This window comes from Paenibacillus harenae (assembly GCF_030812415.1).
GTDB lineage: Bacteria > Bacillota > Bacilli > Paenibacillales > Paenibacillaceae > Pristimantibacillus > Pristimantibacillus harenae_A.
Map to the genome: position 1 here is coordinate 346028 of NZ_JAUSST010000005.1, position 115343 is coordinate 461370.

Below are 115343 nucleotides of genomic sequence, written 5' to 3' on the forward strand. Positions count from 1 at the left end.
GTTTCTTCATGATCGGTCTTATGCTTGCTGCGCTGCTGCTCATTAGCGGCTGCGGGACGGCAAGCGGCACGATTGATGGCGATACGCCGGGTTTCTTCAACCACTATGTTATTTATCCGCTATCGGCTTCGATCCAGTATATAGCCGGAATGTTCGCTGGCAATTACGGTATTGCGGTCATCGCGATCACGATTATTATCCGTTTGCTGCTATTGCCGCTTATGATGAGACAGTACCGTTCGCAGGCGACGATGAAAGAGAAGATGGCGGTTCTTCAGCCGGAGCTGAAGCAGCTTCAAGATAAATACAAAGGCAAGAGCGATGTCGATTCGAAGCAAAAGATGCAGCAGGAAACGCTACAGCTTTATCAGAAGCATCAGGTTAACCCGCTTGCGATCGGCTGTCTGCCGATGCTTATTCAATTGCCGATTCTGACCGGTTTGTACTCGGCCATCAAGCTGACGCCGGAGCTTGCGGAGCATTCCTTCTTATGGTTTCAGCTCGGATCGCCCGATTATATTCTGCCGATCCTTGCCGGGCTCGTTTATTTGGTGCAGTTCAAGGTGTCGCAGACCGGCGTGGATATGACGGGGCAACAGAAGCAGATGCAATTCATCGGGTACCTGTCACCGATTATGATGACGGTATTCGCGTTTACGGCACCGGCGGCGATCTCGCTTTACTGGGTGACCGGCGGCTTGTTCATGATTGCTCAATCGTATTTGGCCAAAAAAATATATGCGCCCCAGCCCCGGTCCGAGAACGCTGCGGCAGTGGAACAGAAGGCGTAAATCAAGGGAGATGCAGGAATGTCCGTCGGTGTATTAGCCCACTTGTTCGGCAGTTTGCCGTATAAAGAGCTTGCTCCAAAAGTAGCAGAGAAAGGGTTTGCGCATGTACAGCTAGCGCTGTGGAAGGCAATCAGCGATATCGACTTCAGCAAGCCGGGCAATCTGAGCCCGGGTCTTGCAAGCGCGATTGGCGAGCAGTTCGATCGGAATGGCGTCTCCATATCGGTGCTTGGTTGCTATGTGCATCTATTCGACCGCAATGAAGACGTTCGACGCGCGAACGTGAACCGGTTCAAGGAGCTGCTTCGATATGCGAAGCAGTTCGGCGCGCCGATGGTTGCCGCGGAAACGGGGCGCAACGAGGGCGGCGACTACACCGAGCGCGACTGGACGGTAATGAAGTCGACGCTGGAGGAGCTTGCCGAGGAAGCGGAGCGCTGGGGCGTATACGTCGGACTGGAAGCCGCGGGCGGACATTTGATCGGCACGGCGCCGGAGTTGGCGCGCATGCTGGAGGAGGTGCCCTCCTCCATGGTCGGCGTCGTGATCGATCCGGGCAATTTGCTGAACGAGGCGAACTTCGCTCGTCAGAACGAAGTCATCGAGGAAGCGTTCGAGCTGCTCGGCGACCGAATTATAGCCGCCCATGCGAAGGATCGCCTTCTGCTTCCTGACGGCAGCCTCAGCACGATGCCGGCTGGATTCGGCGAGATGAACTACGAGCTGTACATGAAGCTGCTGAACCGCTGCAAGCCGCATGTCCACATCGTAATGGAAGAGGCCAAGGAGCATCAGATGGCGCATTCCAAATCGTACATCGAGGGCATCCGCAGCCGAGTGTAATGGATGACGCAGGATATGCGGGATAGCGAAACAAACTTTCGTTATTTCTTCGGAGTCGCCTATCACAATGCTGAATAGCGAAAAAAGTTTGCGTTATTCACGCCTAGAATAAAAAAGGAAGGGGATGTCCCTCCGGGTAGGCCAACCGTCTGCCCGGGAGACATCCCCTTCTTACTCGTTAGACCACGTTCAAGTGCGGTATTACTAACCCTCCGTAGATGAAGGCGGCCACGATGACGATAGCCGGATGGATCTTGCGGAACTGTATCGCCCAGAAGGCGACCGCCGCGATGATAAGCGATTGAATGAGGCCGATCGATTCGACGGAGCTCTCGGCCATCTGCCAAGTGAGCAGCAGCATCATGATGGCGATGACGGGCTGAACGAGCAGCGTCATCCCTTTCACGACCGGCGATTGCCGGTGCTTCTGCAGCACCTTCAGCAGCAGAATGAGCGCAACCGCCGACGGCACGACGGTAGCGGCCAAAGCGAGCAACGCGCCGCCCCAGCCTGCGACGTCATAGCCGACGAACGCGGCGATCTTCGTCGCGATTGGTCCTGGAAGCGCATTGCCGAGAGCGAGGATGTTGGAAAACTCCGTTGACGTCGTCCACTCATGGTTCGTTACGATTTCCCGGTACATAAGCGGAATGGAGGCCGGTCCTCCGCCGTAGCCAAGCACGTTGGCGATAAAAAATCCGATAATCAAATTAATCCAATCCACGCGTTGCACCCTCCTTCTGCTGCGGCTTATGACGATCCAGCTTGCGTTCTTTTCTCCGCTTAATGGCAGCAACCGTCTTCAGGTGAAACGCGCCATACCCTAAAAATAATACGATTACGATAGCAGGGTGCAGATGAATGCCTTGAAGCAGGCCGAACGAGAGGGCGAAGAAGCCGATCCCGACATAGATGCCGAGCCCCTTCACGGCGCGCTCGCCGAATTCGTAAGCCATCATGCCAAGCATGACCGCAATCACCGGCGTCACCGCTCCGATCATTCCTTGCACGAACGCCGCGCTGCTTAAATATTGCACGAAGGAGAGCAGGGCGATCATCGAAATGCCGGAGGGCACGATATGCGCCAGCACGGCGACAATAGCGCCGAGCACGCCCTTCTGCCGATAGCCGAGATAAGCGGCGATCTTAGTCGCGATCGGACCAGGCAGCGCGTTGGCAAGAGCAAGAATTTCCCCGAACTCTTCATCCTCCAGCCACTTATAATGATTCACGGCTTCGTATCGGATGAGCGGAATAACCGATGGTCCTCCGCCGTAGCCGATAATGCCCGTCTTCATAAGCGCCCATGTCAACTGCGTATACATATTATCGCGGAATGCACTCGCCATCGTCTAAAGCCTCATTCCCATACGGCTCTTATACCGATTAATAAGCACTTGGCAGTCTACGCCCATAATGCCAGGCAGCGTGTACAGCTTTTCCTTCAAAAACCGCTCCATCTCCTGGTTGTTGCGGAACAATCCGTGCATATGCAGCTTGCTTGGTCCGGTCATATGATAAAGACTCGTGACGAACGGCTCCATTGCGAGCGTATCTGCCGCGGCATGCAGATGCTTTGGCTCGACCTCCACGTTGAAGAAGGCCGATACATGGATGCCGATCTTCTCCGGATTAATGACCGCGGTGAAGCGTTCGATGACGCCTGCATCCATAAGCGCGTTAATTCTTGCTTGAACAGCTACGCGCGAAAGGCCGATCTCTTTGGCGAGGTCGGTGTAAGATATTCTGCCATTCATATTGAGGGCTGATATAATATTGCGGTCAATCTCGTCGATTGCGACGGAGGTATGTTCTTCCGATGGTTTGGATTGCATGTCAACATCTCCCTATCCTTATGAAGTGCGATTTCAAGGTGTCGTGTAATATCGGTTTATAATTACCATATGTATAAATATATATAGGGATACGTTCGTTTTCAATACAATATTGCAAAAAACGATTGCATTTTAGTTGCCTATCAATGAAGGGCGTGGTATTTTTTAATCATAGATTCGAGTTAGGTTATCTAACATATAGGAGTGATGGCAATGAATCAATCTGCAACCGGCACGAAAGCGATGGTTGTCAGTCCTCATTATTTGGCGTCCGCTGCCGGCATACGCATGTTGGAGGAAGGGGGCAATGCGTACGATGCCGCCGTTGCCGTCAGCGCTTGCCTCGCAGTCGTATACCCGCACATGACGAGTCTCGGCGGCGATTCATTCTGGCTTATGCATCATCATGAAGAAGGCGTCGTTCGCGGCTATAACGCCAGCGGTCGATCGGGGCGCCAAGCGGGTAGCGATGCTTACGAAGGGGCGGAATCGATTCCGACTCGCGGCATCAAAAGCATTGTCACGGTGCCGGGCATGGTTGACGGCTGGTACGCCGTACATCAGAAGTTTGGCGTGCTGGGATGGGCGGAGGTGCTCGCTCCGGCCATCGATTACGCGGAGAACGGTTTTCCCATGTCGAAGGATCAATATGAAAATACATTGAAATGCGAGGCCGTTCTGGCCCAAACGCTCGAGACGGCAGACATCTATTTGCCGGGGGGCGGCGTCGTGCAGCCGGGCGAGACATTCAAGCAATCGGCCATGGCACGGACGCTTCGGCGGCTGGCCGAGTTCGGGCGCGATGAGTTCTATAAGGGAGAGACGGCGAAGGAGATTGCCGATTACTTGCAGCGGCAAGGCGGATTGTTGACGGTTGAAGATTTTGCCTCACATCATGGGGATTGGACCGAACCGGTTAAAGGCTCTTATAGAGGATATGACCTCTATCAGATGCCGCCGAATTCGCAAGGGTTTACGGGCATTATGGCGCTCCATATTCTCGAGCAGTTCGACCTGCAGGCCGTCGAGCATGGCTCGCATGCGTATTATCAGCTTTGCATCGAGGCGCTTAAGTTAAGCTTCCGGGACCGCAACGCGTACTTATCCGATCCGGCTTTCACGGAAGTGCCGCTGGATAGGCTGCTTAGCAAGGAATATGCCGCGCAGCTGGCGGCATCCATTGATATGGAGCAAGCGTCCGGCTTGCAGACTAAGCCGATTGGCAGCGATACGGCCTATGCTGCGGTCATTGACGGAGACGGCAACGCCGTTTCGTTCATCCAGAGTTTGTATTTCGAATTCGGCTCCGCTGTCGTCGGAGGAAGCACAGGCGTCCTGCTGCAAAACCGCGGTTCGTTTTTCTCGCTTGACCAGGGCCATGTGAACCGTCTCGAACCGGGCAAAAGAACGTTCCACACGCTCATGCCGGCCATGGCCTGCAAAGACGGCAAGCCCGTCATTCTCTACGGAACGCAGGGCGGAGAAGGCCAACCGCAGACGCAGACGGCGATCTTGACGCGAATGGTCGACTACGGCATGGACCCGCAGCAGGCGATCGACGAGCCTCGCTGGGTATGGGGCCGAACATGGGGCGAACCGACGCAGGAGCTTAAGATGGAGGGGCGGATATCCGAAGCGGTACTGGATTCCTTGGCCAAAGCGGGGCATGTCGTGCGCCGGATGAATGATTTTGACGGCATTATGGGTCATGCCCATGCGATAAGGCGCGACGAGTACGGCAATCTGCAAGGCGGTACAGACCCGCGCTGCGACGGTGCTGCAATCGGTTTGAATCATTAGAGCGAAGATGGAGGGTAGGACAATGAGTCATCACCATCACGAACAAGCGAGCATGCACCAGCGGCAAGCGGGACATTGGAATGCCTACGCGAATGCGTCTGTCGATGTTCCTCCTTCCGGGAGCGGCGCGCTAACAGGGATGACGTTCGCGGTTAAGGATGTATTCGATATTAAGGGGCATACGTCCGGTGCGGGCAATCCGGACTGGCTGCGAACTCATGAGCCTGCGTCGAACCATGCGCATGCTGTGAGCAAGCTGCTCGCCGCGGGAGCGCATCTGCAAGGGACGACGATTACCGATGAGCTTATGTACAGCATTAATGGCGAGAACGCGCATTACGGCACGCCGATTAATCCGAAGGCGCCAGGGCGCATTCCGGGCGGCTCCTCCAGCGGCTCGGCCGTTGCGGCGTCGGCAGGGCTTGTCGATTTTGCGATTGGAACGGACACGGGTGGTTCTATTCGAGTTCCTTCTGCGTATTGTGGTATTTATGGCGTTCGCCCCACGCATGGGGCAGTCGATGCGGAAGGGCTTGTTCCGCTTGCTCCAAGCTTCGATACGATTGGATGGATGGCGCGGGACGCGCAGACGCTGCTGCGTGTCGGCCGGGTGCTTCTCGATCAATCGGTCACTGAGGGCGACATGATCATCGGGAATGAGTCGTTCAAGAAGCTGCTAGTTCCAACGGACCTTTGGGCTATTCCTGAACGATCGTCCATGGAAGTACTGCAGTCATTTATCCCTGGCATAGAGTCGCTTATCGGCGGTTCGTTGCAAGCCGTTGTTGCCGCGCCCGAAGGACTCGGGGAGTGGGCGGGTGCTTTCCGAACGCTTCAAGGCTTGGAAATATGGCGATCGCACAGGGAATGGATTGCGCGCGAGCGGCCGGTATTCGGTCCCGGCATAGCGGAACGTTTCGTATGGGCGAGCACGCTTCGAGAGGAGCATGCGATCGAGGCGCTTCTCATACAAGAGCGAGCACGAGAGCGCATTGAGGCATTCCTTGGCAAGGACGGCGTACTTATGATGCCGACCGTACCTGCAGCGGCGCCGCTTCTGGGACAATCCGGCGAAGAGGTGGAACGCGTGCGCAAGCGGACGTTCGAGCTATGCTGCGTCGCAGGCTTAAGCGGCTTGCCGCAGGTGACGATTCCGATAATGGGCAAGGATGGCTTGCCGATTGGCCTATCGTTCATGGCGGGAAGGAATCAGGATGCCAGATTGCTTGCGTGGGTGGCGAATCAAGCGGATGACATCATACATTCTATAGGCGAGAGGGCGAATTAGGCGATGAGAATATCAACCGTGAAGCTGGAAGAGTACGAGCTTGCAGCGCTGAATGGCGATGCGGGACTTGTGTTGATGGATACGATTAATAAGGCGGAAGGCAAGACATGGCACACGGAATTATTCGATATCATTCGTCTCGGCGAGCTGGATGACATAACGGAATGGTATGAGTCCGGCGGCAAGAAGAAGCTGGCGGACTTTCCTGCACTACCCTATGGCGAAGCCGAATACGGGCCGCTCTACCGCAATCCGCGCAAAATTTGGGGTATAGGCATGAACTATGTGAAGAGTGAAGATGAGCTCGCGGCGGCGGATCCTGCCGATGAGCCGGTTAGCTTCATGAAGCCGGATACGACGCTGATCGGTCCGCTGGACGCCATACGCATACCGGCGGGAGTGGGTACGATTACTGCCGAGGCGGAGCTTGGCATCGTGATCGGCAAAGCCTGCAAAAACATAACCGAGGTGGATTACGGCGACGTCATCGCCGGATATGTAGCGACAATCGATGTCACGGCATCGGATATTCATGCGCGCAACCAGCGTTTTCTCACGCGGGCCAAAAGCTTCGATACGTTCTTCAGTCTCGGCTCGACGCTCGTAACGAAGGAAGAGCTTCCGGATCTGCTGGGAGTTCATGTCGGGACGGCTCTGAACGGCGAGGTTGTTCATCGCAATAAGCTGTTCAACATGAAGTTCCGTCCGGACTACGCGGTATCCTTCCACTCGAAGGTGATGACGCTGCTGCCGGGCGATATTATTATGACCGGGACGCCAGGCGCAGTCGTTATCCGCGACGGCGATATCGTAGAATGCCGAATGGACGGCTTCGAGCCGCTGCATAACCCTGTACGAGAGTAAAACGAATGTTGCTTCGCTGCCTTTTTTAGCCGCTTGATCGCAACCTCAAAAACTGCTATAAATAAGTAAGTTAATAAAATTCAGTTTGGAGGAGAAAAGATGATGAACCTATTCCCTGCATCTGAACGGCATGTTGCGGACCTCGGCTGGCTGCGAAGCTATCCGGCTTACTCATTCGGCGGTTATCAGGATGCGAATCGAACGGGTTTCAGCGTGATGCGCGTATGCAACGACGATTACATAGCTCCGGGACGAGGCTTCGGCGCGCATCCGCATAGCGATATGGAAATCGTGTCGATCGTATTGAACGGCCGGATCCGTCATGAGGATAATCTAGGCAACCGCGTCGTCAGCTCGTTCGGCGAAGTGCAGCGCATGTCCGCCGGCAGCGGCGTTATTCATACGGAATTCAATGACTCTGACGACGAGGAGCTAAGGCTGCTCCAGCTATGGTTCATGCCGAAGCAGCGCGGGGCGGCTCCATCCTATGAAGCGAAGAGCTTCGACACCGGCAAATTGCATAACGCCTTGCTTCCAGTTGTCTCGGATAAGCCGTCGGCCCATACGGCCTCTATTGCGCAGAGCATGACGATCTATCTAAGCAAGCTGGATCGTGATCAACCGATTCGTTATGAGGCGGCCGAAGGACGCAACTTATTCGTCTATGTGATAGAAGGCAAGCTTGCGACGCTAGGACATTCGCTGACGGCGATGGATACGGCGGAGATTGAACGGGAGAGAGAGCTCACGCTCACGGCAGAGGAAGATGCTTTCTTTATGCTGGTCGATCTGCCTTAACATTTCGAAGGGAGAGCATGCATATGAAACAAACGCTGCTGGTCAAACACGCTGTAAGCGGTCGGATGCTTATCGATTCCGGCAAGCAGGACGTAAGCTTCTCGTCGAAACCCGAAGGAAACGGTTGGCAGATCGATATAGGCGTTCCGTGGAGCGGGACAATCGAAGAGATCCTGAAGCATAAAGATGAGCTTAACGTATTTATATTCTACGATTATGACGACCAGCCGACGCTGAAGACTTGGTATTACGTCGGGAAAGGACTTGTTGCTTACGATCGGGATTCGCAGCTTCTGACGATTGGCGCGCAATCGCGAATCGAGTATTATCCGCATGAATATTCCGTTTAGCACGGTGATAAGCAGAGGCTCGAAGATGGCTGCAAGCCTGATCGAGCCTCTTTTTGCGATTAACACCACAGTTTACTTATTCGTGCTATGCTGCTTATTCTGGAGAACGTTGGCAGGCAAACCTTCGCCGTTGCTCCGCTTGTTTTTCTCGGCTTTGCGCTGTGTATCATGCACTTTATCCACAAATTGCTTCGTGTTATCCATGCTGTCACCTCCCCCTTGGCCATTGGCGCTTATAGGCGGCTTGCACAATCCGCTTGCTTATCATCTCCAAAAATGAAATTATAATTGCGCGACATACGACCGGCATCTTAAGCTTATAATCATGGTGCGCATTCGGACGTGTCATCATTATAGGGTTGCTCGTGATCATAACGCGGAAGGGGCTCATGCAAGCGATGTACAGAGTGATAGCAAAGGCACAATTAAAGCAGGGTGTATCGATAAATGATCGTGGATTGGGCGAGACGGTGCGGGGACTAGTCCGAAGCGGACGTCTTATGACCGGGGCGGCATTCAGATGGCAAAATCATTTATTCGTTTACGCGGAGTGCATGGATCTGCCGGTCGAAGCGGATGCGCTCATGCCCGAAGCGGCGGAGCTGCTGGAGGATTGGCCGGGGCAAACGGACAAGAGGAAGTGGATTCCGATGATCGACGTATTTCACTTCAACGAGCCGGCAAGCTGGGAGCATTGGCTGCGCAAGGAGCCGGTCGAGCGGCGGGCGGGACGCGTCGCGCACTTGAAGCCGGAGATGGCGGCCAGCTATATTTATTACCATTACCAGCTTCAAGAGGAGCAGGCTTTCCATGGGCCGAAATATGAGATCATCGCCATGCATGAGAATCTGCTCTTCGGCTATCAGGAGTTTCCTGCCGTAGTGGAGCCGCCGGTGCTTCCGGGCAAGCTAAAGACGTCGGGGACGCCGAGCAATTGGAGCGATTCGCGAATGGACTTGCATTTCCAGCCGTGGGAGGATTCCCATCTTTATTTTAAGCCGATCGAGACTTTATTCGCGTATTATGTCGACGAATTTCGGACGAGGTAGACAGGGTATTCGTTTGCCTTTGCCCGCGTGATGTGGTATTATAAGAATAGTCGTCAGACATGCAAACCTATTTCAAATACTACAGATGTACATAAACGATAACTGCCCCTAAGCGCGTGCGATAGAGGCAGTTTTTCCTTTTTTGTGCGGAGGAGGCTGACTATGTATAATCGTAAAAAACCGGCCGAGGAAGTGCCGGAGGAAAACACGAAGGTTTGGACATGCGAGACGGAGGGATGCAACAGTTGGATGCGGGATAACTTTGCGTTTGACCACGTTCCGAACTGCACGTTCTGCCACGCACCGATGGTAAGCGGCATGAAGATGCTGCCTGCACTCGTCAACACGAATCACGACATGAAATCATTGAAAAAAGGAACGGCAATTACGTAGTGACTGCTGTGATTAAATTAAAGGCTGGAGATCAAGCGGATGGCGTCAAGCCACCCGCTTCGGTCTCCTTTTTTATTGGTTTATTTTCCTCCGCCATCCTCGCCATAATGCCGTTTGCGGTATTCGTTGGGCGAGCAATCGGTCCATTTTTTGAACACCTTGCTGAAATATTTCTCGTCCTGGAAGCCGACCTGCTCGGCGATCTGGGATATTCGCAATTGTCCATTGGCAAGCAGCTCCTTCGCACGCTTAATGCGGCTGCGCGCGATGAAGTCGGAAATATTCTCGTTCATCTCCTGCTTGAACTTCCGCGATATATACTCCCTGCTTAGGAAGAAACGGCTTGCGATCTCTTGCAGCGTAATGTCAGAATGCACATGCTGTTCGATATATTTGGCGATGTCGTATATAACGCCGCTCTCCTTATCCCGCTCGGCTACGCGTCTTGCGGATTCGCAGGCCTCATCGAACACGGATTGCTTCCACTGCTCATAATCGAAAGTGCCAAGCGGCGTAACCGGCAATGGATGAGCGTTGTTCGCGCGCGTGTCGGCCTTCTCCTCGGATACGGGCCCGTCATCATGCGCCTCCCACCTCGACTTGGCCAGCTCGAATTGCTGCCGCCACTGGCTTAGCTGCTCCAGCGAGATATACCCGCTCTGATCAAGCGCATCGAACCATGGCTGCATCGCGCGGCGAATCTGCTCCTGCTGTCCGCTCTGGACGGCGAAGCGGATGCGTTCTTCGAACTCGCTCCACATCAGGAGCGGATTCTTGGCATGCGCGGTGCTTGGCTCATAGAAGTGGAAGTCTGCGCTGCCTCCGAGCAGATTACGCCGCTGCAGAGCAAGCTTGGCAAGCTGATAGGACGTTGCCGCTTCGCTCGGGAAGGCCGTTGGCAGACCGATGCCGAAGACCAAGCGCGTCTTAAGCGTCTTGAATATCGCAGTGTTAATTTCGCCAAGCAGCTCGGGCGCGTACCTTGCTTCGCCCCAGAGCAACAGTGCCAGCTCCAGGTCATGTCCGCGGTAGCGGAATGCGTAGCCGAGCCCCTTATCGCGAAGAAACTCGTTGCATATATTCGTCAGAGCGAAGAAGAGCAGGTCGAGCCCCGCCGCGAACTTGGCCTTGACGGCCGGGGGCGACAGCTCCAGGCTGACGATGGCGACGCGCATATGCGTAATGGGCATTAGGATGCCGAGCTCCTGCTCCATCGTCTCGGCGAAGGCGGGATGGTTGCCGGGCTCGCTGATAAGCGTAGAAAAATATTGTTCGAGAAAGATCGGCTTCAGTTGATTCAGCTCGATATTCATATGGAGGCTGCGGCTCCGCTCCTGCTCCTCGCGCTTCCAGCTGTCGATCGCGGTGGCGAGAGCTGACTTAAGCTGCTCGGCATCGATCGGCTTCAAAATGTAGTCGATGCAGCCGCACTTCACGGTTGTACGGACGAAGCTGAAGTCGTCATGGCCGCTAATGACGATGATCTTGCTTGCCGGCGCATGCTTAGAGGCCCATTCGAGCAGCTTTGTCCCGTCCATATTAGGCATCATCATATCGGTGAAGATGATCTCCGGCTTCTCCTTCTGGATCAGCTCGATAGCCGTCTGCCCGTCCTGAGCCTCCAATATCGTACCGATCTGGAACGTCTCCCAAGGGACGAGCAGTCTGATCGCTTCTCTCACATGCTTCTCGTCATCGATGATTAACGCCTTCATGCTCATTCTCCTTCGCCAAGCGGGATGTGGATCGTAACGGAAAAGCCATGCGGTCGGACCTGCTCTAGTTCAATTGCCGCGGACGGATGGAAGTGCAAGCGCAGCCTCGACAGCACGTTCTGAAGCCCGATGCCGCCTCCCTCTTGCGACGAAACGGCAACGGAAGCCGAAGACGAAGACGGCAACGGAGACTGCGTTTGCGAGTTAACGACTCCGTGAGACGGAGGCTTATCCAGTCCGTATCGCAGCTCAGCCAGCCGTTCGTCCGATATGCCGATGCCGTTGTCCTGTACGCGGATCGTCAGCAGGCGGCCATCGTCGCTGAGCGAGCTTGCGATCGTCAGTTCGCTCGGCGAATCCGCCCCGGCGAAGCCGTGCTTGAAGAAGTTCTCGAGCAGCGGCTGGAGAATCATCTTCGGCACGAGAATGCGGCGCGTTTGGTCATCGATCTGCAGCCGGATGCCGAGCGCCGTATCGAAGCGCTGCTTCTGCAGATCGAGATAAGCCTGCGCGTACTCCAGCTCGCGGTTCAGCTCGACGACGGCATCCATCGTATTCATATGGTAACGCATCATTTTGCCAAGTGAGGTAATAAGCCCGTATGCCTTGTGATCGCCATGCTGAAGCGAAACCGTGCCGATCGATTGCAGCGCGTTGTATAGAAAATGCGGGTTAACCTGCGCCTGCAGCGCCTTAAGCTGATTCGTCTTGTTGGCGATCTCCAGCCGATATTCGGTCAAAATCAAGTTGTTGATCGTCTGCATCATGGAACGGAAACGCCGGGCGAGCAGGCCGATCTCGTCATTGCTCTGAATGTCGATGGAGACGTTCAAATTGCCGGTCTCGATCTTGTTCACATAGCCGATCAGCCGCAGAAGCGGCTTCGTAAAGGTGAACGATATGAACAGCGTGGCGATAACGACGATGGCCAGAAAAGCCGCGCCAACCCAGATGTTAATGCGCGCGACGCGGTCGGCCGCGCTATAGAGATGGCTGTACGGCGTCTGCTTGACGAGATACCAGTCCATATAAGGCGTCTTGATCCGGTCGTAGAAAATCATTCCTTCGAACGATTGCTCCGCCCAGTCGAAATGTCCGCTATCCTCGCTCGAGCTATAGATGGCGTTCATCCACGTTTGGTCGATTTTGCTGCCGATTTCCTCCTTGTTCGAGGCGAGCACGATCTGTCCGTTGGCGTCCACGATGTAGAAATCCTCCTTGCCGCCGTCATACAGCTGGCGGTTCAGATCCTCGAGCACCGTCAGCCGCACGTCGATGGACAGCTCGGCGAGCAGCTCCTCGCTAGGCGCGCGGAAGATCGGACGATGCAGCGTGAACACCATCTCGTCGTTAACGTCGCCGAACTTGATGTTAAGCCCGTAGTTATGGCTTTGATGAGTAGGCTCGATCGACGCTTTTTTGACCGTTGCCGCCAGCGTGTCCTTATCGTTCTCCCCGACTTTGATATCATCGTTCCATAGCAGATAAGTCGCGTTTTGCTTCACGACATAGAGCCGTACTTTATTGAATTCGCTTACGCTTTGGTAAATGCTGTATAGATGATCCTTGAGCAAATTGCGGTTGTTTATGACATCCGTTAAATCGTTCGGGAATACCTCGTCCTCGAGGCTGCGCTCCAAAATATAATACAGCGAGCGAGGCACGTTCATGGAATTATATACGGCCAGAGACTTCTGGTTGATGTTGCTCATATAGTTCATAATGTTCGTTTTGCCGAGCGAGAGCAACCGGTTGTTCTTGGCAATCGCCTCTTCCGTGATCGAACCCGTCGTGGCGTTGTAGGAAATGATCATCGACGTCGCAATAGGCAAAATGGTAGCCGCAAGCAGCAGCAGCATGAGCTTATTGCGAATGGTGTTAAACGGTTTTCTCGATTTCAAGTGCCGATTCCTCCTGCCGGATGCGCTAGCCGCTTTCTATTACGCTTGTGGATACACAGTAACCGATTGAACCAAGGATGGTCAATATATTCCACCAACGTTATCATCATCCTCGGTAGTCCGCATAGGGAGCGTGGTTTTATACTTTGGATGTGGGGAAGCGTCAGCACGCCTTGCCCCGCGACCTACTCAGAACATACGAAGACAGAGAAAGGGGACTAGATCGCGATGTCCAAAGGAATCACTCGAAGGAGATGGAGCGAATGGGTGCAGCAGACCGTATTTGTCGGTCCGGGCCTCATTGCTTTCATACTGATTGTGCTATTGCCGTTTGTTATGGGTTTTTATTATATGTTCACGGAATGGGATGGCATAAACATAGGCGACGCCAAATGGACCGGCATGCGTAACCTTACGAAAATTTTCACCGACGACGAGAGGTTCTGGGATGCGTTCCTGTTCACGGTCAAGTTCACGCTGGCGGGCGTCCTGATTACGAATCTGACCGCTTTCTTGCTGGCGCTTATGCTTAGCCGCAACCTGAAGAGCCGCAATGTGCTGCGGACGATCTTTTTCTTGCCCAATGTGATCGGCGGATTGCTGCTCGGCTACATCTGGTATTTTATTTTCGTAAGGGGCTTTGCCGCAATCGGCGAGGCGACAGGCATCGGCTTCTTCAATCTCCAATGGCTCGGAACGCCGAATACGGCTTTCTGGGGTATCGTCATCGTGTTCGTCTGGCAGACGGCCGGCTATATGATGATAATCTATATTGCGGCGATGATCGGCGTGCCAAAGGATTTGATCGAGGCAGCGAAGATTGACGGTGCCGGCATGCTGCAGATGCTTCGCTCGGTGACAATCCCGCTTATTATGCCCGCGATTACGATCTGCTTGTTCCTGACGACGTCGAACGCGTTCAAAATGTTCGATCTGAACTTGTCGCTCACATCGGGCGGACCGGGCAATGCTACGGAATCGATTGCGCTTAACATTTACAGAGAGGCGCTTGGCTATAGCAGGTACGGACTTGGAACGGCGAAGGCGATGATCTTCTTCCTCGGCGTTGCCATCATCACCGTTACACAAGTATGGATTACGAAGAAGCAGGAGGTGGAAGCGTGATGGAAACGAGACAAAAGTATACGCCGCTCCTGTTCGTCACAGAGATTATCGGCATCTTATTGGCATTGCTGTTCATTGCTCCGTTCTACTTCCTGATCGTCAACTCGTTCAAGAAGCTGGGCGACATCTTGCTTAACGCGTCATCCTTGCCGGAGAAGATCAACTTCGGCAACTTTCAAAGGGCTTGGGAAGCTGTAGAGTTCCCTCGCGTATTCATGAATTCATTTCTAGTGACCTCGGTCAGCGTGCTTGCGCTTGTCGTTATTAGCTCGATGATGGCTTACCGGCTTGTACGGAGACCGACGACATTCAACAAGCTGCTTCTGACAGCTTTGATTGCCGCCATGATCATCCCGTTCCAATCGGTCATGCTGCCGCTAATGCGGGTCACTTCGTGGCTGGAGCTTCGGGGACATTTTCACGGTATCGTCATATGTTACATGGGCTTCGGCATCTCGCTCTCGATGTTTCTGTATCACGGCTTCGTGAAGTCGGTGCCGCTTGAGATCGAGGAGGCCGCGGTCATGGACGGCTGTACGCCGTACGGCGTTTTCTGGCGCATCGTGTTCCCGCTCTTGAAGCCGATCACCGTTACGGTTATTATTTTGAACGTGCTGTGGATTTGGAACGACTACTTATTGCCCATGCTAGTCATTAACGATAGGATGACGACGATTCCGCTCGCCGTGCAGAAGTTTTTCGGTCAATACTTGCGCAAGTGGGATCTCGCCATGGCGGCGCTGACGCTGAGCACGCTCCCGGTCATAGCTTTCTTCCTTTTCCTGCAAAAGCATATTATCGAGGGGATAACGGCGGGGTCGGTAAAGGGCTAACGGTTAAATAATCAAAATATTACACCTAGATGTTCAATAATTTCGGTGTTGTGCTTGATTGTTGCACAACTATAATGACGATGTACACAAGATAAGGCTTTAAATGTTAAATTATAAAGTTGCGGGAGGTCATGTAAGATGAAGAAATTATCTTTCCTTATGCTCGTCGCGGTTATGGTGGTCGTGCTGGCTGCGTGCGGGGGCAACAACGGCAACAATGTAGCGAATAACGGCGGGACGGAAGCAACGAACCAACCGACGGAGGCGGCTCAGACCGATGCGCCTAAGAAGGACGTAACGATCAAGATCTTCCAATTCAAGGTGGAAATCGCGGAAGCGCTTAACCAGATGGCTGCCGAATACGAGAAAGAAACAGGCGTTAAAGTGGATGTCGAGACGCATGGTGGCGGCGAGGACTACAGCGCATTGCTGAAGGCGGAGCTCGCGGCCGGCGAAGAGCCGGAAATCTTCAACTCCAGCGGCTGGGCCGGCTTCGACCCTTACGTGGATCGTGCCACTGACCTTAGCAACGAAGCTTGGGCAAAGGATCTTGTAGAAGCTTCGAAAGCTCAGATCTCGCGCGACGGCAAGCTGCTTGGCATGCCGATGAACCTTGAAGCTTACGGCTTCACTTACAACAAAGACCTGTTCGCGAAAGCCGGCATTACGGAGCTTCCGAAGACTCTTGACGAGCTGGATGCTGCCGCGAAGAAATTGCAAGACGCGGGCATTACGCCGTTCGCGCTGACGAACGAGTGGTGGTCGATGGGTATCCACACGCTCAACATCGCGCTGGCTAACCAAGCAGACCCTGCCGCTTTCATCGAAGAGGTGAAAGCCGGCACGAAAACGCTGAAGGACGACCCGACGATGAAGCAGTGGGTACGCCTCGTGGACATCATGTTCGCGAACGGACAGAAGAACGCTCTTACGACGGATTACAACACGCAGGTCGCTGAATTCGCGGCAGGCAAGTACGCGATGATCCAACATGGCAACTGGATTCAAGGCATGATCGACGAAGTAACGCCGGGCATGAACCTGGGCATGATGCCAGTGCCTCTTCTGGATGCGCCGAACGTGTTCACGGGCGTTCCGAACAACTGGATCGTCAACAGCAAATCCGCTAACGCGGAAGAAGCGAAAGCGTTCCTGAACTGGATGGTTACTTCGGAAACGGGCAAAAAATATATCGCGACCGATTTCAAATTCGTGCCTGCGCTGTCCTCCATCGAGCCTAACCCGGAAGCGATCGGCAGCATCGGCGGCGACTTCGCGCTATTCGCCAATGCGAACCCAACGCAAGTGAAAAGCTGGAACTGGGACCGCTTCCCGGACGGCGTCACGCAGCAATGGGGCGCGGCGATGCAGGAGTACCTCGGCAAGCAAATCTCCGCCGACGAGCTGCTCTCGAAGCTTGACAAAGCGGTACAGGATATCGTGAAGAAATAATAGCGTATAAGACGAAAGCTCCGATCATGCGGCCAAGGCTGCACGGTCGGAGTTTTTTCTTTACGCGTTGTGAGAGCAGATCGATCCACCTGCTGCTGCGCCGCATTTTTGAAATAGTTGGAAATAGTCCCGTAATTTCGCCCTCAAACAGGAAAATTGTACAATTAACTGGAGTTAATCCCTATTGCGCATGGGAAGATGAGCGGCTTGTCGGTACAATTAACCGGAGTTTTTCCTGTTATTGATGAGATTGCGGCATTACCACCAAAATCAGCTGGAGAAATTTCCGTTATTGCGAGGTGGGGAGGTGGGACAATAGTGACTGGGTAAACAAAACGAAGAAGCCATCCCGGTGCGGGACGGCTTCTAGCTTCTTGCCTCTTGGTTGCTGCTGGGCAACGATCGCGATTAGTCGCGGCTGAAGATTTTGGAGAGCAGGCGAAGCATTTCGATGTACAGCCATACGAGCGTGACCATCAGGCCGAACGCGCCGTACCATTCCATGTACTTCGGCGCGCCGCGCTGTGCGCCGTTCTCGATGAAGTCGAAATCCAGCACGAGGTTCAGTGCCGCGATCACGACAATGACGAGCGAGATGCCGATGCCGATCAAACCGTTGCTGTGCAAGAAAGGTACGCTGATGCCGAAGAAACCGAGCACGAAGCTTACCAGGTAAAGAAGGGCGACGCCCGCCGTTGCGGCGAACACGCCGAGCTTGAAGTTCTCGGTCGCTTTAATAAGTCTTGTCTTATACGCTAGGAGCAGAGCAACGAATACGCACATCGTCAGCAGCGACGCTTGCATCGTAATGCCGTTGTACAACGTTTCGTAGTTGGCCGACAACGCGCCAAGGAAAAGTCCTTCTGCCACTGCGTAGACCGGAACTAGGTAAGGCGCCGTTCTTGGCACGAAGCTGATGATGAGCGCTAGTACAAGTCCGACGACAACGCCGCCGATCATATAGCCCATCACGTTTTGGCCGTTGAAATACATGTTCCAAGTCGAGAACGCGCCGCCAAGCAGCAGTGCGAGCGTAATGAACGCTTTATTGACCGTGCCGTTGATCGTCATCGCGCCGTTCAGCGAATTGCCGTGCCGATCAAACGTATGATCTCTTAATGTCGGATTACCGCTTCTTCCTAACATGGGTAATTCACCTCATTATCATTTTGTCCCGATTCTATCACATCCTATGATGCTCATCCACTACCAATGACTATTTATTTCGGGAAAACATCAATGGGCGCTTCGGATCGGAGTAAGAATATAATACGTATCTTGGCCATGCGTCGTTTCAATTATGATCGGCCTCTCTCTTCCGGTCAGGCGCATGCATAACTGCTCGCTATCAATAGCATTTACAATTTCCTTCATATACTTACCGTTAAAATACACCGTAATCGCCTCGCCCGTCCTCCCTACAAGCGCCACCGCTTCCGTCACGTCGCCGATGTCCGGCGACGTGGCGAACAGTTCCGCGCCTTCTTCTGTGATGCGCATCCCGATAACCCGACTATCGCCCGCCAGCAGCGATACCCGTCCGACCGCTTCCCCGAAAGAAGCGGTATCCAGCTTGATCTCGGTGCCAAAGGCAGGCTGCAGCAGCTTGTCGGTGGAAGGGAACTGGCCCGGAATAAGCGAAGCCTGCATGATGAAGCCGTTCGTCTGAAAGCGAATATCGTGATCGCCGAAGCTTATCTGCGTGGAGCTCGCGGCGTCTGTTAGCATTTTCGAATAATCGTTCAGATGTTTGGCTTCAATGACGATAGATGGCAGAGGATTGCCGAAATTTTCCGCGTCAATGCTTGTAGTGAGGGCTGCGAGGCGGATGCCGTCCGTTGCCAGAAGCTTCAAACTGCGGCCATCTTCCTGCATGGTCATGGATACGCCCGTGAGAACGGGGCGCGCTTCCGACGTGGAAGCGGCGAACGCGACTTGCCCCACGATCGTTCTAAGATCGCCGTTATTGATGAGGATGGAGGTCCTGTCATCGAAAGGGGACATATCCGGAAATTCATCCGCGTCCATCGTTGCAAGTCTGTAAACGGATTGTCCCGATTGCATGTGCAAAATGCCGTTCTCCGCCATTTGGAGCGAAATCACACCACCCGGTAAACTGCGGACAATATCGATCAAATAGCGCGCCGGAACGACGGCGCTTCCCGATTGTTGGACGGTAAGCATCTCGGAAGGGGAGGGCAATTGATATTTCAACGTCATCGTTAGCTTGGAGCAGGTCAACGTGAGCTGATGAGCGTCGGCCTGCAGTTTAATGCCCGCAAGTATGGGCTGGACAGGTCTGGAAGGCAGTCCTGCCGCAATGTGCTGCAAGGCGTGGTGAAGCGAATGTCTTGTAATCTCTATATGCATGGCGATCACCTATTTCCCGATTCGGACATGTACGTCTCGAGCATGCTTCTAATGACTTCCGATTTGGAGCGGCCGTCCTTCTCGCAGAGCGCATCAATCTGCTCCCATGCTGAAGAAGGCAGGGTTAACGATATTTTCCGAGTTTCGCCGATTCCTTTGCGCCCCGCGCCGGCTCGTGGTCCGCCTTGCGAGAACATGATCGATAGCTGGCCTTCATTTTCGGGAATGCCCAGCTTTATTTTTTTAGAGGACATAAGCGCACAACCTCCATTTGATTAAGGTAACTTAATTCAAAATACAACTATCTTAACTTTACCATGCTGCTTTACGGTTGGCAATCGCTGTTAATCGGGCGGGTGCGATAAGCCATCAGGACGATGGACGTCAAGCTGCGCCAAGAGGTACAATGAGCCTGAACGGAAAGGCCATATTTATATCAAGGAGGACTGCTAGCATGCTTCGTTTGTTTAATACGCATAAGATAAGAAAGGTACAGTCGTTGGAGGGGGAATGGCAGTTCCAGCCGATTGACAAGGAAGCGTCGCCTTACGACGGCGATTACGGCTATGTGCTGCCCGTGCCGGGCTGCTGGGAGATGCACCCGCGATTCTCGACGTATCAAGGTCGGGGGGCGTACCGCAAAACGATCGAGGTCGAGCGGGAAACGGCGCTTCGAATCAGCTTTCAAGGCGTTAGCCATACGGCGGACGTGTATTTCGATGGCCGCAAGGTTGCGCACCATTATAATGCGTACACGCCGTTCACTGCCGTTATTCCAGGCGTCAAGCCGGGCCGGCATGAGATTGTCGTCGAAGCCGACAATAGCTTCAGCGAAGCTTCCGCTCTACATATCCCAAACGATTACTACACCTATGGCGGCATTATTCGACCGGTGAGCATTGAAGCCGTGCCGGATGTATATATTGAAAGAATACAGTTTACGCCTATATGGAAGGACGAGCGGTGGCAAGGCGTCGTTGACGTGCATGTCCGCAATATCGGCGCCGAATCGGCAGCGATCAGGCTGGAGGGTTCGCTCGGCGGTGCAAGCTTCCGGATCGGAGAGCGGCAGATCGCCTCGAACGAGTCTTGCGTCGTTACGGTCACGCGTGCTTTTGACGGCGTTGAACCTTGGTCGAACAAGAAGCCTCGGCTCTACCTGCTCGAAGCGCAGCTGTTCGGCGATGCCACGGATGGACCTATAGACGACCTCATCGAACGAGTCGGCTTCCGTACCGTAACGACGCAGGGAGGCTTCTTGCAGGTGAACGGGGAGAATGTCGTCCTGAAAGGATTCAACCGGCATGAGGATCATCCGATGGTAGGGCCTTCTTTCCCTTATCAGCTTATGGTGCAGGATGTGGAGCTGATGCTGGGAGCCGGTGCGAATGCGGTTCGAACGAGCCACTATCCGAACGATGAACGCTTCCTCGATCTGTGCGACGAGCGAGGCATTATGGTATGGGAAGAGAATCACGCCCGCGGCCTTAGTCTGGAGCAGATGCACAATCCGAACTTCGAGCGGCAATGCGAGGATTGCAACCGCGAAATGGTCGAGAGCCATTATAATCATCCGAGCATAATCATATGGGCGATACTGAATGAATGCGCCAGCGATACGGAGGATGGACGACGCATGTACAAGAAGCAGTTCGAGCAGATTCGATCCATGGACAGCTCGCGTCCGCTTTCCTTTGCCAGCCACCATAGGGAAAGGGAGCTCTGCTTCGATCTGGCCGACATCGTATCTCTCAACCTCTATCCGCAATGGTACACCGATGAGGATCCGGGCGATCTATGCGATAGAGCTCGACAATGGGCTGACGAGCTGGGCGGATTAGGAAAGCCGATGATCATGAGCGAGTTCGGAGGCGACGGCTATTACGGCTTCCGGGAGCCTACAAGGGTTAAGGGGACGGAAGAGCGGCAGGCCGATATTATCGAGAGCAATCTTGCCGCCTATACGCAGCGGCCTTACGTGTCCGGCATGTTCATCTGGCAGTTCTGCGATTGCAGGGTGAGCGAAGCGACCGGCTGGCTGCTGACGCGCGCCGGTACGCAGAACAGCAAAGGAATCGTGGACCGGTACCGAAGGCCGAAGCTTGCCTATGAAACGGTGAAGCGATATTTTCAGGAATAGCATGAAGTAGTCGTCAAGGAACGAATAGGTTTGCCGAGGACGGATAACGCCCGATCCGGCAAGCCTATTTGGCATAAAACGAAAGTCCTATCCATATGGATGAGTATAATGGAGGCCGGAGAGGGTGAGCGCATGAGCAATCGTTACCCGTATTACAATCCGTATCGGCCGGGTAAACCGCGAGGCTACCGCCAATGGAACGGTCATGCATTGGCGTCGATGATTCTCGGCCTATGCAGCATCGTTTTTTGGTGGACGTGGCTGCTTAGCATCGCATGCGGAGCGATCGGACTATTGCTGGGCTTCAAAGGGATCGATTCGCAAAGGCCGGGCATGGCCAGAGCCGGCATTCTCACTTCGTTAGTTGGACTTGGCATCGGTGCGGTTACCTTATTGCTCAAGGTGATCTCATGGTTGTGATGTGGTACATGATCCTGTGCAGCGCCTTGTTTATCGTTCTCATTGCTGCGCTTCTATCGGGGAGTCGTCCGCCGGCAGCACCGCAAGAAGAGTCTGCGCGAGAGAAGGTTCGGATGCAGATCGTTCCGGGAAGCGCGCAGCATATCGGGGAACGGGAGGAGCAGCAGGACGCTTACTGCTTCTCGGAGCTTGACGAAAGCGAAGCGGTGCGGAAGTACGGCGTCCTGGCCGTGCTCGCCGATGGAATGGGCGGGCTGGCGATGGGAGGCGAGGCGAGCCATCTAGCCGTGCAGTCGATGCTGCGAGCCTATACGATGAAGGCGGACGAAGAGGATATCCCGCAAGCGCTGGAGCGGGCGATCCGCATGGCTAACCGCGCTGTCTACGAGCTGGCGATGAAGCATGAGCTTGAATGGGGCGTAGGGACGACGCTTACCGCGGTCGTCGTATCGGAAGGCCGGCTCTACTGGACTTCGGCGGGAGACAGCCGAATTTACTTATACCGCGAAGGGACGTTAAGCGCGCTTACGAAGGATCATATCTACGCGAGGCGGCTGGATGAGCTCGTCAAAGCGGGGCATATGACCCGCGAGGAAGCGGATAGCCATCCAGATAGGCAGCTGCTGACGAGCTATCTGGGTATTCCGGAGCTGCAGGAGATCGATAGTCATGCAACGCCGTACCGTTTGCAGCCGGAGGATTGGATCCTGTTATGCAGCGATGGCCTCTATGAGGGGCTGACGGAGCAGGTGATGTATGAAGCGGCGAAGCTGCCGCCTCAGCTGGCTGCTGAATTTATCGTGCGGCAGGTGATTGCCGAAGGGCGGCCCTATCAGGATAATGCGACCATCGTGATCGTCAATTATAGGGTATCGGTACATAAAACTCAGCCTTTCGACGCTTCTACACGACGTGGCAAATAAAAGGCGGGCATAGGATGAACAATGTTCGAGTTTGCTTAGGATGCATGGAACGGACGGGCGGGACGGCAGTATGCCCTTACTGTGGCTATGCGGCAGTAACGCTGCCAAGCGCACCGTGGCAATTGATGCCGGGCACGATCGTGAACGGCCGTTACTTGATTGGCAAGGTGCTTGGGCAAGGCGGCTTCGGCATTACTTATTTGGCGTGGGATCTTAGTCTGGAGACGAAGCTGGCGATCAAGGAATATTTGCCGCGCGATCTTGCGACGAGAAATCTTAATCAGTCGCTCGTCAACGTCTATTCGGGGGAGGCGCAGCAGCAGTATGCGCATGGGCTCGATAGGTTTCTGGACGAGGCCAAACGATTAAGCAAGTTGGGCGCCCATCCCGGCATCGTGTCGGTGCGCGATTTTTTCAAGGAAAACGGGACGGCTTATTTGGTTATGTTTTATTTGGAAGGACAGACCTTCAAGGAGTTTCTTAAATTGCAGGGCGGGCGCGTGTCGTTCAAAGCCGCGCTTGGCATTATGCTGCCGGTTATGGATGTGCTGCGGGTGCTCCATGCTCATCATATATTGCACCGCGATATTAGCCCGGAAAATATCTATATGACAAGGAACGGGCAGGTGAAGCTGCTCGACTTCGGAGCCGCTAGACAGACCGTTGGCGAACATAGCTTATCAGTCGTCCTAAAACCGGGTTATGCGCCGGAGGAGCAGTACCGGACGAGGGGGAAGCAAGGTCCGTGGACCGATCTGTATGCGGTGGCAGCCACCTTGTACCGCGCGATCACGGGTCGGATTCCGCCGGAATCGCTGGATAGGCTCGATCAGGAATCGCTCGTGCCGCCTTCACATCTGCATGCGGTCATCGATCCGAATGAGGAAGCGGTGCTGATGAAGGCACTTTCCGTACATGCCTCCGATCGCTTCCAATCGGTGCAGCAGTTTCAAGCTGCGCTTACAGAGGGCAGAGCGGAGCTGCCGCGCAAGTCCGGCACACCGCCTCCAGTGTCGTTGTTGCCGCAGCCGGAGCTGCACCTGCCTGGAGAGCCACAGCCATCTCGATATACGAAGAAACAGCAGGTCCGCGCTTCGCTTGGGCGGCCTCGTTCCATCCTGAGGTGGATGAGGGTCGCAGGCGGCGGCGTCTTGCTGCTTATCGTCATCATAACGGCCGCGATCATGCTGTTTGATCGCGGGTCCGGAATGTCCGTTGCGCCAAGCAGCTTTATTCAAGTAAAAGAAGGGACTTTATGGCTCGACAATCCGACTTATGTTACCGCTGCTCGGTTCCCTTATAAAACGGATCGGATCGTGTTCATGCACCCCATGGAGAAGGAATCCTATACGTCCTTCTGGGGGTGGAACGGCTTCGAGCTTTCCGAGGAGAAACGGTGGTTTATTCCCGACGAAACTTTAACATTAAATGCGACATATAGCGTCCAAACAAATGAGACGCTGATTTACTATCATGCCAAACATCATTATTATGCGCTATCAGACGAGGGGGAAGGAATAGAAGCGTACGATCCGGCTATGACGGCCTATACGAGCCGAGCGATTCATTACGGTTACGTAGATGGAGACAACGTAGAAGACGTTGTTATTGCGTATGAGAGCGACGGCGGCGATACATATCTAAATTGGAGGATGGCAAAGGACAATGAATCGGCGGAAATGATGCTGCCTTTCGCGGCGGACGGCTTCGAGCTTATGGATGGGAATGGAGACGGCGATAAGGAGATTCTGTTCATGGACCGTACCAAGGGCCGTGCCTACATATACGACTGGGACGGCACGGCTTTCGTTCAAGTTCTTGACGAAGACTTCGGCGGCAGTCTGCTAGCCGTTTATTCCTGGGACTTGGACGGCGACGGGGTATGGGAACTCGCAACGCTTCATGCAGACCCTGACCACAATACATTGGTCATCCGGCAATACGATGGTACGGCTTACTTGGCGCAGGAGGAGCTGGACGTGGGCAATAAACAATTTTTGCTTTTGGGCCGATTCGACGACGACGATGGGCTGGACTTTGTTATGCTAGGGGCTTACCGCAATTCGGTTGTCCCCTACGCCTTTTACCGGTATGAACCGTAATTATCGTGATGGCTACTGTACGGTCGTTCGGTTTTTGTCGGTTTTTTTCGATTCGTACAACGAGTGGTCGGCTTGCTGGAAGCATAAAGGCGCCAGGAAAGCGACGTATGGCGACAATACATAATTGATTAGCAGCTGCGCGCCAAGAATGAAGGTTGACATCGCCCAAAATAAGTTCAATATTCCACGATTCCGTTTTTGCGTATAACGCAGAAATACGGTAGTGGGTAGAGATATAACGTCCTCATTTCCAAAGGGTATAATAATGGCAGCCAATCGGTGTACCGCCTGCAATATTTTTGCAGAACGGCAGCTATTCCTTTATGATTCGAGGTTTTCCTTCGAAAATTACCGATGATTAGAAAAACGTGGATTCGGGGTATTCTATTATGGACAACGGATACTTCTGAGGGAGGCGATAGGAATGGATAAAAAAGAGGATCTTGAGGATCGCGAGCATAACGATCTCGTGACGGAGCGGGATATCGATCCGGCTTTCGGACTGTTTGCGGACGAGAAGCAGACGGAAGAAGTGATGGACGCGACGGATGAGCTTCTACGGAAATACCCGGATAGCGAGGCGGGCTTATTGGGCGCGGTAATCGCGGATGAAGGGGATGGCGAGGTAGATACGCCGGAAGAAATTTCGGCGGAGATCGCTGCCGTTCCCGATGCCGATGTCATTGCGATGAACAGTCCGGTGGATCCGGCTGCCCCCGAGGATGAGTTCCACGGCACCGACCTGCTGAACGGCGTCGGCCGCCATCCGGAGGAAGAGACGGAGGAGCAGTAGTCTGCGTGCGGAATTTGGAAGGGGGCTGTCCCAAAAGCCAAGGCTTAGGGACGGCCCCTTGTGCGTACACATCTAACCTCTGGCTCCTATATTGGATTTTTGTAGTATATTGGGACGGAATGAATGGTGGCGGGGAGCTATGTTGGATTTTCGCAGTAACTTTGAGCGTTTGAGGGCATTTTGAGTATAAAACAGAGGTCTATGTTGCGAATATCCAATATAGCTCTCGATATGGCGCGAAACAGCCCAAAGGTACTGCAATGATCCAGTATAGCCACTTCGCACAACCCACGCCATGAACGAACCATTCGCCAAGCACTTATGAGACAGCCTCTTTTTTTGCGAAGCGGTACGAGACATACGAGAACATGAGATTTCCATCTGATTAATTCTCTAATTATTAGGGTTTTTACAAAAATTATGGGATGGTACAATCATCCATGTTAGCGCTTTCTGATAACGCTTTCAAGATGAGGGGTCGATAAGGGTCTGATCGATATATCTCATATTTTGTTTAGAGCCAAATCCCTGAAGGAGGTAAATCAGCACATGTTTACACCCAACAAGCACTTTCGTATTTTTTTGATCGTATCCATCTTGTTAGCCATGATCGTTCCTTCCGCAAGCGCGGCCTCGGAGAAGCGCCCCGCGGTCGGTGTCCCGAAGAGCAAAATGCAATCGTACGTCGAAGCTATGCAGCCCGGATGGAATCTAGGCAATACATTCGACGCGACCGGCGCCGACGAAACGTCGTGGGGAAATCCGCGCGTGACGAAGCAGCTCATCCAGCACATCGCTTCGCAAGGATTCAAAAGCATTCGCATCCCGATTACATGGGATCATCGGATGGGCGAGGCTCCGGACTATACGGTCGATCCGGCGTTCATGGACCGGGTCGAAGAGGTCGTGAACTGGTCTCTGGATGCCGGATTGTACGTCATGATCAACTTGCATCACGACTCGTGGCTGTGGGTTAACCGGATGGGAACCGAGCATGACCTCGTGCTTGACCGATATAACGCAGCATGGACGCAGATCGCCGACCGGTTCAAAAACTATCCGAAAGAGCTTTCTTTCGAAAGCATCAACGAACCTCGCTTCTCTGACGGCTGGGGAAATAGCGGGGATGCTCATTTTGCAATGCTCAATGAATTAAATACGTCTTTCCATGAGATTGTTCGCGGCTCCGGCGGAGAAAATGCCGAGCGCCCTCTCGTCCTGCCAACGCTCGAGACGAACGCGAACCAGGATCGGCTCGACGCGTTGGTGGACACCTTCACCGAGTTGAACGATCCCAACCTGATTGCCACCGTTCACTATTACGGATTTTGGCCGTTCAGCGTCAACATCGCCGGCTTCACCCGTTTCAACGAGGAAACAAAAAACGACGTTATTCAAACGTTCGACCGCGTCTATCAATCGCTCGTGGCTAAGGGCATCCCCGTTATTCTGGGCGAATACGGTTTGCTGGGCTTCGATAAAAATACAGGCACGATCGAACAAGGCGAAAAACTGAAATTTTTCGAGTTTTTGCTGCATTACATTCAAGAAAAAGGCATCACCCATATGCTATGGGACAACGGGCAGCATCTCGACCGAAACGAGCTTCAATGGAACGATCCGCAGCTGTACGGCATGCTCAAAGCGAGCTGGAAGGGCCGCTCCGCAACCGCGGAAACCGACTTGATCTATTTGGCTAAGAACGCAGCAGCGCAAGATACGGCCATTCCGCTCGAGTTGAACGGCAATCGATTGACGGCTCTTCGTCATGATGGTAAAAACTTGCGCAAAGGTACCGACTATTCGGTAGAAGGCGATGTCCTCATCGTGAAGGCGAGCTTGCTCTCCAAACTAACGGCATCGGGCGCTTACGGGGAGAACGCGGAAATCACCGCGAAATTCAATAAGGGACAGGACTGGACGTTTGACGTCATCGTCTATGACACACCGGTGCTGCACGATATATCCGGAACGGCGGACGATTTCTCTATCCCGGTCGCCTTCAACGGCGACAGGCTTGCTACGATGGAAGCCGTATACGCGGCCGGAGGCAATGCGGGTCCGCAGAACTGGACATCGTTCAAGGAATTCGCGTACGCTTTCTCGCCTTCGTACGACACGAACGAGATCAAGCTCACGCAAAACTTCTTCAACGAAGTGAATGACGGCGAAGTCGTGCTGACCTTCCATTTCTGGAGCGGCACTACCGTCGAATACAGGATTAATAAGAGCGGAAACGTTATAACCGGTTCCGCAGCCTAATAAAAATGAAGCCAACCGAGCATGCGGTTGGCTTCATTTTTATTGAGGTGTGGTACAATTGAGGAACAAATGTTCTTGGAGGAGCCCGGGAGACAAGCCATGTCAGACAAACCCAGCACGATCGCGATATCGGTAAGGCATCTGGTCGAATATGCGTATCTTAGCGGTAGCATCGACGTGAAGCTGAATGCGGTCGACTCGATGCATGAAGGAACGAAAGCGCATCAGCGAATTCAACAGCAATACGGCGAGCTGGACCGTAAGGAGGTCTACTTGAAAGCGGACATCGAGGCGGAAGGCCTCTTATTTGCCGTGGACGGCCGGTGCGATGGGCTGCTTGCTACCGAGCCCGCCATTACGATAGATGAGATCAAGTCGACATCCGGCGATCTGGACCATATAACGGAGCATTCCTATCCGGTGCACTGGGCGCAGGCGATGTTCTATGCTTACATGTATGCCAAGGATGAGGGACTGCCGCAAATGCGCGTGCAGTTGACTTATGTGCATACGCAGTCGGACCGTCTTCAGCAATTCGACCGCGTTGTTTCCTTCGAGGAGCTGGAGCGATTCGTAGCGGAAGTGGTTCGCCTATACGTTCCTTATGCGGCTCTCCGCCTTCGTCATGCCGCGGAGCGGGATGCGAGCATCGAGGCGCTCGCGTTCCCGTTCGGGGCGTATCGCGCGGGACAGCGCAAGCTTGCCGGTGCGGTCTATAAGTCGATCGACGAGGGCGTACGCCTATTCGCCAGAGCGCCTACGGGCATCGGCAAGACGATATCGACGACGTTCCCGGCGGTCAAGGCGATCGGGTCCGGTTTGCTGCAGCGCTTCTATTACTTGACGGCGCGCACGACGACAAAGAAGGCTGCGGAGGACGCGCTGCTGCTGATGGATGCGAAGGGACTGCGCATGCATGCGGTCACGCTTACGGCAAAGGATAAAATATGTTTCCAGGACGAGGTGCGCTGCGAGAAGGAGCATTGCCCGTATGCCGAGGGCTATTACGACCGAATCAACGGGGCGGTGCTCGATATACTCGCGAACGAAACGGTGATGACGCGGCCGGTCATCGAGCGGTATGCGGAGAAGCACCGCGTATGCCCGTTCGAGTTCTCGTTGGATGTCGCCTACGCGGCAGATGCGGTGATTTGCGACTATAACTATATTTTCGACCCGCGCATTTCTTTCAAGCGGCAATATAACGAGCAGAAGAAGAGAACGGCCCTGCTTGTAGACGAAGCGCATAATCTGGTCGACCGGGCGCGGGACATGTATTCGGCCGAGCTTGCGAAGTCGGCGTTTCTAGCGTTGCAGCGGGAGCTGAAAGGAACGGATTCGGCAGGCTATAAAGCCGCTAAGGCGGTCAACGATTATTTCATTGCGCTGCGCAAGCAGAACGAGGATTCGCCCCAGCTTGTCGAGAAGCAGCTTCCGACTGACTTAGTGGAGCTGGCGGAGTCGTTTGCCGCCGCGGCGGAACCGCTGCTCGCAAGCGGACAAGGCGTAAGCGAGCTGCTGCTCGACACCTATTTTGCCGTACAAAGCTTCATTCGTGTTGCGAAGCACTATGACGAGCGGTATGTAACGTTAACCGAACGGACGAATAACGAGCTGCGGGTGAAGCTGTTCTGCCTCGATCCATCGCAAATGCTGCAGCTGATGGGCAAGGGGTACCGGTCTCATATTTATTTTTCCGCTACGCTGTCACCGGTTTCCTACTATATGGACATGCTCGGTGCCGGGGAGAAGGACTATACGCTTGCCGTCGCTTCGCCGTTCGCGAAGGAGCAGCTCGAGGTCGTTGTGAAGGCTGTTTCGACCCGCTATCAGGATCGCGACGATTCGTACGGGCCGATCGCTCGTCAGTTGGCGCAATTGGTAGCGGAGCGTCCTGGCAACTACTTCGTTTTCTTCCCGTCGTATGCGTATATGAACGCGGTGCATAAGACGTATTTGGAAAGCTGGGCGACAAGTGAGGGTGAGGGTGCATCGAAGACGGATGTGCTGCTGCAGCAGCCGGATATGTCGGAGGAACAGAGGGATCAATTTCTGGCCAGCTTCCAGGCAGGCAATGAAAACTCGTTAATCGGCTTTGCGGTGATGGGAGGCGTGTTCTCGGAGGGCGTCGATCTGGAGGGAGACCGGCTGGTGGGGGTCGTTGTTGTTGGCGTTGGACTGCCGCAGTTAGGACTTGAGCGAAATATGATTCGGGACTACTTCAATGAGCAGGGCAAGAGCGGCTACGATTACGCCTACGTCTTCCCCGGCATGAACAAGGTGCTGCAAGCGGGCGGACGCCTCATTCGCTCGGAGACCGATCGGGGCACGCTGATGCTCATTGACGACCGGTATTTGCAGCCGCATTATAATCGGTTGCTCCCGGAGGAGTGGAGGTGTTAATGGCGCCCTCGTTCTCACATCGCTGCCCGTTCCGGCGACTCTTGATCCGTACAGCGCTGAATGAACCGTGGCGTTGCTCCGAATTTCCTCTCCAGACGGTCGGCGGCATAGAGGAAAAGCAGCAAACCAATCAGCGATACCGTCACCGACAGCGGCGTAATCCATACGGTAGCCGGCTGGGTGAAAAAAGGGATAAAGGATACGGCCAGTATGGGCGGAGCGTTCCATCTGAACTTGCGGATCAGCCATATCACCGCTACCGTGTTGAGTAATATCGACAGGACGCCGGTGCTGAAGTACATGCAGATCGAGCCGACCAGCGACGCGGTTACGGCGCCTAAGGCGATTCTTCCGACCTCTTCCTTCTTGAAAGGCTTCGAGATGAACAATAGGCTGAATGCGCCTAGTGTCGGGAAAAACAACGTATGCATAATCGGAAAATGCAAGGAGATCCAGTAGATGAGAACAATATAAACGCATATGGCGACTGACTTGATGGTCATTGTATGATAATCCTTCTTTCGGTGTCTGCAATATAGGAGTACAGGCAAAGAGCAGACCCTATTATACCACCTGACACAAAAATAACGCCATTCCCATATTCAAGGAGATATTGGCGGATAAGGAGCGATGAAAGCATGCTGCTGCATAAGGGGGAAGTGTTATTCCGCCAAGGGGAGAGCGGACCGCTGTACCATGTTCGAAGCGGATTGTTCAAGATTGTTCGTACGCATGAGGACGGCAATCCGATTCTCGTTAACATTATCGTACCGGATGAGATCATTCCGCATCATTCCTTAATCAGCCCAATGCCTTACCACGGTACTGCCGTGGCGCTCGTGGCCAGCGAAGTAACGGTGATGGATTCGAGGGAGTGGTACGATGAGCTTGATCGCGATGCAGGCAAGTGCAGAGAGATCGCGCTGCTGCTTCAAGGCAAGCTGCGCATGATGCAGCAGCGGATCGATCAATTAACGCAGGTGACGCCAGCGGTCAAGCTGCTCAAGCTGCAGCAATGGTTCGGAAGCTACATCGGCCCCGCTCCGCTAACGGATGTGCTGACGCAGGACGAGATTGGCCAGCTGATCGGCTTGCGGAGAGAAACAGTGAATCGGTTGCTTCGCGCTCAGGCTTCTAAGGTAAGGCTGCCGGAAGGGCCGAAGAACTCATAATGAATATCCGCCGCGGGAACGCCCCATTCGGTCAATAGGCTATTGACCGTCCGCATGAACGGAATAGGTCCGCAGAAGTAGAAGGCGGAGTCCGGCGTAGGGACGGCCGATTTCAGCCACTCCAAGTCGATATAGCCTTCTTTGTCGAAAGCTTGCTCCGCAACATCTTGTTGCGTCGGTTGTCCATAGATGAAGGAAACATTCAGTTGCGGATGCTTCTCGGCAAGCGAAGCAACTTCATTTTTCCATGCATGCTCATGGCCGCTGCGTACGGCATGAATGAATGTAACCTGCCGCTGCGGCTGCCGTTCCAATGCTGCAAGCAGCATGCTGAGCATCGGCGTAATGCCGACCCCGCCGCTTAGGAGCACGAGCGGGCGATCATCGCTCCTATCCAGGGTGAAGTCTCCGGCGGGAGCGGACAACCAGAGCGTTTCCCCTTGCTGCAATGAATGGTGCAGATAGACTGAAGCGATGCCGGCTGCGCGATCCTCTTCCGTATCCTCACGCTTGATGGATATGCGGTAATAAGGCTTGCCGGGCGCATCGGATAGACTATATTGACGGATTTGCGTATAAGTCTCGCCTGGAATGTCCAGCTTCAAGCTGACATATTGCCCCGGCTCATAGCTAGCAAGAGAGCCTCCATCCTGCGGTACCAAGTAGAAGGAGGTAATGACGCTGCTCTCCTCCACTTTGCGTTCGACTGTGAATGCCCGCCAGCCATCCCAGCCGCCGGATTGGCTTCTAGCCTCCTCATACATCTCTGCTTCCACACTGATGAACACATCGGCGATGACGCCATAGGCTTCGGCCCATGCTTGAAGAATGTCGTCCGTCGCCGCATCGCCCAGAACTTCCTTGATTGCCGATAGCAGATGGGTACCGACGATCGGATAATGCTCCGGCTTCACGCCGAGACTGCGGTGTTTATGAGCGATCTGCTTAACGGCGGGCAGGATGTCCGGCAGCCGGTCGATATGCTTCGCCGCGGCGTATACCGCATTGGCAAGCGCGGTCTGTTGCCTGCCTTGCTTCTGGTTGGCGTGGTTGAAAATGTTGAGCAGCTCGGGATGGCTCTCGAACAGCATCTGGTAGAAGCGCTTCGTGATCGTCACGCCGTGTACCTCCAGCACGGGTACCGTAGATTTGATGATCGCTATCGATTTATCGCTTAACATGAATAAATCCCTCCAATTGGCTTGACTGCTTGGGTGTTTGATATTTATAGCTCAAGTATACGCAACAGGGAGGGAGGGGATATGTGATTGAACACACAGCAAAATGCAACGATTTGTGACGGGAATGAAGATGGGCTCAGCTAGACCGAATCCCGGTTCTCAAGGTAAAGCTTCAACTGCTCCAAATCGTCAAACTCCGCTATAGGCACGGATTGCGCCTTTATTAGGCTGAGAAGGCGATTATCGAGCAGCGTTATCGCTTCGCGCAATTCCGCCAAACGATCCGCTGCCAGCAGCTCCGGCAGGTCTGGAAACCCCGCTTGGACGTAGATGTTTTGATAGTCCGCAGCAGGGATAATGGAGGCTGGCCAGTACCCTTTTTCAGCAAAATAAAGGAACCGTGCAATCTCGTCCTGTACGCCCGCTGACCAGAAGAAAGCCGTCGTATAATCGTTGTTCTCGCAAGCCGTCAGCAGCTTATCGAAAACCCCTTTGATTTCTTCGTAAAAGCCTTTCATACGACCCGGATAGTCAGGACCATTCATATATAGCTCCTTCCGCTCTGTTAGCAGTCCAACCGTGTCATGAACAAGCTGTCGGCATGCCTCCTGTATGACCTCGCCAACGGAAGTATGCATAAGGGCATTCATCCGTTCATCCAGTTTTCTCGGCCGCAGTTTGAACAATGCGATTTGCTCTGCGTTTTTGCCCCAGCCCTTCGTGAAATAGGTACCGTTAAGCAGCGCCAGACTGTAGAGCACATGAGTCAGAACGCCATGACCCTCTGTGCGGTAGCAGGTCAGGCTGCGGGCATGATCATCGGCAAGCAAGGACATATTGTATAAATGAACGTAAGCATCGCGCAGATGGTTCTCGGCTTTCTCGATGAGCGCCAGTCCTTGCTTGCCCGTATCTGCGATTCGCTCTCGGAGCTGCTCGAAGCGGGCTAGATCGGCGTCCGATCGAACGTACAATAGCTTGCAGTCGGCGATGATCGATGTATTCGGCTCTTCGAATGACGCCATTCGCTCCGCGCGTTCCCAGCTAATCGGCCAGAAGTCGAAGCTGATGCCGTTGCAGATGAACGGGATGCTGGCACGGAAGCCGTCCGGCGTCGCTGGAATGAAGAAGAAATCCAGATCGGAGCGGGCCGTTGCCGTTCCTTGCGCGTAAGAGCCGTAATAAGCGACGAGCGCTACGTCTTCCTGGAAGCGGGATCGTATATGGTTAATGAGCGTTTGGGCGACTTCGAATACGTTCTTCATCGCAATCGCGCCTCCTTGTTTTTGTAGTAAGCATCATAGCCAGTATACTAGAGAGCGGTGTCGGGCAATCGGTACTAAATGATTTAAAGAATATAATCAAGGAGCGTTCATAACACATGGTTCGGCAAAAGAAGCAGCAATCATGCATGAGTACATGTAGTGGTTGATGCGACGTCAGGGGAGTTAATTGCACTGTCGAAACTTCTTTATGATCGTTAGATGGAATTTCTCCAGTTATTTTCAGACATTCCCTTGAAAATGAGGGAAAGGTGCTTATTAACGAGAGCTTTTCCCGTTATCCATCTGTCAGGCGCCATTCACGACAAAATAACGGGAGTTTTTCCAGTTATCCATCTTCAGGCGCAAAGAAAGACCTGCGGCCGGCAGGTCTTTCTCGTTCAAAAGCTATCCGTCCGCTACTCCAAGCAGCGAGCTTGAAGCTCGGCGCGTTTATCGGCGGTAAGGCCGAACTGCTGCTCGAGGAAGCTGTCCGTGTCGCCGTACTTCGCATCGATCGCTCCGAATACGGCTTCCATGAATTCGCGGCGAAGCTGAAACATCGCCTTCATGCGCTCCATCTGCTCTTCATCCAGAAGCTCGGCAAGCTGCTCTTTCATCTTCTCGTTCATCGAGACAAGCGTGACGTTCGAAATCAGATAGTCTTCGATAATCGTCTCGCGATCGACGCCGAGCGCAAGCAGAATGAACGCGCTGCCGATGCCGGTGCGGTCGCGTCCTGCAGCGCAATGATGCAGAAGACCGAGACTGTCCGGCTCTTGCAGGAGCGACATCAGCTTCTTGAAGGAAGCGTTGTCGATGGCCATCTGCACGTACATGTCGGCGAACGTCTCAACCGACATGTTGCGGAATAAATCGGACTTCAGCATCTCGCGAATATCGCCTGTATTATGCGGTTGGTTCATTGCCGGGATGCGGACATTGGCGATATTCTCGAAGGCCGGATCGGGCTTAAGCTCGGCTTCCTTGTCGTCGCGGTAGTCGAACACGGTCTTAATGCCAAGCGAAGCGAACAGCTCTCGGTCGCTCTCCGTCATGCCTGTCAGCTCGGCCGAGCGGAAGAGCATGCCGCGCTTCACCTTGCGTCCGCCGGCAGCCGCATAGCCGCCCATATCGCGGAAATTGAGCACGCCATGGAAAGGCAATACTCTCGTATTGGAATGGTTAAGATGTTGCGTTGTCATTGTCATCTTCTCGTTCAAGCTCCCTTCACTAACGCACGCTCGATTATTTACATAAAATAACTGGTACGCAACTAGAATACAAGTTGAATGTTAACTTGGAATTAGGAAGATGCGAATCTTTTGTAAAGGACAAGGATTGTTAATTTGTGGTTGACATCGATTTCATCGGGTGGTAAAGTGACAATTAGATTTTATTCGAGAGGAGGGTTACGTTACATGCGGAAATATATGAGAGCATTTGCAGCTGGAATCATGATTCATCGTTTCAACATGAATAACGTAATCCATCCGCGCGTCGTTTCCCTGTAACAAGGGAGTTTACCCGTCATAAGGGGCGCAGGGTTACGTTACCGTAACTTTGCGCCTTTTCGTTTGCCGCGTGTGCATGAAGCAGCGGTCTGCTCGCAGACTGACCAACCTAGCATGCATGCGGCAGGAAGAAGCGTGTCGTTGCGGCGGCGCGCTTCTTTTGTTTTTTTAACAGGGATGAATGTAGCAGGGATGGATAGCGGAAGGTGTGGTAGAGAAGTATGTTTATTGTACTCAAAAAGTTAAAATGGTTTTTCGGCATGAATTGGAAGCGGTATGCGCTCGCGATTACGCTCCTCGTGCTTACAGGATTCATCGATGTTATTCCGCCGTGGCTGATCGGTTATACGATTGACGGCATTCATCAAGGAATGCTTGGCGAAGCGGACTTTCAGCTCATTGTCGTAAGCTGGATCGCCTTGACGGTCATCGGATATGTCATTACATATGTATGGCACTATCAGTTGTTCGGCGGCGCGTTCGTACTGGAGCGGCTGCTTCGGTCAAGGCTGATGCGGCATTTTCTGCGAATGACGCCGACGTTCTTCGAACGCAACCGTACGGGCGATCTGATGGCCCGTTCGACCAATGACCTCGGCGCGGTTGCGACAACGGCGGGGTTCGGCATCTTGACGCTTGTAGACTCGACGCTGTTCATGATTACGATTCTGATCGTCATGGCCGGTCTGATTAGCGTGAAGCTGACGCTGGCATCGCTCTTGCCGCTGCCTCTTATGGCGCTGGCGATGAGCTACTTCGGCAAAAAGATTCACGAGCGCTTCATGGACGCGCAGGACGCTTTCGGCGATCTGAACGACCAAGTGCTGGAGTCCGTAGCGGGCGTTCGCGTCATCCGCGCATTCGTGCAGGAGGAAGCAAGCGAAGCGCGGTTCAAGGCGAAGACGAAGGAAGTACTCGGCAAAAACATCGCGGTCGCCAAGATCGACGCTTTGTTCGAGCCCACGATGAAGATTCTCGTCGGAACGAGTTACTTGATCGGGCTTTGTTACGGCGGATACCTCGTATTCCATAACGAAATTACGCTTGGCGAGCTCGTCTCGTTCAACGTATTCCTCGGCATGCTGATCTGGCCGATGTTCGCGATCGGCGAGCTGATCAACATTATGCAGCGCGGCAACGCCTCGCTCGACCGAGTCAATGAGACGCTCGGCTATAAGCCGGACGTACCCGAAGCGGATGCGCCGGTGGCGGTAGAAGAGCCGCAGGGGCTGCAGTTCCAAGACGTAACGTTTCGTTACCCGTCGTCGACCGTCGATAATTTGATCGACGTGTCGTTCATGCTTCGTCAAGGCCAGACGCTCGGCATCGTCGGAAGGACCGGCAGCGGCAAGACGACGCTGCTGAAGCAGCTGCTCCGCGAATATCCGCTCGGCTACGGCGATATTACGATCTCGGGCGCTTCGATCGGTCATCTGCGCACGCAGGAATGGCTCCGCTGGATCGGCTACGTGCCGCAGCAGCCGATCTTGTTCTCGAAGACGGTGAAGGAAAATATTATGTTCGGGAAGACCGATGCGACGGATGAAGATATGCAGCGCGCGCTGGAACGGGCTTCGTTCGCGAAGGACATTCAGTTCCTTCCGGACGGTCTCCAGACGATGGTCGGCGAGAAGGGCGTTGCGCTGTCCGGCGGGCAGAAGCAGCGGGTCAGCATCGCAAGGGCGCTTATCGCCAATCCGGAAATATTGCTGCTTGACGATGCTTTGTCCGCGGTAGACGCAAAGACGGAAGCGGAGATCATTGAGGGCATCCGTACGGAGCGCGTCGGCAAGACGACGCTGATTACGACGCACCGTCTGTCCGCCGTACAGCATGCGGATTGGATCATCGTCCTCGACGAGGGGCGAATCGTGCAGGAGGGCACGCATGAGCAACTTCTGGAGAGGGGCGGCTGGTATCGCGAGCAATATGATCGCCAGCAGCTGGAAGCTTTTATAGAAGAGTAACGAATGTAATGATTAAGGGGCGTGAAGGACAATGAAACAGACAACGGGCAAGAGGTTGTTTCAATACGCCATGCTTTATAAGAAACCGATTCTGCTCGCTCTTCTTCTGCTGGTGCTAGCCGTCAGCGCGGAGCTTGCGGGACCGTTTATCGCGAAGCGAATGATTGACCAGAACATTCTCGGCATCGAGAAGAAGTGGCATGAGGTTTCGGCGGAGCAGCCGTACGCGGTGCATTATAAAGACAAATGGTATAAGCGCGAGGACCACTTCGCCGCAGATGAGCGGAAGGGCGCAGAGGTTCGCGTGCTGCAGGCGGCACGCCAGTTCTACTGGCTGGAAGTGCCGCTGAAGTTCGAAGGCGGCAAGCGCGTCGTCACGGACGGCACGATGACGGTTACGAGCAAGGACACGGGCGAGCAAGCGGCGTATCCGGTGACGAGACTATCGTCGTCGGAGTTGTACGGCTTCTACAAGCCGGAGTTTCCGGGCTTGCTGACGATGGCGGCGCTGTACTTCGGCTTGCTGCTGCTCGTAGCGGTGTTCACTTACGGACAGCGGCTAATGCTGCAAACGTCGGCGAACAAGATCGTCCGCCGGATGCGGAACGATATCTTCGCGCACACGCAGCGGCTGCCGGTTAACTATTACGACAATTTATCGGCGGGTCAGGTCGTCTCGCGGATCACGAACGATACCGAGGCGATTCGCGAGCTGTACGTCGCGGTACTGGCGAACTTTTTTACGGGCATTATCTATATGGCGGCGATCTACGGAGCATTGTTCCTGCTCGACGCGAGGCTGGCGCTGATCGCGCTGCCGCTGGTGCCGATTCTCATCGTATGGATTATCGTCTACCGGAAATTCGCGGCCCGTTATAACCGCATCATCCGCACGAAACTGAGCGAAATCAACGGGATGCTGAACGAGTCGATTCAAGGGATGCCGATTATTCAGGCGTTCCGCCGCCAAGAGGAAACGAGCAAGGAATTCGAGTCGCTCAACGAGCATTATTACAAGTATCAGAATAAACTGCTGAGTCTTAATTCGATTACGTCCCATAATCTTGTCAATGTCGTGCGGAACCTGCTGTTCCTTATCGTCATCTGGTTATTCTGGGGCGATTGGTTCGGCACGGCGGTATCGGTAGGGGTACTCTACGCCTTCGTCGATTACATGAACCGAATGTTCGCTCCGATCGTCGGTATCGTGAATCAGCTCTCGAACCTGGAGACGGCGCGTGTATCGGCGGAGCGGGTGTTCATGCTCATGGATGAGGAAGGCATCGACGTCGTGCCGGGCACGATGGAGCGTTACAAAGGCGATGTGCAATTCGAACGCGTATCGTTCGCCTACAAGAAGGACGAATACGTGCTTAAGAACATTAATTTCCACGCGAAGCAAGGGGAGACGGTAGCGCTAGTCGGTCATACCGGCTCGGGCAAAAGCTCGATCCTGAACTTGTTGTTCCGCTTCTACGATATCAACGAAGGACGTATCGTCGTCGACGGCACGGAAGTCCGCGATATTCCGAAGCAGCTGCTGCGCCAGCATATGGGCATCGTGCTGCAGGATCCGTTCCTGTTCACCGGAACGATCGCTTCGAACGTCAGCCTGGATAACCCGGCGATCAGCAGGGAGAAGATCGAGCAGTCGCTGCGCGATGTCGGCGCATACGACATGTTCAGCGCTCTGCCGGGCGGCATTGATGCGCCGGTCATCGAGAAGGGCAGCACGCTGTCGGCCGGCCAGCGGCAGTTGATCTCGTTCGCGCGGGCGCTTGCTTACGACCCGGCGATCCTGATTCTGGACGAGGCGACCGCGAGCATCGATACGGAAACCGAGGCAATCATTCAGGAGGCGCTCGATGTGCTCAAGAAGGGGCGCACGACGTTCGTCATTGCCCACCGGCTGTCGACGATTCGTGCGGCCGATCAGATTCTCGTGCTGGACCGCGGCGAGATCGTCGAGCGCGGCAACCACGAGCAGTTGATGGAGCATCGCGGCAAGTACTACGCGATGTACCAGCTGCAGCAGGGCGGCGCGACGCAGCCGGCGTAAGCTTAAGCCGGCATCAATTAGCGTGACTCCGTGTGAACAAAGTCATTCGACGCAGAAGTCACCTCACGCCAGCTTTACTAGTGAGGGGCTCATGAATGTGTGAGTGTAATCCCGCTAATTAGCGGTCTTGTTGGCTCTTTGCAAGGTTTAGTGAGGTGAAGCTCATTAGCCGTGGAGCTAGCTTCATGGGCAGTGAGCTTTGCCTCATTATTTGGCCGGGTACGAGCCATGTGGCCGCACCAAAGTGAGGTTTGGTTCATATAAAGCGAGTTTCTCCTCATACGATTCGAAGAAAGAAGGCTAGCTATCCCTAGGGACGGCTAGCCTTCTTTCTTACCACAATAGAATTTATAAGTTTCTTAGGATATCGGATATGCAAATTCTATTTGGCGATAAAAACTTCTTTGCTTCCGAAGCGGGTTTGCTACGCAAACTTGTAGGTCGCTCATCCTCGAAGTACTACGATAGGAGTTTTTCTCATATAAGGAGGTGGTTTTTAGGTTTTGAAGCGTCCGAACGTTTCGTTCAACGTGGTCGCCAGGTTGCGAAGCTGCTCGGATGAGCTTGCGACCTCTTGCATCGAGGCAAGCTGCTCTTCTGAAGCGGCGGCTACGCGCTGCGCGTTGCCTGCCGATGCAGCTGCAATGCCTTCGAGCTGGTCAAGCGAAGCGGCGATTTGCAAGAATCAATGTTAGAAAAGTGTTCAAGAGAGCACCGGTCCGGACATTCAGCGAACTTTCAGTCTGCTTTAAAGGGCAATTAAGGAAACGGGGGTATGCTGGTTCTGTAATAACAAAAACGATTGAGAGGCGGAACAACGTATGCTGAAATCGAAGGCTATAGCGGCAGGAGCCATTGCGCTTACTTTAACACTTGGAGGCGGCGTATTATGGAGCAGTCAATACGTTAACGCAGCAACCTCGGCCAACACGACTCAGACCGATCAAAACGATACCGAAAAAGCAAACGACGGCACGACAATGAAGAAGGGCAAAGGCGGACGACTCGGGCATGGCTTCGGAAAAATACACGAGCAGCTTCAAACCTACCTGGGTCTGGATGAAGCGGCATTGCAGACGCAGCTAAAGACGAGTACGCTTAGCGAAATCGCGGTCGCGCAGGGCAAGACACGCGAAGAGCTGAAGGCTAAGCTGGTCGAATGGCTGAAGGCGGAAGAGGCCAGCGCGCCGGCGCCGACTGCCGATACCGACGAGCAGAGCGATGGACAAGCCGCACGGACGAAGCCGGACGCGACTGAGCTGGCAGAGAAGCTGCTCGATGCCAAGGGCGGCGAGCAAGGATTCGGAAAGCATGGCCGAGGCGGGATGGGCTTTGGAGTCGGACTCGAGTCGGTGGCTGAAGCGCTCGGGATAGGCTCGGACGAGCTTAAAGAAGCGATGGCGGACGGGAAGACGATTGCGGCCCTTGCCGCGGAGAAAGGCGTTGCCGTACAAACGGTTATCGACGCGCAAGTAATCGCAGTGAAGGCAAAGCTGGCCGAGAAGCTGGCCGCGGGAGAACTGACGCAGGAACAATACGATGCGAAGCTGGCCAAAGCTGCCGAGCATGCCGCAAAGCTCGTAAACGGCGAGCTGCCGGATCGTGCCCAAGGCGGAGGCAAAGGCCCGCGCGGCGAGCGTCCTAACGAGGAGGCTGCAGCGGCAAGCGGTTCATCCGAAACGAGCGCCTAGAACGATCGAATGTCAGTACAGGAGACTTATCCTGTGCTGCCATTCGTCGTTATTGCAGCAGTGCTGACGGCGAGCAGCTCTTCGAACTGATGCGCCGGAAGCGGTCTGCTGAACAGATAGCCTTGCAGTTCATCGCACTTCAGCTCCTTGCAAAATCGGGATTCGTCATCGGTCTCGACGCCCTCTGCCACGACCCTCATGTTCATGCTGTGCACGAGCTCGATAATGGCCCGGACGATGGACGATTTTTTCTCATCGGTCGTAATGCCCTGAATGAAGGAACGGTCGAGCTTCACGTCGGAGATCGGCAGCCGCTGCAACTGGTTCAGTGTAGAATAGCCGGTACCGAAATCGTCCATCGATATTTGGATGCCGAGCTTGCGCAAATAGAGAATCGTCTCGATGACTTGCTCCATATCGCGCATGAAGACGCCCTCCGTTATTTCAATGCTGACGTATTCGGGCGGGAGTCCCGTGTCCTCCAGCGCGGATGCGATCATCTCGATTAAGTTTCCTTGGAAGAAGTGTCTGCCCGATATGTTGACCGATACGCATATCGGCTGCAAGCCCGCATCCTGCCACGCTTTGTTCTGCCTGCAAGCTTCTCGGAACACCCATTTGTCGATTTCCAATATGAAGCCTGCCTGCTCGGCAAGCGGAATGAACTTATCGGGCGGTACGAGGCCAAGCTCCGGATGCAGCCATCTAATAAGAGCCTCGATACCGCATAGCTGTCCTGTCGTTGCGTTCATTTTCGGTTGATAGTGAAGGGAAAACTGGTTCGTTTGCAACGCGTTATATAGTCCGTTTTCCAATCGCATCTTCTCCGTCATGGCCGTGGCGAGCTTCGGTTCATAGAAACGGTGGCAGCCGTCGCCTTCCTCTTTGGCGCTGTACATCGCAATGTCCGCGTTGCTTATAACGGTATCGATATCTTCCCCGTCGAGCGGATATACGCTAATGCCGATACTGATCGTTAAGTAAAGCGGCATGCCCTCTAAATCGAAGGGTTCGGCGAATGCCTTCCCGACAAGCTGCGCCGAAGCATGCACCTCGGATAAGTCGGAGTAAGTACCGACGAAGACGAATTCATCGCCCCCTAAGCGAAATACGTCGAAGCTAGTCCCTACATCGGCGAAGCGGCTGGCGGCTAGCTTCAGAAGCATATCCCCGGTCGCATGGCCGAGCGTGTCGTTCACTTGCTTGAAACGGTTGATATCGGCGAACATAATGGCAATCTTGTGATCGTCTGCCGAAGGCATCGCAATCATATCTTGAATATGCTTGGCGAAGTGAAGCCGATTCGGCAAGCATGTCAGTTGATCATAATAGGCGAGGCGGTGAAGCTTCTCCTCCGATTGCTGAAGCATGTACGCCTGGGCTTGCAGCCGTTCGCTGTTCTTTTGCGCTTCGCCGAACATGAGGACGAGATTATTGGCCATTTGCTTGAAGTTGGCGGTCAAGGCGCGAATCTCGGAAATGCTGCTGGCCGGCCATTCGATTGCTCCGTCCTGCTTAAGCCGGGCAGGCAGATTATTCGTCGATACGGCTAACTGCTTCAAGCTTCTGCCAAGCCACAGGTTAATAAAGTACGCAGCCAGGACGGCCAATAAAGCGAATGTGATGAGGTAGATGAAATGCGTAACGTATTTATTGAATAAGTAATACTGGTAGTTATTTATCGGAATATCGATGTTAATCATAAAATCGGTGTTATTGATCGGCGAGGCATATGCGAACTTGCCGTCATGCCAGCTCGAGATATGAAGCGGAAGCTCGTTATGAATCGGAACGATTAATCGAAGGCTGTTGCTGATAATGATCGATTTATTCATTCGATGCTTAGAAGCAGTGTTATCCTGACCGATGTGATTCTCATTCGTAGCGGCAACGGCATTGGCGTTCCCATCCGAGATTACGATGGTAAATAAATCGGATGCATGCTTGGCAATCAGCGATTTGAGCAATACAGACTTCACATCTGTGTTGCTTCCGTCTAATCGGAACGCGCTTTCCATATACTCTCTTCCGATCATCGAGGCGACGTTAGCCGACAACTGCTCGGCATGGCGGCTCGCTTCCTTGAACGAGCCCGTGCTGCTAATGTGGATATTTAACAGGAACGGTAAAATAACGCAAACGATGGAGAAGTGAAGCATAACGCTGCGGAATGAGCTCGACTTTCTCCGCGCGCGAACGATGCCGGACCATTTTGGAAGCGGTAAATAATGCAGCGCGATGTCGGCTAGCAGCGCGTTCAGGAGACCATTAATAGCAATGATAGAAGTGACGAGCATAAGGTCGCTTCCCGTGGAGGTATAATGGCCCAAATGCGTGAAATAGGTTAACGGGGCGGCTAGGATCAGCCAGAAGGCGGCGGCGCAGACGAATAGGCGATTGCGGTATTTGCGAAGGAGTAGACCGACAACGGCAATCTCCAGCAAGCCGATGTAATCAAATAGAGAATGATTCAAGAGCAGCGCCGCAATCGTATGCACCGCCGCGGCGGCAAGCAATCCGGCCCAATAACCGAATAAGCGAAGTCCGATCAGCAGGAATACGCTTGTGAAGGAGAACGTTATGCCGTACAAAAACGGATAGTCGAGTTTCTCGCTTAAGAGGGCGAGAAGCGTGCATAGCAGAAAGGACAGGGCGATGATCCGACGATTTTGCTTCGGTTGCTGTTCAGTTCTCAATTCGGGCCTCCCGGGTTACATAGCAATGGTACGATTAAGGGCGGTCAAGAAAATAAAAAAAGGTGCCAAAGGCACCCTTCTGCAGTCACGAATCGTTAGGGTAACCCGGCGATCATGGCGTATATACGCTGTAGACCCGTAGCTTTGCGTCCTATACTTTCGTATAGTTTGCCCTTTGCCTGATAGGCTTTTCACCTAATATTCGACAATTTATTTTATTATCCTTCTTTTTTTGCGCGAAATAGAAAACGAGACTTGCAAGGGCAAAAAGCAAATCGGACAATTCCTGAATTCGTTCATGATAAGTTCATAGTGGATGCGTTGCATTTCGCCACCCGCTTTGATATAGTTCGATTATCGAATAGTTCTACAATTGAATTAGTTTGTCCGAGCGGTTGGCATATAAAACAGAAGGAGGATCCGAAACTCGAATGGATCACAACCTACTACAAAACATTATACATCGCTACGAGGCGGCCAACTTCCTGGTTAACCGTCGGTTAAACGCCATGATCCGAGAGCTTATGCCGGAGGAACTGACGATCGACCAGTTCGCTACGCTGCGTTATTTGCACAGTCAAGGCCGAAGCACCTCCTCGGAGCTGGCCGATATTTTCTGCGTGGGCAAAAGCTCGATAACGGCGATTATTAATCGCCTGTTCGACAAGAAGCTGATTTATCGATTGCCTGACGAGAAGGATCGCAGAGTCACTTATTTGGCGTTAACCGGGGAGGGGAAGCAACTCTACGACGAGATGGATGCGAAGGTATATGAGCTGCTCGTAAAGTATATAAGTCCGTTCGATGAACAGGAAGCGATGACGTTTATCGAGACGTTCGAGAAGCTGGCGCGCGAGCTGGGAAAACCGGAATAGGCGCATGAGGCGCATTAGCGAAGGGAGAGCAGAGAGATAATGAGAGTCATACTGAAGCTGAAGTGGCTAGTGCTAGCGTTATGGATTGCTGCTGTGGCGGGGCTGATGATCAGTGCGCCGAACATGGCGGAACTTGTTCGCACGAAAGGGCAGATCGGCGTGCCGGACGGCTACTCTTCGCAGATCGCCAGCAATTTCTTGAAGGAAGTAGGCGGCGAAGAAGGCGCTAGCGGCATGGCGACCGTGCTCGTCTTCCATAAGGGAGGCGGCTTATCGGACGGCGATCTCGCTGAAGTGAAGCGCGGCGTCGAAAAGCTGAAGGCCGAGGGCGAGACGATCGGCGTGATGTCGGTTACGACCCACTTCGATACGCCGGAGCTGAAGTCGCAGATGGTATCCGAGGACGGCAGCACGATTCTCGCGCTCGTGAATGTGGAGGCGGGCGACCGGGAACTGGTCGAGCTGAAGGACGGTCTGTATGAAGCGCTGTCCGGCAACGGCATCGAACATTACTATACGGGCAATTGGATTATTTCCGAGGATGTCGTACAGAGCTCGGAGGAAGGGCTTAAGAAGACGGAGCTCATTACGGTTGGATTCATTCTTGTCATCCTGTTCATCGTCTTCCGTTCGGCGGTCGCACCGATTGTGCCGTTGCTGGCTGTTGGCTTTACGTATCTCATATCGCAGTCGATCGTTGCTTTCCTCGTGAAGTACGCGGACTTTCCGCTTTCGAACTTTACTCAGATCTTCCTCGTTGCGGTATTGTTCGGCATAGGTACGGACTATTGCATTCTGCTTATTAGCCGCTTCAAGGAGGAGCTTGCGCATCGCGGCGATATGACCGAGGCGATCGTGCATACGTACCGCACGGCGGGAAGAACGGTACTCTTCTCCGGGCTGGCCGTACTGGTCGGCTTCGCTTCGATTGGGTTCTCGACGTTCATGCTGTATCGCTCGGCGGTTGCGGTTGCCGTTGGCGTAGCGGTACTGCTCGTTGCGCTGTTCACCATCGTGCCGTTCTTCATGGCGGTGCTGGGCAAAGCGCTGTACTGGCCGGCCAAAGGCTCGCTCGAGCATAAGCCGAGCAAGCTGTGGGGCGCCGTCGGCAGCTTCTCGCTGAAGAAGCCGGTGTGGGCGCTTGTCATATTGGCGGTACTCGTCGTACCGTTTCTTACGGCTTACAAAGGCTCCATCTCGTTCAACTCGCTTGACGAGATTGGCGACAAATACGATTCGGTTAAGGCATTCAACCTTATTGCGGAAGGGTTCGGACCGGGCGAATCGCTGCCGACGACTGTCGTCGTGAAGGCCGATAAGCCGCTCGATACGCCGGAGGGTCTGGCGGCGTTGGAGCAAGCTAGCCGTGAGCTCGCGAAGACCGAGGGCGTAAAGGCGGTACGCAGCGCCACGCGGCCGACGGGCGAGGCGATGGAGCAATTCCTCGTTGCCGATCAAGTAGGCACGCTTGAGGACGGCCTTGGACAGAGCGGAGAAGGGCTTGGGAAGATCGGCAGCGGCTTGTCCGAAGCGAGCAGCGCGCTCAGCGCGAATGCGCCGAAGCTGACCGAAGCGGCCGAAGGTGCAGGCCAGCTCGCCGATGGCACGAACGAGCTGAAGACGGGCGTCGAGCAGCTCGGAGCGGGCTTGCGCCGGATCGAGCAAGGGCTGCTGGACGGCTCGGCCGGAGCGAAGGAGCTGACCGCCGGGCTTGAGCAGGCGCATGCCAGCGCGGTTCAATTGGCTGCTGCGAGCAAGGAGCTTGCGGACAGCTATGAGAAGCTTGGCGGCGGTCTCGGTCAATTGACCGGCGCCTATAGCGCAGTCGCCGCCGAGCAGGCGAAGCTGGCGGAAGGTATGGCCGGCGTGCAGCAAGGCTTAAGCGGCCTGACGGAGAACTATCCTGGGCTCGCGGAAGACGCCGCATTCCAGGAAGCGCTTGGCGCGCTCGGCCAGTTGCAGCAAGGCGCAGCCGGCATTGGCGCGCAGCTATCGCAGATGAACGCGCAGCTCGGCGCGATCCATGACGGCATGAAGCAAGCGAACGCAGGTTTCACGCAAGCATCGGAAGGCCAATCGGCGCTTGCTGGCGGGCTTGAGCAACTGGCAACCGGCATTGCCGAGCTGCAGAAGGGCATTGCGCAGGCAGCCGACGGCCAAGGGCAGATCGTCTCCAAGCTGCCGGGCGTGACGCAAGGTCTCGGACAGTTGACGGAAGGGCAGAAGGAGCTGCAATCGGGCTTCGCTGCGCTGGGCGATCAACTTGGCGAGTTAACAAACGGTCTCGACGATAGCGTTAGCGGGCTTACGCAAGTAACGGACGGCCTCGAATCGGCTGGCGGTTACTTGAACGGACTGGCTGATTCGCCGAATAAGCAAATGACGGGCTGGTATATACCTGAAGAAGCCATTGCGAACGAGGAGTTCCAGACAGCTCTTAATGCGTATATGTCGGAGGATCGCCAAACGGCGAAGTTTGACGTGGTCTTCCGTACGAATCCTTACGAGGAAGACACGATGGCGGAAGTTCCTAGCCTTGAAGCTGCCGTGGAGCGTGCGCTGCAAGGTACGGCATATAGCGGCGCCGAGGTTGCGATCGGCGGCGTGACGAGCATGAACCATGACCTGAGCAATATATCGTCCGACGATTATTCGAAGACGGTTATCCTCATGCTGATCGGCATTGCGATTATTCTGATCGTTCTGTTCCGCTCGATCATCATGCCGCTGTATATGATCGCATCGCTGCTCGTCACCTTCTATACATCGATGGCGATTACGGAAGTCATATTCGTCCGCATACTCGGTTATTCGGGCATTAGCTGGGCAGTGCCGTTCTTCGGCTTCGTCATGCTGGTTGCCCTCGGCATCGACTACAGTATTTTCTTATTGGATCGGTTCAAGGAGTATCGTCATCTGTCTCCTTCCGAGGCCATACTTGAAGCGATGAAAAATATGGGCACCGTCATTATGTCGGCTGCCGTTATTCTCGGCGGTACGTTCGCGGCCATGCTTCCATCGGGAGTCATGTCGCTGCTGCAGATTGGAACCATCGTCTTATGCGGATTGTTCCTGTATGCGATGGTCATGCTGCCGCTGTTCATACCGGTTATGGTTCGTATGTTCGGCCCGGCCAACTGGTGGCCGTTCATGGGACAGGGGCGCGATGCCGGCCAAGTGTACGCAATAGTTACGGATGAGACTAAAACAGCGTCAGATCCGTTCTAACGGATACGAATGAGACTTCTGACTTCTTGAACTTTCATCCTTATTCACAAAACTCTACAGAGGCAACACAAAAATAAAAATCTCGTCCCCAAGACCGTATGAACTGTGCCCCGCAAGATGGACGCTTTGAAAAAAGTGCACACCTTGCGGTTTTTTTGTGTTTTAATCAACTCACAGAGGATGAGAAGCGCCAGTTCGCTCAGGGTGAGCATGGGAAGGTTCTGCTTACCGACATTACTTACATGCGTTACGGTATCGGGAAGAATGTCCTGAGCTTTTGCTGTACAATCAAGAAAATTGTAGATTCGCCGATAATAGCCTTTAATCATAATCAACAGCTTAAACGGCGTCAACAGGAAGCGGAACGACGACCTAAGTTGACATCTCGGAGGAGGAAGGCTCATGCATAAGGTATTGATTGTAGATGATGAGATTTTTGTGCGTAAAGGTTTAATCAATCTAATCGATTGGTCGTCGCTGCAATTCGAGATTTGCGGCGAAGCGGAGAACGGGCTTGCGGCGTTGAATCTGATCCAACTGCTAACCCCGGATCTTGTCATTGTTGATATACGAATGCCCGTGCTTGACGGTCTGGAGCTGATCCGACGGGTGACCGCGTTGGGAGAGCACCAACCGATATTTGTCATTTTAAGCGGGTACCCTGATTTCTCTTATGCGCAGCAAGCCTTCCGCTACAATGTGTCCGATTATATTCTGAAGCCGGTTGATGAGAAGGAGCTTACAGCTACCTTAAAAAGAATAGCGAATATCATGAATCAAAGACAACTCTTATCGATGACAAGGGAAAAGCCGCTTGTCGAAATCATAATGGAAAGCTTGGTTCAGGCCGAGCCAGACGACCAGGTGATGACGCAAATTGCGCATACGCTTGAGCTTCCTCTCTTCGCCCCTTATACCTATGTCATCGTAGAATTCCAAGATGAGCTTGCTCATAGGGAAATCGACTATTTGCTCCCGTTGCAAACGGTGCTCCAGCGGTATTTCCATCTCGAGAGACAACCTCTTCTCATTCATGCTCGCGATTACAATCAATACGGCTTTATCGTGCCCCCGTCGCGGCCAAACGGACAAATCGACGATACTGAGCGGATGGACTACAGGAAGCTGCTTCAAAGATTGGAGAATAATCTTTCAACGAAAATAGCGTTGTTTATCGGTCATACGGTCGAACATTTGAAAAAGATCGTTCATTCCCGCACGAGTGCAGACGAATGTTTGAATTATCGTTTTGCCGCAGGCTTTAACGGCTTATTTATGGCTAAGGAGCTGTTAGACATGTCCTTATATTATTTTGATGTAGATGAAGAACTGCACAGCAAGCTGATCTATGAGGTTGAAGCCAATCGAGACGAAGGGTATAGCAACGCTATCGATGCGATTTTCAAAGCCTTTCAGGAGCGATATTTCGCTCCCGGAGCAGTTGCGAATACCGTTAGGCGAAGCATGATTGCCACAATCAATATTATCCGACAACTGGAAGGCACTGAGAAAAATCTAGCATGGTTCGAGGAGCTGCTCAATTGGCAGAGGAAATACCGTAATCTGAACCAGCTAAAGCATGTCTTCAAAAATTTCATAGAGGAAGCTGCAGCGTATATCGCGGAAAAACGAGGAGAAAAAGGCGAAGGAAACATTGAAAAAGTGAAAAAATATATCGATGGCCACTTCAGGGAAAACATCTATCTGAAGGGCATTGCTGCCGAGTTCCATATGAACCCGATCTATCTTGGGCAGCTGTTCCGCAAAAATTACGGTGCGTACTTTAATGAATACCTGCTTTCGCTTCGCGTCGAGGAGGCGAAGCGTCTGCTTCGGCAAACGAAAAAACGCGTCTACGAAATCGCCGAGCAAGTAGGCTTTCAAAATGCGGATTACTTTGCCACCCAGTTTGAGAAGCTGGAGAAAATGACGCCGACAGATTATCGCAATAAGATGATCGATCAAAAATAAGGAGGTCCGTCGTGCTCAACTTTCGATTGCACCATCTGAAGCTCCGAAGCAAGCTGATCCTCATCTATTTCATATGCGTGTTCATACCGATCGTGCTGACTAACGCGATATTCTATCATGTGACAACCATTAACATCAAGAACCAGAAGACGGCCGATGCGGAACAAGCGATTACCTTATTGCAATCCGAATTAAGGGCCCTTATTGACGATGCTGCAGGCATTTCCTATTTATATTCGATCGACAATCAGCTGAGCGATCTTCTGAATAGCGACCATACCTCATACGATCGCTATATAGAATCGCTAAGCGGCGTATCGAGTCTGTTCAATCGCGCTGACAAGGAGTACAAAACCATCAGCTCCGTTACGATCATGAGCGACAACCCGGCGATCCTAACCTCCAGTCATATTATCAAGCTCGAGGATGAAATGCGGGAAACCAACTGGTATCGCCAAAGCGCAAATTACAATAATACTTATCCGCATCTGTATGTGTCATCCGACAGCATCAGCGTTATTCAGAGGCTGTCGGATCGCCGATACGATTCTTATGAAAATGTGATCAAAATCGACTTGAATGAAAATTACATAACGCAAATTTTCGATTTATCCGGCTTTGAAGGCGATATTTACTTGCTGGATCCTTCCGATCAGGCGCGTTACGGCCGTCTGGCAAGCGGTCAGCCAAGCGAGCGGATCACGGCTGATCGGACGCTCGGACTTGATGAAATCCCGAAGCCGAATAAGGCAATCGTTATCAGCAAGCAATATCAGGCTAATCGTTATCTGGGGGACTGGAAACTGTACGGAGTTCTAGACGAAGAGAAAATCTTGTATGATGTCAGACAATCCGGTCGATTTATCCTTTGGTTTGCAGGGGTTAACTTCCTTGTGCCTACAATCGTAATTTTAATGTTCTCCCGCTCGATCCATACGCGCATTCAAGCTATTCTGAAGCGTATGAAATCTGTAAAAAGCAAACATTTTGAACGGATTCCCTACACTCGGGAACGGGATGAAATAGGCGAACTAGCCGTGGAATACAATCGGATGAGCACTCGGATCGAAAACTTGATCAATGACGTGTATGTTTCCGAGATCCAAAAGAAAGAACTGGAACTGCGACAAAGACAAGCCCAGCTATACGCGCTCCATAGTCAAATCAACCCGCATTTTTTATTCAATGCGCTTGAAACCATTCGGATGCGAAGTCTAATGAAAGGCGAATCCCAGACGGCCAAGACGATTCAGAACATGGCCAAAATTTTCCGAAAGTCGATTCTATGGAAGCGAAGCTTCGTTACGATCCGCGAGGAATTGGAGCTGATCGAGTGCTTCCTGGAAATTCAAAAGTATCGTTTCGACAGCAAGCTGGAGTATCATATCGAGGTCGATCAATCCATTATGGATATTGAAATTCCGAAGATGGCATTTTTGCCATTCGTGGAAAATGCGAGTATCCACGGCATCGAGAATATACCCGGCATTGGATATATTACGATTCAGATCGCGAAAGAACAGGAACAGATCATCTTTATCGTCTCGGATAACGGCGTGGGCATCGATCAAGCGAAAATCGATGAACTTCACCGCTATTTTCACGAGGATGCCGACATGGGCGATTCCATAGGCATGAAAAATGTCATTACTCGTTTAAATATATACTACGGAGATTCGTTCAGCTTCGCAATTTCGAGCGATCTTAATAAAGGAGCACGGATTACGCTTCGTTTGCCGATTATACATAAAGTATAAATCCGCTAAACAAGTTCTCAACTATTCAAAGACCGATCTAAGGTTTGCTATATAACAATTTCTTGCTGCTTATCTTAAACTGAAAGTGCTTACATCACTTGGGAAATAGAAAGGGGAAGGGATTTGGAAATGCGTAAAAAAAATTGGCTGCAAACCAGCCTGGCATTGCTAACGGCTGTAGCACTCCTCCTTACAGGCTGCTCGTCGAATAATGACGAAGGAGGGAACACAACCAAGACGAACACCAGCAGCGAGACCGACGGAAAGACCGGAGAAGTCAGTAAAGACCCAGTCACCTTCAGTTACTTCGGATTCGGAACGAATAACGACGTACTGGCAAGCGAAACAACGATCGGCAAAGTCCTCCAACAACAAACAGGCGTCGATTGGAAAATGGAGTATGTCATCGGCGATCCGAGCACCAAGGCCGGCGTTATGATTGCCGGCGGCGAATATCCGGATGTCATATCGCCAGTGAGCGAACTTGCGAAGCTCTTGGATGCAGAAGCGTTGATCCCGCTCAATGATCTGATCGAGCAGCATGGTCCTAACATCAAGCGCGTGTATGGCGATTATATGGACAAGATCACGCATGAAGACGGGAACATCTATATCCTGCCTTTCACGGCCAACATCGGCGGCTACTTGACGGAACCGGATGCAAGCAGCAGCATCTGGATTCAACGCAGAGTGCTGAAGGAATTCGGCTACCCTGAGGTGAAGACGCTTGATCAATATTTTGATCTGATCGAGCAATATCAAGCCAAGTATCCGAAAGTCGACGGAAAAGATACGATCGGGTATGCTACATTCGCAGGCGAGCCTGGTCAATTCTACACGATCACGAATGCTCCTATGCATCTTGCCGGATATCCGAACGACGGCAACGTCATGGTTGACCTGGAGACGCATGAAGCTAAGCTGTACCAGGGAACGGATTACGAGAAAAAATGGCTGCAAAAGCTGAATGAAATGCACGTTAAAGGCTTGTTCGATCCGGAGAGCTTCACAGCTAACGGAGACCAGTTCATGGCTAAGCTGACTTCCGGCCGCGTGCTCGGATTCAGCGGCTACATCTGGCAGATCGGTAATGCGATCAACAACCTGAAGGCAGCCGGTAATGACGATCTGCGTTATGTATCGCTTCCGATCGTATTCGACGAGAATACGACAGATGCTTACATGGACCCTCCTTCCTTCGTCAACAACCGCGGCCTCGGCATCAGCGTAAGCGCCAAGGATCCGGTTCGCATCATTCAATACTGGGATAACCTGCTGACCGACGAGAACCAGAAGCTTGTCCAGTGGGGCGAAGAAGGCGTCACCTACTCTGTGAACGAAGAAGGGCGTTTCGTCATGAACGAAGAGCAATTGAAGAATCGCAACGATAACGACTTCAAACGCAAGTACGGCTTTGCTTACTTCGATTATGAGTGGCCGCGTTACGGCAACAACTCCGTGTACGAGGACGGCAATGCGCATATGCCATTCAGCCAGCCGGAAGTAGCAGACGTCAACTATACAGATGGCGACCGCGCACTGCTTGAAGCTTACGGCATCAACACATTCTCCGGTTTCTTCGCGAAGCCTGTTGAAAGACCATGGTACCCGGCTTGGAGTATTGAGAAGGCGCAAGGTTCTCCTGAAGATATCTTCAACCAGAAAGCAGGAGATCTTCAGCAGAAGTACTTCCCGAAACTGGTACTCTCCGAAGGGAAGTTCGAATCCGTATGGAACGAGTATCTCGAGGAATTCAACAAATTGGATGCCGCAGGCTTCGAAGCATTCATGACCGCCAAGGTGAAGGATCGCGTCGCAGGAAAATGGTAAGACACAGCTTCTGAATAGTCATGTAAACAACCCGGGAAAAGTGAAGCCATTCACTTTTCCCATCTAATTTAGGATTGAGACAGACACTATTATGCCGGAAGGGAGACGGATCGGGTGGAGAAACATACCTTGCAACTGACAGAATCGACTTCTGACGATTCGCGCCTAAGAGCCTTTTTCAAAGCATTATCCAAGCAGAAAATGTTGATGCTGATGTCGCTGCCTTTTCTTGCATGGGTAATTATATTTAAATATGTTCCGCTCTGGGGCTGGACGATTGCCTTTCAAAAATACAGGCTGGGAAGAGATATCTTCGACCAAGCTTGGACGGGATTGGATAACTTCAAGTTTTTGTTTCAGGAAGAACAGTTTTACCTGGTCTTGCGCAATACGCTCGTGATGAGCTCTATTAATCTTGTGCTGGGATTCGTTACAGCTATTATATTAGCGCTTCTCCTGAATGAGCTGCGCAGAATCTACTTCAAGCGAACGGTGCAGACGATCAGTTATTTGCCGCATTTCATCTCGTGGGTCGTTGCCGCTAATATCGTCCAGACAGCGCTTGCACCGGAAGGGATTTTCAACGTATTGCTCCTCCAATTCAATATCATCGACAAGCCCATCCTGTGGCTCGGCGTCGGTGAATATTTCTGGAGCATTCTGGGCGTAACCGAAGTATGGAAGAACGTCGGATGGAATACGATCATCTACTTGGCTGCCATTACGACGATTGATCCTACGCAGTATGAAGCAGCCGAGATCGATGGCGCCTCACGTATTCAACGGATGCTGCATATTACGCTTCCAGGCATGAAGCCTGTCATTGTTATCTTGCTTATCATGAATCTGGGCCATATCCTGGAATCCGGCTTCGAGCCGCAGTACTTGCTCGGCAATGGCATGAATGTTGAATATTCGGAAAATCTTGATATATTCGTGTTGAAATACGGGATACAAATGAATAACTATGGCTTGGCAACGGCAGCCGGCATGTTCAAAACCGTGGTCAGCTTCATCTTCCTTATCGCTGCCAACAACCTCGCCAAACGTCTTGGCGAAAACAGATTGTACTAGATGAAAGGCGGCGATTCGATGTTAAAAACCAGTTCAGCTCGAAGTTCTTCGGTCGGCGATAAAATCTTCGATATCTGCAATTATATCTTCATGATTTTTCTGATTATTGTCACCTTGTATCCCTTCATCAATATGTTCGCCTTGTCGTTTAACGATGCGAACGACTCCATACGAGGCGATATCTATTTTTGGCCGCGTGAATGGACTTTTCGAAATTATGAGTATGTGTTCAATGAATCCAACGTGTTCTATGCGACCTTCATTTCCGCAGCGCGGACGATCGTCGGGACAATCATTTCCGTATTCTGCACATCGATGCTGGCTTATGCGATCAGCCGTCCCGAGTATAAACTGAAGAAATTTGTATCCATCACTTTCATTTTCACAATGTACTTCAGCGGCGGTTTGATTCCTGGCTATCTGCTTATCAAAGAGCTCGGCATGCTGAACAGCTTCTGGGTATACATCATTCCGGGCATCATCGGCGTGTTCAACATGATTGTCATTCGATCCTTCATCGAGGGCTTGCCGGAAGGAATCATGGAATCTGCCAAGATGGACGGCGCAGGTGACCTTACTACATTCATTCGCATTGTGCTGCCCCTGACCGTGCCGGCTCTTGCTACAGTATCCCTGTTTGTAGCCGTATATCAGTGGAACTCCTGGTTTGACGTATTCTTGTACAATTCTTCAAGGCATAATCTAAGTACGCTGCAATATGAATTGATGAAGATCCTGTCCACCTCCAACACGGGGACCTCGGCAGCCGACCAATATGCGAATGCACAAGGAAATGTACAGATGGTTACGCCGACATCGGTTCGCGCTACAATGACTATCGTTGCGAGTGTGCCGATTATTATGGTCTATCCATTTCTGCAGAAGTATTTTGTCAAAGGCATGGTCGTTGGCGGAGTGAAAGGCTAAAGAGAATCCGGGTGCCGATGGCGGTACGCATGCTTGAAATTGACAGAACCTGTACTGCTGCGACATTTTGCCGGATCTGTTCAGTAACTAGAGGAGCGGAAAACATTATGAAGAAACAAGGCGTAAATCCTTACTTGCCGTCATGGGAATATATTCCTGACGGAGAACCCCATGTCTTCCAGGACAGGGTCTATGTATACGGCTCGCATGACCGTTATAACGGGCATGCCTTCTGTCTGAACGATTATGTTTGTTGGTCGGCACCCGCCGATGATCTCGCGGACTGGCGGTATGAAGGCGTCATCTACGAGAAGACGGACGATCCGCTTAATCCGGACGGTCGCATGTGTCTCTACGCGCCTGACGTCACCCTCGGTCCGGACGGGCGTTATTATTTGTACTATGTCCTGGATAAGGTGTCTGTCGTCTCGGTCGCGGTCTGCGATACACCGGCCGGCAAGTACGAGTTCTACGGATATGTACGGTACGACGATGGAACGCGCTTGGGCGACCGAGAAGAAGACCAGCCGCAATTCGATCCGGCCGTCCTGACGGAAGGAGACCTCACTTACCTGTATACCGGGTTCTGCGCGATCGGCGACAAGTCGCGCAATGGCGCGATGGCCACGGTAATCGGGCCGGATATGCTTACAATTGTCGAAGAACCAGTGTTCATCGTGCCCAGCGAGCCGTACAGCATGGGATCCGGCTTCGAAGGACATGCGTTTTTCGAAGCACCATCCATCCGTAAGCTAGGCGATACGTATTATTTCGTCTATTCCTCGGTCGCCATGCACGAGCTGTGCTACGCGACCAGCAAGCATCCGACGAGCGGCTTCGCGTACCGCGGCATCATCGTAAGCAACAACGACTTGCATATCGATACGTACAAGCCGGCGAACAAGCCCATGTACTACGGCGGCAACAATCACGGGGGCATGGTGGAAGCGAACGGGCAATGGTACATCTTCTATCACCGTCATACGAACGGCACGAGCTTCAGCCGCCAGGGCTGCATCGAACCGATCACGATCCTGGAGGACGGCACCATTCCGCAAGCGGAGATCACGACAAGCGGTCCGAACGGCTGCCCGCTCGTCGGCCGAGGCGAGTATCCGGCATATCTGGCCTGCCACCTGTTCACGAATACGGATGAGTACTATACGGGCACGCACGGCGCGTGGATGGACGGCCGATTCCCGAAGGTTACGCAAGACGGAAAGGACGGGGAGGAAGAGGTCGGTTACATCGCGAATATGCGGGATTCCGCAACGGCGGGATTCAAGTATTTTCAATGCGAAGGCGTGAAACGCATCAAGATCAAGACTCGCGGGTATGCCAAAGGCAGCTTCGAGGTTAAGACGGCATGGAACGGTCCGTCGCTTGGATCGATTCCGGTCGACTTCACGAACGTATGGACGACGTATGCGGCCGACATCGCCGTTCCGGACGGCGTTCAAGCCTTATATTTCAAGTATACGGGCATCGGTAACGCAAGTCTGGCGTCGTTCACGTTGGAATAACCTGCTCACCGACCTCAAAAAGCGTTGTTTTATAAGTAACGAGCGGCAGCCTGATATGGCGTCAGGCTGCCGCTATCATCTTTCAAAGCACATGAAAGTCATTTCCGCGCTTCTCGATATGATCATCGTTAGGCGCGTTCCTTTGCCTAACTCGCACTCAATTCCATGCGCGCCCCGCCTCCGTAGAAGGACTTGATCCGTTCGCTGACAATGAAGAGTCCGATACCGCCCTCTCTGACTGTAGCGCGTCAGCTTCCCGAACCAGAACGAAATGTCGGCAACTTCCTTGTCGTTGTCGGACACGGCGAGCATACGAATCGTCTCTAACGTATTGTTACTGGACTTGAAGCACTCGATAAGCCGCTTCTCCATCCCGTTTCTATCTTGAGAGAGAATAATTTACTGAATAAGGAACAGGGTGTATATTGTTAGTGAAATATCATTGATCAAAGTTCGAGTTAGGTGTTATGTATTTTTATTTTTTGAAAGCGGTTTCAGATCGTAACTCAAACACACAACGAGGGATCGAAATGTTTAAGCTGATGATAGTGGATGACGAATTATTAATGCGTATTGGCATTCGTTCCATGATCGATTGGGAAGCGCACGGATTCCGGATCGCCGCCGAGGCTGCGAACGGCAGGGAAGCAATCGAAATGGCCCAATCGGCGAAGCCGGATTTAATCATTACAGACATCAAGATGCCCGTCATGGACGGACTGCAGCTGATCCGCGAAGCGTCGAAAACGTTTACCGACTGCAATTACGTTATTCTGAGCAACTTTGACGAGTTCCGATACGTGAAGGAAGCGTTGCAGCTTGGCGCAGTCGATTATTTGATCAAAAGCGAGATAACGCCGGACACCCTAGCCGAACTGCTTGCCGGCATTAGGCGGAAGAGGGAGCTCGGCGGCAGCGGTAACCAGAACATGTTGTTGACGGCGCACCTTTCGCAGAGCCTCTCCCATTTGAAAGAAAGCTTGTTCAAAGATCTGATCAGCGGCTTGCTTGACGAACGGGAAGCGGCTGCGAAGGCGGAGCAATTGCAGACCTCCGTGCGTTCGGAAGATTTGGCGGTCATCAAGCTGCGCATCGACCGTTTTGCGAAAGTACGTCAGAAGTACGTGGAGAAGGACGAGAAGCTGTTAAGGTTCTCCGTTCTCAATATTTTGGAGGAAATAATACCGGGCAAGTGGAACAAAGAACTGGTCGTCGAAAGCTCCTCCGAATATTTGCTTATTGCCAATACGCGGGGGGACGGCATGACGAGCGCTCGCTCGGAGATCGCAAAACTATGCGGCGTCATTCAGCGGACGATGAAAGACTTTATGAATATGTCCATCACCGTCGGCGTAAGCTCCGTCGTTCCGGGCTTTCGATTGATGAAAGCGGCATACCGGGAAGCGGATTACGCGCTTCGTCGCAGTTTTTTTGCAGGGGGAGGACGTATTTTGTTTTTTGAAGACACGGAGGACTGTCCGAGGGATGAGATTGCGGAGCCTGCGCCAAACGAGGCGAATGAAGCAAAAGGTCTTGCATTGCGCCACGTCCTCGACAGCAACAATGAAGCAAGGCTGACGGAGTTCTTTGACGCTTTTCGAGGCGAATTGGCGGCTAACAGAGCGAATGAACGTATGATCCGCGAGGCGTATATTGGGCTGACTGAAATTGTAGGCGCACACATGTCCTATATAATTAGGTCCCGCCTACAGGTTTCGGACAAGCTGCCTTACGAAGCGGTCCTTTCTGCAGAGACATGGGATGATGTGCATGGTATTGTGCTTGATTATGCGAGGCTTTGCTTGGCGGCGGAAGGTCGATCGGCAGAGCAGAGAAGCTATGCGGAAATGGCTGTCGAATTGATACACCGATACTATGCGGAAGATCTCTCCCTCCAGAGCGTAGCCAGTCAAATCAACGTCAATCCGTCTTACCTCAGCCGACTGTTCAAGCAAGAGAAGGGTGAAAATTTTATTTCATGCTTGACCCGCGTCCGGATTGACCGGGCGAAGTCGTTTTTGGAGAGCCGTAAATATAAGGTGTACGAAGTGGCGGACAAAGTAGGCTATCATAATTACACATACTTTAGCAAAATTTTCAAGAAGGTCGTCGGAGTCAGCCCGGAAGAATATCGAGGGTAAGCGGGTAAGGCACGGCCTTGGAATGGAGACGATGTATGCGGAAACAATTTCCATTCATTAGTATCAAAGCGAAAATGTCGATTATATGCCTGACCGTCGTGATCGTGCCGATTTTCGTTATGACGGTCATTTCTTACGCTTCTTCCCAGAGGCTGCTGGAACAAAAATATACGGAGCTACTGATGGACATCGCCACTCAGACGAACGTGAGCATCGACGAATATTTGAAAGAAGTAGAGAAAATATCGCTCGTGGCCAGCTTTGGCATGAACAGCAGCGTAAAAGCGGCGGCCGAAGACAATTATCCGCTTCAGGAATATTTGCGCGACGATAACGAAGATAATGAGAACACGGCTTATGGCATGCTGATGAACTATATTATGATGAAAGACCGGGAAATTTCCTTTTATATTTATAACCTGAACGGCGGACAAGATCTGTTCGTCGGCACCGATCTCCCATACGATTACAGTTATAAGGTGAAGGAAGAAGAATGGTTCAAGTTTTTTCAGGTGTCGAACAGCAAGATGATGACGCTCGATACGCATGTCGACCGCCAGACGAAAAGCAAGAAGCTCGCAATCGCTCATGCGAGGAAAATACTGGACATGGACAGCGGTACGCTGCTCGGCATCATGGTTGTGCGAATCGACCTCAGCGTCATCGAGGTTGTGAACAGCCGTCTTCAGCAGTCGCTGCGCTCGCGGTTCACGATTGTGGACGAAGCGGACAACATTATCTTCAATGCCAATACAAGTCTGATCGGAAAAAAGTTTTCCGAAACAGTCAGGCCGGATAAGCGCGACCATATCATCGTGGAGAGCGTGTTTGACCGGCAGCGATGGACGACCTATCTATATATGCCGATGAGCGAGCTGTCGGCGGAAGGCGATATTTTGCGGCAAAACATTTATCTCCTGGCGATCCTGATGCTCCTGTTCTTAGTTATTATTTCGATCTACTTGTCAAGCGTCATTACGCGGCCGATCAAGAAGCTGATGAGCAACATTCTGCTCGTGGAGAAAGGGCAATTCGAGCATGTGGAAGACATACATTCACGTGACGAAATCGGATTGTTGTCGACCAGGTTCAACCGAATGTCCCGCGAGCTGAAAGGGCTTGTCTCTCAAATCCAGCAGGAAGAAATGAAGAAAGCCGCCGCAGAAATTCGCGCGCTGCAATCTCAGATTAACCCGCATTTCCTTTACAATACGCTGGGCTCGGTGAAGTGGATCGCCTCCATGCAGCAAGCGGACACCATTGTGGTCATGACCGAAGCGTTAATTGCCATGCTCCGATATGCCGCCCGCGCCGAGGGCGCGATGGTGGCCGTACGCGAAGAACTCGATAATTTGCGGAACTATATGACCATACAGCAGGTTCGTTATTATAACCGGATTCGCATGGATATCTTTGCAGACGAAACGCTGCTCGAACAGCGCATGCCTAAGCTAATCCTCCAGCCGATTGTTGAAAATGCGATTTTTCACGGACTTGCGGAAAAGGAAGAAGACGGTATTGTCACGATTCGCATCGCAAGGGGGGAAAACGGGTTTATCATTGACGTCCATGACAACGGCGAAGGCATGGACGAGGAAACGCTTCGGCTCATTAAGGCCTCTCTCGCGGGAGAGGCGGACAATGGAGAAAGCATAGGCCTGCATAATGTGCAGCGCCGCATACAGCTTCATTACGGAAATAGGTACGGAATTGAGTGCAATAGCGCTAAGGGAGCCGGCACGACGTTTCGCATTGGTTTGCCTGAGGAGGAGAACGCGCAGGAAATGAAGCATCTTGGCGCATAAATAAAGGGGGGAGGACTCGGTGGCAGGAAGAGCAAGGCTTTTGTGGTGGATAGGCGCAGCGGCTGCCGTTCTGTTGGCTGGCTGTGCCGCGGACGAATCGTCAGGGCCGTCCGATACGGAAGCGTCGCCAAACCCTGTCGTGCTGCGATATACAAGCTTCATGCTGGATTCGTCGGAGACAGCAAGCCATTATTTTGAGGCTATCGCCAAATTCGAAGAGATGAATCCGGATATACGCATCGAGGTGGACCATATTCAGAACATCAATTATACGGCGGGTTTAAAGACGAGACTGCTCGGGGGCGAGCAGATGGACGTGTTCGACGTTTGGTCGCCTAGTCTGTTCGAGGAGCTCCGGCGGCTGGATGAGCGTGTTTATTTAGATTTAAGCGAAGAGGATTTCTTGAACGACTTCCTGCCGGCAACTTTGGAGCCGGTTACAAAGGACGGCCGTGTATACGGCGTTCCCGGCTTGATGCATACGGACGGCTTACTCTATAACAAGACGATGTTCCGGAAGTTTGGACTTTCCGTCCCTCGAACGTGGGATGAATTAATTCAATTGTGCGAGAAATTGAAAGCTCAAGGGATTATCCCGATCGCGCTTAATTCCGAATGGTGGGTGCCGCAATTTTTTTTCGGCTCGCTCATGTCCAATGCCGGTGCGGACGAGATCTGGACGGCCAATCTGGAACAGGGCATGGTGAGAACGGATCATCCGACGCTTGTCGAAGCCATGAAGATGACGAAGGAAATAATCGATCGCGGCTTCGTGCCTGAGGACTGGAAGCAGTTGAAGCATGAACAGTCAAGAGATCTGATTGTGGGTGGCAGAGCTGCCATGATTGTAACCGGCACTTGGGATCTGTCGGGGCTGAACGTCAACAATTCCGGACAGGAAATCGACTTTATGATGGTGCCCGGTGAAGAGCGCACCGTACCGAACCTGAATATCGGCTCTTATAAAGTCGTTAGCGCAAGCAGCGAGCATCCTGAAGAAGCGAAACGATTCCTGGCCTATATGAACGGAAAAGAAATGCAAGAAAAGCTGGCGAATGGAGTCATGGCTGTTCCCTCCGTCAACGGCGCCTTGCTCCATGATCCCATTGTCCGCCGCATCTCCGAACTAGTTACCAGCGAGGAAGCGATGATTTATTGGCCTCATATCGTGACGACGGAGTCGCTTCAGCTTGAAATGATCGACGCATTGAATGAGTACCTGAGAGGAGCCGACCTGGCCCGCGAATTAGCGAAAATACAGCTTTCGATTGACCGGGCCGGCAATCGTGAAACGGAACCGAAAACGTAATCAGCTTTCTTGTTCGACTGTAATCCTTCCTGCCCCGGGAAGGGTTATTTGTCGAGCTTAAAATGAAGGATGCCCATTTTCTTGCACTTTTTTTTGATGCACAGGCATTATTTTTACTTTTGGGCAGTCATCGCGGCAGTCTGGCTCCAACGTGTCAAGAAAGGAGCAGGAACTTGTCAATTACGTTGATAGCTCCAACTCTCATTTTTTTTTACAATAAACTCGTATCAACCAAAAGGATAAATGGGGGGTTACTATGAGTAAAAAGCTATTGTCTATCGTGATGGTGCTGACGCTCGTCTTGCTGGCGGCATGCAGCGGAAATACGGCGAATACGGAAAATGATCCGAAGTCTGCGCCAGAACCTGAGCAGTCGGTGAATGCAGAAGGCGAGGTCGATTACGCGTTCGGAGCCTATGCCGAGCCGGTCACCATTCACACGGTAAGAGCCGAATATTCTTCGGCGCAATTCCCGGAAGGGGACAATATGACCAATAACGTATGGACTCGCGCTTACAAGGAGCGGTTCAATATTGATGTCGTGACGGATTGGGTAACCGACGAATACGATACGAAGCTTAATCTTGCCATTTCGTCCAATCAATTGCCCGACGTGTTCCATGTCAACGCAACGCAGCTGCAGCAGTTGATCGAAGCGGACATGATTATGGATTTGACGGAAGTGCTGGGCACCTATGGTTCCGACCGGTTGAAAGGCTATATGGAAGCCGACAGTGCCAGTTATGAGTCGGGCAAGAAAGACGGCAAGCTGTACGGCATACCGCAAATGCACTGGGGGTTCATCGACCAGCCCGACTACATTTGGATCCGAAACGATTGGAAAGAAGAGCTAGGCCTTTCGGATCCGAAAACGATGGACGATATCAAGAGCATTGCCCTGAAGTTCAAGGAGGCGTACGGCGGCTACGGCATTGCGGTCGATCAGTCGCTGGACTACTTGAACCTGCTTGCAATCGGCTGGGGAGCTCATCCGGACATGTGGATTCCGGGCAATGACGGCAAGCTGGTGTACGGCTCGGTGCAGCCGGAAATGAAAGATGCGCTCGCGGCATGGGCCGAATGGTTCAAGCTTGGCATTATTGATCCGGAATTTCCGATTAAAGATTTCAGCGCCATGAACTCCGGCATTGTATCCGGCAAGTCGGGCGTGCAGCCGTATTATCAATGGTGGGGTTATAACCCAGGCGTCGATACCGTAACGAATCAGGGCAAAGACGCGGTGTTCTATCCTTATCTGATTCCGACCGTCGATGGCCAAGTGGCGACGCAATCCGTCTTTTTCGCGAACGGCTCATACACGGTAGTGAATAAGAAGTCGAAGCACCCGGAAGCAGCCATTAAGCTTCTTAACTTCTATGCTTACATTCTCGACGAAGGAACCGAAAAGGAAACGCCGGAGACGCTGTCCGCCATGTTGGACAAAGACATCGCGCATGTCACAGGCGCCTTCAAGATCATTAATCCGATGACGGATTATGAACAGTACGAACGAGTGAGCGAAGCGCTGAAATCGAAAGATACGAGTCAATTTACGACAAGCGGCATGTGGCAAAAATACAATAACAGCGTTGAATTTATGACGAATGCGACTCCTGCGGCTACCGGCGACTATCTGCAGCAAGGTTCGCCGAAGCCTGCTTACGGCCTTGCCAAGTCCATTCTCGACAATAACCAGTATATAAAGACCGCGATGTGGGGTGCGCCGCCGAAAGAGCTGGCCAAATACGGCTCCACACTGGATGACATTCTGACCGAAGGCTTCACGAAGATCATTATGGGCTCGGAAAGCATCGATTATTTCGATACGCTCGTCAAAAATTGGCATGCAGCCGGCGGTGAGGAAGCGACCGCAGCCGTCAACGCAATGTATGGCCAGCAGTAAGCAATCCGAACAAGCGTAAACGGCTGACGCCGTCCTTGGTGGCAAAAGCAAAGTTTCGCGGTGAAAACGGGGAGGCGGGGATGCGCTCGCCTCCTTTACGTGAACGGAGGAGCGGGACATGTTAACAAAATTAAAACAGCAACGGGCATTCCACCTTATGCTCATTCCGAGCGTCATTCTCGTTTTTATTTACAGTTACCTTCCGCTATATGGAATGATCATAGCGTTTCAGGACTATAATCCTGGTCTCGGCTTTAAATCGCATTGGGTCGGAATGGATAACTTCGAACACGTTTTCAGACAGCCTAATTTTGTGCGAACGATCTGGAATACGCTGTATATGTCGTTCTTCAAGCTGATCGGAGGCATCGTCGTACCGGTCATTTTCGCTTTGTTGCTGAACGAAGTCGCGCGTGCAGCGCTGAAGAGATCGTTTCAGACGCTGGTCTATGTTCCGAATTTCCTATCGTGGGTCATTATGGCGGGTATTATGATCGACATTTTGGGTTCGGACGGCATCGTCAATTCTTTGTTCGTCTTTTTGGGAGCGGAGCCAATTTCATTTCTTGGAAGTCCCTCCATGTTTCCTTGGACGATGATCGTGACGGACATTTGGAAAGGCTTTGGTTTCGGCACTGTCGTCTACCTGGCGGCCTTGACGAGCATTGACCCGGGGCTGTATGAAGCGGCGTTGATCGACGGCGCAAAACGATGGAAGCAGACGATCTACATTACGCTGCCGCTGCTCATGCCTACGATTATATTGATGACGGTCCTATCGCTCGGCAATATTTTGAATGCGGGCTTCGACCAGATATTCAACCTATATTCGCCCGTCGTCTATGAGACAGGCGATATCATCGATACTTATGTGTATCGGCTGGGTATTCAACAAGCGCAATATTCGGTAGGCGCTGCGGTCGGATTTTTCAAGTCGATCGTTTCCTGCATTTTACTTGTCTTATCTTATATACTGGCTTATCGCGTCGCAGGATACCGTATCTTCTAAGGCAATGCTTACGAAGTATGTTTGCTTTCGCAAACATTAAGCCCATGCTTACGAAGTATGTTTGCTTACGCAAACATTTGAGGAGGGATGATCGTGGTTCAAGATAACAGCCTGGGGCGGAAGCTGTTTCATATCGTTAACTACATGGTGTTGATTTTGGTTTCGCTGATCTGCGTGTTGCCGTTCGTTAACCTGCTGGCCGTCTCGTTCAGCAGCAGCGCCGCGGTATCGGCGGGCGAAGTCGTGTTTTGGCCCGTCGACTTTAATACGAAAGCCTATGAGTTTGCGCTTAAAGGCGATGAATTTTTTCGCTCAATGTGGGTTTCGCTCCAACGTGTCGTATTAGGTACGCTGATTAACCTCATTTTAATGGTGCTCGCGGCATATCCGCTTTCGAAGACGAAGGAGAAAGTGCTCGGCCGAGGTATTTACATGGGCTTTTTTGTTTTTACCATGCTGTTCAATGGGGGATTGATTCCTACCTATTTGATCGTGGTTCAGACCGGGTTGATCGACTCCATCTGGTCTTTGATTTTACCCGGAGCGATCCCCGTCTTTAGCATGATTATTCTGATGAACTTCCTCAGAGGGCTGCCGGAAGAAATTGAAGAATCGGCAACAATCGACGGGGCGGGGCCCATTCAAATATTGGTCCAAATCTTGCTGCCGCTTCTGAAGCCGGCGCTGGCCACAGTCGGTCTGTTCAGCATCGTCGGCCATTGGAATTCTTGGTTTGACGGCATTATTTATATGAACGATACGGCGAATTATCCGCTGCAAAGCTATTTGCAGACGCTGCTTCTCAGCTTTGAACAAATTATGTTGAGAGCCAGTACCGACTATACTCAGCTGCTGGCGATGATGAACGTACGCACCGGTCGCGCCGCCCAAATGTTTCTGGGCGCGATACCGATTTTGGCGATTTATCCTTTTCTGCAAAAATATTTTACGACTGGCCTCGTTCTTGGCAGCGTCAAAGGGTGAACTTGCGCATTACGCGCGTTATGCGTTCATGAAGCCGGTCCCTAGCAGTAAAGACACTGTGCAAGGCGCTCTGCTCGCCCCTTTCGGCTCGGACAAGGAAGGGGCGAGATTTCGCTGATTGTTTATTTGAAAGCAGGTAATGGACCAAAATAGAAACGGGACGGAGCAGAAATAACACCTGATCCATCCCGTATTCATTTATTAAGTGATCGTTTTGGTGTTTTGAAGCTATTCCTGACAACCTCTTTTTTCTACGGCTGACCAATCAACGAACAAACTCTAGCCGACCCAGATGACCTTTATTGGATATAAATAGCCTCTTTTCATTTCTAACGGACGGAGGTGATGCTAAGATCGCCAATTTATGCATATTAAGCCTCTCCTTTTAGATTAAAAGCCATCCATGTCCGTCAAACGATCAAACGTGCAATTTTTGGTCAGATAAGGACTTTTAGGTCCGTTACACTTGCATGCATCATCGCTGTTTGTTAATCGGTCAGCCTTTGTTTTTGCAGATCCCTTTAAAAGGATCGTAATACGGCATCAGATTCGGTTTAACGAGTTAATCGCCAGTCGCTATATCCAACATAGGCTCAACATCAGAGCGGTATCGGTGCGGCTACCTTGTAAATTGTTTCTTCGGCGGTTCCAGCTCGGCAACTGGTGCAGCAGCTTCCTTCTGCGGGAACTGAAGCTCGTAGAGCTGCTTGTATTTGCCTTGGCCTGCAATCAGCTCCGCGTGCGTTCCTGATTCGAGGATGACGCCCTTATCCAGCACATAGATCGTGTCGGCCTGCTGGATCGTCGAGAGACGGTGCGCGATGACGAGGCAGGTGCGGCCTTCGAGCAGATGCGCGAGAGCGTCCTGAATCGACTTCTCCGATTCAGTATCGAGCGAGGACGTTGCCTCATCCAGTATGATGATGGCTGGATTTTTCAATATTGCTCGGGCGATCGAGATGCGCTGCTTCTGACCGCCCGACAGCTTCACGCCTCGTTCCCCGATCTGCGAGTCATACCCTTGCGGGAACGACATAATGAAGTCGTGCGCGCTTGCGGCCCGCGCCGCCGCCTCGACTTCCTCGTCCGACGCGCCGTGCTTTCCGTAGACGATATTTTCTCGGATCGTGCCGTTCAGGAGCACGATATCCTGCGAAACGATGCCGAGATGCGAGCGGAGCGACGCCAGCTTCAGTCGTTTAAGCGATATGCCGTCCAGCGAGACGGTGCCCTCTTGCGGATCATAGAACCGCGTCATCAAATGCGTGATCGTCGACTTGCCGGCGCCGGAAGAACCGACGATGGCCGTGATTTTGCCGGGCGCAATCTCGAAATCAAAGTTCGTGAGCACCGGCACGTCGTTGTGATAAGCGAAGCTGACGTTGTCGAATGCGACCCGCCCCTCCGCATGCGTCAGCTCGATTGCATCCGGAGCATCGGCTACCTGCGGCTCCGTTCCAAGTATGTCGACGATCCGCTCGTAAGCGGCAGCCGATTGCTGAATCGTGTTAATCGTGCGGCTGAAGCGGCGGATCGGATTTTGCAGCAGGCGAAGGTAAGCCATGAACGCGACGATCGTGCCGATCGTCATGCTGCCGTCCATCGTGAAGCGTGCACCGAACAACAATACGGCAGCAAGCCCGGTGAACAGGAGCAGGTCGATAAAAGGCTCGAACACCGCCCGCGTCTTTACCGCATGTAGATTTGCCTTCATATTGCTTTCACTCCGCAGAGCGAAGCGTTCCGCTTCAAAGTCTTCGTTGGAGAACGACTTAATGAGCCGAATGGATGATAGCGTGTCTTGCAGATGGTTGCTGACTTCGGCAACCGTCTCTTGCACTTTCTTGAAGGCGGCCCGCATCCTTTTGCCGAAGAACTGGGTCGTGATGAGCATCAATGGAAAGGTGGCAAGCACGATAAGCGTCAGTTGCCAGTTGATCCACAACATATAGGCGGCAACGGCGATGAAGGTGAACCAGTCGGTAACGATCGACATCATGCCCGACGAGACGAGCTGTTGGAGCATGTTGACGTCGTTCGTGACGCGCGACATCAGATCGCCTGTGCGGTTGCGGTCGAAGAAGCCGATATCCATCCGCTGGATATGCCGGTACAGCTCGCCTCGTATATCGTATACGGCGCGCTGCCCGACGGAAGCCATCAACAGACTGCTTAAATAATTGAACAAACCGAGCAGCAATGCCGTCCCGAGAACGCCAAGCGCGATCCAGATCAAGCTGCCGTATCGCTGGTTCGGAATAATGTCGTCAATCGTCAATTGCGTAAGCCTCGGGATGGCGAACTCAAGCAACGAGACCGCGATGATACAGAAGAATGCGGTTGCCATGAGCAGCCATTGGGCCCTTACATGGAGGAACATCCGCTTGTACATGCTCCAAATGCTGCCGCGAGCCGGCCGCTTGGCCGGTGTCGGCGACATTCGGTTGTTGCCCATAAAGCCGGGATTCGGATTCATGCGTGCATCACTCCCTTTCCGTGGAGGCGCCCGGCGCTTGCTGCGCATACGCATCAAGCAAAGCATTGATCTGCTGCTGCTGCTCGGATAACAGCGATTGAAGCTTGGAAGACAGCTCCTTGCTTGCCGAGGCTTCTTGCTCGGCTCGTGTTACGAGGCGGAGCAGATCGAAGGATTCGGCCGATAGGCCTAGCTTGCGTCTCATTTTTTCGAATCGAAAAGCCTCGACCTCAGGGGAGTATCTTCCGTCCTCGCCGCATTTGGGCTTCTCGGGAAGGAGTGTGAGAGCGGATCGCCCTTGCTCGGTGATGAGATAGACTTTTTTACTGCTTTCTTCTTCCTCTTGAACAGAAACGAAGCCTCTCTCCTCAAGAGCTTGAAGCGTCGGGTAAATGCTGCCGGCGCTAGGGACATAGAGTCCGCCCGACTGTTCCTCGAGCGTCTTCATAATTTGGTAGCCGTGCATGGGCTCTTCGGCAAGCAGTCTGAGCAGCGCGATCTTCACGCCGCCGCGGCCGAAGTAACGTTTGCCGGGGACATGTTCCTTATTCGGATGCATGGTATGTTTCATGATTCACCTCATTTGTGTAATACGATATATCGTAATACTAAGTTAACGATATATCGTATTGGAGTCAATAGTCATTTTCGCAATAGCTTTTATATGCTGCCTTCTATCATCATTGACAATGATTATTATTATTATTTGCTTACGGTCAAAATTTTTTAACAGAGGTTATCCTCCATTAGTGGGATGATCTTGGGCAGTCCGTTGTGCTAAAATAGGAACAACGTTATTCATTCGACTCCTATGGATGTGCAGAAGATATGAACTTCAAAAACGACCATTTTCTCGAAAGAATCTTCTCGCTGCTCAGATGGTTCTTCTTAGTTGTTGCCGGAATTGTATACGTTTTCTATTATCTTCAGACGAAGGAAGACACTTGGCGCTTCGCTCTATTATTAGGCTTCGGATTGCTTTATATGGGAACAGCGGAATGGGTCCTGCTCCGGGCACCGCGTCGGTCGCCGCGCTACTCGGCGATGACTAAGCTTGCCGTAGGAGCGGATATGGCTGCTTATATCGCGCTTATCGCCTTTACGGGCGGGACGAGCAGTCCGTTGCTGCCGATTGCTTATCTTATTATTTTGCATGCGTCGATCTACTGGAACGTAAGGGGAGGCATACTGACAGCGCTAATCATGAACGCGGCTTGTTTTGCAATTACGCTGCTTCAACCTGCTGATGGAGGTCCGGATAGGCTGCTTTATCTTGCCCTGAACAGTTGCTTCTTCTTGTTAGTAGGGCTGCTTGGCGGTCTTATCGTTGCTAGAGAGAGGCGTTATCGGAACGAAAAGCGCTTCTACCAGGAGTTGGCTAAGCGAGATTATTTGACCGGGCTTCACAATCATCGCGCTTTCCAAGAAAATTTGCAGACTCAGCTCCGCCTTCAGAAGCCGTTCACGCTCGTCATGGCCGATATCGATCATTTCAAAAAAATCAACGACCAATACGGTCATATAACCGGCGACCTTGTATTGAAACAAGTCGGGCATCTGCTGGAGGCCTGCATACCGGATAAACAGGGCACTGTCTATCGATACGGCGGCGAGGAATTCGCCATTATTTTGCACACGCAGCAGGAGGATGCCGCTAATAGGCTGCTGGAAAACTTCCGTAACGCGCTTAGCCAAATCAGCTTTGAGTCGATTGGAGCAAGCTTTGGCGTGACGATGAGCTTCGGCGCCGTCATCCGTTCCGAGGAATGGACGGACGATGTGGTGAAAGCTGCCGATCTATTATTATACTCAGCTAAGAAACAAGGCCGTAACTGTATTGTATGGGGAGTTGCCAACCGATAAATAAGGTATGGAACAACGAATGCGGTACGGGGAGGGGATGGAATGGATAACAAGGGGAGGAAGCGCCTCTGGAATAAGCTCTTGCTCTTACTCGTACTTGTGCTTTCTTTGTTGGGGGGCTGCACTTCCACTAACGGAGGCAATGCCAGTCGATTAAACAACTCGCCTAATGGTACGGAAAGCGTCACCTTGAAGCTTGTACAGAGCCTTCCTAACGATATAAGGACCAAATCGCTTAAGGCGCTTATCCAAAATTTTGAACAACAGCATCCCGGCATTACGGTTGTGCTTGTTCCGACTGATTACGCAACGGCAGATAAGAAGATTATGTCGCTGCTGAACGAGGAGCATGGCACGGATATTGTAGAAGTTAGAACCGGAAATTTACAGACTTTTATCGCTGGGGGGTTAATTACAAGTCTTGAGTCTTACATAAACGGTTGGCACGAATACCGGTTGTTAAACGAGAACGCCCGCTTGGCGGCAACCGATCTGAATGGCACGCCTTATTACATTCCGAACGGCTTATATCAGTCGCAATTATATTACCGCAAAGACCTGTTCGACGCTAAGGCGCTTCAAGTGCCGGAAACGTGGGAGCAGTTATATTTTGTAGGCAAGCAGCTTACGAGTCCTTCGCGCAACCAGTTTGGCTTCGCTTTCCGAGGAGGAACGGGCGCAACCCGCGTATTGAATCAGATCATTCAAGACTACAATAGCGATGAAGTGAATTTATCCGAGCCGATGTACCGGCATGACGGCCAAACGATATTCGCATATGGCGGGGCGCTGGAGGCGGTGGAGCTCTATCGTCGGCTCTACGCCGATATATCGCCTCCGGAATCGATCGCTTGGGGCATCGATCAGCAGGTGGATGCTTTCGCCAGCGGCATGACGGCGATGCTGATTCAAGATTCGGATGCGATTGCGCTCATCGAGGAGCAGCTGAAGTACGGCACTTGGGCAACGGCTCCGCTTCCTGCCGGGCCGGATGGCTTATCTTATTACAGTATTGGCGGGGCAGGTTGGGGAATTTCGGCCAATTCGAAGCATAAGGATAAAGCGTGGGAGTTGATCTCCTTCCTTTCGTCGCCGGATAACCATATGAAATTTGCGGCGGAAACGGGCATCATTCCGATCTATAACGATGCAAGCGACATGGAATACTTAACATCCGGTGCATTTGCTCCTTATATTCTAATGAACAACGATCCGCTTCGTTATGCGGGAACGAAATCGTTAGGCGGCTTTGCGAATAATGCCGTCTACACACAAGAGGGGCCCGAGATGCTTAGGAAGTATTTGCGGGGGGATTGGACGGCGGAGCAGTTGCTTAGCGAGCTGGATGAAATGTGGCGACGATAGAGCTTGAGCTTATTTTTGAGGCGCGAAAGCACTATGAACATGAATGGACGCCGCTGCATTCGCTTACACTAACCCATATGGGCAGCGTGAAGGATGAAGGTTGACCTTCCCCTGTATCGTCGTTACGATAAGATGGACAGCCGAATGGGTGAAAGGAAGAGTACAAGTCTATGAAGCGCTTATTGATTGTGTTTACCGGCGGGACGATTGGCAGCAGAAGCGCGGGCGGCGAGATACAGGTAAATGAGGCGGGTTCGTATGCCTTGCTTGACGCTTATAACGCTAGCGATTGGAAGCGGAATGATGTCGCGATGGATACGATTCAACCTCTTAATATATTGAGCGAAAATATGACGCCGAATCATTGGAGCACCTTGTCCGCCGCGATCAAGGAGGCGGACTGGAACGCCTATACGGGCATTATTGTAACGCATGGCTCCGATACGCTTGCCTATACGGCTGCGATGTTCAGTTATTTGTTCGCGGATATTACGATACCGCTTGTATTCACGGCAAGCAATTATCCGTTAGCCGACGAGCGCAGCAACGGCCTCAGTAACTTCGGCCACTCGATCGATTACATAATGGATAGCGGGCTGCCAGGCGTGTTTGTTGTGTATGCGAACGACCAGGCAGAGCCGATCGTTTATCTCGGCACACGAATTACGCAATGCGAACCGTTTACGGATCAGTTCCGTTGTCCTTATGGCATTCCGTACGGCAAGATGACCAACCGTCGGTTCGAGTGGCTGGCGCATGAGTTTAATCCGTCGCCGGAGAAGCTTCGCGGACGCGAAAGTGCCGGATTGGCGGCATGGAAACCGGAATCGTTCGTCATAGATTCGAGCATTGTCTATGTGAAGCCGTATCCGGGATTGAATTATAGCTATTATCGGTTTGGAGACGGGGATGAGCGGCCGAAGGCGATCTTGCATGATCTCCATCACTCCGGTACGGCCTGTGCGGCAGATGACGGGCCTTACTCGCTTACGCGGTTTATAGAAGCATGCCGGGCACAGAACATTGATGTTTACCTATGCCCCATCAAGGATAGCTCGGATTCGCTTTACTCCTCGTCACTGAAGCTGATCGAGGCGGGAGCGATCGTCATTGAAAAGCTATCGGTAGAGGCGGCGCTTACGAAGCTGATGCTTGGATGGGGGTTATACGGCGAGGCGGCGGACGGACGCGATAGCGTCAAGTCGTTCGTGACGGGAACATCGATCTTCTACGAGAGGAATGAAGCTTGCGATGATTATTGAGAGGGCGGAGTTCCTAACGGCAGGGCCGCTGGAGGGGCTTATCCTTTTTTATAACGAAATTTTGCGGTTCCCTATAGTTGCCGGGGGGGAGAGCGGGCGCATTACCTTTCAAGCAGGAAGCTCCCAATTGACGTTCGTGTCGGCGGAGAGCACGGAAGGGAAGCCTTATTATCATTTTGCGTTCAATATCCCGGCTAACAAGCTGGATGAAGCGAAGGCGTGGATAAGCCGGCATGTACAGTTAGGCGTTGAGGCTGGTGAGGATGTCTCTTACAGTGCCTCCTGGAATTCGCATTCTGTCTATTTTGCCGATCCGGCGGGAAATATATTGGAGTTGATTGCGCGCCATACGATGGATAATGAAGTGGATCGACCTTTCGATGCGGAGCAAGATGTGCTGAACATAAGCGAAATCGGATTGCCGGCGCATGATGTGCGGACAGCGGTCGATGAACTCGAAGCGATTGGCATACCGACGTACAAGACAAGAGACGACAGCTTCAACCCGGTCGGCGATGACGAGGGACTGTTCATTATTCGGACCGTTGGGGGCAGATGGCACTTTACGGATAAAACAGCGGAGAGCTTCCCGATACGGGCTCAAATACGAGGGATTGGCGAATTGTATTTGTATGAGAACGGGCAGCAGCTCGTAAATCGAACAAAATAAAATCGAGCAGAGTAGAGGAGAATGCGGGATGGATCACACGGTATTGCAGGTAGGCGATCAAGTGCCGAATTTCAAGCTGCAGGCATCGAACGGCAAGGAAGCGGAGCTCGCTGATTACGCGGGCAAGAAGCTCGTTATTTATTTTTATCCGAAGGATATGACGCCGGGCTGTACGGCCGAATCCTGCGACTTCCGAGACTTTAACGGGCAGTTCGCTGAGCATAATACGGCTGTAATCGGCATTAGCCCGGACGACCTGATGTCGCATGAGCAATTCATCGAGAAGCATGAGCTGCCGTTTCTTCTCCTGTCGGACACGGAGCATAGAGTATCGGAGCTGTTCGGCGTATGGAAACTTCGCAGCTGGGAAGGCAAGGAGTTCATGGGCATTGAGCGCTCGACGTTCCTCCTTGACGAACAAGGCAAGATCGCCAAGGAATGGCGCAGCGTGAACGTGGAAGGCCATGCAGCCGAGGTGCTCGAAGCGGTCAAGAGACTGTAATTGAGCATGTCGAGAAAGATGCTTAGCGAGCTATGTTTAGCTTGGCTGGGTGTCTTTTTTTATTGCCTATTTCAAGCGTGCTTCGATTACCCCGTTATAGCCTAGGAAAATAGAAGTGTAAATACGATCATTTTCGATTGCACTGACGGGCGCCCGGTTAAAGAAATAATGAAATTCGTGCAGCAAATATAGTTTAATGAACAGGACCCCGTAAGATGAGACCTAAGATGAGGAGCTTCTTGGAGGTCCTTACGTTCCAAGGGAGAAGTACGGCTACAGGCAAAAGAAAAATAATGAAAAAAAAGTTGACATTTACCTTAAATTCATTTATCTTAAATTCAAGAGATACGAATTAAAGATTAATGAATGAGGTGATGACCGTGATATCAACTCGGACGCTCGGACGTGTGAATGACTTAAGCAGCAAGCAGCATTTCTAGTGAAGCATAGTCCTGCCATATATCTTAAATTTAAGATTAATAAAAAATTAGGATGAAGAGGAGACGGTTAAAATGATGGATTTAGGATTATTGCTCATTCGTGTTGTAGTTGGTGCATTGTTTATCGGTCACGGTGCCCAGAAGCTGTTCGGTCTGTTTGGCGGTTATGGACCGAAAGGGACGGGCGGATGGATGGAGTCGGTCGGTATCAAGCCTGGTGTCGCCATGGCTATATTCGCCGGGGTACTCGAGCTGGCCGGCGGTACGCTGTTCGCGGCGGGGCTATTGACTCCGGTTGCTGCGCTGCTGATCGCGCTTACGATGGTGGGCGCTATCGTGAAGGTTCATGGTCCGAACGGGCTGTGGGCAACGGCCAACGGTTATGAGTATCCTCTGGTTCTATTGGCTGTCGTTATCGGCGTTGCATTGATCGGTGCCGGAGAACATTCATTGGATGCGGTATTCGGGCTGTTCCAAGCGAAGTAAAGAACGTATATCCAACCAAATGGATCGTTCAAGAGCAAAAAATAGATTGAATTACAAATTAGAACTGGAGGAATGAAAGATGAGTCACAATTTCATGCAAGCGGTAAAGGAAAGAAGATCGATATACGGATTGAGCAAAGAGCAAGTCGTATCGGCGGATCGCATTCAAGAGATCGTTGACGATGCCGTGAAATATGCGCCTTCCGCATTCAACTCCCAGAGTGCGCGCGTCGTCGTCTTGCTGGGCGGGCAATCGGATAAGCTATGGGACATTACGAAAGAAACGCTAAGAAAGATCGTGCCTGCGGAGCAGTTCGCATCGACGGAATTGCGGATCAACAATTTCTCGGCCGGTTATGGAACGATTCTTTTCTTCGAAGATCAGATGGTTGTAGAAACATTGCAGTATCAGTTTACGTCTTATGCGGATAACTTCCCGATCTGGTCGAATCAATCGTCGGGCATGCTTCAATTCATTGTCTGGACGGCACTTGAACAGGAAGGCCTTGGCGCATCCTTGCAGCACTACAATCCGATCATCGATGATGAGGTCCGCGCCACCTGGGAACTGCCAACGTCGTGGAAGCTTATCGCCCAAATGCCATTCGGCAAGCCAACGGCACAGCCGGGCGGGAAGGATATTAATCCCCTTTCGGATCGCGTGAAGATTTTTCAATAAGTCCTTTGTACGTAATTGGTCAGCCGATAAAAAAGAACACCGCCTCCTTCCGGACAACGGTCCAGGAAGGTAAGCGGTGTTCTTCCTATTCATTCCATCATGATACTATAAACATTACTTCTCTTCCTTCTTCCAGCTCGGCAACTGGCTCACGTAGCTGTCGGACAGCTTAAGCAGTTCAAGCGCACGCTGGTACTCGTCTTCCGTCGCTTCCTGCTCGTTGATGCCGTCTCCGGCGATCGGAAGATGCTTGCCGTCATCAAAGCCGCTGCCGGACATAAACAGCTCTTGGCTGCTTAGGAACGAGCCGCTCGGCAAATAATAACGCTGAGGGAGCACATTGTACGTTTGGTTGAACAAGTCTTGACCGAAGTGAATTTGGTTGTCAAGCGATAAGCCAAGCAAGTTCGCTACCGTTGGCAATACGTCGATTTGACCGCCCAATTGGTCGTATACCTTCGCTTCAGGAGCGCTAGGGTTAATAATGACAAACGGAATGTTGATCATATCGGTGTAGCCATACTCACGTCCGTAAATTTCAGCCATCAGCTCTTTGTCGTCGCGATCCAGGGAGTAGATCGGCAGGCCGAGATGGTCGCCGTACATGACGATCAAGCTGTTGTCCCAAATGCCCCGGTCCTTCAAATCCTGAACGAACAGTCCAAGCGCGTAATCAGCATAGTTCTGAGACCGAATGTAGTCGCCTACGAATGTGCCTTCATAACGATCCGGCAGCGTCATGTGAGTCTTATCCTCGGGAAGCGAGAACGGATGATGCGCCGTCATCGAAATCACATGCGAGTAGAACGGCTTGCCGCTTTCGCTCATGCGTTCCAGCTCGGCTGCAGTTTTCGCATAAAGCATTTCATCGGAAGGACCGAAGAATACCGTATCCTCATGTCCGAAAAACTTCTGGTCATAATAACGGTCGAAGCCAAGCGCCTTATAAAGCTCGCCGCGGTTCCAGAACTCAACGACGTTCGTGTGGAAGGTCGTCGTATCGTAGCCGTGAGCCTTCAGCAGCTTCGGCAAGCTTGGCAGCTCTTTGTCGGCATACATTTGCGTTGCCGCTCCGCGAGGCGGAATATAGAGCGACGAATTGACGACGAATTCGGCGTCGGACGTGTTGCCTTGTCCAACCTGTTGGTAGAAATGCTTGAAATAATAGTTCTCGTTCACGAGCTTATTGAAGTTCGGCGTAATTTCCTGCCCGTCGATCTTCAAGTTGACGAGAAAGTTCTGGAAAGATTCCATCTGAAGGATAATCAGATTTTTGCCTTCGGCCGATTTATAAAGTACAGGCTGAATCGGCGGCTGCGCGTTTTTGAGCGTATCGATTTTCAGTTGCGTAATTTGGTTCGGATCGACGTACTCCATCTCTTTATCCGAGAAAATCATGTACGCCTCATAGTTGAGAATGCCCATTTGCTCCGCCTTCACGATTTCGTTCATGCTGGCACGGTTAGGCAAAATGTTGAACAAGCACAGGCCGATCGATATCGTGAACAAAGCGACAACGAGACGTTTGTTCTCTTTCTTCGAGCTTTCCTTCTTCCAGTTCAACGCTTTTTTGCGGGCGAACAGAACGACGGCCATAATGATGATATCGGTGAAAATAAACAAGTAATACGGGTCCATCAGCGAGAACACGCTATTTTTGACGGCAGTGACCTGATTGACCTGCGCCAGCGCAAAATAAGTGACAATAACGCCATAATACTTGTAATACATTAAGACGGCGAATAGTATAAGCGTCATTACTAGATTCGCGATCAAATAATAAACAAGCTTCCGCTTCGATGCGAACCATTCGATCAAGCAGAAAACGATGAGTACGAACGGAACTTCCTTGAGAATCGTCGTCCAGGATACTCCATCCTCAAAAACAACCATCCACGTCAAGTAGCTTTTGAGAAGCATAATAAACGCGAAAAATAGGATGGGACGAGTGCTCAAGATACGTTTGGATGCTACGGATGACACATTATCGCCTACCTTTCACAGCAAAAACAGGCTATCTCTCGGAGTAGCCAGCAAGCTTCAAGTAATATAAATGTTTACGACTCATTTACATCCATTATGCTCTTTTTGATAACGCTATGTCAAAGGCAAATGACCCCTCGATGTCCAGTTCAATATTTACTGCAATCGCAATAATTTGCTAAATGAACGGCATTCTCATTATTTTCATTTATTCCTTCTGCAAGAAGTGAAACAATCTGCCGGTTTCATTAGTCTATAACTTTGTTATACAATTGTTATGCAATATGATTCAGCATACATCGCGAATGAATTAGAATAATTAGGAAAAAATAAAGTGTAGAGGTGCAGCATGAAAAAACGAAGAAGAATATGGTTCATCCTAATATTATGCCTTCTCTTCACAATTGGTTATTCTTTCGTGAAGACGGGAACGCTTGAGACGATATGGGGCAATATATTCAATGGAGGGGGACAAGCTGAAGCCGGCGCGGGTACTGGTATTATTACGGGTGCTGCTCCTGATGCCGGTCCTGATGATGCCGTTGACCAAAACGGAGACAGCGCGATACTGCCGACCGAAACTCCTGACGATAGCGGTGCCGACACCTCAGGGGAGGAACCTCCCGTCAAAACGCAGGACGAGATCGCCGTCGTTGCCGAGCCCGATAGCATAACGGCGCTGGTCAATCCGGTCAACAAGCTGCCTGAGGATTACAATCCGACGGATTTAGTATACCCGGATGTACGATTCGTATTTGATGAAAAAATCGAAAAGCGAATGATGCGCCAAGAAGCCGCTTCCGCGCTCGAGAAGATGTTCGCTGCCGCAGACGCTGACGGATTGCCGCTTGCCGGCGTTTCCGCTTATCGCTCGCATCAGACGCAAACGTCGCTTTTTGACCGATACGTGAAAAAGGACGGCCTCGAGAAAGCGAAGACATACAGTGCGGTACCGGGTACGAGCGAGCATGAAACGGGACTTGCTATTGACGTGACGGCTAGCGACGGCAGCTGCGCGGTCGAAGACTGCTTCGGCGACATGCCGGAATCGGCTTGGCTGGACGAGCATGCAGCGGAATACGGATTCATCGTCCGATATCCGGAGGGCAAGGATGCAATTACGACCTATCAATACGAGCCATGGCATTTGCGATATGTTGGCAAGGAACTTGCTCAGGAACTGGCGCAAAGCGGGGATACGCTTGAAGAATACTACGGCGTGATACCGGTAAGCAAATAGAGCAACAATAGCAGCGGCGCGAGGAAGGGCAGCGCGATCGGAACGGTCATTTAAGACAGCCGATCGACGACAGCCGCTTCACGCCGCTTTCTTATTGCTTTTGCAGTTGTCGGAGTTTCGTTTAAATCTTTGGTTCGAACGTTTTGCAGTCGGTTTCTTCCGAATTGCTCGCTTGTTTGCTGCGGTTGTTGACCACGTAAATCGACGATGCGGCGCACAGATTTCCCGGCGCCCAGTACTTGCAGGAGTTGACCTCACATAATACATCTTTAGCCATTGACAATTCACCTCCTCCACACTAGGATGGACAAACGATATATCGTTTTATACCCGAACATAGACCGGAGGGAATGGACATTGAAACTATATTTTAATCACGATGCCGGGGTGGACGATCTCGTATCGCTATTTCTGTTGCTGCAGATGAAGGATGTCGAACTGACGGGCGTGTCCGTTATTCCGGCGGACGGCTACTTGGAGCCTGGCGTGAAAGCCAGCCGTAAAATCATCGATCGCTTCGGAAGCGATGCAGCGGGCAGCGCCATTGAAGTGGCACGATCGAATTCGCGCGGCCGCAATCCGTTCCCTGCGGAATGGCGGATGCATACGTTCTATGTCGATGCGCTGCCTATCTTGAACGAGTCGGGAACGATGGTGACGGCCGTAGCCGAGCTGCCTGCCCATAAGCATATGATTCAGAAGCTGCGCGAGTCGGAGGAGAAGGTTACCCTGCTGTTCACGGGCCCGCTGACGGATCTGGCAAGAGCGCTGGACGAAGCGCCGGACATCGAGGGCAAGATCGAACGGCTCGTATGGATGGGCGGAACGTTCAACGAGAAAGGCAATGTGCTGGAGCCGGAGCATGACGGAACGGCCGAGTGGAATGCCTACTGGGATCCGGAGGCGGTTGCACGCGTCTGGGCGAGCGAGGTTGCGATCACGCTTGTCGCGCTGGAGAGCACGATCAAAGTACCGCTTACCGTAGCGGTAAGGAATCGTTGGGCTTCGCTTCGCAAGAAGGAGGGCATCGATTTTGTTGGACAATGTTACGCCGTATGTCCGCCGCTTACGTATATGGAGACAAACTCGACTTATTATTTGTGGGATGTACTGACGACAGCCGCGCTTGGCAACCCGGGTCTTGTTAAGGTGAAGACCGTTCACAGCGCGGTCATCGATGAAGGGCCGAGCCAAGGCCGTACCATCGAGAAGGAAGGCGGCAGACCCGTCAGCCTCGTCTATGACGTCGATCCGGACCGTTTCTTCGACTATATTACAGAGCTTGCGGCAAGTGCGGTAAGCAACATCTAGGACGAATACGAATAAAGCCGCCAAGGCCGGAGAGATGGTACGACATCTCACCGCTATGGCGGCTTTGTTGTTAATCTACCTCGTAGATCGAGCCCGACTTGCTGGCGTACAGCTCGGCATACACCTTTTCGGCGTACGCGTCGGTCATGCCGGAGATGTAGTCGGCCACGAAGCGCGGCCAGCTCCACTTGCTGCGGTGATTCTCGAAGTTGTCGATCCAATCCGGCGGGATAAGGAGACGGCCGTAATCGGGTACTTTGAAGCTGTCCCACAGTCGGCGAATCATAATTTCGCTGCGAATTTGAAGGCGCTGCACGCGGAAATCCTTAATCAGCGTGACCCAAGCCAGCTTCTTCAATATTTCCATCGTGCGCAGCAGCTCGATGTCTTGCTTGTCGCCGTTAACGAACGTCACTTTCTTCCAGTCCTTGTCCGGATCGTCGATAATGCCGACCTTGCCGGCGAAGTTGCTCACCCAGCGCGCCTTCATCTCGCGTCTTGTCCGAGAGGGCTCGCGGTCGCAGCTCACATAAAGCGCCTCCCACTGCTCGAAATACGAGCCGAGCACGCGCTTCACCATTGCCGGAATGTCGACCTGCTCCCAACCGATGCCCGTATTGCCCTTGTCATCGACAATCTCCTGAACGAGATGATCGATGAGGCGGCTGTCTTCGAAGAACGCGCGGTTCATCTGGATCTTGCCTGCGCGAATGCCGTCCTCAATGTCATGGGTGGAATAAGCGATGTCATCGCATAGATCCATGAGCTGGGCTTCGAGCGTCGAGCAGCCTACAGGCATATTCCATAGGTTTCGAAGCTGCTCGATCTCCGTCCATTCCGTGCCGTATACGCCTTTAAGCCTGCCAGGCTCGTCAAGGCCGAAAGGGTATTTGTTCACGGCCAGGAGGACGGCTGCGGTCAGATCGAGACCGCTGCCGCTGCCTGCGCGTTTCTCCAGAAACATCAGGATGCGGAAGTTCTGCGCATTGCCTTCGTACTTAATTCCGTATTCCTCGCTCAGCAGCGAATCGAGCACCTCTTCGCCCTTGTGGCCGAACGGCGGATGTCCAAGGTCATGCGCCAGCGCGGCGCACTCGACCACGGCCGGATCAAGCATCAGGCCGGGATGGTGGCCGAGCGATAGGAACGGGTATTGCTTGCCGAGCCTGCGCGCGACCTCGCGGGCAATCTGAGACACTTCGAGGGAATGGGTCAGCCGCGTTCGGTAATAGTCGCCCGTGCCCGCGCCGAACACTTGCGATTTCCCTTGCAGTCTTCGGAAAGAGGGCGATTGTATGATGCGTGAGTAGTCGCGTTCATATTCGTCACGCTCTTCGCTGAATGTGCCAAGAGCTTGTTCGTCCAAACGTAGCTTGCGTAAGTCCATAGTCGATCCTCCCGTGCTGCTTCTGCCGCCGAATGATGGGGCGGCAGTTGTTAGCTTATTACCGCCAGAGGCCGGTGTCAGCCGTTTACGCTTGAATTGTAACATACTTTCAGACTTGAACATACATCATGCATGGAGTATGATCGCATTAACTTTTACTTGTGACTGAGGTGCTACGGATGTATGGCAATTATGCAAAATTTCTTAACGGTCATTACGCTGCTTAACATTATTATGGCCGTCACGATTATTTTCTTGGAGCGGCGAAACGCAAGCTCGACCTGGGCGTGGCTAATGGTGCTGCTGTTCATCCCGGTTCTGGGCTTTGCTCTTTATTTAATTTTAGGACAGAAGATTCGCAAGCGTAAGCTGACCAAGCTGATGGGCGTCAATCAGCGCATTATAGAAGATACGGTCGATCGTCAGAAGCGCGAGCTTAAAGCCCGTGAATTCGTATTCGCCGACAGTTCGATGCAGCAGTATCAGGACATGATGTACATGAATTTGAATTCAAGCTTCGCGGTTTTAACAAGCAACAATGCTGTCCAGATCTTCACGGACGGCAATCGAAAGTTCGATGCTCTGCTGAACGACATCGAAGGAGCGAAGCATCATATTCATCTCGTGTATTACATCGTACGGGACGATGAGTTGGGTCGCAGGCTCGTCAAGGCGCTTGCGGCTAAGGCAGCCCAAGGCGTCGAGGTGCGGTTCTTGTATGACCATATCGGTAGCTCCAGCCTTCCGCGGCGTTTCTTCTCCGAGCTGCGGGCAGCAGGCGGCAAGGAGGCTGCTTTCTTTCCGTCGCGCATTCCTTATGTCAATATGAAGATCAATTACCGCAATCACCGCAAGCTCGCCATTATCGATGGCATGATCGGGTATATTGGCGGATTCAACATCGGAGACGAGTATTTGGGGTTGAGTGTCCATTTTGGCGAATGGCGCGACACGCATTTGAGAGTTGAGGGCAACGCGGTTCTGCAGATGCAAGCGCAGTTTCTCATGGATTGGAACTTGGCCGCTTCAGGCAAAATCGTACTGGATGAGAACTACTTTCCATATAAGAAAGAACGGATCGGCAGCATCGGCATGCAGCTCGTGGCGAGCGGACCGGATACCGAATATCAGCAGATCAAGGACGCCTATATCAAAATGATTTATGCCGCCAAAAAAACGATCTGCCTCCAGACGCCGTATTTTGTCCCCGACGAAAGCCTGATGACTGCGCTCAAGATCGCTGCGCTATCGGGCGTCGATGTACGCATGATGCTTCCGAGCAAGCGGGATCACTTCTTCGTTTATTGGGCGACGCATTCGTATCTGGGCGAACTGCTGGCCGGCGGCGTGAAGGTGATCTTGTACGAGAAAGGCTTCCTTCATGCGAAGACGCTCGTTATCGATGGCCGGATCGCTTCGGTCGGAACCGCGAATCTGGATATAAGAAGCTTCAAGCTCAACTTCGAGATGAATGCGTTTATTTATGATACGCAGACGGCTGCCAAGCTGCAACGCATATTCGATCAGGATGCGCAATATTGCCTGCAGCTAACCCAAGATCTGTATGAGGCTCGTCCGCTCATGAATAAGTTCAAGGAATCGGTCTCAAGGCTGTTATCGCCTATTCTATAAGGATGCGCGAACGCATAAAAAGGGATTCTGCTTATCGACGATAACCAGAATCCCTTTACGTGCGCTTGCTACAGCTATTCAATTTATTTTAACGCTCCAATCCCTGCCTGCATGTATTCATTGTTTTCCGATCAATCCCTTTCGCTAAGTACCTGATGATTTCTTTCATAATGAAAATCAATCAACGACGGGCGACTCTGATTCCCCGCATGTCTGGAATTGAATTTCGATTGGATACTCCTCTCCGCTTTTATGGAAGACATGCTTCGCTAACAGCCTTCAATGGACTATCCCCTCTCTTATGAAATAGGTTTGACCGACGTGTGGATCGTTGTTCCCAAGATGGACAAGTGACTCGTAAAGCTGCTGCACCTCCTATCCGGTTGAGATAGGCTAAGTATAATCTATTTTTAAAATTTTGTAAATATTCTGATAATTAATTCGACAGATTATTTTGAGGATAATAGCTTGATGAGGAAGTGCTCTCGGAGGCTGGATTTCCGTTCTTCGACAAAGAGGCTTATTTCCGAGGCAATAAAAGTCGTTTTATCGATTATTAAGTCGGTTTAACGATGAATATTCGTACAATAACGATAGCTTTTTAATATCGTTAAAATTGACGATCCAAGAAAATAGATTTATACTTAGTCTAAAATCATTTATATTAAGGGTGATCATTGATGACGAAAATCAACTTAACGATACAGCGTAAAGCAATCTATGAAGTCGTGCAGCACGCGGAGGACCATCCTACGGCGGCCGATGTCATTGAGCGGCTGCGCAGCAAAGGCTTCAACTTCGCCTACGGGACGGTGTACAATTCACTTCGCTACTTGGCCGATGCCGGGCTCATACGGGAGTTGAAGCTCGGAGAAGCGGTTAGCCGCTACGATGCGCGGACCGAGGAGCATCAGCATATCGTATGCTCGAAGTGCGGGCGGGTGGATGAAGTGATGGCGGAATTGCCGGAATCGTGGATCAAATCGGTAGAATCGTCCACCAACTATACAATCGCGCATGCGCAAGTCGTGCTTGAAGGAGTGTGCGGCCAATGCGCGATCAAGTAATCGCAAGTCTGGATGCAGATGTAGATGCTGATGCCGGCGCGTCGACGTATCCGGTGGGCGGTGAAGGACAAAGCGGCATGCTCTGTTCGCTAACCAAGCGCGTCATGATTATTAGTCCTTTGCCCGAGCGGGTCAAAAGCCTGCTAATCACCTTGTCCGCAGAGTGCTTCGATGTGTTCTCGCTTCATGACTTTGATCCCGGCATGCTCCAGAGTTTGAAACCGGAGCTGCTCGTCTACGATGCGATTCCTGTTGCGCGGCTTGGGGACGGCGATCCGCTTCGGGACGGCGCTGCATTAATCGAATCCGCCGATCGGTCCGGCGTTCCCGTTCTCGTATTAACGGATCAACGCTCTTACGATGATCGGGGCGGCGCTTCGCTTGGCGGAGCGGAGCTGCTCGCATGGCCTGCCAGTCCGGATGAGGCATTGAGCCGGATTAACCGGATGCTTATGAATCGCCCGGCTGCCGGCTCAAGCAGCATGCCTGAAGAGGCCATAACCTTCAAAGATATTCGAGTGGATAAGAAAAAGATGACCGTCGAGCGGGGCGGTCAACGGATAGATTTGACGAAGACCGAATACGATCTATTGCTGTTTTTCCTGACGTCGGACGGTTCTGTCCGGACAAGGGAATCAATGCTGGATACGGTGTGGGGACTCCATTTCTACGGAGGCAGCAACGTGGTTGACGTGCATATCAAGAGTCTTCGGAAGAAGCTGAAGGATAGCGCGGTTGCGCCGAAATACATCGTGACGGTGCGCGGGGTCGGCTACCGGCTAGCGGATTAAACGCCGCTCTTCATCCTTCATCCATTGTTCATGAACCGTTCATTTTGATTTCATGACAGATGGAACGCTTGACCTTATGATTAGTGTATAAGATTTAGATCTAGTCTAAATACACTAACGATGAGGTGCATACTATGAACGATGCGACAACGGCAACGAATCATTTGACAACGAATCAAGGAACGCCGGTTGGCGATAATCAGAACTCCCGCACGGCGGGACAGCGCGGCCCGGCGCTGCTGGAAGACTACCATCTGCTCGAGAAGCTGGCTCACTTCGACCGCGAGCGCATTCCGGAGCGCGTTGTCCACGCGCGGGGCGCAGGCGCTCATGGCGTATTCCGTTCCGAGGCTAGCATGAAGCCTTATACGAAGGCGCATTTCCTGCAAGACGAGGGAGAAGAAACGCCCGTATTCGTTCGTTTTTCCACCGTTATTAACGGAACGGGCTCGCCGGAGACGGCGCGCGATCCACGCGGCTTCGCCGTTAAGTTCTATACGCAGGAAGGCAACTATGATATCGTCGGCAACCATTTGCCTGTCTTCTTCATCCGCGACGCGATGAAGTTTCCGGATATGGTGCACTCGCTGAAGCCTGCTCCGCATACGAACATTCAAGATCCTGCCCGTTATTGGGATTTCATGACGCTGTCGCCGGAATCGACGCATATGCTGACGTGGCTGTTCTCGGATGACGGCACGCCGGCCACTTACCGCGAGATGGACGGGTTCGGCGTTCACGCCTTCAAGTGGATCAACGAGAACGGCGAGATGGCCTATGTGAAGTATCATTGGAAGTCGCAGCAAGGCGTCCGCAACTTTACGGCCGAGGAATCTTCCGCCATGCAAGCCCGGGACTTCAACCATGCGACTCGCGATTTGTACGATTCCATCGAGCTTGGCGCTTATCCGGAATGGGTACTGCATGTACAGCTTATGCCGGTAGAGCATGTCGATCGTTATGCGTTCGATCCGCTGGATCCGACGAAAGTATGGCCGGAGGATATGTATCCGCTAATGCGCGTTGGCACGATGACTCTGAACCGCAACCCGGTCAACTACTTTGCCGAGGTTGAACAGTCGGCCTTCTCGCCGAGCGCGCTTGTGCCAGGCATCGAGCCGTCGGAGGACAAGCTCCTTCAGGGGCGCCTGTTCTCCTATCCCGATACGCAGCGGTACCGTCTAGGCGCGAACTACTTGAACATTCCGATCAACTGCCCTTATGCGCCGGTACGCAATCATCAACGCGATGGCGCGATGACGATGAAGGCCGATCCGTCGCCGGTTAACTATGAGCCGAACAGCGCGGCAGACAGCCCGAAGGAGAATGCGGCTTACGCGGATTCCGGCATGCCGCTCTATGGCGCAGCAGGTCGTCAGCGGATCGACAAGACCGACGACTTCACGCAAGCGGGCGAACGCTACCGCTCGTTATCCGAGCAGCAGCGAAGCAGTCTCATCTCCAACTTGACGAATGAGCTTAATCAAACGAATGACGACATCAGGCTGCGTGCGATCTGCAATTTCTTCCGCGCGGATCGTACGCTCGGCATGAAACTGGCGGAGACGCTAGGCGTCGATATCAGCGGGTTTATTCCGCGGGGGTAAGCTAGGTAATACCAATACCGGTGAGCTGGGCCTGTCTATATTGGATAATTGCAACAATTTCCGGCATATTCGTCGATTCCTGCACCCTATATTGGACATATTCAGCGTAGGTGGGCAGTTTGCCTCCTAAATGCCAGGAAAGGGTTGAAGTTATTGCGAAAAACCAATATAGATCCCGAAAACTGCTAAAACATTGCCTTTTTCCTGCAGAAATCCAATATAGCGCCGAATGGAAATATACAGAACAATAAAGGGGAGCCGGCTTACGACAAGCCGGCTCCCTGTTTGCATGCATCAGGGCGGGAGGAGTAAAATGGAATTGCGGCTATGTTTAAGCGCAGCTATTGCTGCTATCACCATATCCATATTGGAAGTCATTTCAAACGTTGGAGGTTGGAGGCTATTATGCAATACCGTCAATTAGGATCATCAGAGCTTAAGGTGAGTGAGATCAGCTTCGGTACTTGGGCGATCGGAGGCTCTTGGGGCAATACGAGCGACAAGGAATCGCTTGCCGCGCTTGCGGCCGCGATGGACGCGGGCGTCAACTTTTTCGACACAGCCGACGTATACGGCGACGGCCGCAGCGAACGCCTGCTTGCGCAGGCGACGAAGGGCAAAGAGGATTCGATCTACATAGCGACAAAGTTTTGCCGGGCGGGCGACATTCACGACCCGGCTACTTATTCCGAGCAAGCGGTACGCGCTTATTGCGAGGCAAGCTTGAAGCGGCTGGAGAGGGAGAGAATCGACCTGTACCAGATTCATTGCCCGCCGCTTGCGATATTGAAGGACGGCGGCGTGTTCGGCGTGCTCGATAAGCTGAAGGCGGAGGGGAAGATCCGGGAATACGGCGTCAGCGTCGAGTCGGCCGAAGAAGGCTTGTACTGTTTGGAGCAGCCCAATGTGCGGGCGCTGCAAATTATTTTTAATATTTTCCGCCAGAAGCCGCTGGACAGTTTGCTGGATGAAGCGCATCGCAAGGGCGTCGGCATTCTGGTCAGGCTGCCGCTCGCCAGCGGCTTGCTGACCGGCAAGTTCACGAGCGCGTCGACGTTCGAGGCGGACGATCATCGCCGGTTCAACGAGAACGGCGAGCAGTTCAACGTAGGCGAGACGTTCGCGGGGCTTGGCTTCGCCAAAGGCGTCGAGCTTGCCGAGCATCTCCGCTGGATTGCCGAAGGCCGCGACAATATGACGCGCGCATCGCTGCGCTGGCTGCTCGACCACGTCGCCGTCACTTGCGTCATACCGGGCTTCCGCAACGTGCGCCAGGTCGAGGATAATCTTGCGGCTATGAACGTGCCTTCGTTCTCCGACGAGGAGATGGAGCGGCTGCGCGTCTTCTACAAAGAGCAGGTTCATCCGCATATTCGCGGGTCTTACTAATAACAAGCAGGCGCCAGCGATTCGAGGCGCCTGCTTGTTTGGTTATGAGGAGCAATTCAACATTCCGATGTGGTAAAATAGAGCTGAATTCATTATTGTCCGTCGCTTGACAGGGCGGAATCGGAGGTTAAGCAAGTTGTTTTGGTCTACGCCCATCGTTCAGCTCTTATCCGTCTGCGTATCCGTAATAGCAGGCGCGACTCTTATTATATTGCGCATGCGTGCAGGCAAGAAACCTACCACGCTTAAGAAGATCATCATGCCGCCGCTTGGCATGGCGACCGGCTTCATGATGTTCGTTGTTCCGATCACCCATATTCCTTGGTTATGGGGGGTGTCGGCCTTCGGCACCGGCCTGCTGCTATTCGCCTTCCCGCTTATCGTAACGACGAGACTCGAACGCGTGCAAACGGACATCTACGTCAGACGCTCCAAGGCGTTCATTGTCATTATTATCGCGTTATTCGCTATTCGCCTCGCCATGCATCAGGCTGTGGAGGAGTATATGTCGATTCCGCAGACCGGCGCTATTTTCTACTTATTGGCGTTCGGGATGATCGTGCCTTGGCGGCTTGCGATGGTAGGGGAATATTTGCGCCTGCAGCGGGCTTGAGTCCATCTTCCAAAATAAAACAGGAAATTTGTTTCGCGGTGTCGAATGTAACCTTCTAAGGATTAGCCGCGTAATGGTTGAAATAGATTCGAAGAGGAAGGAAGAGAGCCATGGATGCAAAATGGACGGAACGAGTCAAGCAGACTCACAACAAATTAAGAAAGCGGACGCTGTCCGCGATCTTCCAAGAGTTCGATAGCAAGATCATGATGCTGGAGAGCGGCAAGCGGGATGAGAAGTACGGCAAAATGTCGGCGACGCCGTTCTCTTTCTTTCGCGGAAGCGCGTACCTGTTTTATTTTGACATAAGCCGCGAATGGTTTCCTTATCATACATCGCCCGAGCGTCCGACGTGGATTCAAGGCGATCTGCACTTCGAGAACTTCGGTGCTTTCCGCAACGAGAAGGGCGCGCTTGTGTACGATGTGAACGACTTCGACGAAGGTTATCTGGGATCATATCTGTATGATCTGCAACGGATGTCGGTCAGCATCGCGCTTGTATGCCGCTTGAAGAGCCAGTCGATCGACAGCCAGCTTACGGCGATCGAGACTTATTTGCAAGGGTACTCGAAGCAAATGCGCCGTTTCGCGAAAGGCAAGGACGATCCGGGCTCATACCAAATCGATCTTGAGCATGCCGAAGGCCCCGTGAAGAAGCTGCTCAAAAAGCTGCAGAAACGCCAGGATCAGCATTTCCTCGAGAAAGTAACGGCGCTCGTGCAGGAGCATCGCCAGTTCGCTTACAACGAAGAGATTGTGCCGCCAACGGACGAGGAGAAGGAAGCGCTGCTGGCGGCTTGGCCGGAATATCTCGCTACGGTAGCGGCTGACGACGCGGAGGAGCTGCGGCATTTTCAGATTAAGGATATGGCGGTGAAACATGGCTCGGGTACGGCGTCGATCGGGCTAGACCGCTATTATGTGCTGATCGAAGCAGGCGAAGGCGAGCTTGGCGGCGATGACGTCGTCCTTGAGGTGAAGGAGGTGCGCGTGCCCGTGCCGGCGTACTTCATGCCCTATGACGAGACGTTCTGGTCGGAGTTCGAGCATCAAGGCAAGCGGGTAACGATGACGCAGAAGGCGATGCATCATGAAGCGGACCCTTATCTCGGCTACTTGACGATCGGCGAACGGAACTTCTACGTACGGGAGCGCTCGCCTTATAAGAAGCGTCTGAAGCTGGAGTCTCTGGAGACATCCGGCGATATGCTGTCGGTGACGGAAACGATGGGCCGCCTGACTGCCAAGATGCATGCGCGTGCGGATGCCGACGTGGAAGGCGGCGTTCTCGCTTACCATAGCGAGCAGGAAATCGTCAAGGCGATGGGGGCGGACGAGGATACGTTCTGTCTATCGATAGCTCAGTGGGCGATTTCGTATGCCAATCAAGTGGAGCAAGACTATGCGCTGTTCCTGGAATGGGCGGACGGCCGCAAATAGGTTGGAAGCTAGGCCGCCGGAGGGCGGCCTTTGCTGTCCCACCCCGCAGAAAAGGCGGCATCGACGTCGTTTGACAGTCGGATTTCGACGTGGTAAGATACCTTCATACCATTTATATTTTATACAATTTAATTGCTAGTGATTGAATTTAACTTATGGGAGGACTATCAATGAGCGTATTTTCGTATGAGCTAGAAACGATTAAAGGCGAACAGGTCAAGATGAACCAATATAAAGGCAAGGTGTTGATCGTGGTCAACACGGCCAGCAAATGCGGATTCACGCCGCAATATACCGACCTTCAGAAGCTGTACGAGCAATATAAGGATCAAGGGCTTGAAATATTGGGTTTTCCAAGCAATCAGTTCGGCGAGCAAGAGCCTGGCGCCAATTCCGACGTTCAAAGCTTCTGTCAGATCAACTACGGCGTGACTTTCCCGTTGTTCGCCAAGACAGACGTACGCGATGAGACGGCTCATCCGCTGTTCGCGCATCTGACCGAGCAAGCGCCTTTCGCAGGTTTTAATACGGACGAGCCCAGCGGCAAAATGTTGAATTCGTTTTTGTCGGAGAAGCTGCCGCATTATTTGGAAGGCAACTCGATTAAGTGGAATTTCACGAAGTTTCTGATCGACCGCGAGGGCAATGTGGTAAAACGGTTCGAATCGACGGATGAGCCGCTGGCTATGAAGTCGGATATTGAAAAACTGCTGTAGTGGAAGCAAGATCGCCTAAGCGTGATTGCTCGTAATAAACCGTGTTTTGGTCTCTCGTTGGCCAGGGCGCGGTTTTTTTTATCGGCTGTTGGAGATGCCCCTTCCTCCGGTACTACAATACTTAGTACTGCCGCTTTCCTCGGTTAATCGTTAGGATAAAAATATTCAAAGCGGATAATTGAACATCTCGGTGGGAGTGGTCGGAGTGAAACCATTATATACGTTCGTCAGCATACTTGTTTCTATTTTTGCGGCTTCGCTTTTAAGCGCTTTGATTATATCGCTTTTGTTTTTTAGTCTTCCGGCTGTATTTTACGTCGTTTTCGTCTGTTTTATCGGGACCGCCGTATTCGGCGCCCCTATATCTTTCCTCATACACTGGCTCATCAAGTCGGAACGGCTGCATGGTTTCATTTTTAAGCTCGTGCTGCACATTGCCGCGGCGGCCGTGCTCATCATGCTTTTAGATGGCGGGAACGTGAATAATATCTTCGTCCTCATTGCCGCCGTTATTAACGCCATCATTTACTTCATCGTCTACACGTGCACGAGGCGATACCTATTCAACGAGCGGTAAGAATAGCCGTCCGATCTATGGGGGCAAATAGATTTATCCAACTTGGTCATACTAGCCACAGCAGCCTGTAATTATTTAATGGGTGAGGGTGGACGCGATATGACGGATTTACATAAGGATTCATCTCCAAACGGCGATAACGGCCAATCGAGAGGCAAGTTCACGAGTTCGGGCTTTATATTCGCGGCGATCGGCAGCGCGGTCGGTCTCGGAAACATGTGGAAGTTCCCTTATATTACTGGTTTGTATGGCGGAGCGGCGTTTTTCTTCCTGTTCATTATTTGCTTGTTGGCGGTTGGTTTGCCTGTCCTGCTGGCTGAGCTTGCAGTAGGGAGGGGCGGCCGCGGCAATGCTTCATCCTCCTATTATCGATTGAGCGGCAGCAAGCTATGGGGAGGGCTTGGCTTTTTGTCCGTTCTCGGTCCTTTCGTCATTCTCTCCTTCTATGCGATCGTAGCGGGGTGGACGCTTCATTACGCGGTTATTTCTTTCACGGGCAAGCTGTTCGAGAATGCCGACTTCGGGGTGCGCTTTGGAGGGTTTATCGGCAGCTGGATGATTGTCTTCTGGCAATTCGTCGTGATGCTGTTAACGGGCTGGATCGTGTGGCTGGGCGTCTCTTCCGGTATTGAGCGGTTCAACAAAATATTAATTCCCGGACTTGTCATCCTTCTCCTCGTCATGGTTGTTCGGGTGCTCACGCTGGAGGGAGCGGGAGAGGGCGTCTCCTTCTTCCTGCGACCCGACTTCAGCAAGCTGACGGCAGAGTCGGCGCTCGTTGCTCTAGGGCATGCCTTCTTCTCTTTGTCGCTAGGAATGGGGGCGATGATGACGTACGGCTCGTATGTAGACAGAAGGCAATCGCTTGGCGCGGCGACGCTTGCTATTGGATTCGGCGACCTGTTGTACGCGTTTCTGGCGGGACTTATCATCTTCCCAACGACAGCCGTGTTCGGGCTGGAGGCTTCGCAAGGACCGGGGCTTGTATTCGTGGCGTTGCCCGCGGCGTTCTCGGCTATGCCGCTGGGTTCCCTTTTCGGCGGTCTATTCTTCCTATTACTCGCCTTCGCATCGCTGACGTCAACAGTTTCGCTGCTCGAAGTGCCCGTGGCTTTTGCAAGCGATACGTTCGGCTGGAATCGCAGGACGTCCGTCATTATAGTGACGCTGCTATGCTTTCTCGTCGGCTTGCCGTCATCGTTCTCGGTTGGCGGGCTGTATTCGGGTTTATCCTTCGGAGGCAAGTCGTTTTTCGACTGGATGGACTTCGTCGCGTCCAATATCTTGCTGCCGATCTGCGGTTTGGTCGTTACGTTGTTTGCAGGATATGTATGGAAGGGAGCGGCGGAGGAGGCAGGTCTTAACGCATGGTGGTTCAAGGTGTGGCTGTTCATGTTGCGCTTTGTTGCACCGCTGCTCGTCCTGCTCGTGTTTCTCTATTCGGCGGGGCTGCTGCCTGATTGACAAGAATGAGGTTTTTAAGCAGGAATCGCTGTTTTTAAAGATAGGTTAAGTTCCGATATGTTCCTGTAATTTTCAAGTATGGGATTTCGCAAGGAAGGACAAATTATTTATCGTACTTCTTGAGAAAGATGGTGAATCCCCATTATTATTGAATTCGCTCCTCAACTTTACCATTGGTTTGTTCGTCCTAAGTGGTTTACCAAGAAATATATCCATAACCACGTTCTATCCCACTTTCGATTTGAGGGAAAATCAGTTATCGATTTTGGTTCCGGCACAGGAGCGAACTGCTCCATGTTTCGTCCGTCTTATTATCTTGGTCTCGATCCCGACGCCAAACGAATCGACTTCGCCAAAAGACTGTATCCGGATCATACGTTTCAAGTATTGCAAAACAATGAGCTATCCGTGGCTGATCAAACCGTCGACTACGTTCTCATAATTGCAGTATTGCATCATATCTCGTCACTTGAAATCGCGAACTATTTAAAAGAATTTCATCGCGTATTAAAACCGACGGGAACGATTGTCGTGATGGAGCCTTGCAAGTGCAAGAAGAAACCGATTTGCAACTGGTTTATGAATTGGTATGATAACGGCGAACATATTCGAAATGAAGAAGAATACTTGCAGCTATTTCGGGATGCCGATTTTGATTGCAATATAATAAAACGGTTCAGAAAATGTTTTCTGTATCATGAGCTTTTCTTCTCGGCGACACCCAAAAAATAAATTAACGTAAGCAGACAGCAAAGACCGCCTCATAAGATTTTATTAGCCCCTCCTCGGATTTCATCGAAATGTGAGCCTTATAATTTCCCTGGATATTGTGTATTATAGTAGGATATATATTCTCCGAGGGAAAGGTTGGTCGTGATGGAAAACGCAGTGGAAACGAAGTCATCATCCTCAAATTTTATTAAAAACATCGTCGTCGAAGATTTAAAGAGCGGCCGTGTACAGGAAATCGTCACGCGCTTTCCCCCTGAGCCGAACGGCTATTTGCATATCGGACATGCAAAATCGATTTGTTTGAACTTCGAGCTTGCCGATGAATTCAAAGGCAGGACGAATCTCCGTTTTGACGATACGAACCCTTTGAAAGAAGATACGGAATACGTTGAATCGATCCAAGAGGACGTGCGGTGGTTAGGCTTTGAGTGGGACGAGCTTCGCTTTGCGTCGGACTACTTCGAAGAGCTATACAACCGCGCAGTGCTTCTTATCAAAAAAGGCAAAGCCTACGTCTGCGACCTGACAGCCGAGCAAATCCGCGAGTATCGCGGCTCGCTGACCGAGCCGGGTAAGGAAAGTCCGTTCCGCAGCCGCAGCGCGGAAGAGAATCTCGATCTATTCGCGCGCATGCGCGCAGGCGAGTTCAAGGATGGCGAGAAGGTGCTTCGCGCCAAGATCGATATGGCATCGCCGAACATTACGCTTCGCGATCCGGTCTTGTACCGCATCGCTCATACGCATCATCACCGTACGGGCGACGCATGGTGCATCTACCCGATGTACGACTACGCGCATCCGATAAGCGATGCGATCGAGGGCATTACGCACTCGATCTGTACGCTCGAGTTCGAGGACCATCGTCCGCTCTATGATTGGGCGATCGCCGAATGCGAGATGGAAGCGACGCCGCATCAATACGAGTTCGCCCGCCTTAACGTAACGAACACCGTAATGAGCAAGCGCAAGCTGAAGCAACTGGTCGACGAAGGCGTCGTTGCCGGCTGGGACGATCCCCGAATGCCGACGATCAGCGGACTGCGCCGCAAAGGCTATACGCCGGAATCGCTTCGGGCATTCTGCCGCGAGATCGGCGTAGCGAAGAGCAACAGCATCGTCGACGAACGGAATTTGGAGCACTTCATCCGCGAGGATTTGAAACTTAAAGCGCTCCGCACGATGGCGGTCCTCAAGCCGCTTAAAGTCGTTATCACGAATTACCCGGAAGGGCAATCGGAGCTGTTGACGGCTGAGAACAATAGCGAGAATGAGGCGATGGGCGAACGTCAAATTCCGTTCTCGCGCGAAATCTATATCGAGCAAGACGATTTTATGGAAAATCCGCCCAGCAAATACTTCCGCCTGTTCCCTGGCAACGAAGTGCGTCTGAAAAATGCGTACTTCATTACTTGCCAAGAGGCAATAAAGGATGCAGACGGTCATGTAATCGAGCTTCGCTGCACGTACGACCCTCGTACGAAAAGCGGTACCGGCTTCAATGAGCGCAAGGTGAAGGGGACTATTCATTGGGTGGAGGCGTCGCAAGCCGTTGCCGCCGATTTCCGTCTCTATGAGCCGCTCATTACGAATGAAGCCGAGGAGGAAGGCAAGCCTTTCCTCGAATGTATCAATCCGAATTCGCTTGAAGTGCTGCAAGGCTTTGTTGAGCCGAATATGAAGGATGCGACGGGTGGCGACAAGTTCCAAATTTTCCGCCACGGCTACTTCAATGTCGATCCGAAGGACACGACGCCGGAGAAGCTGGCCTTCAACCGTATCGTTTCCTTAAAGAGCTCCTTCGACAAGGCTAAAGCTTAATACGACACATTGCAGCCTGCCGAGCATAATTGCGAAGCAGGCTGTGTTATTTTTCAGCCGTGCTACGGACATAGAAGCCCTTATTTCCCGCTAATGCAACCATTACCGCATTGTTGCGGGCACCAATGCCGTTAATTGTACGAATCGAAGCTAAGCAAATAAGGGATCATGTGTCCGTTAGTAAGCGGGTTAACTAGTAAAGAAGCTGCGGGAAGGGGAGCAGACATATGGCCGATCAATCGCTGCAGCGCCAGCGGCAGCAGCTGCACGGGCTTATTCTTGCAGGCGGCCAAAGCTCGCGAATGGGCACGGACAAGGCGCTGCTGCAAATAAACGGGCAGCCGCTGTTATACCGGCTTGCTAGCCAACTTGCCGCACTCGGCATGAAAGTAACGGTTGCGGCAGGCTCGCCTGAGCGCGAACGCGAATATAGAGCCGCCTTGGCGGAATTAGCGCCTCAGACCAGCTTCGCGTTCGACCGCTACCCAGGCTGTGGCCCTCTCTCGGGCTTGCATGCAGGGCTGGCGAAGATCGATAAAGGATGGGTGTTCGTTGTAGCGTGCGACATGCCGTCGATCTCGCAGCCGTTGCTGGAGAAGATGAGTACGCTGCTCTCAAGCCCCGGAGAAAGAGCAGCTGTTGTCCATGCCCCGGGTCAGCCGATGCACGCCTTCTATGAAGCTAGCCTGCACACACAAGTCGAAGGGGCGCTGCAGCGCGGCGATTACCGGTTCATGCGCCTGCTGGAGGAGCAGCAGAAGATCGAGGTCTCGCCGACGATAGAAGAAGCGTCGAGCGCTTTCATGAATATGAATACGCCGGAGGCATATGCGCGTTATATCTCCGAGCTGGAGGAGGCTGGCCAAGCGCAACCTTTCAAGGGAAGCAAAAGCTCAATGACAGCTTGGGATAACAAGTAACGAGGTGACCGCCGATGAAAGATTTTCAATACCAAATTGTCGATGCTCAGCCAGGCGACCTGCCGCGCATTGTCGAGATTTATAACTCCACCGTCGCAAGCCGGATGGTAACTGCCGATCTGGAGGAGGCAACGGTTGCGAGCAAGCAAAAGTGGTTCGACGACCATTCTCCGGATTCCAGGCCGATGTGGGTACTTCTAATAGAAGGACGCATTGCGGCATGGTTCAGCTTCCAATCGTTTTATGGCAGGCCCGCCTATCAGGCAACGGCAGAGATCAGCATCTATATTGCGGAACAATACCGCTCAATGGGAATCGGCTCGATCATGCTCGAGAAGGCGATTGTGGAGAGCCCGCGCCTCGGCATCCGCACGCTGCTTGGATTCGTGTTCGGACATAATGAGCCGAGCTTGTCCTTGCTGCGGAAGTTCGGCTTCGAGCAATGGGGATTGTTGCCGAAGGTAGCCAAGCTGGACGGTGTCGAGCGTGATCTTGCGATTATGGGGAGAAAAATATGAAGCGTAAATTAGTCATTAGCGACATTCATGGCTGCCATGCCGCGTTCAACGAGCTGCTCTCGCTTATGAGCTATAAGCCGGAAGAGGATCAATTGCTGCTGCTAGGCGATTTTGTCGACCGCGGACCGGATAGCAAGGATGTCGTAGAGCAAGTCATCTCGCTCGTTCGGGACGATGGCGCGATTGCGATCAAGGGGAACCACGACGAGCGTTTCGTAGATGTTGTGCTGGAACGAAGCGAACAGGCACTCTATAAGTTCACCGGTCATGGCGGACGCCAAACGGCGGAGAGTTATGCAGGCGGCGATCATCCGTCGATGGATAAGCTGTTGTCCCGGATGAAGTCGACCGTTAAGCAGTCTTATTCGCATCACCTGGATTTTCTAGACGGCTTGCCGCTTTATCATGAGGATGAGTATTTCATCTACGTCCATGCAGGATTGAATCCAGCTTACGATAATTGGAAGGAGCAGCCGGAGCGCGACTTTCTGTACATCAAAGAGCCGTTCATCAAGCAGCCGACGCGTGTCGGCAAGACGGTTGTTTTCGGCCACACGAAGACAAGGGATATTCACGGCAAATCCGACATTTGGTTCGGCGACGGGAAGGTCGGCATTGACGGGGGCTGTTCGAACGGCTACCAGCTGAACGGTCTGGAAATCCGGGGCAGGAACGATTTTAGAACCTATGCGGTGCGCGGCAAATCAAAAAATAACGCGGCTGCGAGGTGATCCGAAACTAACGTGTATAAACAAGCCTACAGCAAAAGCATCCTGTTCAACCTGCTGCTAACGGTTGCCGCACTTATCTATGTTTTCATTATGCTCCATTTATTGCTATACCGCGATCGCTATAACGGCGGCGGATATTCATACAATATCGTTCCGCTCCACACGATTAAACAATATATTTTTTACCGTCATCATATGAATTGGAGCATTTGGTTTACGAATATATTCGGCAATATCTTATTGTTTATTCCGATCGGCATATTTGCCCCGCTCTTCCGCGTTAAGTATCGGAAACCGATTAGACTTGCCGCGTTCACGATCGTGTGGATTGCCATTATCGAGCTTATTCAAATGCTGGCGCATGTGGGCAGCTTCGATATTGACGACATCATTCTGAATACGTTCGGGGCGCTGCTTGGGCTGATCTTTACGAGTATCATGCTCTTTGTTTATCGGAAGTCAAAATAAAAATCCAAAAACCGTGTTAAAATCAAACATGCACAGTAGCTGAAAGGAATGTTGATCTGTGAGCAAATACTGGAGTCCGCTAACGGCTTCGCTGGTCCCTTATGTGCCGGGCGAGCAGCCGAAAGATAAAACGTACATCAAGCTGAACACGAATGAAAATCCATATCCGCCATCGCCGAAAGTCATCGAGGCCATCAAGGCGGCAGCCGGAGACGATCTTCGGTTATATCCGGATCCGACCTGCGAATCGCTTATTCAAGCCGCAGCCGATTATTACAAGCTTCCAGCGAGTCGAGTGTTCGCAGGCAACGGCTCGGACGAGATATTGGCGTTCGCCTTCGCGGCATTTTTCGACCCGGCAAAGACGATTTTATATCCCGACATTACATACAGCTTCTATAAGGTGTACGCCAAGCTGTACGGACTGCAATCGGAGCTAATCCCGCTGGATGAATCCTTTACGATTCATCCGGCCGATTATGCGAGGGAGAACGGAGGAGTCATTCTGCCTAACCCGAATGCGCCGACCGCCAAGCTGATGTCGTTGGATGCCATTCGAATTGTATTGGACGCGAATCCTAATCAAGCGGTTATTATCGACGAAGCTTATATCGACTTCGGCGGCGAATCCGCGGTGAGCTTGATCGCGGAATATCCGAACTTGCTCGTCGTTCAGACGCTTTCCAAATCGCGCTCGCTCGCGGGCCTTCGCGTCGGCTTTGCCTTTGGCAGCGAAGAGCTTATTGAGGGGCTTAATCGGATCAAAAATTCGTTCAACTCGTATACGATCGATCGTCTTGCCTTGGCAGGGGCGGTTGCCGCCTTCGAGGACGACGCTTATTTCCGGGAAACGACGGAGAAGGTGATCCGCACGCGCGACCGCGTGGCCGGCGAGCTGACGGCGCTCGGCTTCACGTTGACGGACTCGAAAACGAACTTCGTATTCGCTTCTTACCCGGACAAGCCGGCATCGTCGATCTTCCAGCAGCTTCGCGATAAAGGCGTGCTGGTGCGCTACTTCGCGCAGCCGCGCATCGAAGAATACTTGCGTATCAGTATCGGAACGGATGAGGAAATGGATGCTTTCCTGCAAGCTGTTAAGGAAATCGTGGGCAAGTAATGGAAACGGCCGTGGATAAATATGCGTTGTTCAAACGATCGGCGCGTAATGCTTCGCTGGTTTGCATCGCCTATTCGCTTGTCACGAATGCGGTGTATTTCGCATCCTATTACTCCTCGTTCATTATCGATTACAGCTACTACATTTGCTTTTTATTAGCGGCGGTGTTCGCCGTTCCGGTCATATGGCTGTTCCGCGGCAAGCATTGGTACTTTCCGGTGTTCATTGCAATGCTGTGGATTCCCGTGAATCTTGTGATCGGCTTCGCGGTGTCGGGCATGCTGCCGGAGGACGGCGGCGAAACGGGAGACGGGCTGGCTTTATTTTTCTTCTTCATCTTAAATCTCGTGTCGGTCGCATGCGGCACGCTTATCGGGATGATCGCCAATGGCATTTTATTCTTTTACCGTAAATTAAAATCGAATGATGTGTAACACTAAGAGTCTAAACAGCCACCTATTGAGGGGCTGGTTAGACTCTTTTTTTAATGCGAAATACGATTGACTTATCCGGAGCGCTGTACTAAAATGTAGTGGTTCCTAATGTTCGTTAGGAAATGAACGAACATTAGGCGAATAGGAGTGGTGATAACATGGCCGATAACATAACGACGCCGGAGAAGATTAAGCTCGCAGCGCTTACGCATTTCACGGAGTCTGGCTACGAAGGCGCATCGATGTCTCAGATCGCTAAGGAAGTAGGCATCAAGACGCCGTCCATCTACGCTCATTTTAAGTCGAAGGAGCAGCTCTTCCTTCAGCTTATGCAGCAAGTGATCGACGAGGAGTGGGAGCATTATATCAAGCTCTTGCAAGAGATCCGGGAAGAGCCGGCCCAGCGCAAGCTTTATCGGATATTCGGCTTCTTCACCGATTTTGCTCATCTAACGAGCGGCCAAGCGTTTTTGAAACGAACGATGGTCGTTCCGCCTCGCCATTTGCGCGAGCAATTGCGGATTTCCTTCCTTCAATACGAAGAGCGAATATCGGAGCACATAATCGATATTATACGAGAGGGTCAAAGGGAAGGTTTGATCGCGAACCGGGATGAACAGCGGATCGTCGCCGAACTATACGCCTTCATCGACGGTTTGCTCGTGGAATATCAGTTCTATAACAGCGCGCTCTTCGAGCAGCGCAAGCGGCTTTTATGGGAATCGCTCTGGCGGCTATGGACATCGGAGATCAAGGAAGGTTGATAAAATATGGCGTGGATTTATTTGTTGATGGCAGGTTTTCTGGAGGTTGGCTGGACGTTCGGCTTGAAATATTCGGAGGGCTTCACGGTATTGGTGCCCAGCATCATTACGGTCGTGCTGCTCGCCGCAAGCTTCTATCTATTCGCCAAATCGATGCAAATTATCGAGATCGGCACGGCCTACGCGATGTTCACGGGAATGGGGACGGTCGGGACCGTGATCGCCGGCATAATGTTTCTGGATGAACCGGTCGATTTCTGGCGTATGTTCTTCATCGTGCTGCTCATATCGGGCATTGTCGGGCTCAAGCTTGTATCCAAGGACAAGAAGGATGAGTCATCGCAGCAGACGAAGACCGATCAAATAACACAGCAGGAGAGGGCGTGACGATAGATGGCATGGATATTTTTGCTCCTATCTGGGTTAGGCGAGGTCGGCGGCGTTACCTTCATGAAGCTGTCGGACGGCTTTCGCAAATGGAAGGGGACGGCCGGCGCGATCGCATCGGGCTTTGTCAGTTTCTTCTTCTTATCGAAGGCGCTTCAGACGATACCGATTAGTACGGCGTACGGGATATGGACGGGTATCGGCTCGGTCGGCGGCGTCGTGCTTGGCATGATTTTGTTTAAGGAATCGAAGGATTGGCGTAAAATCCTTTTTCTGGTGATGATTATTATCGGGGTAATCGGTCTGAAAACCGTAGGCGGCGGACATTAAGCGCTGAACGCGGCAACAGCCTTTTTGCTTGTTTTCGCTTTATTTTTGCATGGCTACGCCTTACAATGAAATGAACTGGAAGTGAATTGTAAGGAAAGGGAGCTCTGTCGTTATGGATAAACAAAGACTGGAATCATATATCGATCAAATGAAGCGTACGCTGCTGGCAGAGCTTAAGCTGGAAAGCGTAGACCCGGGTAATCCGATACATGTGAAGGCGATGCCGAAGGAATGGAAGCTGCTTGGCGCAGGCAACTACGCCAGCGTATTCTACCACCCCGACGATGCGGACATTGCCGTTAAAGTATATGCGCCCGGCCGGGAAGGCTGGGAGAGCGAACGCGAAGTCTATCGCCGCATTGGCGACCATCCGGCGTACTCCACCTGTTACCACGCGGGCGAGCATAACGGACATTATTATCTTATCCTGCGCAGGCTGCAGGGTAAAACGTTGTACAACTGCGTGCTTGAAGGAGTTACGATTCCGAAGAGCGTGATCGACGATATCGATCAAGCGCTTGACTATGCGCGCTCGCAAGGGCTGTTTCCTCATGACGTCCATGGCAAAAACGTGATGGTGGCTAACGGTAAAGGAATCGTCGTCGACATCTCCGATTTCTTAAAGGAAGAGCCGTGCGCCATGTGGGATGATTTGAAGAAGGCTTACAACCGCATCTATATGCCGTTCTTATCCAAGCATACCGTAGCGATACCCGAGTGGGTCATGAACAGCGTGCGCAAAGGCTATCGCTGGGTGAAGCATTCACCGCTCGGAGGCCGCTCATCCCAAGGGATGAGCAAATAATCCCGGCGACGATGAGTAAAATTGAAGGCAGCGATCCATGGACGGATCGCTGCCTTTCATTTGGTTCTTTTCCTGTTGCGCGTTTTAATGCTCTTCGTCGAAAGTCTCAAGCAGCGTCTTTGCCTGATCGAGATCTTTCTTCAATACATGAATCCGTTTCAGAGAGCCGCTCTCGTTCGTGATTTTCGATTTCAGTCCGCCGGCTTTTAGATGAGCCTGCAGCCGATCGATCAGTTCCGCTCTCGATCCGCCCTCCGTGCGAATCGCTACCCAACGATTCCAAAATGCCATGATTGTTTTCACCTCCTTAAAAGTTTCGCGAAGCAAAACTTACTTTGGAAGCATTTGTGCAACCGGCACAATTCATATTTATTCGGTGAATGTACGAAATGATGCCTGCAATAGCACAAATTTAGACGACGAATTTAAATCTCCACTTTTTGCAGGGGATAGTCCGTTATACCGCATCGCAATATAAAGAAGAAACGGCAAGCACCTGGCTATTGACAAACACAACTGTAACGGATAAAATTACAGTAAGAAGCAGGGAGGCCCGTTCATAGTGAACAGTGAATTTACGATTGCCGTACACAGTCTTGTTTATTTGGCTTATTTGCCGGAACGAATGGCGAGCAGCGAAATGATTGCCGACAATGTTGGCACCCACTCCGCTCGCGTTCGGAAGGTTATGAGCGCCTTGCGCCGAAGCGGATACGTGAATACGCGCGAAGGCTCGGGCGGAGGTTATCGCCTTACGATCGATCCAAGCGTCGTAACGCTCGCAGACATTTATCGTGTCATGGCGCAGGGGTCGCTAATGCCTAGCTGGTGCTCGGGCAATCCCGAGATGGATTGCGTCGTCGGATCGAATATGAATCAAGTCATGTTCGGTATATTTTGCAAGGCGGAGAAGCAACTGGAGGAGCATTTCAGCGCGATAACGATTCAAGACGTGCTTGGTCAGATTCACGCCTGCACTTAGCTTCGCTAGCAGAAGGCAAGGCAATACAAGTAAGGATGAGACGGGTTATCCCTTAATCATACACATTGTTTGGAGAGGATGATTGAAATGGCAGTAGCATTGACGAAAGAAAACTTTTCCCAAAGCGTACAAAGCGGAGTATCCCTTGTTGACTTCTGGGCGCCATGGTGCGGACCTTGCAAAATGCAGCTTCCGATCGTTGAGGAGCTTTCCACTGAACTAGAAGGCCAAGCCGTAATCGCGAAGATCAACGTTGACGAAGAGCCTGAGCTTGCTTCGCAATTCGGCGTAATGAGCATCCCGACGCTTATTTTGTTCAAAGACGGTCAACCGGTTGACAAAATGGTCGGCGTACAAAGCAAAGACGCCCTGAAAGCGAAAATCGCAGGTCAAATGTAAGCAACAATTAGGCAAAAGCAAGCGTCTAAATATCGTCTGGAATCAGTTAGCCGCTGGTTGCCAGGCGGTATTTTTTTTCGTACCGCTATCTCCCACACCGTAATAAATACTAGATTAGGAAACAAGTGGATGAGTAGATTCGCGTTAAATCGACAACAATTACACATTTTCACAACCTTTTCAGTTGCTTTCTCATAGAGAAGTTTAGTAGAATTGAAATAATTATGCGCATTGAAGCGTCAAAAAAACTACGATTTATGGAGTGATGATGAAGTGAACGCAGTCATTTCTGAGAAGGACGGCGCCGTTACGGGCGAGTCTCTGCGGAGTGGGAATACGTCTTCAAAAATTTTGATCATAATACCGGCTTATAACGAAGAGCACAGCATAAGCCGTGTTATCGATGATGTGAAGACGCATTGCCCGTCTGCTCATATTCTCGTCATTAACGACGGTTCGAAGGATCGTACGAAGGAAGTCGCCGAAGCGAACGGCGCGTACGTCATCACACTCCCGACAAATCTGGGCATTGGCGGCGCGATGCAGACCGGTTATCGTTACGCTTATCGTTACGGCTATGATGTTGCCGTGCAAGTGGACGGAGACGGACAGCACAAAGCCGAGCAGCTTCACCTTATTTTGTCCCCGGTACTGAGCGGCAAGGCCGACCTTGCGATCGGTTCGCGGTTTATCGAACAAACGGGCTTTCAATCGTCGGCGACGAGACGGATCGGCATCAAAATTTTATCGACGATCGTAAGCGCGATGACGCGCAAGAAGGTGCTTGACGTGACATCCGGCTTCCGTGCGGCTAACAAACGCGCGATATCGGTATTCCAAAGCGACTATGCAACCGATTATCCGGAAGTGGATTCGATCGTGCTTGTCAATCGCAGCGGACTTCGCACGAGCGAGGTAGCCGTAACGATGGAGGCCCGTACGGGAGGCACTTCATCTATAAATGCAATGAGATCGGTGTATTATATGATTAAAGTAACGCTCGCTTTGTTCATCCGAAGCTTGAAACAAACGAAGCCAGTCGAAGTTCAGTCGTAATCAAGCTAACGAAGCGAGGTTGCTCTGTAACACCTAAGGAGGAAATTCCATGCAAGCCTTGTGGATTATCACAAGTGTCGCTTTTCTAATTGTACTTATTATGTTGATTAATAGAAGATTGCTGCGCGAGCAGTACTCCATGCTATGGCTGCTGTTCGGCGTTGTCATGCTCATTTTGTCCGTCCGTCCGCAAATTATCGATTCGCTTGCCGATTCGATCGGCATCGATTATGCGCCGGCGCTGTTGTTCTTGGTCGGCATTCTGTTCTGCGTCGCCCTTATTCTTCACCTTACGGTCATCGTTTCCAAGCTATCGGAGAAAGTCATTCGACTTACGCAAGAGCTTGGCATTCTGCATCATGAGCTTCATGAGCGCAAAAGGTCGGAATCGTAATGGCATACGTTGTATTGGCCTTTAACATTTTGCTGCTCGTCGGCGGTCAACTGCTGTGGAAAACCGGCATGAATAAGCTCGATACGGCCAAAGGCGAATCGGTCGTCACTTTGTTGTGGTCGCCGCATATATGGGGAGGACTCGTCCTATACGGAGTAGCAACCGTGATGTGGTTATACGTACTGAAGAAGCTTCCGCTCAGCCTTGCTTATCCGCTTCAAAGTTTAGCTTACGTGCTGGGTATGGTGGCGGCGGTCTATCTGTTCCACGAGACGGTACCGCTGCAGCGCTGGATCGGTGCGGGCATTATTTTGATCGGAGTCATCGTATTAGCTTGGAAATAGGTTGCGTTATTGTCTGAGGGGGCCGTTTATTTTGTTGGAATGGGTACGGAAGAACAAAGTTTGGACGATCATGATCGTCCTGATTTTTTTGCTTGCATTCTGGTTGAGAGCCGATTTTCTAACATCGGTTAAACACAATATTTCGCATGACTCGAAGTACTACAATGAGTTGGTTCACCGTCTGGTCGACAAAGGCATCTACGCTTACAAGGAAGAAGTGCCTAACGCGCGCGTAACGCCGGGATACCCGCTCTTCATGACGGCTATGTACCTGATCGGCAATCAGATCGGCGTCGAGTACTTCCCGCTCATCCGTTGGGCGCAAGTGCTTATCAGCTTAGCCTCGCTCGCACTGATGTATATCATCGCGATGCAAGCGACGAAAAATAAATGGATCGCTTTAATCACGATCTTCATTGGCGCGATCTATCATCCGTTCATCTGGACGACTGGCGCGGTTCTAACGGAGACGCTGGCATTGTTCCTGCTTATGGCGTACATATCGATGCAGATGTATGCATTCAAGACGGGGCGCATACGGGATGCGGCAATCGCGGGCGTGCTGCTCGGCTTGACCGTTCTCGTGCGAGCGGAGTTCCTTCCCCTATTCGTACCGCTATACGGCGTGTTCCTTCTCCAGCAATGGAGCAAGAACAGATCGGCATCGATCGGCGAACGCAAGCCGCTGTCTGCCGTGTTCAAGAAGGTCGTGCTTATGGGCGTAGTAACCGGCTTATGCTTGTCCGCGACGATGCTGCCGTGGTGGATTCGCAACATTGTAACGCTTAACGAGTTCGTGCTTACGGCTTCGCAATCCAATCCGTTCTCCGCCGGTACGTATCCGGACAAGAACTACGAGGATCGAATCGTGCCGAAGGAAAAGTGGATGACGCAGTCGGATTATGCATGGGCGCGCATTAAAGCAGGCTTTACGACGCAAACATGGACGTATGTGAAGTGGTATTCCGTCGGCAAGCTGAAGTATACGTACAGCCATATGTTCTTCGGCGCGGGCCATTCGCCTATTTTCTATGCTTATCCGAAGGTTGCGTACTTGCATCTTCTCCTCGTATACAGCAGTATCATTACGCTCCTAGGCCTCATCTGGCGCTGGAGACATCCAGGCGTTATGCTCGCGGTCGTGCTTGTCATCATGTCGATGATCAGGCTCGTATTCGTGCCGGAGTATCGTTATAACTTTACGGTCATGCCGATCTTTATCATTTTCTCCGTATGGCTTGGCGTTCTTATTTTACAGAAGCTATGGGCGCTTGTATCGAATCGGAGAGCTGCTTAACTTTACGAAAACCGTCTTCCGTTCACTTGTTGAACGAAGGCGGTTTTTTTAGCTGGTTGCAACTTCCATTCCATTCCTTCCGTTTTATAGGGTGTATGTACCTGAAAATGCAAAGGGGGACGAAATGGTGAAACGCAACAACCGTACGAAGCTCGCAACGATCCTTACCGCTGCGATGATTATGGGCACATTGCCTGGGCAAGCATTTGCCGACAGTGCCGACAGTGGAGGCTCGAGCCCGGTAACAGGCAGCGAGGCAGCCGTTCAAAGCGGTACGAATGCCCAGATTACGAAGGTCAAAGCGGAGGCGCTTGCCAGACAGTATGTGAACATTCCGAAGGAGTATGCCCTTCAAGGGATCAGCTTCTCGTCGGAGCAGCTTGCGGCCGGGAAACGCAACACCTGGGGTCTCGATTTTGTGAAAAAGGTGAATGGCAAACAGCAAGGCAGCATCTATGTCCGTATCCATGCCGATAGCGGTCAGCTGTTGGAATTCCGGACATATGTCGACAACCCGTCTGCTAAGCCGACTTATCCGCTGAAAGTCGAGAGGGATGCGGCACAGAAGCTTGCACTTGAGTTCATTCATACGATGGCGCCTAATTACGAGTCGCAGGTGAAGCTTAATACGGAATATGGCGTTTCGTTGCTGCCGCCGCTAACGGGCCAAGTTCGTCATCCGCTTCGTTTCGATCGTATCGTGAACGGCATTCCGTATGCCGACAATTACATCGAGGTGGAGATTGACAGCGAAGGTCACATGATGAGTTATTCGCTGCGCTGGGACGAGACAATCGTATTTCCGAAGCCGGGAACGACGCTGGCGCCAGAGCAGGCGGATGCGAAGCTGCGCGCGACTGCAATGCCGGAGCTTTCTTACATCATTCCGTATAACGCGAAGGGTGTACGCAAGCCGGTGCTCAGCTACAAGCTGGAGTCCTTGGCAATTGACGCGGAGAGCGGTGAACGGAAGGATCGCGCGAATACCCCGTATTTTAATCGGCAAGGCACGGTATCGGAAACGCCATTGTCGACGAAGCCTGATGGCGCTGTACCGGCAAAGGGAGATGTGACGGAACAGCAAGCAACCGAGCTTGTAAAAGCTGCATTCAAGCTTCCAACCGAGGCTATGCTGTCCCATTCCAACTACAACGAAAATATCGACGAATATACGGGCAAAACATATGCTTCTTGGGATCTGAATTGGACGATAACGAAAAATGGCAAGGAACAAGGTTTCCTCTCGGCCTCGGTCGATGGGCATACGGGGGTCATCCGCAACTTCTACGACTATAATTATTCTGGTTCCGCTGAGCAGGCCGCCGAGGATAAAGCTGCCGTGACGCTCCAGCAGGCGATGGAGCTGGCAACGGCTACGGTTAAGAAGCAGCTTCCTTGGCTTACGCATCAGTTCTATTTGGTGAAGCCGGATCCTGAGCAATATGAAGGGAAAACGGCGAATGAAATTGGCTCGTACCGCATCGAGTTCGTCCGCAAAATTCATGGCGCGACCGTGGATTATGATACAGTGGGCGTATCCATCGATATCCGTACGGGAGAAGTGACCGATTACAGCGGGTATATCGCAGATTTCGACTATCCGGCAACGCCGCCGAGCGTCATAACGAAGGATCAAGCGGTAACCAAGTGGCTCGGTTATTATCGGACGGAGTTGGCTTACCGGCTCGTACAGCAATATTGGTGGGACGGCCAGCCGATTCCTATCGAGAAAGCGAATCTATTGATTGCGTCGGGCGAAGCGGCTGAAACCCAGTTAAGCTCGAAGAATGAAGCGGAGCTCGTCTACCGTCTCGTACCTCGCCCTCTTGACGAGAGCATCTTCCTCGATGCGCAATCGGGAAGCTGGCGGAACCTCGAGACGGGAGAGCAAACGCAGCTTGAGAAGCCTCAGGCGCTCGATATCGAGGGCCACTGGGCACAGCGTCAGTTGGAGCTCATGGTTGCTTACAGAGCGCTTGACGTGAAAGATGGCAAGGTGCGTCCTAGCGAGCAAGTCACGCGCGGCGAGCTGATTAAGATGCTTGTGCTAGCGCGCAATAGCGGTAACTCGCCGATGATGAACGATGGGGTTACAGCTTCGCAGGAGAAAGCGTCGTTCGACGACGTTGCGGCAGACTCCAGCTACTTCGTCTATGTCGAGAGCGCGCTTGCGCAGAACCTGATCGATATCGGCGACGGCTCATTCAATCCCGACGGCAAAGTAAGCCGCGACGAGATGGCGGAACTGATCGTACGGGCGCTTGGCTACAATGCGCTTGCGGAGTATGAACATATCTTTAAAGCCAGCTTCAAGGATACGGATCAAATCGAGAACAAAGGCCAAGCTGCGATTGTGGTCGGGCTGAAGATTATGAGTTTATCCGACGGCAAGTTCCTGCCGAAGAAGAAGGTCACTCGCGCGGAAGCGTCGGTAGCGTTCTTCCGCTACCTGCAGACGCGTGCGGAGCTGGCGGAAGCGCCGCTGAGAATGTAGACGATCGAGGAAGAAGCGTGCCCGGGGCTGTAATGCCTCGGGTACGCTTTTTTTTATGAAAATACAGGTATGCAATATCGGTTGATATCAAGCATTGGACCGAGTGACATTAGCCGGCAAGCTCGCGGAATGGTTCCGCGGTTTGCCGGTTGTTTCGTGTGGCCGGAGAACTCGTGATAGCGGACTAGTCCGTTTTTTTCTTTTTCGTGGAGTAATTGGAGACGGATTTGGCATCCTCGAGGTTGTCGTTGACGAAAGCCATGTCCTGGTTCTTCGCTTTCATATGCGTGGTGCCTTTGTAATTGCCTTTGTGCGTCTGATTTTCCATGCTGTCATCTCCCTATGTGAGGTTGCGATAACTCGCTCAACGGTATTATTTCCTCGGCACATGAGCACCATTCCAGCCTTCGGTACTTTCAAAGTGGAGGTTGCTGGGGTATAATGACGTGAGTTGTTTACTTTCGGGAAAATAGGGGTGTCATATACATGGCTTTGAAAGCAGGTATCGTCGGTCTGCCGAACGTCGGCAAATCGACCTTGTTTAATGCAATTACGCAAGCGGGCGCAGAATCCGCGAACTATCCGTTTTGTACGATCGATCCAAACGTAGGCGTCGTCGAAGTGCCGGACGAGCGTCTGGACAAGCTCGTTGAGCTCGTTACGCCGAAGAGCATCGTGCCGACGGCTTTCGAATTCGTGGATATCGCCGGCCTTGTTGCAGGCGCGAGCAAAGGCGAAGGACTTGGCAATAAATTTCTTGCGCATATCCGCGAGGTTGACGCGATCGTTCACGTCGTTCGCTGCTTCCAAGACGACAACATTACGCATGTCGCGGGGAAAGTGGATCCAATCAGCGACATTCAGACGATTAATCTGGAGCTAGTGCTTGCCGATCTGGACTCGGTCGAGAAGAAGATCGATCGCTCCCGCAAAAACCTAAAGGGCGGCGACAAGAAGATCGCGTTAGAGGTTGAAGTGCTTGAGCGCGTGAAGGAAGCGTTGTACAACGATCTGCCGGCACGGAGCCTTGACCTGAGCGAAGAAGAGAAGCTCGTCATTCGCGACCTGCATTTGCTGACGATGAAGCCGGTGCTGTATGCGGCGAACGTAAGCGAGTCCGAAGCGGGCGATACGGACGGCAACCAGTACGTGCAGAAGGTACGCGAGTTCGCGGCGCAAGAAAATGCCGAGGTCGTTCCGATCAGCGCGAAGGTGGAGTCCGAGATCGCCGAGCTCGAAGGCGAAGACAAGGAAATGTTCCTCGAGGAGCTCGGCATGGCGGAATCCGGCTTGAACCGTCTTATTAAAGCGGCTTACAAGCTGCTTGGCTTGTATACGTATTTCACGGCAGGCGTGCAAGAGGTTCGCGCTTGGACGATCCGCAATGGCACGAAAGCGCCGCAGGCTGCAGGCGTTATTCATACCGACTTCGAGCGCGGCTTCATCCGTGCCGAGGTTGTTTCCTTCACGGACTTGGCCGCGGCCGGTTCGATGGGTGTCGCTCGCGAGCGAGGCCAAGTGCGTCTCGAGGGCAAAGAATACGTCGTGCGCGACGGCGACGTTATGCATTTCCGTTTTAACGTGTAGAAGAGATAGAAAGGGTGTCTGGCAGGCAGCGCGAAGGCGATGGATTGCCGAGACGCCCTTTTTTGCAGAAAAATACATGGTTTGGTGTAGCGTGCGGTACGGCTTCGGCATACGTAATGTACAGTGAGGTTTGGCCGCTGGGAAATGATGAGCCGCTTATCAAAAAAGCACCTGTCGATACGCGGCACCAGGTATGATATAATAAGGAATATCCTAATGGAATAAACAGAGGTGAATGATTGTGATAGACCGTTTACAAGCGCTCGCCGACCGGTATGAGAAGCTAAGCGAGCTGTTATGCGATCCGGATGTATCCAGCGATCCGAAGCGGCTTAGAGAGCTTTCGAAGGAGCAGTCGGACTTACAAGAGGCATACGATGCCTTTACGGAATATAAGCAAGTGTCGGAACAGCTCGATGACGCCAAAGTGATGCAAGGCGAGAAGCTCGACGATGAAATGCGCGAGATGGTGAAGATGGAGATCGAGGAGCTCAGCGCGCGCAAGGAAGCGCTGGACGAGAAGGTCCGCATTCTGTTGCTGCCGAAGGACCCGAACGACGACAAAAACGTAATCGTGGAAATTCGCGGCGCGGCAGGCGGCGACGAAGCCGCATTGTTCGCCTACGATCTGTATCGGATGTACACGAAGTTCGCCGATGCGCAAGGATGGCGAGTAGAGCTTATGGAGTTTAGCGAGAATGATCTGGGCGGATTCAAAGAGGTTATTTTCATGGTGCAGGGCAAAGGCGCGTACAGCAAGCTGAAGTACGAAAGCGGCGCTCACCGCGTACAACGTATTCCCGCAACGGAATCGGGCGGCCGCATTCATACGTCGACTTCGACGGTTGCGGTTATGCCGGAAGTCGAAGAAGTCGAGATCGAAATTCTCGACAAAGACATTCGGATCGATACGTTCTGCTCCAGCGGAGCAGGCGGACAGTCCGTTAATACGACGAAGTCGGCCGTTCGCGTACTGCACGTTCCTACGGGCATTATGGCGACTTGCCAAGACGGCAAATCGCAGAACGAGAACAAAGCGAAAGCGTTGCAGGTGCTTCGCGCTCGTATCTCCGATATTCGCCGCCAAGAAGAAGAGGCGAAATATGCCGGCGAGCGTAAGAGCAAAGTGGGTACGGGCGACCGCAGCGAGCGGATCCGTACGTACAACTACCCGCAAAGCCGCGTAACCGACCACCGTATCAACTTGACGCTGCACCGTTTGGACTCCGTCATGAACGGCGATATGGCCGACATTATTTCGTCGCTGACGATTGCCGAGCAAGCGGAACTGATGGAACGCGAGTCGATGGGTTAAGAAGCAAGAACAATATGCGCTGGATTCCCGCTGCGGTTGCCCTCTAGAAGAGCGAACGTGGCGGAGGTCCGGCGTTTTTGCTTGCCGGCGGGGTTGAATGCAAGTGGTGTGGCGAGGATAGCGGGGCTGCGGTATAAGGTTCATGGGCGCGGCGCGGAATGGGCGGATAATATATCGTGAAAGTTGCTGCCGGTGCCAGTGAGGCATCTAACGGGAATTTCTCCCGTTAATCCTAGTCAATTGAGTAATTGCTGGTGTTAACGGGAAATACTCCTGTTAAACTTCCGGATATGGGCATTTAGGGTGAATAAGAGCGGAAACAACGCCAGTTATTCCAGTTATTACGGGTTTGAGGTAACTGGGGTTTGATTAGCGTGCGAAACTCCCGTTAATACGTAGTGATGTTATTGTAGAGCGTACAAGTGTGTTTTTGTCATTAGCGGGATACTTATGGAGGGTGCTGGGATGATGGGCGATCGAGAAGATGGAAATGGGACGGCGCAGAGGTTGACGCTGCGCGAGGCAATGCTGGGCGCCGCAAACGAGCTTTCGGCGCAGGGGGTTGATGAGGCGCGCAGCAACGCGGAGCTGCTGCTGCTGCATGTGCTCGGCATGGAGCGCTCGCAGCTGCTGCGCGACTTTGGCGAGCCGTTCCCGGCGGACAAGGCGGAGGCGTGGACGGAGCTGGTCCGGCGCAAGGCGCTGGGCGAGCCGATCCAGTATATGATCGGCGAGCAATGGTTCTACGGCCGGCCGTTCGCGGTCACGCCGGCCGTTCTTATTCCGCGGCCGGAGACGGAGCTGCTCGTCGAGGCCGTGCTTGAGGCGGCCGACAAGCTGTGGCCGCCGGAAGCCGAGCCTGCGCCGACGGTCGTCGACGTCGGCACAGGCAGCGGCGCCATCGCCGTGACGCTGGCTTCGCAGCGTCCCCGCTGGCGCTTATGCGCGTCCGACCTGTCGCCGGACGCGCTGGCAGTCGCCCGCACGAACGCGGCCCGCCATGAGGCGGACGGCCGCATCGTTTTCGTGCAGGGCGACCTGCTCGCGCCCTTCGTGCCCGGGCGCGACAAAACTGAGCACGCCGGGCTGCGCATCGACGTGCTCGTATCCAATCCGCCGTATATACCGGCGGCGGACATGGAAGGGCTGCAGCGCGAGGTGCGCGACTATGAGCCGCATCTCGCGCTGGTCGGCGGCGAAGACGGGCTTGATCCGTACCGCCGCATGATCGATCAGCTGCCGCAGCTTGCCGTGCTGCCGCGCATCGTCGCCTTCGAGCTCGGCATCGGACAGCCTCGCCTCGTCGCAGCCATGCTAGAGCGTATGTCCGCCTGGGACGACATACGCATCATTACCGACTATGGCGGCATCGAGCGCCATGTCATCGCAACCCAATCGCAGCCGCGCGAATAGCGGCTGCTCCCATCCAACATAGCGAGCCCGGCTGACTAATCCAGCCGGGCTCGCTATATTGGAAATCCGCACTAACTTTCCCTCATTCCGGCACCTTTGGCAAGCTATAATGGATTTTTACAACATAGCCTGCCACTACAAGCGATAATTGGGCTGGATCCCCAAGTTTTGCTGCTCCGAGTTGTTGAACCGAGATAATAATAGATTGATAGGTTTAATTGCTAGGATCCCCGGACATACTGTAGACATAGACGTTCCGGAACGCAAGCAGTCGCACCGGCGGGTGCGCGAGGGGAGCTTGTGTAATGTCCAGCCATTATTCCAATCATTCTTATTCCAATGTTAAACCTTTTTCCTCCAAATTCCGTTACCACAATTCATACGGTTTAGTTGTATTTGTTCTTATTATGTTGATAATGAGCTGGGAAACCGGCCGCATGGATACAGCGATCGCCAGCGGGCAAATTCCGCAGGAAGCGATTCGCCTTCGTATATTGGCAAACTCCGACAGCCCTGCCGACCAAGCGGTGAAGCGGGTGGTTCGCGACGAAATCGTCAAAGCGATGGGCACTTGGGCAAGCGGTCCGCAAACGATCGACGAAGCTCGTCAGACCATTCTTGCGCATATGCCGGAGATAAAGCGGATTACGGCTGAAGTTCTCGCCAACCGCGGCTTCACATACGGGTCTGACGCCGAGCTTAGCGTAGTTCCTTTCCCTACGAAAATGTACGGCAGCGAAATGTATCCTGCCGGCGATTATGAAGCGGTTCGCATCACGCTTGGCGCAGGCAACGGTCAAAATTGGTGGTGCGTGCTTTTTCCTCCGTTATGTTTCGTTGACGGCGCATCCGGCGAAGCGGCTGCAGGGGCATCGACGCTGGCAGCGGCACAAGCCCAAGATACGACGAACAAGCAAGCGCAATCGGATGTTCAGCCAGAACAACAAGAGCAAGCGGAAGAGCCATCGGCACCCAAGGCAAAGTTCTTCCTCTGGGAAATGATTCAGAACCTGTTCAACTGGATCAAATCGCTCTTCGCTTAACCATCCAGCTTGCTTGCAAATGGCTGTGCTATAATACTTCATATAGGCAACACAATCATGGATAAGCAAGGATTGAAGGATCGCGATGAGCATAACGAAAACGAAACTATGGCGAGTGCAGGCCGAAGAGCCCCAAGCACTTGCTTCCGAACTTACGGAAGCCGCAGCTTTGCTGCGGAATGGCGGTCTAGTCGCCTTTCCGACCGAAACGGTGTACGGCTTAGGGGCGGACGCACGCAATACGTCGGCAGTCCAAGGCATATTCACGGCCAAGGGAAGGCCGTCCGACAATCCGCTAATCGTACATATCGCACACGTTAGTCAGGCGGATGGGCTTGTGAAGCCTTATCCTCCGATCGCGGCACAGCTTATGGAGCGCTTCTGGCCAGGACCGCTTACGATCGTATTGCCGGTACGCGAAGGGAAGCTATCGACGCTCGTAACGGCTGGCTTGTCGACCGTCGGCATTCGCATGCCGGATCATCCGGCAGCGCTAGCTCTAATCGAGCAGGCGGGTTGCCCGGTCGCAGCGCCAAGCGCGAATCGTTCCGGCCGGCCAAGTCCAACGCTCGCGAAGCATGTGCTTGAGGATCTAGGCGGTTCGATCGACGGCATCGTCGATGGCGGCGCTACAGGCGTAGGTCTCGAATCGACCGTTATCGAGCTGGCAGACGATCTTACGATTCGCATTTTACGACCGGG

At 52.4% G+C, this 115343-nt stretch carries 104 protein-coding genes and 1 riboswitch (2 of these 105 running past the window's edge); of the genes, 80 read left to right on the top strand and 24 right to left on the bottom strand.

The window, feature by feature from the left end; genetic code table 11:
* Both yidC and J2T14_RS19695 read left to right on the top strand, forming a co-directional pair.
* Positions 1 to 791 carry the 3' portion of a membrane protein insertase YidC gene (yidC, locus tag J2T14_RS19690; protein ID WP_307473456.1) on the top strand. It extends 52 nt beyond the left edge of the window, so the window shows 791 of its 843 coding nt (coding positions 53–843); its start codon lies beyond the left edge, outside the window; it ends in the stop codon at positions 789 to 791.
* An 18-nt stretch (positions 792 to 809) separates the two neighbouring features.
* Positions 810 to 1634 (top strand): sugar phosphate isomerase/epimerase family protein, encoded by an 825-nt coding sequence (locus J2T14_RS19695; protein WP_307473458.1) that lies wholly within the window; start codon positions 810 to 812, stop codon positions 1632 to 1634.
* Between the two features lie 178 nt (positions 1635 to 1812).
* On the opposite strand, the gene J2T14_RS19700 is transcribed toward J2T14_RS19695, so the two are convergent.
* Genes J2T14_RS19700 through J2T14_RS19710 form a run of 3 tightly spaced genes read right to left on the bottom strand, consistent with a single transcriptional unit; the run spans position 1813 to position 3469 of the window.
* Positions 1813 to 2358, bottom strand: a complete 546-nt coding sequence (locus J2T14_RS19700; RefSeq protein ID WP_307473461.1) for a chromate transporter — start codon at positions 2356 to 2358, stop codon at positions 1813 to 1815.
* Positions 2345 to 2983 (bottom strand): chromate transporter, encoded by a 639-nt coding sequence (locus J2T14_RS19705; RefSeq protein ID WP_307473462.1) that lies wholly within the window; start codon positions 2981 to 2983, stop codon positions 2345 to 2347. Before J2T14_RS19705 ends, J2T14_RS19700 begins: the two co-directional genes overlap by 14 nt.
* Positions 2984 to 2986: 3 nt before the next feature.
* A complete protein-coding gene (locus J2T14_RS19710) occupies positions 2987 to 3469 on the bottom strand; it encodes an Lrp/AsnC family transcriptional regulator (RefSeq protein WP_307473464.1) in 483 nt (160 codons plus the stop codon).
* A 207-nt stretch (positions 3470 to 3676) separates the two neighbouring features.
* Between J2T14_RS19710 and ggt the strand changes: the two genes are divergently transcribed.
* The 5 genes from ggt to J2T14_RS19735 all read left to right on the top strand — a co-directional run bounded on the left by ggt (position 3677) and on the right by J2T14_RS19735 (position 8569).
* Positions 3677 to 5269 (top strand): gamma-glutamyltransferase, encoded by a 1593-nt coding sequence (ggt, locus tag J2T14_RS19715; RefSeq protein WP_373458174.1) that lies wholly within the window; start codon positions 3677 to 3679, stop codon positions 5267 to 5269.
* A gap of 22 nt (positions 5270 to 5291) precedes the next feature.
* Entirely contained in the window at positions 5292 to 6557 is a 1266-nt protein-coding gene (locus J2T14_RS19720) for an amidase (RefSeq protein WP_307473468.1), read from the top strand.
* A gap of 3 nt (positions 6558 to 6560) precedes the next feature.
* Entirely contained in the window at positions 6561 to 7421 is an 861-nt protein-coding gene (locus J2T14_RS19725; RefSeq protein WP_307473469.1) for a fumarylacetoacetate hydrolase family protein, read from the top strand.
* A 99-nt stretch (positions 7422 to 7520) separates the two neighbouring features.
* Positions 7521 to 8219, top strand: a complete 699-nt coding sequence (locus J2T14_RS19730) for a pirin family protein (protein WP_307473472.1) — start codon at positions 7521 to 7523, stop codon at positions 8217 to 8219.
* A 23-nt stretch (positions 8220 to 8242) separates the two neighbouring features.
* Positions 8243 to 8569, top strand: a complete 327-nt coding sequence (locus tag J2T14_RS19735) for a hypothetical protein (protein WP_307473474.1) — start codon at positions 8243 to 8245, stop codon at positions 8567 to 8569.
* A 72-nt stretch (positions 8570 to 8641) separates the two neighbouring features.
* Here J2T14_RS19735 and J2T14_RS19740 read toward each other — a convergent pair whose 3' ends face one another.
* Positions 8642 to 8773 carry a DUF4023 family protein gene (locus tag J2T14_RS19740; protein WP_307204672.1) on the bottom strand — a complete coding sequence of 44 codons (132 nt, stop codon included), beginning with the start codon at positions 8771 to 8773 and terminating at the stop codon, positions 8642 to 8644.
* Positions 8774 to 8967: 194 nt separating this feature from the next.
* Here J2T14_RS19740 and J2T14_RS19745 point away from each other — a divergent pair, with 194 nt between their 5' ends.
* Both J2T14_RS19745 and J2T14_RS19750 read left to right on the top strand, forming a co-directional pair.
* The gene (locus J2T14_RS19745; protein WP_307473476.1) at positions 8968 to 9618 is read left to right on the top strand and encodes a hypothetical protein; all 651 of its coding nucleotides are present in this window, start codon (positions 8968 to 8970) and stop codon (positions 9616 to 9618) included.
* 162 nt (positions 9619 to 9780) lie between these two features.
* Positions 9781 to 10011, top strand: coding sequence for a cold-shock protein (locus J2T14_RS19750; protein ID WP_307204674.1), 231 nt, complete (start codon positions 9781 to 9783; stop codon positions 10009 to 10011).
* Positions 10012 to 10091: 80 nt separating this feature from the next.
* On the opposite strand, the gene J2T14_RS19755 is transcribed toward J2T14_RS19750, so the two are convergent.
* Positions 10092 to 11726, bottom strand: coding sequence for a response regulator (locus J2T14_RS19755; protein WP_307473477.1), 1635 nt, complete (start codon positions 11724 to 11726; stop codon positions 10092 to 10094).
* Between the two features lie 2 nt (positions 11727 to 11728).
* Positions 11729 to 13627 (bottom strand): cache domain-containing sensor histidine kinase, encoded by a 1899-nt coding sequence (locus J2T14_RS19760; RefSeq protein ID WP_307473479.1) that lies wholly within the window; start codon positions 13625 to 13627, stop codon positions 11729 to 11731.
* Between the two features lie 228 nt (positions 13628 to 13855).
* Between J2T14_RS19760 and J2T14_RS19765 the strand changes: the two genes are divergently transcribed.
* The 3 genes from J2T14_RS19765 to J2T14_RS19775 all read left to right on the top strand — a co-directional run bounded on the left by J2T14_RS19765 (position 13856) and on the right by J2T14_RS19775 (position 17037).
* Positions 13856 to 14752, top strand: coding sequence for a carbohydrate ABC transporter permease (locus J2T14_RS19765; protein ID WP_307204678.1), 897 nt, complete (start codon positions 13856 to 13858; stop codon positions 14750 to 14752).
* Positions 14752 to 15585 (top strand): carbohydrate ABC transporter permease, encoded by an 834-nt coding sequence (locus J2T14_RS19770; protein WP_307473481.1) that lies wholly within the window; start codon positions 14752 to 14754, stop codon positions 15583 to 15585. The genes J2T14_RS19765 and J2T14_RS19770 overlap by 1 nt, the downstream gene beginning before the upstream one ends.
* A gap of 138 nt (positions 15586 to 15723) precedes the next feature.
* The gene (locus J2T14_RS19775) at positions 15724 to 17037 is read left to right on the top strand and encodes an ABC transporter substrate-binding protein (RefSeq protein ID WP_307473484.1); all 1314 of its coding nucleotides are present in this window, start codon (positions 15724 to 15726) and stop codon (positions 17035 to 17037) included.
* A 408-nt stretch (positions 17038 to 17445) separates the two neighbouring features.
* Here J2T14_RS19775 and J2T14_RS19780 read toward each other — a convergent pair whose 3' ends face one another.
* The 3 genes from J2T14_RS19780 to J2T14_RS19790 all read right to left on the bottom strand — a co-directional run bounded on the left by J2T14_RS19780 (position 17446) and on the right by J2T14_RS19790 (position 19661).
* On the bottom strand, positions 17446 to 18183 hold the full coding sequence (locus J2T14_RS19780) for a Bax inhibitor-1/YccA family protein (RefSeq protein WP_307473486.1): 738 nt from the start codon (positions 18181 to 18183) through the stop codon (positions 17446 to 17448).
* Positions 18184 to 18273: 90 nt separating this feature from the next.
* Positions 18274 to 19407, bottom strand: coding sequence for a DNA polymerase III subunit beta (dnaN, locus tag J2T14_RS19785; RefSeq protein WP_307473488.1), 1134 nt, complete (start codon positions 19405 to 19407; stop codon positions 18274 to 18276).
* A 5-nt stretch (positions 19408 to 19412) separates the two neighbouring features.
* Entirely contained in the window at positions 19413 to 19661 is a 249-nt protein-coding gene (locus J2T14_RS19790) for a ribbon-helix-helix domain-containing protein (RefSeq protein ID WP_307473490.1), read from the bottom strand.
* Between the two features lie 200 nt (positions 19662 to 19861).
* Here J2T14_RS19790 and J2T14_RS19795 point away from each other — a divergent pair, with 200 nt between their 5' ends.
* From J2T14_RS19795 to J2T14_RS19810, 4 genes are all read left to right on the top strand, one after another.
* Positions 19862 to 21547, top strand: a complete 1686-nt coding sequence (locus tag J2T14_RS19795; RefSeq protein WP_307473492.1) for a glycoside hydrolase family 2 protein — start codon at positions 19862 to 19864, stop codon at positions 21545 to 21547.
* A 132-nt stretch (positions 21548 to 21679) separates the two neighbouring features.
* Positions 21680 to 21967 carry a hypothetical protein gene (locus J2T14_RS19800; protein WP_307473494.1) on the top strand — a complete coding sequence of 96 codons (288 nt, stop codon included), beginning with the start codon at positions 21680 to 21682 and terminating at the stop codon, positions 21965 to 21967.
* Positions 21967 to 22890: a PP2C family protein-serine/threonine phosphatase gene (locus J2T14_RS19805; RefSeq protein WP_307473851.1), complete on the top strand. Its 924-nt coding sequence runs from the start codon at positions 21967 to 21969 to the stop codon at positions 22888 to 22890. Before J2T14_RS19800 ends, J2T14_RS19805 begins: the two co-directional genes overlap by 1 nt.
* Before the next feature lie 14 nt (positions 22891 to 22904).
* Positions 22905 to 24992, top strand: a complete 2088-nt coding sequence (locus tag J2T14_RS19810; protein WP_307473497.1) for a protein kinase domain-containing protein — start codon at positions 22905 to 22907, stop codon at positions 24990 to 24992.
* A gap of 12 nt (positions 24993 to 25004) precedes the next feature.
* On the opposite strand, the gene J2T14_RS19815 is transcribed toward J2T14_RS19810, so the two are convergent.
* Positions 25005 to 25172 carry a hypothetical protein gene (locus J2T14_RS19815; protein ID WP_307473499.1) on the bottom strand — a complete coding sequence of 56 codons (168 nt, stop codon included), beginning with the start codon at positions 25170 to 25172 and terminating at the stop codon, positions 25005 to 25007.
* 244 nt (positions 25173 to 25416) lie between these two features.
* On the opposite strand from J2T14_RS19815, the gene J2T14_RS19820 reads away from it, so the two are divergent.
* The 3 genes from J2T14_RS19820 (at position 25417) to J2T14_RS19830 (ending at position 30450) form a co-directional block, all read left to right on the top strand.
* Positions 25417 to 25785 carry a hypothetical protein gene (locus J2T14_RS19820; RefSeq protein ID WP_307473501.1) on the top strand — a complete coding sequence of 123 codons (369 nt, stop codon included), beginning with the start codon at positions 25417 to 25419 and terminating at the stop codon, positions 25783 to 25785.
* Between the two features lie 549 nt (positions 25786 to 26334).
* Entirely contained in the window at positions 26335 to 28047 is a 1713-nt protein-coding gene (locus J2T14_RS19825) for a cellulase family glycosylhydrolase (RefSeq protein ID WP_307473503.1), read from the top strand.
* A 99-nt stretch (positions 28048 to 28146) separates the two neighbouring features.
* Positions 28147 to 30450, top strand: a complete 2304-nt coding sequence (locus J2T14_RS19830; protein WP_307473505.1) for an ATP-dependent DNA helicase — start codon at positions 28147 to 28149, stop codon at positions 30448 to 30450.
* Between the two features lie 14 nt (positions 30451 to 30464).
* Here the strand turns inward: J2T14_RS19830 and J2T14_RS19835 are convergent, their stop codons facing one another.
* Positions 30465 to 30953 (bottom strand): HPP family protein, encoded by a 489-nt coding sequence (locus J2T14_RS19835; RefSeq protein ID WP_307473506.1) that lies wholly within the window; start codon positions 30951 to 30953, stop codon positions 30465 to 30467.
* 135 nt (positions 30954 to 31088) lie between these two features.
* Here J2T14_RS19835 and J2T14_RS19840 point away from each other — a divergent pair, with 135 nt between their 5' ends.
* Entirely contained in the window at positions 31089 to 31622 is a 534-nt protein-coding gene (locus J2T14_RS19840) for a Crp/Fnr family transcriptional regulator (protein ID WP_307473508.1), read from the top strand.
* Here J2T14_RS19840 and hmpA read toward each other — a convergent pair.
* The 3 genes from hmpA to J2T14_RS19855 all read right to left on the bottom strand — a co-directional run bounded on the left by hmpA (position 31577) and on the right by J2T14_RS19855 (position 35270).
* Positions 31577 to 32845, bottom strand: coding sequence for an NO-inducible flavohemoprotein (hmpA, locus tag J2T14_RS19845; RefSeq protein WP_307473853.1), 1269 nt, complete (start codon positions 32843 to 32845; stop codon positions 31577 to 31579). The two genes, J2T14_RS19840 and hmpA, sit on opposite strands and share 46 nt — an antisense overlap.
* A 98-nt stretch (positions 32846 to 32943) precedes the next feature.
* Entirely contained in the window at positions 32944 to 34068 is a 1125-nt protein-coding gene (locus J2T14_RS19850) for a nucleotidyltransferase domain-containing protein (protein WP_307473510.1), read from the bottom strand.
* A 416-nt stretch (positions 34069 to 34484) separates the two neighbouring features.
* Positions 34485 to 35270 (bottom strand): tyrosine-protein phosphatase, encoded by a 786-nt coding sequence (locus J2T14_RS19855; RefSeq protein ID WP_307473512.1) that lies wholly within the window; start codon positions 35268 to 35270, stop codon positions 34485 to 34487.
* 530 nt (positions 35271 to 35800) lie between these two features.
* Here J2T14_RS19855 and J2T14_RS19860 point away from each other — a divergent pair.
* Both J2T14_RS19860 and J2T14_RS19865 read left to right on the top strand, forming a co-directional pair.
* The gene (locus J2T14_RS19860; protein WP_307473514.1) at positions 35801 to 37546 is read left to right on the top strand and encodes an ABC transporter ATP-binding protein; all 1746 of its coding nucleotides are present in this window, start codon (positions 35801 to 35803) and stop codon (positions 37544 to 37546) included.
* A 31-nt stretch (positions 37547 to 37577) separates the two neighbouring features.
* Positions 37578 to 39605 carry an ABC transporter ATP-binding protein gene (locus J2T14_RS19865; protein ID WP_307473516.1) on the top strand — a complete coding sequence of 676 codons (2028 nt, stop codon included), beginning with the start codon at positions 37578 to 37580 and terminating at the stop codon, positions 39603 to 39605.
* A gap of 496 nt (positions 39606 to 40101) precedes the next feature.
* Here J2T14_RS19865 and J2T14_RS19870 read toward each other — a convergent pair whose 3' ends face one another.
* Positions 40102 to 40287, bottom strand: coding sequence for a hypothetical protein (locus tag J2T14_RS19870; RefSeq protein WP_307473518.1), 186 nt, complete (start codon positions 40285 to 40287; stop codon positions 40102 to 40104).
* Positions 40288 to 40426: 139 nt separating this feature from the next.
* Between J2T14_RS19870 and J2T14_RS19875 the strand changes: the two genes are divergently transcribed.
* Complete coding sequence (locus tag J2T14_RS19875; protein ID WP_307473520.1) at positions 40427 to 41296, top strand: hypothetical protein; 870 nt, start codon at positions 40427 to 40429, stop codon at positions 41294 to 41296.
* 26 nt (positions 41297 to 41322) lie between these two features.
* Here the strand turns inward: J2T14_RS19875 and J2T14_RS19880 are convergent, their stop codons facing one another.
* On the bottom strand, positions 41323 to 43992 hold the full coding sequence (locus tag J2T14_RS19880; RefSeq protein WP_307473522.1) for an EAL domain-containing protein: 2670 nt from the start codon (positions 43990 to 43992) through the stop codon (positions 41323 to 41325).
* A 96-nt stretch (positions 43993 to 44088) separates the two neighbouring features.
* Positions 44089 to 44175: riboswitch (cyclic di-GMP riboswitch) on the bottom strand.
* 248 nt (positions 44176 to 44423) lie between these two features.
* Here J2T14_RS19880 and J2T14_RS19885 point away from each other — a divergent pair.
* The 8 genes from J2T14_RS19885 (at position 44424) to J2T14_RS19920 (ending at position 57177) form a co-directional block, all read left to right on the top strand.
* Positions 44424 to 44867 carry a MarR family winged helix-turn-helix transcriptional regulator gene (locus J2T14_RS19885; RefSeq protein ID WP_307473524.1) on the top strand — a complete coding sequence of 148 codons (444 nt, stop codon included), beginning with the start codon at positions 44424 to 44426 and terminating at the stop codon, positions 44865 to 44867.
* 39 nt (positions 44868 to 44906) lie between these two features.
* On the top strand, positions 44907 to 48095 hold the full coding sequence (locus J2T14_RS19890; protein WP_307473526.1) for an MMPL family transporter: 3189 nt from the start codon (positions 44907 to 44909) through the stop codon (positions 48093 to 48095).
* Positions 48096 to 48497: 402 nt separating this feature from the next.
* The gene (locus tag J2T14_RS19895) at positions 48498 to 50066 is read left to right on the top strand and encodes a response regulator (protein ID WP_307473528.1); all 1569 of its coding nucleotides are present in this window, start codon (positions 48498 to 48500) and stop codon (positions 50064 to 50066) included.
* A gap of 11 nt (positions 50067 to 50077) precedes the next feature.
* Complete coding sequence (locus tag J2T14_RS19900; RefSeq protein ID WP_307473530.1) at positions 50078 to 51823, top strand: sensor histidine kinase; 1746 nt, start codon at positions 50078 to 50080, stop codon at positions 51821 to 51823.
* A 129-nt stretch (positions 51824 to 51952) separates the two neighbouring features.
* Positions 51953 to 53653 (top strand): ABC transporter substrate-binding protein, encoded by a 1701-nt coding sequence (locus tag J2T14_RS19905; RefSeq protein ID WP_307473532.1) that lies wholly within the window; start codon positions 51953 to 51955, stop codon positions 53651 to 53653.
* 114 nt (positions 53654 to 53767) lie between these two features.
* Complete coding sequence (locus tag J2T14_RS19910; RefSeq protein WP_373458175.1) at positions 53768 to 54727, top strand: ABC transporter permease; 960 nt, start codon at positions 53768 to 53770, stop codon at positions 54725 to 54727.
* Between the two features lie 18 nt (positions 54728 to 54745).
* The gene (locus J2T14_RS19915) at positions 54746 to 55654 is read left to right on the top strand and encodes a carbohydrate ABC transporter permease (protein ID WP_307473534.1); all 909 of its coding nucleotides are present in this window, start codon (positions 54746 to 54748) and stop codon (positions 55652 to 55654) included.
* 107 nt (positions 55655 to 55761) lie between these two features.
* Complete coding sequence (locus J2T14_RS19920) at positions 55762 to 57177, top strand: family 43 glycosylhydrolase (protein ID WP_307473536.1); 1416 nt, start codon at positions 55762 to 55764, stop codon at positions 57175 to 57177.
* A 75-nt stretch (positions 57178 to 57252) separates the two neighbouring features.
* Here J2T14_RS19920 and J2T14_RS19925 read toward each other — a convergent pair whose 3' ends face one another.
* Positions 57253 to 57549, bottom strand: a complete 297-nt coding sequence (locus J2T14_RS19925; protein WP_307473538.1) for a hypothetical protein — start codon at positions 57547 to 57549, stop codon at positions 57253 to 57255.
* Between the two features lie 158 nt (positions 57550 to 57707).
* On the opposite strand from J2T14_RS19925, the gene J2T14_RS19930 reads away from it, so the two are divergent.
* From J2T14_RS19930 to J2T14_RS19955, 6 genes are all read left to right on the top strand, one after another.
* Positions 57708 to 59318 (top strand): response regulator, encoded by a 1611-nt coding sequence (locus J2T14_RS19930; RefSeq protein ID WP_307473540.1) that lies wholly within the window; start codon positions 57708 to 57710, stop codon positions 59316 to 59318.
* Between the two features lie 35 nt (positions 59319 to 59353).
* Positions 59354 to 61123: a cache domain-containing sensor histidine kinase gene (locus J2T14_RS19935; protein WP_307473542.1), complete on the top strand. Its 1770-nt coding sequence runs from the start codon at positions 59354 to 59356 to the stop codon at positions 61121 to 61123.
* 19 nt (positions 61124 to 61142) lie between these two features.
* A complete protein-coding gene (locus J2T14_RS19940; protein ID WP_307204717.1) occupies positions 61143 to 62432 on the top strand; it encodes an ABC transporter substrate-binding protein in 1290 nt (429 codons plus the stop codon).
* Positions 62433 to 62688: 256 nt separating this feature from the next.
* Complete coding sequence (locus tag J2T14_RS19945) at positions 62689 to 64335, top strand: extracellular solute-binding protein (RefSeq protein WP_307473544.1); 1647 nt, start codon at positions 62689 to 62691, stop codon at positions 64333 to 64335.
* A gap of 118 nt (positions 64336 to 64453) precedes the next feature.
* A complete protein-coding gene (locus tag J2T14_RS19950; protein WP_307204719.1) occupies positions 64454 to 65344 on the top strand; it encodes an ABC transporter permease in 891 nt (296 codons plus the stop codon).
* A 93-nt stretch (positions 65345 to 65437) separates the two neighbouring features.
* Positions 65438 to 66328 (top strand): carbohydrate ABC transporter permease, encoded by an 891-nt coding sequence (locus J2T14_RS19955; protein ID WP_307204721.1) that lies wholly within the window; start codon positions 65438 to 65440, stop codon positions 66326 to 66328.
* 619 nt (positions 66329 to 66947) lie between these two features.
* Here the strand turns inward: J2T14_RS19955 and J2T14_RS19960 are convergent.
* Positions 66948 to 68804, bottom strand: a complete 1857-nt coding sequence (locus J2T14_RS19960) for an ABC transporter ATP-binding protein (protein ID WP_307473547.1) — start codon at positions 68802 to 68804, stop codon at positions 66948 to 66950.
* A 7-nt stretch (positions 68805 to 68811) separates the two neighbouring features.
* Positions 68812 to 69375, bottom strand: a complete 564-nt coding sequence (locus J2T14_RS19965; protein WP_307473549.1) for a PadR family transcriptional regulator — start codon at positions 69373 to 69375, stop codon at positions 68812 to 68814.
* A 257-nt stretch (positions 69376 to 69632) separates the two neighbouring features.
* Here J2T14_RS19965 and J2T14_RS19970 point away from each other — a divergent pair, with 257 nt between their 5' ends.
* The 7 genes from J2T14_RS19970 (at position 69633) to J2T14_RS20000 (ending at position 76071) form a co-directional block, all read left to right on the top strand.
* Positions 69633 to 70667, top strand: coding sequence for a GGDEF domain-containing protein (locus J2T14_RS19970; protein WP_307473551.1), 1035 nt, complete (start codon positions 69633 to 69635; stop codon positions 70665 to 70667).
* Between the two features lie 42 nt (positions 70668 to 70709).
* On the top strand, positions 70710 to 72032 hold the full coding sequence (locus J2T14_RS19975; protein WP_307473553.1) for an ABC transporter substrate-binding protein: 1323 nt from the start codon (positions 70710 to 70712) through the stop codon (positions 72030 to 72032).
* 170 nt (positions 72033 to 72202) lie between these two features.
* Positions 72203 to 73294, top strand: a complete 1092-nt coding sequence (locus J2T14_RS19980) for an asparaginase (RefSeq protein WP_307473555.1) — start codon at positions 72203 to 72205, stop codon at positions 73292 to 73294.
* A complete protein-coding gene (locus J2T14_RS19985; protein WP_307473557.1) occupies positions 73272 to 73964 on the top strand; it encodes a VOC family protein in 693 nt (230 codons plus the stop codon). The genes J2T14_RS19980 and J2T14_RS19985 overlap by 23 nt, the downstream gene beginning before the upstream one ends.
* A 28-nt stretch (positions 73965 to 73992) precedes the next feature.
* Positions 73993 to 74466 carry a thioredoxin-dependent thiol peroxidase gene (gene bcp, locus J2T14_RS19990; RefSeq protein WP_307473559.1) on the top strand — a complete coding sequence of 158 codons (474 nt, stop codon included), beginning with the start codon at positions 73993 to 73995 and terminating at the stop codon, positions 74464 to 74466.
* Between the two features lie 512 nt (positions 74467 to 74978).
* Positions 74979 to 75392, top strand: a complete 414-nt coding sequence (locus J2T14_RS19995; protein WP_307204728.1) for a DoxX family protein — start codon at positions 74979 to 74981, stop codon at positions 75390 to 75392.
* 79 nt (positions 75393 to 75471) lie between these two features.
* Positions 75472 to 76071, top strand: a complete 600-nt coding sequence (locus J2T14_RS20000) for a nitroreductase family protein (RefSeq protein ID WP_307473562.1) — start codon at positions 75472 to 75474, stop codon at positions 76069 to 76071.
* 114 nt (positions 76072 to 76185) lie between these two features.
* On the opposite strand, the gene J2T14_RS20005 is transcribed toward J2T14_RS20000, so the two are convergent.
* A complete protein-coding gene (locus J2T14_RS20005) occupies positions 76186 to 78054 on the bottom strand; it encodes an LTA synthase family protein (RefSeq protein WP_373458176.1) in 1869 nt (622 codons plus the stop codon).
* Positions 78055 to 78403: 349 nt separating this feature from the next.
* Here J2T14_RS20005 and J2T14_RS20010 point away from each other — a divergent pair, with 349 nt between their 5' ends.
* Entirely contained in the window at positions 78404 to 79294 is an 891-nt protein-coding gene (locus J2T14_RS20010) for a M15 family metallopeptidase (RefSeq protein WP_307473565.1), read from the top strand.
* Between the two features lie 121 nt (positions 79295 to 79415).
* Here J2T14_RS20010 and J2T14_RS20015 read toward each other — a convergent pair whose 3' ends face one another.
* A complete protein-coding gene (locus J2T14_RS20015) occupies positions 79416 to 79571 on the bottom strand; it encodes a DUF1540 domain-containing protein (protein WP_307204732.1) in 156 nt (51 codons plus the stop codon).
* 80 nt (positions 79572 to 79651) lie between these two features.
* On the opposite strand from J2T14_RS20015, the gene J2T14_RS20020 reads away from it, so the two are divergent.
* Positions 79652 to 80605, top strand: a complete 954-nt coding sequence (locus J2T14_RS20020; protein WP_307473567.1) for a nucleoside hydrolase — start codon at positions 79652 to 79654, stop codon at positions 80603 to 80605.
* 70 nt (positions 80606 to 80675) lie between these two features.
* Here the strand turns inward: J2T14_RS20020 and J2T14_RS20025 are convergent, their stop codons facing one another.
* The gene (locus J2T14_RS20025) at positions 80676 to 81992 is read right to left on the bottom strand and encodes a deoxyguanosinetriphosphate triphosphohydrolase family protein (RefSeq protein WP_307473569.1); all 1317 of its coding nucleotides are present in this window, start codon (positions 81990 to 81992) and stop codon (positions 80676 to 80678) included.
* Positions 81993 to 82175: 183 nt separating this feature from the next.
* On the opposite strand from J2T14_RS20025, the gene cls reads away from it, so the two are divergent.
* The 22 genes from cls (at position 82176) to J2T14_RS20135 (ending at position 102317) form a co-directional block, all read left to right on the top strand.
* Complete coding sequence (cls, locus tag J2T14_RS20030; RefSeq protein WP_307473571.1) at positions 82176 to 83624, top strand: cardiolipin synthase; 1449 nt, start codon at positions 82176 to 82178, stop codon at positions 83622 to 83624.
* A gap of 680 nt (positions 83625 to 84304) precedes the next feature.
* Entirely contained in the window at positions 84305 to 84691 is a 387-nt protein-coding gene (locus J2T14_RS20035) for a Fur family transcriptional regulator (RefSeq protein WP_307204736.1), read from the top strand.
* The gene (locus tag J2T14_RS20040) at positions 84676 to 85482 is read left to right on the top strand and encodes a response regulator transcription factor (RefSeq protein ID WP_307204738.1); all 807 of its coding nucleotides are present in this window, start codon (positions 84676 to 84678) and stop codon (positions 85480 to 85482) included. Before J2T14_RS20035 ends, J2T14_RS20040 begins: the two co-directional genes overlap by 16 nt.
* Positions 85483 to 85616: 134 nt before the next feature.
* Complete coding sequence (locus tag J2T14_RS20045) at positions 85617 to 87089, top strand: catalase (RefSeq protein ID WP_307473573.1); 1473 nt, start codon at positions 85617 to 85619, stop codon at positions 87087 to 87089.
* A gap of 405 nt (positions 87090 to 87494) precedes the next feature.
* Entirely contained in the window at positions 87495 to 88478 is a 984-nt protein-coding gene (locus J2T14_RS20050; RefSeq protein ID WP_307473575.1) for an aldo/keto reductase, read from the top strand.
* A gap of 136 nt (positions 88479 to 88614) precedes the next feature.
* Positions 88615 to 89091 (top strand): CcdC family protein, encoded by a 477-nt coding sequence (locus J2T14_RS20055; RefSeq protein ID WP_307473577.1) that lies wholly within the window; start codon positions 88615 to 88617, stop codon positions 89089 to 89091.
* Positions 89092 to 89201: 110 nt separating this feature from the next.
* Positions 89202 to 90533: a DUF2252 domain-containing protein gene (locus J2T14_RS20060; RefSeq protein WP_307473579.1), complete on the top strand. Its 1332-nt coding sequence runs from the start codon at positions 89202 to 89204 to the stop codon at positions 90531 to 90533.
* 170 nt (positions 90534 to 90703) lie between these two features.
* Entirely contained in the window at positions 90704 to 91249 is a 546-nt protein-coding gene (locus tag J2T14_RS20065; protein WP_307204744.1) for a glutathione peroxidase, read from the top strand.
* Positions 91250 to 91454: 205 nt separating this feature from the next.
* On the top strand, positions 91455 to 91826 hold the full coding sequence (locus tag J2T14_RS20070; RefSeq protein ID WP_307473581.1) for a hypothetical protein: 372 nt from the start codon (positions 91455 to 91457) through the stop codon (positions 91824 to 91826).
* Between the two features lie 99 nt (positions 91827 to 91925).
* Complete coding sequence (locus J2T14_RS20075) at positions 91926 to 93290, top strand: sodium-dependent transporter (protein WP_307473583.1); 1365 nt, start codon at positions 91926 to 91928, stop codon at positions 93288 to 93290.
* 210 nt (positions 93291 to 93500) lie between these two features.
* Positions 93501 to 94022, top strand: coding sequence for a class I SAM-dependent methyltransferase (locus tag J2T14_RS20080; RefSeq protein WP_307473858.1), 522 nt, complete (start codon positions 93501 to 93503; stop codon positions 94020 to 94022).
* A 144-nt stretch (positions 94023 to 94166) separates the two neighbouring features.
* Entirely contained in the window at positions 94167 to 95840 is a 1674-nt protein-coding gene (locus tag J2T14_RS20085; protein ID WP_307473860.1) for a glutamine--tRNA ligase/YqeY domain fusion protein, read from the top strand.
* 227 nt (positions 95841 to 96067) lie between these two features.
* A complete protein-coding gene (gene mobA, locus J2T14_RS20090; RefSeq protein WP_307473585.1) occupies positions 96068 to 96760 on the top strand; it encodes a molybdenum cofactor guanylyltransferase in 693 nt (230 codons plus the stop codon).
* A 14-nt stretch (positions 96761 to 96774) separates the two neighbouring features.
* The gene (locus J2T14_RS20095; RefSeq protein ID WP_307204749.1) at positions 96775 to 97278 is read left to right on the top strand and encodes a GNAT family N-acetyltransferase; all 504 of its coding nucleotides are present in this window, start codon (positions 96775 to 96777) and stop codon (positions 97276 to 97278) included.
* Positions 97275 to 98009, top strand: coding sequence for a metallophosphoesterase family protein (locus tag J2T14_RS20100; protein WP_307473587.1), 735 nt, complete (start codon positions 97275 to 97277; stop codon positions 98007 to 98009). The genes J2T14_RS20095 and J2T14_RS20100 overlap by 4 nt, the downstream gene beginning before the upstream one ends.
* A 12-nt stretch (positions 98010 to 98021) precedes the next feature.
* Complete coding sequence (locus J2T14_RS20105) at positions 98022 to 98477, top strand: VanZ family protein (protein ID WP_307473590.1); 456 nt, start codon at positions 98022 to 98024, stop codon at positions 98475 to 98477.
* Between the two features lie 58 nt (positions 98478 to 98535).
* A complete protein-coding gene (gene hisC, locus J2T14_RS20110) occupies positions 98536 to 99597 on the top strand; it encodes a histidinol-phosphate transaminase (RefSeq protein ID WP_307473592.1) in 1062 nt (353 codons plus the stop codon).
* Positions 99597 to 100031, top strand: a complete 435-nt coding sequence (locus J2T14_RS20115) for a hypothetical protein (protein WP_307473594.1) — start codon at positions 99597 to 99599, stop codon at positions 100029 to 100031. The genes hisC and J2T14_RS20115 overlap by 1 nt, the downstream gene beginning before the upstream one ends.
* A 158-nt stretch (positions 100032 to 100189) precedes the next feature.
* Positions 100190 to 100795 carry a TetR/AcrR family transcriptional regulator gene (locus J2T14_RS20120; RefSeq protein ID WP_307473596.1) on the top strand — a complete coding sequence of 202 codons (606 nt, stop codon included), beginning with the start codon at positions 100190 to 100192 and terminating at the stop codon, positions 100793 to 100795.
* Between the two features lie 6 nt (positions 100796 to 100801).
* Positions 100802 to 101182, top strand: coding sequence for a DMT family transporter (locus tag J2T14_RS20125; RefSeq protein WP_307473598.1), 381 nt, complete (start codon positions 100802 to 100804; stop codon positions 101180 to 101182).
* A 6-nt stretch (positions 101183 to 101188) separates the two neighbouring features.
* Entirely contained in the window at positions 101189 to 101512 is a 324-nt protein-coding gene (locus J2T14_RS20130) for a DMT family transporter (protein WP_307473600.1), read from the top strand.
* Positions 101513 to 101624: 112 nt separating this feature from the next.
* A complete protein-coding gene (locus tag J2T14_RS20135) occupies positions 101625 to 102317 on the top strand; it encodes a serine/threonine protein kinase (RefSeq protein ID WP_307204757.1) in 693 nt (230 codons plus the stop codon).
* A gap of 84 nt (positions 102318 to 102401) precedes the next feature.
* On the opposite strand, the gene J2T14_RS20140 is transcribed toward J2T14_RS20135, so the two are convergent.
* Positions 102402 to 102608 (bottom strand): hypothetical protein, encoded by a 207-nt coding sequence (locus tag J2T14_RS20140; RefSeq protein WP_307204758.1) that lies wholly within the window; start codon positions 102606 to 102608, stop codon positions 102402 to 102404.
* Positions 102609 to 102879: 271 nt separating this feature from the next.
* Between J2T14_RS20140 and J2T14_RS20145 the strand changes: the two genes are divergently transcribed.
* The 7 genes from J2T14_RS20145 to J2T14_RS20175 all read left to right on the top strand — a co-directional run bounded on the left by J2T14_RS20145 (position 102880) and on the right by J2T14_RS20175 (position 109283).
* Entirely contained in the window at positions 102880 to 103299 is a 420-nt protein-coding gene (locus tag J2T14_RS20145; protein WP_307204760.1) for an RrF2 family transcriptional regulator, read from the top strand.
* An 87-nt stretch (positions 103300 to 103386) separates the two neighbouring features.
* Positions 103387 to 103698 (top strand): thioredoxin, encoded by a 312-nt coding sequence (gene trxA, locus J2T14_RS20150; RefSeq protein ID WP_307204761.1) that lies wholly within the window; start codon positions 103387 to 103389, stop codon positions 103696 to 103698.
* Positions 103699 to 103971: 273 nt separating this feature from the next.
* Positions 103972 to 104754: a glycosyltransferase family 2 protein gene (locus J2T14_RS20155; protein WP_307473603.1), complete on the top strand. Its 783-nt coding sequence runs from the start codon at positions 103972 to 103974 to the stop codon at positions 104752 to 104754.
* Positions 104755 to 104803: 49 nt separating this feature from the next.
* A complete protein-coding gene (locus J2T14_RS20160; RefSeq protein ID WP_307204763.1) occupies positions 104804 to 105148 on the top strand; it encodes a DUF2304 domain-containing protein in 345 nt (114 codons plus the stop codon).
* Positions 105148 to 105492: an EamA family transporter gene (locus J2T14_RS20165; RefSeq protein ID WP_307204764.1), complete on the top strand. Its 345-nt coding sequence runs from the start codon at positions 105148 to 105150 to the stop codon at positions 105490 to 105492. Before J2T14_RS20160 ends, J2T14_RS20165 begins: the two co-directional genes overlap by 1 nt.
* Positions 105493 to 105523: 31 nt before the next feature.
* Positions 105524 to 106789 (top strand): phospholipid carrier-dependent glycosyltransferase, encoded by a 1266-nt coding sequence (locus tag J2T14_RS20170; RefSeq protein WP_307473605.1) that lies wholly within the window; start codon positions 105524 to 105526, stop codon positions 106787 to 106789.
* Positions 106790 to 106913: 124 nt separating this feature from the next.
* Positions 106914 to 109283 carry an S-layer homology domain-containing protein gene (locus J2T14_RS20175; RefSeq protein WP_307473607.1) on the top strand — a complete coding sequence of 790 codons (2370 nt, stop codon included), beginning with the start codon at positions 106914 to 106916 and terminating at the stop codon, positions 109281 to 109283.
* Positions 109284 to 109467: 184 nt separating this feature from the next.
* Here J2T14_RS20175 and J2T14_RS20180 read toward each other — a convergent pair whose 3' ends face one another.
* Positions 109468 to 109611 (bottom strand): hypothetical protein, encoded by a 144-nt coding sequence (locus J2T14_RS20180; protein WP_307204768.1) that lies wholly within the window; start codon positions 109609 to 109611, stop codon positions 109468 to 109470.
* A gap of 158 nt (positions 109612 to 109769) precedes the next feature.
* Between J2T14_RS20180 and ychF the strand changes: the two genes are divergently transcribed.
* The 5 genes from ychF to J2T14_RS20205 all read left to right on the top strand — a co-directional run.
* On the top strand, positions 109770 to 110870 hold the full coding sequence (gene ychF, locus J2T14_RS20185; RefSeq protein WP_307473609.1) for a redox-regulated ATPase YchF: 1101 nt from the start codon (positions 109770 to 109772) through the stop codon (positions 110868 to 110870).
* Between the two features lie 241 nt (positions 110871 to 111111).
* Positions 111112 to 112185, top strand: a complete 1074-nt coding sequence (prfA, locus tag J2T14_RS20190; protein WP_307204770.1) for a peptide chain release factor 1 — start codon at positions 111112 to 111114, stop codon at positions 112183 to 112185.
* Positions 112186 to 112650: 465 nt separating this feature from the next.
* Entirely contained in the window at positions 112651 to 113598 is a 948-nt protein-coding gene (prmC, locus tag J2T14_RS20195) for a peptide chain release factor N(5)-glutamine methyltransferase (RefSeq protein WP_307473610.1), read from the top strand.
* Between the two features lie 305 nt (positions 113599 to 113903).
* Entirely contained in the window at positions 113904 to 114641 is a 738-nt protein-coding gene (gene spoIIR / locus J2T14_RS20200; RefSeq protein WP_307473612.1) for a stage II sporulation protein R, read from the top strand.
* A gap of 85 nt (positions 114642 to 114726) precedes the next feature.
* Positions 114727 to 115343 carry the 5' portion of an L-threonylcarbamoyladenylate synthase gene (locus J2T14_RS20205; protein ID WP_307473614.1) on the top strand. The gene runs 451 nt beyond the window's last position, so 617 of the gene's 1068 nt are visible here — the first part of the coding sequence; it begins with the start codon at positions 114727 to 114729; the stop codon falls past the right edge of the window.

What these genes read in the sequence shown, in the direction of transcription:
- J2T14_RS19695 (WP_307473458.1), top strand. Translation starts at nt 810, where the DNA reads ATGTCCGTCGGTGTATTAGCCCACTTGTTCGGCAGTTTGCCGTATAAA.
- J2T14_RS19705 (WP_307473462.1), bottom strand. Translation starts at nt 2,983, where the DNA reads ATGGCGAGTGCATTCCGCGATAATATGTATACGCAGTTGACATGGGCG.
- J2T14_RS19710 (WP_307473464.1), bottom strand. Translation starts at nt 3,469, where the DNA reads ATGCAATCCAAACCATCGGAAGAACATACCTCCGTCGCAATCGACGAG.
- ggt (WP_373458174.1), top strand. Translation starts at nt 3,677, where the DNA reads ATGGCAATGAATCAATCTGCAACCGGCACGAAAGCGATGGTTGTCAGT.
- J2T14_RS19720 (WP_307473468.1), top strand. Translation starts at nt 5,292, where the DNA reads ATGAGTCATCACCATCACGAACAAGCGAGCATGCACCAGCGGCAAGCG.
- J2T14_RS19725 (WP_307473469.1), top strand. Translation starts at nt 6,561, where the DNA reads ATGAGAATATCAACCGTGAAGCTGGAAGAGTACGAGCTTGCAGCGCTG.
- J2T14_RS19730 (WP_307473472.1), top strand. Translation starts at nt 7,521, where the DNA reads ATGATGAACCTATTCCCTGCATCTGAACGGCATGTTGCGGACCTCGGC.
- J2T14_RS19735 (WP_307473474.1), top strand. Translation starts at nt 8,243, where the DNA reads ATGAAACAAACGCTGCTGGTCAAACACGCTGTAAGCGGTCGGATGCTT.
- J2T14_RS19740 (WP_307204672.1), bottom strand. Translation starts at nt 8,773, where the DNA reads ATGGATAACACGAAGCAATTTGTGGATAAAGTGCATGATACACAGCGC.
- J2T14_RS19745 (WP_307473476.1), top strand. Translation starts at nt 8,968, where the DNA reads ATGTACAGAGTGATAGCAAAGGCACAATTAAAGCAGGGTGTATCGATA.
- J2T14_RS19750 (WP_307204674.1), top strand. Translation starts at nt 9,781, where the DNA reads ATGTATAATCGTAAAAAACCGGCCGAGGAAGTGCCGGAGGAAAACACG.
- J2T14_RS19755 (WP_307473477.1), bottom strand. Translation starts at nt 11,726, where the DNA reads ATGAAGGCGTTAATCATCGATGACGAGAAGCATGTGAGAGAAGCGATC.
- J2T14_RS19765 (WP_307204678.1), top strand. Translation starts at nt 13,856, where the DNA reads ATGTCCAAAGGAATCACTCGAAGGAGATGGAGCGAATGGGTGCAGCAG.
- J2T14_RS19770 (WP_307473481.1), top strand. Translation starts at nt 14,752, where the DNA reads ATGGAAACGAGACAAAAGTATACGCCGCTCCTGTTCGTCACAGAGATT.
- J2T14_RS19775 (WP_307473484.1), top strand. Translation starts at nt 15,724, where the DNA reads ATGAAGAAATTATCTTTCCTTATGCTCGTCGCGGTTATGGTGGTCGTG.
- J2T14_RS19780 (WP_307473486.1), bottom strand. Translation starts at nt 18,183, where the DNA reads ATGTTAGGAAGAAGCGGTAATCCGACATTAAGAGATCATACGTTTGAT.
- dnaN (WP_307473488.1), bottom strand. Translation starts at nt 19,407, where the DNA reads ATGCATATAGAGATTACAAGACATTCGCTTCACCACGCCTTGCAGCAC.
- J2T14_RS19790 (WP_307473490.1), bottom strand. Translation starts at nt 19,661, where the DNA reads ATGTCCTCTAAAAAAATAAAGCTGGGCATTCCCGAAAATGAAGGCCAG.
- J2T14_RS19795 (WP_307473492.1), top strand. Translation starts at nt 19,862, where the DNA reads ATGCTTCGTTTGTTTAATACGCATAAGATAAGAAAGGTACAGTCGTTG.
- J2T14_RS19800 (WP_307473494.1), top strand. Translation starts at nt 21,680, where the DNA reads ATGAGCAATCGTTACCCGTATTACAATCCGTATCGGCCGGGTAAACCG.
- J2T14_RS19805 (WP_307473851.1), top strand. Translation starts at nt 21,967, where the DNA reads ATGTGGTACATGATCCTGTGCAGCGCCTTGTTTATCGTTCTCATTGCT.
- J2T14_RS19810 (WP_307473497.1), top strand. Translation starts at nt 22,905, where the DNA reads ATGAACAATGTTCGAGTTTGCTTAGGATGCATGGAACGGACGGGCGGG.
- J2T14_RS19820 (WP_307473501.1), top strand. Translation starts at nt 25,417, where the DNA reads ATGGATAAAAAAGAGGATCTTGAGGATCGCGAGCATAACGATCTCGTG.
- J2T14_RS19825 (WP_307473503.1), top strand. Translation starts at nt 26,335, where the DNA reads ATGTTTACACCCAACAAGCACTTTCGTATTTTTTTGATCGTATCCATC.
- J2T14_RS19830 (WP_307473505.1), top strand. Translation starts at nt 28,147, where the DNA reads ATGTCAGACAAACCCAGCACGATCGCGATATCGGTAAGGCATCTGGTC.
- J2T14_RS19835 (WP_307473506.1), bottom strand. Translation starts at nt 30,953, where the DNA reads ATGACCATCAAGTCAGTCGCCATATGCGTTTATATTGTTCTCATCTAC.
- J2T14_RS19840 (WP_307473508.1), top strand. Translation starts at nt 31,089, where the DNA reads ATGCTGCTGCATAAGGGGGAAGTGTTATTCCGCCAAGGGGAGAGCGGA.
- J2T14_RS19850 (WP_307473510.1), bottom strand. Translation starts at nt 34,068, where the DNA reads ATGAAGAACGTATTCGAAGTCGCCCAAACGCTCATTAACCATATACGA.
- J2T14_RS19855 (WP_307473512.1), bottom strand. Translation starts at nt 35,270, where the DNA reads ATGACAACGCAACATCTTAACCATTCCAATACGAGAGTATTGCCTTTC.
- J2T14_RS19860 (WP_307473514.1), top strand. Translation starts at nt 35,801, where the DNA reads ATGTTTATTGTACTCAAAAAGTTAAAATGGTTTTTCGGCATGAATTGG.
- J2T14_RS19865 (WP_307473516.1), top strand. Translation starts at nt 37,578, where the DNA reads ATGAAACAGACAACGGGCAAGAGGTTGTTTCAATACGCCATGCTTTAT.
- J2T14_RS19875 (WP_307473520.1), top strand. Translation starts at nt 40,427, where the DNA reads ATGCTGAAATCGAAGGCTATAGCGGCAGGAGCCATTGCGCTTACTTTA.
- J2T14_RS19885 (WP_307473524.1), top strand. Translation starts at nt 44,424, where the DNA reads ATGGATCACAACCTACTACAAAACATTATACATCGCTACGAGGCGGCC.
- J2T14_RS19890 (WP_307473526.1), top strand. Translation starts at nt 44,907, where the DNA reads ATGAGAGTCATACTGAAGCTGAAGTGGCTAGTGCTAGCGTTATGGATT.
- J2T14_RS19895 (WP_307473528.1), top strand. Translation starts at nt 48,498, where the DNA reads ATGCATAAGGTATTGATTGTAGATGATGAGATTTTTGTGCGTAAAGGT.
- J2T14_RS19905 (WP_307473532.1), top strand. Translation starts at nt 51,953, where the DNA reads ATGCGTAAAAAAAATTGGCTGCAAACCAGCCTGGCATTGCTAACGGCT.
- J2T14_RS19915 (WP_307473534.1), top strand. Translation starts at nt 54,746, where the DNA reads ATGTTAAAAACCAGTTCAGCTCGAAGTTCTTCGGTCGGCGATAAAATC.
- J2T14_RS19920 (WP_307473536.1), top strand. Translation starts at nt 55,762, where the DNA reads ATGAAGAAACAAGGCGTAAATCCTTACTTGCCGTCATGGGAATATATT.
- J2T14_RS19925 (WP_307473538.1), bottom strand. Translation starts at nt 57,549, where the DNA reads ATGGAGAAGCGGCTTATCGAGTGCTTCAAGTCCAGTAACAATACGTTA.
- J2T14_RS19930 (WP_307473540.1), top strand. Translation starts at nt 57,708, where the DNA reads ATGTTTAAGCTGATGATAGTGGATGACGAATTATTAATGCGTATTGGC.
- J2T14_RS19935 (WP_307473542.1), top strand. Translation starts at nt 59,354, where the DNA reads ATGCGGAAACAATTTCCATTCATTAGTATCAAAGCGAAAATGTCGATT.
- J2T14_RS19945 (WP_307473544.1), top strand. Translation starts at nt 62,689, where the DNA reads ATGAGTAAAAAGCTATTGTCTATCGTGATGGTGCTGACGCTCGTCTTG.
- J2T14_RS19950 (WP_307204719.1), top strand. Translation starts at nt 64,454, where the DNA reads ATGTTAACAAAATTAAAACAGCAACGGGCATTCCACCTTATGCTCATT.
- J2T14_RS19960 (WP_307473547.1), bottom strand. Translation starts at nt 68,804, where the DNA reads ATGAATCCGAATCCCGGCTTTATGGGCAACAACCGAATGTCGCCGACA.
- J2T14_RS19965 (WP_307473549.1), bottom strand. Translation starts at nt 69,375, where the DNA reads ATGAAACATACCATGCATCCGAATAAGGAACATGTCCCCGGCAAACGT.
- J2T14_RS19970 (WP_307473551.1), top strand. Translation starts at nt 69,633, where the DNA reads ATGAACTTCAAAAACGACCATTTTCTCGAAAGAATCTTCTCGCTGCTC.
- J2T14_RS19975 (WP_307473553.1), top strand. Translation starts at nt 70,710, where the DNA reads ATGGATAACAAGGGGAGGAAGCGCCTCTGGAATAAGCTCTTGCTCTTA.
- J2T14_RS19980 (WP_307473555.1), top strand. Translation starts at nt 72,203, where the DNA reads ATGAAGCGCTTATTGATTGTGTTTACCGGCGGGACGATTGGCAGCAGA.
- J2T14_RS19985 (WP_307473557.1), top strand. Translation starts at nt 73,272, where the DNA reads ATGAAGCTTGCGATGATTATTGAGAGGGCGGAGTTCCTAACGGCAGGG.
- bcp (WP_307473559.1), top strand. Translation starts at nt 73,993, where the DNA reads ATGGATCACACGGTATTGCAGGTAGGCGATCAAGTGCCGAATTTCAAG.
- J2T14_RS19995 (WP_307204728.1), top strand. Translation starts at nt 74,979, where the DNA reads ATGATGGATTTAGGATTATTGCTCATTCGTGTTGTAGTTGGTGCATTG.
- J2T14_RS20000 (WP_307473562.1), top strand. Translation starts at nt 75,472, where the DNA reads ATGAGTCACAATTTCATGCAAGCGGTAAAGGAAAGAAGATCGATATAC.
- J2T14_RS20010 (WP_307473565.1), top strand. Translation starts at nt 78,404, where the DNA reads ATGAAAAAACGAAGAAGAATATGGTTCATCCTAATATTATGCCTTCTC.
- J2T14_RS20015 (WP_307204732.1), bottom strand. Translation starts at nt 79,571, where the DNA reads ATGGCTAAAGATGTATTATGTGAGGTCAACTCCTGCAAGTACTGGGCG.
- J2T14_RS20025 (WP_307473569.1), bottom strand. Translation starts at nt 81,992, where the DNA reads ATGGACTTACGCAAGCTACGTTTGGACGAACAAGCTCTTGGCACATTC.
- cls (WP_307473571.1), top strand. Translation starts at nt 82,176, where the DNA reads ATGGCAATTATGCAAAATTTCTTAACGGTCATTACGCTGCTTAACATT.
- J2T14_RS20035 (WP_307204736.1), top strand. Translation starts at nt 84,305, where the DNA reads ATGACGAAAATCAACTTAACGATACAGCGTAAAGCAATCTATGAAGTC.
- J2T14_RS20040 (WP_307204738.1), top strand. Translation starts at nt 84,676, where the DNA reads ATGCGCGATCAAGTAATCGCAAGTCTGGATGCAGATGTAGATGCTGAT.
- J2T14_RS20045 (WP_307473573.1), top strand. Translation starts at nt 85,617, where the DNA reads ATGAACGATGCGACAACGGCAACGAATCATTTGACAACGAATCAAGGA.
- J2T14_RS20050 (WP_307473575.1), top strand. Translation starts at nt 87,495, where the DNA reads ATGCAATACCGTCAATTAGGATCATCAGAGCTTAAGGTGAGTGAGATC.
- J2T14_RS20060 (WP_307473579.1), top strand. Translation starts at nt 89,202, where the DNA reads ATGGATGCAAAATGGACGGAACGAGTCAAGCAGACTCACAACAAATTA.
- J2T14_RS20065 (WP_307204744.1), top strand. Translation starts at nt 90,704, where the DNA reads ATGAGCGTATTTTCGTATGAGCTAGAAACGATTAAAGGCGAACAGGTC.
- J2T14_RS20075 (WP_307473583.1), top strand. Translation starts at nt 91,926, where the DNA reads ATGACGGATTTACATAAGGATTCATCTCCAAACGGCGATAACGGCCAA.
- J2T14_RS20085 (WP_307473860.1), top strand. Translation starts at nt 94,167, where the DNA reads ATGGAAAACGCAGTGGAAACGAAGTCATCATCCTCAAATTTTATTAAA.
- mobA (WP_307473585.1), top strand. Translation starts at nt 96,068, where the DNA reads ATGGCCGATCAATCGCTGCAGCGCCAGCGGCAGCAGCTGCACGGGCTT.
- J2T14_RS20095 (WP_307204749.1), top strand. Translation starts at nt 96,775, where the DNA reads ATGAAAGATTTTCAATACCAAATTGTCGATGCTCAGCCAGGCGACCTG.
- J2T14_RS20100 (WP_307473587.1), top strand. Translation starts at nt 97,275, where the DNA reads ATGAAGCGTAAATTAGTCATTAGCGACATTCATGGCTGCCATGCCGCG.
- J2T14_RS20115 (WP_307473594.1), top strand. Translation starts at nt 99,597, where the DNA reads ATGGAAACGGCCGTGGATAAATATGCGTTGTTCAAACGATCGGCGCGT.
- J2T14_RS20120 (WP_307473596.1), top strand. Translation starts at nt 100,190, where the DNA reads ATGGCCGATAACATAACGACGCCGGAGAAGATTAAGCTCGCAGCGCTT.
- J2T14_RS20125 (WP_307473598.1), top strand. Translation starts at nt 100,802, where the DNA reads ATGGCGTGGATTTATTTGTTGATGGCAGGTTTTCTGGAGGTTGGCTGG.
- J2T14_RS20130 (WP_307473600.1), top strand. Translation starts at nt 101,189, where the DNA reads ATGGCATGGATATTTTTGCTCCTATCTGGGTTAGGCGAGGTCGGCGGC.
- J2T14_RS20135 (WP_307204757.1), top strand. Translation starts at nt 101,625, where the DNA reads ATGGATAAACAAAGACTGGAATCATATATCGATCAAATGAAGCGTACG.
- J2T14_RS20140 (WP_307204758.1), bottom strand. Translation starts at nt 102,608, where the DNA reads ATGGCATTTTGGAATCGTTGGGTAGCGATTCGCACGGAGGGCGGATCG.
- trxA (WP_307204761.1), top strand. Translation starts at nt 103,387, where the DNA reads ATGGCAGTAGCATTGACGAAAGAAAACTTTTCCCAAAGCGTACAAAGC.
- J2T14_RS20160 (WP_307204763.1), top strand. Translation starts at nt 104,804, where the DNA reads ATGCAAGCCTTGTGGATTATCACAAGTGTCGCTTTTCTAATTGTACTT.
- J2T14_RS20165 (WP_307204764.1), top strand. Translation starts at nt 105,148, where the DNA reads ATGGCATACGTTGTATTGGCCTTTAACATTTTGCTGCTCGTCGGCGGT.
- J2T14_RS20175 (WP_307473607.1), top strand. Translation starts at nt 106,914, where the DNA reads ATGGTGAAACGCAACAACCGTACGAAGCTCGCAACGATCCTTACCGCT.
- J2T14_RS20180 (WP_307204768.1), bottom strand. Translation starts at nt 109,611, where the DNA reads ATGGAAAATCAGACGCACAAAGGCAATTACAAAGGCACCACGCATATG.
- ychF (WP_307473609.1), top strand. Translation starts at nt 109,770, where the DNA reads ATGGCTTTGAAAGCAGGTATCGTCGGTCTGCCGAACGTCGGCAAATCG.
- prmC (WP_307473610.1), top strand. Translation starts at nt 112,651, where the DNA reads ATGATGGGCGATCGAGAAGATGGAAATGGGACGGCGCAGAGGTTGACG.
- spoIIR (WP_307473612.1), top strand. Translation starts at nt 113,904, where the DNA reads ATGTCCAGCCATTATTCCAATCATTCTTATTCCAATGTTAAACCTTTT.